The sequence below is a fragment of the Ruegeria sp. ABM4_193 genome (assembly GCF_056158705.1).
Map to the genome: position 1 here is coordinate 228,756 of NZ_JBSWTT010000001.1, position 115,343 is coordinate 344,098.

General features: G+C 54.8%; 90 protein-coding genes, 4 tRNA genes, 3 rRNA genes and 2 pseudogenes (2 of these 99 cut by a window edge). 52 read left to right on the forward strand and 47 right to left on the reverse strand.

Annotation, left to right across the window (positions count from 1 at the left end; all coding sequences use genetic code 11):
* From ACXADZ_RS01145 to ACXADZ_RS01175, 7 genes are all read left to right on the forward strand, one after another.
* Positions 1–616: the 3' portion of an enoyl-CoA hydratase/isomerase family protein gene (locus ACXADZ_RS01145; RefSeq protein WP_475192130.1), read on the forward strand. 230 nt of this gene lie to the left of the window's left edge; 616 of the gene's 846 nt are visible here — the last part of the coding sequence; the start codon falls outside the window, past its left edge; its stop codon occupies positions 614–616.
* Positions 617–695: 79 nt separating this feature from the next.
* Entirely contained in the window at positions 696–1,682 is a 987-nt protein-coding gene (locus ACXADZ_RS01150; RefSeq protein WP_475192132.1) for a zinc-dependent alcohol dehydrogenase family protein, read from the forward strand.
* A 309-nt stretch (positions 1,683–1,991) separates the two neighbouring features.
* A complete protein-coding gene (locus tag ACXADZ_RS01155) occupies positions 1,992–3,566 on the forward strand; it encodes an ABC transporter substrate-binding protein (protein ID WP_475192134.1) in 1,575 nt (524 codons plus the stop codon).
* 55 nt (positions 3,567–3,621) lie between these two features.
* Entirely contained in the window at positions 3,622–5,175 is a 1,554-nt protein-coding gene (locus ACXADZ_RS01160) for an ABC transporter substrate-binding protein (protein ID WP_475192136.1), read from the forward strand.
* Positions 5,176–6,144 carry an ABC transporter permease gene (locus ACXADZ_RS01165; RefSeq protein ID WP_171096722.1) on the forward strand — a complete coding sequence of 323 codons (969 nt, stop codon included), beginning with the start codon at positions 5,176–5,178 and terminating at the stop codon, positions 6,142–6,144.
* A complete protein-coding gene (locus ACXADZ_RS01170) occupies positions 6,141–7,055 on the forward strand; it encodes an ABC transporter permease (protein ID WP_475192138.1) in 915 nt (304 codons plus the stop codon). Before ACXADZ_RS01165 ends, ACXADZ_RS01170 begins: the two co-directional genes overlap by 4 nt.
* Complete coding sequence (locus ACXADZ_RS01175; RefSeq protein WP_475192140.1) at positions 7,052–8,740, forward strand: ABC transporter ATP-binding protein; 1,689 nt, start codon at positions 7,052–7,054, stop codon at positions 8,738–8,740. The genes ACXADZ_RS01170 and ACXADZ_RS01175 overlap by 4 nt, the downstream gene beginning before the upstream one ends.
* 188 nt (positions 8,741–8,928) lie before the next feature.
* Here the strand turns inward: ACXADZ_RS01175 and ACXADZ_RS01180 are convergent, their stop codons facing one another.
* The 6 genes from ACXADZ_RS01180 to ACXADZ_RS01205 all read right to left on the reverse strand — a co-directional run bounded on the left by ACXADZ_RS01180 (position 8,929) and on the right by ACXADZ_RS01205 (position 15,542).
* Positions 8,929–9,909, reverse strand: coding sequence for a D-2-hydroxyacid dehydrogenase family protein (locus ACXADZ_RS01180; protein ID WP_475192142.1), 981 nt, complete (start codon positions 9,907–9,909; stop codon positions 8,929–8,931).
* On the reverse strand, positions 9,906–10,142 hold the full coding sequence (locus ACXADZ_RS01185; protein ID WP_171096718.1) for a hypothetical protein: 237 nt from the start codon (positions 10,140–10,142) through the stop codon (positions 9,906–9,908). Before ACXADZ_RS01185 ends, ACXADZ_RS01180 begins: the two co-directional genes overlap by 4 nt.
* 50 nt (positions 10,143–10,192) lie before the next feature.
* The gene (locus ACXADZ_RS01190) at positions 10,193–11,281 is read right to left on the reverse strand and encodes a 4-oxalomesaconate tautomerase (protein WP_171105993.1); all 1,089 of its coding nucleotides are present in this window, start codon (positions 11,279–11,281) and stop codon (positions 10,193–10,195) included.
* Positions 11,278–12,345: an isocitrate/isopropylmalate dehydrogenase family protein gene (locus ACXADZ_RS01195; protein WP_475192146.1), complete on the reverse strand. Its 1,068-nt coding sequence runs from the start codon at positions 12,343–12,345 to the stop codon at positions 11,278–11,280. The genes ACXADZ_RS01190 and ACXADZ_RS01195 overlap by 4 nt, the downstream gene beginning before the upstream one ends.
* Positions 12,342–14,372: a tripartite tricarboxylate transporter permease gene (locus ACXADZ_RS01200; protein ID WP_475192148.1), complete on the reverse strand. Its 2,031-nt coding sequence runs from the start codon at positions 14,370–14,372 to the stop codon at positions 12,342–12,344. Before ACXADZ_RS01200 ends, ACXADZ_RS01195 begins: the two co-directional genes overlap by 4 nt.
* 81 nt (positions 14,373–14,453) lie before the next feature.
* Positions 14,454–15,542 carry a tricarboxylate transporter gene (locus tag ACXADZ_RS01205; RefSeq protein ID WP_475192149.1) on the reverse strand — a complete coding sequence of 363 codons (1,089 nt, stop codon included), beginning with the start codon at positions 15,540–15,542 and terminating at the stop codon, positions 14,454–14,456.
* A gap of 138 nt (positions 15,543–15,680) precedes the next feature.
* Here ACXADZ_RS01205 and ACXADZ_RS01210 point away from each other — a divergent pair, with 138 nt between their 5' ends.
* Together ACXADZ_RS01210 and ACXADZ_RS01215 are read left to right on the forward strand one after the other, a co-directional pair.
* Positions 15,681–16,349: a response regulator transcription factor gene (locus ACXADZ_RS01210; RefSeq protein WP_475192151.1), complete on the forward strand. Its 669-nt coding sequence runs from the start codon at positions 15,681–15,683 to the stop codon at positions 16,347–16,349.
* Positions 16,346–17,713 carry a sensor histidine kinase gene (locus ACXADZ_RS01215; RefSeq protein ID WP_475192153.1) on the forward strand — a complete coding sequence of 456 codons (1,368 nt, stop codon included), beginning with the start codon at positions 16,346–16,348 and terminating at the stop codon, positions 17,711–17,713. Before ACXADZ_RS01210 ends, ACXADZ_RS01215 begins: the two co-directional genes overlap by 4 nt.
* 329 nt (positions 17,714–18,042) lie before the next feature.
* On the opposite strand, the gene ACXADZ_RS01220 is transcribed toward ACXADZ_RS01215, so the two are convergent.
* From ACXADZ_RS01220 to ACXADZ_RS01240, 5 genes are all read right to left on the reverse strand, one after another.
* Complete coding sequence (locus tag ACXADZ_RS01220; protein WP_475192155.1) at positions 18,043–19,575, reverse strand: phospholipase D family protein; 1,533 nt, start codon at positions 19,573–19,575, stop codon at positions 18,043–18,045.
* Between the two features lie 268 nt (positions 19,576–19,843).
* Positions 19,844–20,947, reverse strand: coding sequence for a dimethylsulfoniopropionate demethylase (locus ACXADZ_RS01225; RefSeq protein WP_475192156.1), 1,104 nt, complete (start codon positions 20,945–20,947; stop codon positions 19,844–19,846).
* Between the two features lies 1 nt (position 20,948).
* Entirely contained in the window at positions 20,949–22,562 is a 1,614-nt protein-coding gene (locus tag ACXADZ_RS01230) for an AMP-binding protein (protein ID WP_475192157.1), read from the reverse strand.
* A 16-nt stretch (positions 22,563–22,578) separates the two neighbouring features.
* Positions 22,579–23,388 carry a methylthioacryloyl-CoA hydratase gene (dmdD, locus tag ACXADZ_RS01235; protein ID WP_171672080.1) on the reverse strand — a complete coding sequence of 270 codons (810 nt, stop codon included), beginning with the start codon at positions 23,386–23,388 and terminating at the stop codon, positions 22,579–22,581.
* Between the two features lie 21 nt (positions 23,389–23,409).
* The gene (locus ACXADZ_RS01240; RefSeq protein WP_475192160.1) at positions 23,410–25,173 is read right to left on the reverse strand and encodes an acyl-CoA dehydrogenase; all 1,764 of its coding nucleotides are present in this window, start codon (positions 25,171–25,173) and stop codon (positions 23,410–23,412) included.
* A 112-nt stretch (positions 25,174–25,285) separates the two neighbouring features.
* Here ACXADZ_RS01240 and ACXADZ_RS01245 point away from each other — a divergent pair, with 112 nt between their 5' ends.
* The gene (locus ACXADZ_RS01245) at positions 25,286–26,299 is read left to right on the forward strand and encodes an AraC family transcriptional regulator (protein WP_475192161.1); all 1,014 of its coding nucleotides are present in this window, start codon (positions 25,286–25,288) and stop codon (positions 26,297–26,299) included.
* A 100-nt stretch (positions 26,300–26,399) separates the two neighbouring features.
* Here the strand turns inward: ACXADZ_RS01245 and ACXADZ_RS01250 are convergent, their stop codons facing one another.
* On the reverse strand, positions 26,400–27,386 hold the full coding sequence (locus tag ACXADZ_RS01250) for a DMT family transporter (protein ID WP_475192162.1): 987 nt from the start codon (positions 27,384–27,386) through the stop codon (positions 26,400–26,402).
* 347 nt (positions 27,387–27,733) lie between these two features.
* Between ACXADZ_RS01250 and ACXADZ_RS01255 the strand changes: the two genes are divergently transcribed.
* Both ACXADZ_RS01255 and ACXADZ_RS01260 read left to right on the forward strand, forming a co-directional pair.
* Positions 27,734–29,080: a serine hydrolase domain-containing protein gene (locus ACXADZ_RS01255; RefSeq protein WP_475192163.1), complete on the forward strand. Its 1,347-nt coding sequence runs from the start codon at positions 27,734–27,736 to the stop codon at positions 29,078–29,080.
* Between the two features lie 179 nt (positions 29,081–29,259).
* A complete protein-coding gene (locus ACXADZ_RS01260) occupies positions 29,260–32,049 on the forward strand; it encodes a bifunctional aconitate hydratase 2/2-methylisocitrate dehydratase (RefSeq protein ID WP_475192165.1) in 2,790 nt (929 codons plus the stop codon).
* A gap of 111 nt (positions 32,050–32,160) precedes the next feature.
* Here the strand turns inward: ACXADZ_RS01260 and ACXADZ_RS01265 are convergent, their stop codons facing one another.
* Entirely contained in the window at positions 32,161–32,619 is a 459-nt protein-coding gene (locus ACXADZ_RS01265) for an Lrp/AsnC family transcriptional regulator (protein ID WP_171096703.1), read from the reverse strand.
* A 119-nt stretch (positions 32,620–32,738) separates the two neighbouring features.
* Between ACXADZ_RS01265 and phhA the strand changes: the two genes are divergently transcribed.
* Positions 32,739–33,539, forward strand: a complete 801-nt coding sequence (phhA, locus tag ACXADZ_RS01270; RefSeq protein ID WP_475192167.1) for a phenylalanine 4-monooxygenase — start codon at positions 32,739–32,741, stop codon at positions 33,537–33,539.
* Between the two features lie 15 nt (positions 33,540–33,554).
* On the opposite strand, the gene ACXADZ_RS01275 is transcribed toward phhA, so the two are convergent.
* The 3 genes from ACXADZ_RS01275 to ACXADZ_RS01285 form a co-directional block, all read right to left on the reverse strand.
* Positions 33,555–34,076, reverse strand: coding sequence for an N-acetyltransferase family protein (locus ACXADZ_RS01275; protein ID WP_475192169.1), 522 nt, complete (start codon positions 34,074–34,076; stop codon positions 33,555–33,557).
* Positions 34,073–34,627 (reverse strand): helix-turn-helix domain-containing protein, encoded by a 555-nt coding sequence (locus ACXADZ_RS01280; protein WP_475192171.1) that lies wholly within the window; start codon positions 34,625–34,627, stop codon positions 34,073–34,075. The genes ACXADZ_RS01275 and ACXADZ_RS01280 overlap by 4 nt, the downstream gene beginning before the upstream one ends.
* Positions 34,628–34,745: 118 nt before the next feature.
* Complete coding sequence (locus tag ACXADZ_RS01285) at positions 34,746–35,762, reverse strand: Fe(3+) ABC transporter substrate-binding protein (RefSeq protein ID WP_171672104.1); 1,017 nt, start codon at positions 35,760–35,762, stop codon at positions 34,746–34,748.
* A gap of 249 nt (positions 35,763–36,011) precedes the next feature.
* On the opposite strand from ACXADZ_RS01285, the gene ACXADZ_RS01290 reads away from it, so the two are divergent.
* On the forward strand, positions 36,012–36,335 hold the full coding sequence (locus ACXADZ_RS01290) for a SemiSWEET transporter (protein WP_171096698.1): 324 nt from the start codon (positions 36,012–36,014) through the stop codon (positions 36,333–36,335).
* 170 nt (positions 36,336–36,505) lie between these two features.
* Here ACXADZ_RS01290 and ACXADZ_RS01295 read toward each other — a convergent pair whose 3' ends face one another.
* From ACXADZ_RS01295 to ACXADZ_RS01315, 5 genes are all read right to left on the reverse strand, one after another.
* Positions 36,506–37,063 (reverse strand): hypothetical protein, encoded by a 558-nt coding sequence (locus ACXADZ_RS01295; RefSeq protein ID WP_171187898.1) that lies wholly within the window; start codon positions 37,061–37,063, stop codon positions 36,506–36,508.
* A gap of 26 nt (positions 37,064–37,089) precedes the next feature.
* Positions 37,090–37,593 (reverse strand): hypothetical protein, encoded by a 504-nt coding sequence (locus ACXADZ_RS01300; protein WP_475192173.1) that lies wholly within the window; start codon positions 37,591–37,593, stop codon positions 37,090–37,092.
* Positions 37,586–37,963, reverse strand: a complete 378-nt coding sequence (locus tag ACXADZ_RS01305; protein WP_171096693.1) for a hypothetical protein — start codon at positions 37,961–37,963, stop codon at positions 37,586–37,588. Before ACXADZ_RS01305 ends, ACXADZ_RS01300 begins: the two co-directional genes overlap by 8 nt.
* 210 nt (positions 37,964–38,173) lie before the next feature.
* Complete coding sequence (gene ykgO, locus ACXADZ_RS01310; protein ID WP_008755722.1) at positions 38,174–38,299, reverse strand: type B 50S ribosomal protein L36; 126 nt, start codon at positions 38,297–38,299, stop codon at positions 38,174–38,176.
* 90 nt (positions 38,300–38,389) lie between these two features.
* Positions 38,390–38,464, reverse strand: a tRNA-Val gene (locus ACXADZ_RS01315).
* Positions 38,465–38,612: 148 nt separating this feature from the next.
* On the opposite strand from ACXADZ_RS01315, the gene ACXADZ_RS01320 reads away from it, so the two are divergent.
* A complete protein-coding gene (locus tag ACXADZ_RS01320) occupies positions 38,613–39,473 on the forward strand; it encodes an N-formylglutamate amidohydrolase (protein WP_475192174.1) in 861 nt (286 codons plus the stop codon).
* A gap of 2 nt (positions 39,474–39,475) precedes the next feature.
* Here the strand turns inward: ACXADZ_RS01320 and ACXADZ_RS01325 are convergent, their stop codons facing one another.
* Together ACXADZ_RS01325 and pyrF are read right to left on the reverse strand one after the other, a co-directional pair.
* Positions 39,476–40,729: a DNA polymerase IV gene (locus ACXADZ_RS01325; RefSeq protein WP_475192176.1), complete on the reverse strand. Its 1,254-nt coding sequence runs from the start codon at positions 40,727–40,729 to the stop codon at positions 39,476–39,478.
* A gap of 350 nt (positions 40,730–41,079) precedes the next feature.
* Complete coding sequence (gene pyrF / locus ACXADZ_RS01330) at positions 41,080–41,784, reverse strand: orotidine-5'-phosphate decarboxylase (RefSeq protein WP_475192178.1); 705 nt, start codon at positions 41,782–41,784, stop codon at positions 41,080–41,082.
* Positions 41,785–41,924: 140 nt separating this feature from the next.
* Between pyrF and ACXADZ_RS01335 the strand changes: the two genes are divergently transcribed.
* From ACXADZ_RS01335 to ACXADZ_RS01345, 3 genes are all read left to right on the forward strand, one after another.
* Complete coding sequence (locus tag ACXADZ_RS01335) at positions 41,925–42,242, forward strand: hypothetical protein (protein WP_475192180.1); 318 nt, start codon at positions 41,925–41,927, stop codon at positions 42,240–42,242.
* A 126-nt stretch (positions 42,243–42,368) separates the two neighbouring features.
* The gene (gene clpB, locus ACXADZ_RS01340; protein WP_475192181.1) at positions 42,369–44,987 is read left to right on the forward strand and encodes an ATP-dependent chaperone ClpB; all 2,619 of its coding nucleotides are present in this window, start codon (positions 42,369–42,371) and stop codon (positions 44,985–44,987) included.
* Between the two features lie 126 nt (positions 44,988–45,113).
* Positions 45,114–45,953 carry a hypothetical protein gene (locus tag ACXADZ_RS01345; RefSeq protein ID WP_171672117.1) on the forward strand — a complete coding sequence of 280 codons (840 nt, stop codon included), beginning with the start codon at positions 45,114–45,116 and terminating at the stop codon, positions 45,951–45,953.
* 53 nt (positions 45,954–46,006) lie between these two features.
* On the opposite strand, the gene ACXADZ_RS01350 is transcribed toward ACXADZ_RS01345, so the two are convergent.
* Entirely contained in the window at positions 46,007–46,822 is an 816-nt protein-coding gene (locus tag ACXADZ_RS01350; protein WP_475192184.1) for a cyclase family protein, read from the reverse strand.
* A gap of 301 nt (positions 46,823–47,123) precedes the next feature.
* On the opposite strand from ACXADZ_RS01350, the gene msrP reads away from it, so the two are divergent.
* The 8 genes from msrP to ACXADZ_RS01390 all read left to right on the forward strand — a co-directional run bounded on the left by msrP (position 47,124) and on the right by ACXADZ_RS01390 (position 54,966).
* Positions 47,124–48,026, forward strand: coding sequence for a protein-methionine-sulfoxide reductase catalytic subunit MsrP (gene msrP / locus ACXADZ_RS01355; protein ID WP_475192186.1), 903 nt, complete (start codon positions 47,124–47,126; stop codon positions 48,024–48,026).
* Between the two features lie 4 nt (positions 48,027–48,030).
* A complete protein-coding gene (msrQ, locus tag ACXADZ_RS01360; RefSeq protein ID WP_475198448.1) occupies positions 48,031–48,645 on the forward strand; it encodes a protein-methionine-sulfoxide reductase heme-binding subunit MsrQ in 615 nt (204 codons plus the stop codon).
* A 649-nt stretch (positions 48,646–49,294) separates the two neighbouring features.
* Positions 49,295–50,754: ribosomal RNA gene (locus ACXADZ_RS01365) — 16S ribosomal RNA — on the forward strand.
* Between the two features lie 234 nt (positions 50,755–50,988).
* Positions 50,989–51,065 (forward strand) — tRNA-Ile (locus tag ACXADZ_RS01370).
* Between the two features lie 31 nt (positions 51,066–51,096).
* Positions 51,097–51,172 (forward strand) — tRNA-Ala (locus ACXADZ_RS01375).
* 421 nt (positions 51,173–51,593) lie between these two features.
* Positions 51,594–54,459: ribosomal RNA gene (locus ACXADZ_RS01380) — 23S ribosomal RNA — on the forward strand.
* A gap of 228 nt (positions 54,460–54,687) precedes the next feature.
* Positions 54,688–54,802: ribosomal RNA gene (rrf, locus tag ACXADZ_RS01385) — 5S ribosomal RNA — on the forward strand.
* The 16S, 23S and 5S rRNA genes sit together here with 3 tRNA genes alongside, the layout of an rRNA operon.
* 87 nt (positions 54,803–54,889) lie before the next feature.
* A tRNA-Met gene (locus tag ACXADZ_RS01390) sits at positions 54,890–54,966 on the forward strand.
* A gap of 72 nt (positions 54,967–55,038) precedes the next feature.
* Here the strand turns inward: ACXADZ_RS01390 and ACXADZ_RS01395 are convergent.
* The 3 genes from ACXADZ_RS01395 to ACXADZ_RS01405 all read right to left on the reverse strand — a co-directional run bounded on the left by ACXADZ_RS01395 (position 55,039) and on the right by ACXADZ_RS01405 (position 56,742).
* Positions 55,039–55,485 (reverse strand): hypothetical protein, encoded by a 447-nt coding sequence (locus tag ACXADZ_RS01395; RefSeq protein ID WP_475192188.1) that lies wholly within the window; start codon positions 55,483–55,485, stop codon positions 55,039–55,041.
* Positions 55,486–55,494: 9 nt separating this feature from the next.
* Positions 55,495–55,650 (reverse strand): DUF5993 family protein, encoded by a 156-nt coding sequence (locus ACXADZ_RS01400; protein ID WP_253284635.1) that lies wholly within the window; start codon positions 55,648–55,650, stop codon positions 55,495–55,497.
* A 147-nt stretch (positions 55,651–55,797) separates the two neighbouring features.
* A complete protein-coding gene (locus tag ACXADZ_RS01405) occupies positions 55,798–56,742 on the reverse strand; it encodes an aldo/keto reductase (protein WP_475192190.1) in 945 nt (314 codons plus the stop codon).
* 468 nt (positions 56,743–57,210) lie between these two features.
* On the opposite strand from ACXADZ_RS01405, the gene ACXADZ_RS01410 reads away from it, so the two are divergent.
* Entirely contained in the window at positions 57,211–58,305 is a 1,095-nt protein-coding gene (locus ACXADZ_RS01410; protein ID WP_475192192.1) for an AI-2E family transporter, read from the forward strand.
* Positions 58,306–58,431: 126 nt separating this feature from the next.
* On the opposite strand, the gene ACXADZ_RS01415 is transcribed toward ACXADZ_RS01410, so the two are convergent.
* The 4 genes from ACXADZ_RS01415 to ACXADZ_RS01430 form a co-directional block, all read right to left on the reverse strand.
* The gene (locus ACXADZ_RS01415; protein ID WP_475192194.1) at positions 58,432–59,325 is read right to left on the reverse strand and encodes a YegS/Rv2252/BmrU family lipid kinase; all 894 of its coding nucleotides are present in this window, start codon (positions 59,323–59,325) and stop codon (positions 58,432–58,434) included.
* A 514-nt stretch (positions 59,326–59,839) separates the two neighbouring features.
* Positions 59,840–61,108: an O-antigen ligase domain-containing protein gene (locus tag ACXADZ_RS01420; protein ID WP_475198450.1), complete on the reverse strand. Its 1,269-nt coding sequence runs from the start codon at positions 61,106–61,108 to the stop codon at positions 59,840–59,842.
* Between the two features lie 5 nt (positions 61,109–61,113).
* Positions 61,114–62,595 carry a GumC family protein gene (locus ACXADZ_RS01425; protein WP_475192196.1) on the reverse strand — a complete coding sequence of 494 codons (1,482 nt, stop codon included), beginning with the start codon at positions 62,593–62,595 and terminating at the stop codon, positions 61,114–61,116.
* Positions 62,596–62,709: 114 nt separating this feature from the next.
* Positions 62,710–63,324, reverse strand: a complete 615-nt coding sequence (locus ACXADZ_RS01430) for a response regulator transcription factor (RefSeq protein ID WP_170752082.1) — start codon at positions 63,322–63,324, stop codon at positions 62,710–62,712.
* A 252-nt stretch (positions 63,325–63,576) separates the two neighbouring features.
* Between ACXADZ_RS01430 and ACXADZ_RS01435 the strand changes: the two genes are divergently transcribed.
* From ACXADZ_RS01435 to ACXADZ_RS01450, 4 genes are all read left to right on the forward strand, one after another.
* A complete protein-coding gene (locus ACXADZ_RS01435; RefSeq protein ID WP_475192198.1) occupies positions 63,577–64,950 on the forward strand; it encodes a WecB/TagA/CpsF family glycosyltransferase in 1,374 nt (457 codons plus the stop codon).
* A gap of 20 nt (positions 64,951–64,970) precedes the next feature.
* The gene (locus ACXADZ_RS01440) at positions 64,971–65,852 is read left to right on the forward strand and encodes a UTP--glucose-1-phosphate uridylyltransferase (RefSeq protein WP_475192199.1); all 882 of its coding nucleotides are present in this window, start codon (positions 64,971–64,973) and stop codon (positions 65,850–65,852) included.
* Positions 65,853–65,953: 101 nt separating this feature from the next.
* A complete protein-coding gene (locus tag ACXADZ_RS01445; protein ID WP_475192201.1) occupies positions 65,954–66,460 on the forward strand; it encodes a putative pterin-binding protein in 507 nt (168 codons plus the stop codon).
* A 195-nt stretch (positions 66,461–66,655) separates the two neighbouring features.
* The gene (locus ACXADZ_RS01450; protein WP_475192203.1) at positions 66,656–69,043 is read left to right on the forward strand and encodes an ATP-binding protein; all 2,388 of its coding nucleotides are present in this window, start codon (positions 66,656–66,658) and stop codon (positions 69,041–69,043) included.
* A 1-nt stretch (position 69,044) separates the two neighbouring features.
* Here ACXADZ_RS01450 and ACXADZ_RS01455 read toward each other — a convergent pair whose 3' ends face one another.
* The gene (locus tag ACXADZ_RS01455; RefSeq protein WP_475192204.1) at positions 69,045–70,274 is read right to left on the reverse strand and encodes a polysaccharide biosynthesis/export family protein; all 1,230 of its coding nucleotides are present in this window, start codon (positions 70,272–70,274) and stop codon (positions 69,045–69,047) included.
* 195 nt (positions 70,275–70,469) lie between these two features.
* On the opposite strand from ACXADZ_RS01455, the gene ACXADZ_RS01460 reads away from it, so the two are divergent.
* Genes ACXADZ_RS01460 through ACXADZ_RS01475 form a run of 4 tightly spaced genes read left to right on the forward strand, consistent with a single transcriptional unit; the run spans position 70,470 to position 74,551 of the window.
* Positions 70,470–71,708 carry an oligosaccharide flippase family protein gene (locus ACXADZ_RS01460; protein ID WP_475192205.1) on the forward strand — a complete coding sequence of 413 codons (1,239 nt, stop codon included), beginning with the start codon at positions 70,470–70,472 and terminating at the stop codon, positions 71,706–71,708.
* Positions 71,705–72,619, forward strand: a complete 915-nt coding sequence (locus ACXADZ_RS01465) for a glycosyltransferase family 2 protein (protein ID WP_475192207.1) — start codon at positions 71,705–71,707, stop codon at positions 72,617–72,619. Before ACXADZ_RS01460 ends, ACXADZ_RS01465 begins: the two co-directional genes overlap by 4 nt.
* Before the next feature lie 20 nt (positions 72,620–72,639).
* Complete coding sequence (locus tag ACXADZ_RS01470; RefSeq protein WP_475192209.1) at positions 72,640–73,626, forward strand: glycosyltransferase family 2 protein; 987 nt, start codon at positions 72,640–72,642, stop codon at positions 73,624–73,626.
* Between the two features lie 13 nt (positions 73,627–73,639).
* Entirely contained in the window at positions 73,640–74,551 is a 912-nt protein-coding gene (locus ACXADZ_RS01475) for a glycosyltransferase family 4 protein (RefSeq protein ID WP_475192210.1), read from the forward strand.
* 486 nt (positions 74,552–75,037) lie between these two features.
* Here ACXADZ_RS01475 and ACXADZ_RS01480 read toward each other — a convergent pair whose 3' ends face one another.
* The 10 genes from ACXADZ_RS01480 to ACXADZ_RS01525 form a co-directional block, all read right to left on the reverse strand.
* Positions 75,038–75,793 (reverse strand): ABC transporter ATP-binding protein, encoded by a 756-nt coding sequence (locus ACXADZ_RS01480; RefSeq protein ID WP_171672653.1) that lies wholly within the window; start codon positions 75,791–75,793, stop codon positions 75,038–75,040.
* Positions 75,794–75,802: 9 nt separating this feature from the next.
* Complete coding sequence (locus ACXADZ_RS01485; protein WP_171672656.1) at positions 75,803–76,558, reverse strand: ABC transporter ATP-binding protein; 756 nt, start codon at positions 76,556–76,558, stop codon at positions 75,803–75,805.
* Between the two features lie 10 nt (positions 76,559–76,568).
* Positions 76,569–77,774 (reverse strand): branched-chain amino acid ABC transporter permease, encoded by a 1,206-nt coding sequence (locus tag ACXADZ_RS01490; protein ID WP_171672658.1) that lies wholly within the window; start codon positions 77,772–77,774, stop codon positions 76,569–76,571.
* Positions 77,775–77,777: 3 nt separating this feature from the next.
* Complete coding sequence (locus ACXADZ_RS01495) at positions 77,778–78,809, reverse strand: branched-chain amino acid ABC transporter permease (protein WP_171672661.1); 1,032 nt, start codon at positions 78,807–78,809, stop codon at positions 77,778–77,780.
* Positions 78,810–78,915: 106 nt separating this feature from the next.
* Positions 78,916–80,262 (reverse strand): substrate-binding protein, encoded by a 1,347-nt coding sequence (locus ACXADZ_RS01500; protein WP_050606077.1) that lies wholly within the window; start codon positions 80,260–80,262, stop codon positions 78,916–78,918.
* 494 nt (positions 80,263–80,756) lie between these two features.
* Positions 80,757–81,866 (reverse strand): HlyD family secretion protein, encoded by a 1,110-nt coding sequence (locus ACXADZ_RS01505; protein ID WP_170788048.1) that lies wholly within the window; start codon positions 81,864–81,866, stop codon positions 80,757–80,759.
* A 231-nt stretch (positions 81,867–82,097) separates the two neighbouring features.
* Complete coding sequence (locus tag ACXADZ_RS01510; RefSeq protein ID WP_475192215.1) at positions 82,098–83,105, reverse strand: ester cyclase; 1,008 nt, start codon at positions 83,103–83,105, stop codon at positions 82,098–82,100.
* Positions 83,106–83,505: 400 nt separating this feature from the next.
* A complete protein-coding gene (locus ACXADZ_RS01515; RefSeq protein WP_475198452.1) occupies positions 83,506–84,252 on the reverse strand; it encodes an SDR family NAD(P)-dependent oxidoreductase in 747 nt (248 codons plus the stop codon).
* Positions 84,253–84,459: 207 nt separating this feature from the next.
* Positions 84,460–85,422, reverse strand: a complete 963-nt coding sequence (locus ACXADZ_RS01520; protein WP_475192217.1) for a PLP-dependent cysteine synthase family protein — start codon at positions 85,420–85,422, stop codon at positions 84,460–84,462.
* A gap of 229 nt (positions 85,423–85,651) precedes the next feature.
* Positions 85,652–86,539, reverse strand: coding sequence for a LysR family transcriptional regulator (locus ACXADZ_RS01525; RefSeq protein WP_171188494.1), 888 nt, complete (start codon positions 86,537–86,539; stop codon positions 85,652–85,654).
* Positions 86,540–86,641: 102 nt separating this feature from the next.
* Between ACXADZ_RS01525 and ACXADZ_RS01530 the strand changes: the two genes are divergently transcribed.
* The 3 genes and pseudogenes from ACXADZ_RS01530 (at position 86,642) to ACXADZ_RS01540 (ending at position 88,621) form a co-directional block, all read left to right on the forward strand.
* Entirely contained in the window at positions 86,642–87,532 is an 891-nt protein-coding gene (locus ACXADZ_RS01530; protein WP_475192219.1) for a TauD/TfdA dioxygenase family protein, read from the forward strand.
* Between the two features lie 135 nt (positions 87,533–87,667).
* Positions 87,668–87,976, forward strand: a pseudogene (locus tag ACXADZ_RS01535) (alcohol dehydrogenase catalytic domain-containing protein); the annotation flags it as partial.
* Between the two features lie 138 nt (positions 87,977–88,114).
* Positions 88,115–88,621, forward strand: coding sequence for a zinc-binding dehydrogenase (locus ACXADZ_RS01540; protein ID WP_371732490.1), 507 nt, complete (start codon positions 88,115–88,117; stop codon positions 88,619–88,621).
* Positions 88,622–88,865: 244 nt separating this feature from the next.
* Here ACXADZ_RS01540 and ACXADZ_RS01545 read toward each other — a convergent pair whose 3' ends face one another.
* A complete protein-coding gene (locus tag ACXADZ_RS01545) occupies positions 88,866–89,879 on the reverse strand; it encodes a LacI family DNA-binding transcriptional regulator (RefSeq protein WP_475192221.1) in 1,014 nt (337 codons plus the stop codon).
* A gap of 101 nt (positions 89,880–89,980) precedes the next feature.
* Here ACXADZ_RS01545 and ACXADZ_RS01550 point away from each other — a divergent pair, with 101 nt between their 5' ends.
* From ACXADZ_RS01550 to ACXADZ_RS01565, 4 genes are read left to right on the forward strand one after another with little or no spacing between them, the layout of a single operon-like run.
* A complete protein-coding gene (locus tag ACXADZ_RS01550; protein ID WP_475192223.1) occupies positions 89,981–92,308 on the forward strand; it encodes a DUF1989 domain-containing protein in 2,328 nt (775 codons plus the stop codon).
* Positions 92,305–93,360: a quaternary amine ABC transporter ATP-binding protein gene (locus ACXADZ_RS01555; protein WP_475192225.1), complete on the forward strand. Its 1,056-nt coding sequence runs from the start codon at positions 92,305–92,307 to the stop codon at positions 93,358–93,360. The genes ACXADZ_RS01550 and ACXADZ_RS01555 overlap by 4 nt, the downstream gene beginning before the upstream one ends.
* Entirely contained in the window at positions 93,357–95,159 is a 1,803-nt protein-coding gene (locus ACXADZ_RS01560) for an ABC transporter permease (protein WP_475192227.1), read from the forward strand. Before ACXADZ_RS01555 ends, ACXADZ_RS01560 begins: the two co-directional genes overlap by 4 nt.
* Before the next feature lie 30 nt (positions 95,160–95,189).
* Positions 95,190–96,140, forward strand: a complete 951-nt coding sequence (locus ACXADZ_RS01565) for an ABC transporter substrate-binding protein (RefSeq protein WP_475192229.1) — start codon at positions 95,190–95,192, stop codon at positions 96,138–96,140.
* Between the two features lie 518 nt (positions 96,141–96,658).
* Here the strand turns inward: ACXADZ_RS01565 and ACXADZ_RS01570 are convergent.
* Positions 96,659–97,486, reverse strand: a complete 828-nt coding sequence (locus ACXADZ_RS01570; RefSeq protein WP_475192231.1) for a hypothetical protein — start codon at positions 97,484–97,486, stop codon at positions 96,659–96,661.
* Between the two features lie 394 nt (positions 97,487–97,880).
* Here ACXADZ_RS01570 and ACXADZ_RS01575 point away from each other — a divergent pair, with 394 nt between their 5' ends.
* Positions 97,881–99,482, forward strand: coding sequence for a DUF1963 domain-containing protein (locus ACXADZ_RS01575; RefSeq protein WP_475192232.1), 1,602 nt, complete (start codon positions 97,881–97,883; stop codon positions 99,480–99,482).
* A gap of 414 nt (positions 99,483–99,896) precedes the next feature.
* A complete protein-coding gene (locus tag ACXADZ_RS01580; protein WP_475192234.1) occupies positions 99,897–100,598 on the forward strand; it encodes a hypothetical protein in 702 nt (233 codons plus the stop codon).
* Positions 100,599–100,677: 79 nt separating this feature from the next.
* Here ACXADZ_RS01580 and ACXADZ_RS01585 read toward each other — a convergent pair whose 3' ends face one another.
* Positions 100,678–101,958 carry a serine hydrolase domain-containing protein gene (locus ACXADZ_RS01585; RefSeq protein ID WP_475192236.1) on the reverse strand — a complete coding sequence of 427 codons (1,281 nt, stop codon included), beginning with the start codon at positions 101,956–101,958 and terminating at the stop codon, positions 100,678–100,680.
* A gap of 1,011 nt (positions 101,959–102,969) precedes the next feature.
* A complete protein-coding gene (locus ACXADZ_RS01590) occupies positions 102,970–104,169 on the reverse strand; it encodes an ROK family transcriptional regulator (RefSeq protein WP_171188521.1) in 1,200 nt (399 codons plus the stop codon).
* 186 nt (positions 104,170–104,355) lie between these two features.
* On the opposite strand from ACXADZ_RS01590, the gene ACXADZ_RS01595 reads away from it, so the two are divergent.
* From ACXADZ_RS01595 to ACXADZ_RS01625, 7 genes and pseudogenes are all read left to right on the forward strand, one after another.
* Entirely contained in the window at positions 104,356–105,375 is a 1,020-nt protein-coding gene (locus ACXADZ_RS01595) for a sugar ABC transporter substrate-binding protein (protein WP_171093906.1), read from the forward strand.
* Positions 105,376–105,491: 116 nt separating this feature from the next.
* On the forward strand, positions 105,492–106,562 hold the full coding sequence (locus ACXADZ_RS01600; protein WP_171188454.1) for an ABC transporter permease: 1,071 nt from the start codon (positions 105,492–105,494) through the stop codon (positions 106,560–106,562).
* Positions 106,562–107,344, forward strand: coding sequence for an ATP-binding cassette domain-containing protein (locus tag ACXADZ_RS01605; protein ID WP_171093903.1), 783 nt, complete (start codon positions 106,562–106,564; stop codon positions 107,342–107,344). The genes ACXADZ_RS01600 and ACXADZ_RS01605 overlap by 1 nt, the downstream gene beginning before the upstream one ends.
* A 484-nt stretch (positions 107,345–107,828) precedes the next feature.
* Complete coding sequence (locus ACXADZ_RS01610) at positions 107,829–108,014, forward strand: hypothetical protein (protein WP_475192240.1); 186 nt, start codon at positions 107,829–107,831, stop codon at positions 108,012–108,014.
* Positions 108,015–108,107: 93 nt separating this feature from the next.
* Positions 108,108–108,760: pseudogene (gene fsa, locus ACXADZ_RS01615) on the forward strand (fructose-6-phosphate aldolase).
* A 571-nt stretch (positions 108,761–109,331) separates the two neighbouring features.
* Positions 109,332–111,005: an alkaline phosphatase family protein gene (locus ACXADZ_RS01620; protein ID WP_475192242.1), complete on the forward strand. Its 1,674-nt coding sequence runs from the start codon at positions 109,332–109,334 to the stop codon at positions 111,003–111,005.
* 432 nt (positions 111,006–111,437) lie between these two features.
* Positions 111,438–112,742, forward strand: coding sequence for a hypothetical protein (locus ACXADZ_RS01625; protein ID WP_475192244.1), 1,305 nt, complete (start codon positions 111,438–111,440; stop codon positions 112,740–112,742).
* A 677-nt stretch (positions 112,743–113,419) separates the two neighbouring features.
* On the opposite strand, the gene ACXADZ_RS01630 is transcribed toward ACXADZ_RS01625, so the two are convergent.
* A complete protein-coding gene (locus ACXADZ_RS01630) occupies positions 113,420–114,811 on the reverse strand; it encodes a tetratricopeptide repeat protein (RefSeq protein WP_475192245.1) in 1,392 nt (463 codons plus the stop codon).
* 108 nt (positions 114,812–114,919) lie between these two features.
* Between ACXADZ_RS01630 and gntH the strand changes: the two genes are divergently transcribed.
* A protein-coding gene (gntH, locus tag ACXADZ_RS01635; protein WP_475192247.1) for a guanitoxin biosynthesis MBL fold metallo-hydrolase GntH crosses the window boundary here: on the forward strand, positions 114,920–115,343 show its start. 908 nt of this gene lie beyond the right edge of the window; 424 of the gene's 1,332 nt are visible here — the first part of the coding sequence; it begins with the start codon at positions 114,920–114,922; its stop codon lies off the right edge, out of view.

The following is a 115,343-nucleotide window of genomic DNA, read 5'->3' on the forward strand; positions in this document are numbered from 1 at the left end:
GACCGAGGCGGTATCCCGGCAGGATGCACAGCTTCTGGATCTCCAGTCAGTATGCGAACGGATAAGCAAGGTGCCGCAAGCCACTATCGCTAAGCTGGAAGGGTTTGCACGCGGCGGTGGGCACGAGCTGGCGTTGGCGCTCGACATGCGCTTTGCCGCGCGGGGTAAGTTCAAGTTTATGCAGATGGAGGTCGGCATGGGAATTCTGCCCTGCGGCGGTGGTGCCTCGCGCATGGCGCGTCAGACCGGTCTTGGCAAGGCGCTTGAGATCATCTTGAGTGCGCAGGACTATGGCGCGGATGACGCAGAACGCCTGGGCACCATCAACAAGGCTCTGGAGCCGGATGAAATTGGCCCGTATGTGACCGCGCTGGCTGAACGGATCGCAAAATTCCCGGCGGAATCGATCAATGCCTGTAAGCAGATGGTTTATGAATCCATCGACAAACCCATTGATGAGGCGCTGAAGGCAGAAGCCTATTGGCTTTATCAGGCCACCAGCAAAACTCCGGCCGTCAAACGTTTCACCATCGCGGATGAACAAGGTTTGGAGCACGACATCGAAAACCAGCGCAATTGGGGCGATCTCGTGATGCAGGTGCAGGACATCAACTGACCAACCACCAAAACACTGATCCCATCGGGTGCGCAAAAAAGCGACGCGCCCGATGCTACGTTGCAAAAGGAACATCCCAATGAAAGCAATGGTTCTAAACTCCTACGGGCCAAACGCACCGTTCCAGCGTGTTGAAATGCCCGACCCGGTCGCGACTTCTGGACATGTGGTTGTCAAAGTGGCCGCGGTCAGTGTCAACACCGTCGACACAATGATCCGAAGCATGGGCGCGGACCTGCCCCTGTCCCCTGCATTGCCCGCCGTTCTTGGCATGGATTTTGCTGGTACGGTTGTCGCAATTGGTGAAGGCGTAACCGATTTTGCCCCCGGTGATGAGGTTTACGGCTGCGCCGGTGGATTGATGAACCTGCCGGGTGCCTTGGCAGAGTACATCAACTCGGACGCCCGTCTGATTGCACACAAGCCGAAGACTCTGAGCATGCGAGAAGCCGCAGCGCTGCCTCTCGTCGGCATCACCGCCTACGAAGGGCTGACCCGCGCCGGTGTCAGCGAAGGGCAAAATGTGCTGGTTCAAGGCGGCGCGGGTGGCGTTGGTCATGTCGCCGTCCAAATCGCCCGTCATCTTGGTGCCACCGTGTCCGCAACTGGTCGCGGTTCGGATCAATTGGCGTTGATCAAGGGTCTGGGTGCGCGGCCCGTGGACTTCACGACCCAAAAAGTCGCGGACTATGTGGCTGAACATACCGAAGGCGTAGGCTTCGACGTGGTGTTTGACACTGTGGGTGGAGCGAACATGAAGAACTCGTTCGAAGCTGCGAAACTCAACGGCCACGTCGCTTCAACGGTCGCTATGGTCGAAATCGATTTGACGCCTGTGCATTTCAAAGGTTTGTCCCTGCACGTCGTCTTCATGTTGATCCCTATGATGCACAATGTCGGGCGGCAAACCCATGGTGAAATCCTGCAGAATCTGGCAGATCTTGTGGACGCGGGCCGGCTTAAACCGATTGTTGACGAACATAAGTTCGGATGGACCAATGTCGACGCGGCTTACACACGCCTTACAACCGGAGCTGCGGTCGGAAAAGTTGTCTTAGAGCTGTAATCTGGTTCCGCTGGGATTGGTGAGTGGACGATAGTCTTGCTCACCGCCCTGGTACGGTTTGCAATTGGTGCCGCCTTATAAAAGTTCTTTGACTTCAACGACAATTGAAGCGCAGGTTACGATGTTTTTTAGAGAGTAGCTGTCATCAAAAAATTCCGCGTTGCAAACGTTTGGCAACTCAGCACCGCGTTGAACGATTGACATGCATTCGCAGTTGGTATGCTATCCACAACCATAACGTTCACAGAAATTTGCGACAGAGCATCGCGAATTCAAAGCAGATAAGCATCTGCAAAATGGGAGAAAAACATGAACAAACCAATACTCGCGCTTGCGCTTTTGATGACGACGACGTCGTTGGCCAATGCAGAAACCCTGCGTTGGGCGCGCTCGGGGGATGCGCTGACGCTTGACCCGCATTCGCAAAACGAAGGGCCGACGCATACCGTGCGCCACCAGATGTATGAACCTCTGATTATCCGCGACACGTCCGGCGCTTTTGAGCCTGCGCTGGCCACCGATTGGGCCCCCAGCGAGAGTGATCCGAATGTCTGGGTGTTCAACCTGCGTCAGGGCGTGAAGTTCCATGATGGCGCTGATTTCACCGCCGAGGATGTGGTGTTCAGTATCAACCGCGCGAAACAACCGAACTCGGACATGAAAGAGCTAATCAACTCGATTGTCGAGGTGCGTGCTGTTGATGACCACACGGTCGAGATCGTGACCGACGGGCCGAACCCGATCCTGCCGGCGAACCTGACCGACCTGTTTATCATGGACAAAGGCTGGACCGAGGCGAACAACGCGGTCAACGTTCAGGACTTTGAAGGTGGTGAGATCACCTTTGCGACTGTGAATGTAAATGGCACCGGCCCCTACAAGCTGGTTAGCCGCGAGCCCGATGTGAAAACCGTGATGGAGCGGAACGAAGACTATTGGGGTCGTGATCAGTTCCCGATGGCGATCAGCGAAATCATCTATACACCGATCCAGAACGACGCCACCCGCGTTGCTGCGATGCTGTCGGGCGAGGTGAACTTCCTTCAGGATATGCCGGTGCAGGATCTGGACCGGGTGAATGCTGTGGACGGGTTGGTCGTCAAGCAAGCACCGCAAAACCGGGTGATCTTCTTTGGTATGAACCAGGGCGGGGATGATATCGAAGCGGACAACGTCGATGGCAAGAACCCCCTTGCCGACGTCCGGGTACGTCAGGCCATGTCCAAGGCGATCAACCGGGACGCCATCCAACAGGTGGTTATGCGCGGTCAGTCGCAACCTGCCGGGATGATCGCACCGCCTTTCGTCAACGGCTGGACCGCCGAGATGGACGGTGAAAGCAGCACGGATGTCGAGGGCGCGAAGGCTCTGTTGGCCGAGGCGGGTTATCCCGACGGCTTCTCGATCCGGTTAGATTGCCCCAATGACCGCTATATCAACGATGAAGGCATCTGTCAGGCCGCTGTCGGGATGCTGGGTCAGATCGGCATTACGGTGAATCTGGATGCCAAACCCAAGGCACAGCACTTCCCGCTGATCACGGATGGCAAGACCGATTTCTACATGCTGGGATGGGGCGTTCCGACCTATGACTCGGAATACATCTTCAACTTCCTCGTCCATGGCCGTGAAAGCGACATCGGGACGTGGAACGGCACCGGGTATGACAATGATGAGTTGGATGCCAAGATCAAGTCGCTGGCCTCGAACACGGATCTTGTTGCGCGCGATCAGGCTATCGCCGAGATCTGGCGTGTGGTGCAGGACGAACAGCTTTATATTCCGATCCACCATCAAGTGCTGAACTGGGGTATGGCTGAAAACCTGGACATCAACGTTGATCCAGAAGATCAGCCTATGGTCAAGCATTTCGGCCTGAACTAAGAAACGTGGCCGGGCCTCGAAATACGGGGCCCGCCACCAAAAAGTGGGAGCTATCATGAAACGTCTGACCACTGCCGCGCTTTTGGGCGCGCTTGCCTTACCCGTCGCAGCCGAAGAGTTCACGTTTGCCGTCACAACAGACCCGCAAACAATGGATCCTCATGCGGTCAACTCCGCCCCAGTTCTGGGTTTTTTGAACAATGTCTATGAGGGGCTTGTTCGGCGAGGCAAGGATATGACCATTGAACCGGCGCTTGCGACCAGTTGGGAAACCATCCGGGACGGAGCTGGATGGAGGTTCAAGCTGCGCGAGGGCGTAACGTTTCATGATGGGTCTGAATTCAATGCGGATGACGTGATCTTCTCGTACCTGCGGGCGTCTGACGAAAACTCGGACACCCGCAGCTGGTTCGCGCCCGTCAGCGAGGTGGTCAAGGTTGACGATTACACCGTCGACGTGATGACCACCGCACCAAACCCAATCTTTCCCGACAGCATCGCCAACTGGATGATCATGGATAGCGGCTGGGCCGAGACAAATGACACAGCCCTTCCCGACAAAGAAGCAGGTAACTACGCAACGCTCAACGCCAACGGTACCGGTGCCTTCCGCGTCACCGCGAGAGAGCCGGGCCTGCGCACGGTTCTAGAGCCCTTCGAAGGCTGGTGGGGCGAGACCGAGCACAACCTGACTCGTGCCGAACTGGTGCCTATCCAGAATCCAGCGACCGCTCTGGCAGCTCTGCTTTCAGGCGATGTGGATTTCATCAACCCGGTTCCCATTCAGGACGTCGCCCGGTTGCAGGGCAACCCGGACGTGAAAGTCATTCAGGGCATCGAAGCACGTGTCATCATGCTGGGCTTCGACCAGCAGGAAGGCGCAAGTGAAACGGGCCAAGGCGGGACCGACGTTTTTGGCGACGTGCGCGTACGCGAGGCCGTTGCCAAGGCAGTTAATGTACCAGCTATCCTTCAAACCATCATGCGCGGCAACGCCGAAGTGGCAAGCCAGTTGGTCAGCCCGGCGATGCGTGGCTATTCGGCTGCAAACGCAGACCCATATGCCTACGACCCAGAAGGCGCGAAGGCGTTGCTGGCCGAAGCGGGAGCCGAAGGGGCCGAAGTCAGCTTCAAATGCTCCAACAACCGCTACCTAAACGACGAATCCGTTTGTCAGGCCATTACCGCTATGCTGACGCAAGTTGGATTGAACGTGACGCTCGATGCGATGCCCGTGCAAAATTATTGGCCTGAGCTGCGGGCCGACGACTTCGATATGTATCTGCTGGGCTGGTCACCGGGCACATTTGACGCCGAGCATCCTGTGCGTTTCCTCGCATCGACACCCAATGAGGAAAAGAAGCTGGGTTCGTGGAACTTTGGCGGCTATTCCAACGCCCGCGTGGATGAATTGCTGCCACTGATCCAGTCCGAGATCGATGAGCCTACCCGTCAGGCAATGCTGGATGAGGTTGCAGGCATACTTCAGGATGAGGTCGCCTATGTGCCGCTGTACGTCCAGCCGTTGGTCTGGGGCGCGCGCAGCAATATCGAGCTGACACAACGGCCCGACAATTTCTTCCTTCTGCGCTGGGTCACGGTCAACTAAATGCTGTCATACATTATCAGGCGCGTTGCCCAGTCGGCGCTGGTTCTGTTCGTCGTGGGCCTTGTCGCCTTTTCCATGTTCCGCTTTGTCGGTGATCCGATCGACAACATGCTGGGGCAAGAGCGGACCATGGAAGATGTGGAACGTCTGCGCGCTCAGTTGGGACTCGATCAGCCGTTTCCGGTGCAATATGTGAAGTTTCTGCAAGAAGCGGTACAGGGCAATTTCGGCGTCAGCTTCCGTCAGGGGCGTCCGGTCGCTGAAATCCTGGCCGAACGCGCTCCGGCGACGCTGGAACTGGCGCTGGTCTCGGCCGTATTTGCCATAGTCTTAGGCATCGCACTGGGTGTTTTCACCGCAATCCGGCGAGACGGGTTTGCCGCGAATTTCATCATGTCAGCCTCTCTGATCGGGGTATCCCTGCCCACCTTCCTGATCGGCATCCTGTTGATTTACGTCTTCTCGGTCGAGCTTGGATGGCTACCAAGCTTTGGGCGCGGAGAGGTTGTGGATCTGGGCTGGTGGAACACCGGCTTGCTGACCAGCAGCGGGCTTAAGGCGCTGATCTTGCCAGCGATTACATTGGGTCTGTATCAGATGACCCTGATCATGCGGCTGGTGCGGTCCGAGATGCTGGAAGTCCTCCGGCAAGACTATATCCGCTTTGCCCGCGCCCGCGGCCTCAGCGACCGGACCATCAATTTCCGCCATGCGCTGAAAAACACCATGGTCCCGGTTATCACCATCATCGGTCTGCAACTGGGGGCCATCATCGCCTTCGCCATCATCACCGAGACGGTGTTCCAGTGGCCGGGTCTCGGCCTTCTGTTCATCAACGCAATCCAGTTCGTGGATATTCCTGTCATGGCAGCTTACCTGATGATGATTTCGGTCATCTTTGTCACCATCAACCTTGCGGTCGACATCCTTTATGCCTTCATCGACCCGCGCCTGAGGGTCAGCGCATGAGCCGAGTGAGACGCATTCTGGACAGCGACCAGTTCTACGCCTTTCGCCGCTCGCCCGTCGCGATGGTCTCAGCGACTGTGGCTTTGTTCCTGATCCTCGCCACCATCCTTGCACCGTTGATTGCGCCGACAAACCCGTTTGACCCGGCCAGCCTGAACCTGATGAACGGCTTCACCCCGCCGATGGAACCCAATGCCTTTACAGGCGAAAGCTTCCTGATGGGCACCGACGATCAGGGGCGGGATGTGTTTTCGACCATCCTGTACGGAATGCGGATCTCGTTATTTGTTGGGGTGGCGGCCGTTCTGTTTGCGATGGTTCTGGGCATTATTCTGGGCCTGCTCTCGGGCTATTTTGGGGGCTGGACTGAAACCATCATCATGCGCACGGCGGATGTTCAGCTGACCTTCCCTTCGATTCTTCTGGCCATGCTTATCTTTGGCATCGCCAAAGGCATTACTCCGGTGGAATACCGCGACCAAATGGCGATCTGGGTGCTGATCCTGGCCATTGGCCTGTCCGATTGGGTGCAGTTCGCTCGTGTGGTCCGAGGTGCCACGCTGGTCGAGAAAAACAAGGACTATGTCGCCGCCGCGCGCATCATCGGGCAAAGCCCGCTGACGATCATGCTGCGCCATATCCTTCCCAATGTGCTGTCACCGGTTCTGGTGATCGCGACCATCTCGCTGGCGCTGGCGATCATTGCCGAGGCGACGCTCAGCTTCCTTGGTGTTGGCGCGCCACCAACGCAACCGTCGCTCGGCACGCTGATCCGTATCGGGCAGGGCTTCCTGTTCTCGGGCGAGTGGTGGATCCTGTTCTTCCCCGCCTGCACTCTGCTGGCACTGGCGCTGAGTGTGAACCTGCTGGGCGACTGGCTGCGTGATGTTCTGAACCCGAGGCTGAAATGACCGATCCCGTTCTTTCGATCCGCAACCTGACGGTGGAAATCCCCACCCGCCACGGCATCTTCAAGCCGGTCGAGCATGTGACCTATGATCTCCACCCCGGTGAAATCCGGGGCGTTGTCGGCGAGAGCGGTGCAGGCAAATCCATGACCGGCAACGCTGTGATCGGTCTGCTGGACCCTCCGGCCCATGTGTCAGAGGGTGAGGTCTGGCTGAACGGGCGCCGCATCGACGAGTTGGACGCCGAAGACAAACGCCGAATCCGGGGCAAAGAGATCGGGATGATCTTTCAGGACCCGCTGACCTCGCTGAACCCGCTGTTCACGGTTGGTGAGCAATTGGTCGAAACGATCCAACTGCATCTTGGCCTGTCCGCGTCCGAGGCGAAAAAGCGCGCCATTGCCTTGCTGGATCGCGTGTCCATCCCCGACCCGGCGGACCGTTTCAACCAGTACCCGCACCAGTTTTCCGGCGGGATGCGTCAGCGTGTGGTAATCGCGCTTGCGCTCTGTACCGAACCCAGTGTTCTGATCGCGGACGAACCCACAACGGCCTTGGATGTGTCTGTCCAAGCGCAGGTGCTGGATCTGATCAAGGAACTGGCAAAGGAACGTCAGGTTGGCGTGATCCTCGTGACGCACGACATGGGTGTTATCGCCGACACCACGGATACGGTCACTGTGATGTACTCCGGTCATGTGGTTGAAAGCGGCACGACCGATCAGATCCTCGGCGCGCCGACACATGAGTATACCAAATCCCTGATTGCCGCCGTGCCGCGCCCGCACACCAAGGTCGAGCGTTTCCCGGTGGTCAATTATGGCGAGCGGGAAAGAACCTTCAAGATCGACGATCTGGCGGCTCATTGGGACAAGACTGATCTGTCCAAAACCGGCAAGCTGCTGGAAGTCGAAAACATTACTAAAACGTTCCTGCAAAAAGGTGGGCTGCTACCATCGCAACGCAAGTACTTCACTGCCGTCGATCAGGTGAGTTTCGACATTCGCGACGGTGAGGTTTTCGGCCTTGTGGGCGAAAGTGGCTCTGGCAAGTCCACGGTCGCGCGGATGATTGGAACGCTCTATCCCGTAGATGGCGGACGGGTTATCTTTGATGGCGAAGACGTCACAGTCATGGAGGCAGAGGCTCTGCAAGCCTACCGCCGCCAGATCCAGATGATCTTTCAAGACCCGTTCTCCAGCCTGAATCCCCGCATGAGGGTCGGGGACCTCGTGGCCGAGCCCATCCATCACCATAAAATCCTGCCTAAGGCCGCTATCGAACCGCGTGTGCGCGAATTGCTTGATTGGGTTGGGCTGGCTAAGGACGCATGGCGTAAGTATCCACATGAATTTTCCGGAGGACAGCGTCAGCGTATTTGTATTGCTCGCGCCCTCGCAACTCAGCCCCGTTTTCTGATCTGCGATGAACCGACAAGTGCCTTGGATGTCTCTATTCAAGCGCAAATCCTGAACATTCTCAAAGACCTGCAGGAACATCTCGGCTTGACTATGCTCTTTATCAGCCACGATCTCCCGGTCGTACGTCAGATGTGTGACAGGGTGGGCGTGATGCGCAATGGGAAGTTGCTTGAGGTTCAGGAGACGGATTTGTTGTTCGAAGCTCCGCAGCATTCGTATACTAGGGAGCTTTTGGATTTGATGCCCCGGTTAAAGCAGTTGGCGTAGCCCTATTGTCTTTGTCCTGCATCTTCTATTTGGGCAGAAATTGACTTGAGAGGTGTTGATGCAAGCGACCGACGGAAGAAAGCGCGTGGAGGCCCATTTGTAAAGGGTCCGTCGCAGAGTGTTAGGTCGATCCTGTGGACCCATGATCGTTGAAGGATCAGGTTGCAAACTCGAAATTTCAGTGAAACCTAGGTCGTGTTGTTCCAGACTTCGGGGTTGATCATATGGATTGGCGCGCCGTCGGCGTATGCATTCACCTGATCGAAGATATCAGCGAATTGCAGGTCGAATTCGTCCTCGGTCACAAACCCAATATGTGGGGTGGCGATCAGGTTCGGATGAGACAGCAACGGATCGTTCGGGTCGGTCAGGGGTTCGGTGTCGAACACGTCAATGGCCGCCTTTCCGGGGCAACCGGCGTTGAGCGCGTTCAGCAACGCGCCTGGCGCGATAAGCCCTGCGCGGGACGTATTCACAAACAGCGCACCCGGCTGCATGCGTCCGAGATCAGACGCTGTTATTATGCCACGCGTTCCCGGTTTCAGCCGCACATGAAGCGAAACGACATCACTTTCGGTGAAGAATGCCTCGCGGCTGGACGCAATTTGCACCCCGTCCGCCAAGGCACGCGCCCGACCTTCGTCTGACGACCACCAAACCACTTTCATCCCAAAGGCTTTAGCATAGTCGGCAACGGCGCGAGCAATGCGACCGTAGCCATAGAGACCCAATAGACGGCCTCGCAGAGTCTTGCCCACCCCAGCTTGCCAACGCCCTGCTTTGACCGAAGCCATCTGCGACGGTAAATCACGCATACCGCTCATAATCAGTGCCCAAGTCAGTTCTGCCGCAGCATAGGAAGGCGTCCCGCCATGCATGTTTGAACAGAGCAACACGTTTTCATCCGAACAAGCGTTCAGGTCGACGTGAGGATATACGCTGCGTTGGCTGATCAGTTTGAGGTTAGGAAGTTGCGCGAGCAATTCGCGTGTGATTTTGGTGCGTTCGCGGAACAGCACAATGGCCTCTGCGTCCTGCAACCGGGACGCCAATTTGCCGAAATCTTCAACATGATCGGTCCAGATCGTCACGTCGTGTTCGGCAAGCTTGGTGAAACAAGCCAAACCGCGCAGGGTGTCGAACCAGTCATCCAGAATGTGAACTTTCATCGGCTTTCTAAACTCCGACCCGGGGTGAGCTTTCTTGGTGTTGGAATGAAATTTGGTGCTTCAAGTGCAGCCAGCGCGTTGCGAACGCGTTGGCTTTGATCAAGCAAGTGATTGAACTGCTCGTCGCACCCTGCAATCGGTGTTGGGTATTCTGCCATGTTCCGCCGTAACGCCGCTTGCGCAAGTTTGAGTTCCTGGCGTGCAATGTCGAGGCATTCCGAGTAGTCATCCATCGCAACATCTCCTATTGTATACCGAAGTATACCAATTGAAGTGCACCCAATCAACTACTGACCCAAACACTTTGAGGCACGTAGATAGAGCCTTCAGCCAGCTTGCGCGCTGTGCGCACCAAACCAGCAGCGTTTAACGAAAACCCGTCTTCATTTGAAAAATCCACGAGGACGTCGATTTTCCCCGAGGCGTGTTCTAAAACGACTTCTGCGGGGCTCTTGACAGCACGCTCAAGCAACCCCTCCGAAACCGAGCCAGGTGTCAAAGCGCATGACGCCATGCACTGCGCCCCCGTCACCGCCATCGTTGGATGTGTCTTCCACGGCATGAAGTATCTGACGGCAATAGTTCCACCGTCTTTGGCTGGTGCCAAAATCCCGAACTTGGGTGTCACCGACTTTGAAACATCCCCCATTCCCATCAATTGCCCGGCTTCTATCCGAATGTCTTCCATCCGGTCGAAAAACTCGCGATTTGCGTCCAGTTCTTCGGCGTTTTCATACCCTGTCAGGCCAAAATCGACCGCGCGGGCAATGGCCATAGGCATGGCGACATCCATGCAAGTCAGTTCGACGCCCTGAACAGTATCGCGCAGGTTGCCTGTAGGCAAAAAGGCCCCGGTAGAGGAGCCGACGACCCCCATAAAACTCAATTGCACCGGCGCGGAATTTCCAGGGACACCCGCAATTTCTGCGTCACCATCATAGGTCAGCTCACCGCCTGGTGTCTGTATCTTGGCGACGACCCTCGCTCCTGTATTTACAGCTCGGATACGGATTTCGGTCAGATCGCCTTTGGGCTTAATCAACCCCATCTCGATTGCGGCGGGGCCGACCCCAGACAGGATGTTGCCGCAGGTCGGTTTGAAATCTACCAGCTTTTCCTCAACCGACACCTGGGCAAAGAAATAGTCGATGTCCGCCCAGTCATCGTCGCTGAGCGACAGCATCGCGACCTTGGTGGTGACTGCCGCGCCACCGCCGATGCCGTCGATATTCAGAGGATGGCCGGCTCCGACAACCGAGATTAGGACTTCAGCCAAAGTGTCCAGATCTTCGGGGAGGTCCGATCTGCGGAAATAAGGGCCCCGCGAGGTGCCGCCTCGCATGAATATGTAGGGGATTGCCGTTTGGGTCATCTCGTGCCTTCCTCGACGAGGTTTGTCAGAACTTTGGTGAACTCACGGGTGCCAAGCGCGCCGCGAAGGTCGCGCGTGCGCGTTTCGGGCAAGGACAGAGCCAAGCCCACAGATGCGCGGATAAGATCGGCCGCTGCGGTTTCGCGCAAATGTCGCAGCAACATTTCAGTAGATAAAATCAGTGAGACAGGGTTGGCCAAATTTTTGCCCGCGATATCCGGTGCAGAACCGTGCTGGGCCTGCGCCACGGCGTGTCGAGATCCGAAGTTGAGAGATCCGGCCAATCCCAGCCCTCCGGCCAGTTCCGAAGCCAGGTCGCTGAGAATGTCACCAAACATGTTCGTCGTGATCAGCACATCAAACCGCGAAGGGTCTCGAACCAGATGAGCCGCCGCAGCATCCACGAGCATTTCGTCGTAAGCCACACTAGGAAACTCGTCGGCGATGGTTCTAGTGCACTCAAGGAACAAGCCGTCCGTCATGCGCATGACGTTGGCCTTGTGAACTACGGTCACCTTTTTGGAAGGGCGCGACCCGGCTAGTTCGAACCCGGCTCGTGCGATATCCATGCTGGCCGCACGCGTGACTTTCCGGAAAGCCAGTGCGATGTCCGGTTCGGGCATAAATTCACCACCACCAGCGTACATGTTGCGGTCAGCGTAGAAGCCTTCGAGGTTTTCACGCATCACGACCAGATCAAACGCCTTGCGGGACGGTGCATCCAATCCCGGCCATGTTCTGGCTGGGCGGTGGTTGGCAAAAAGCGCAAGCTCTTTTCGCAGAATGCCTGACGGATTATGCCCGCCTTGATCGACTGATGGATAGCTGTTGTGCGATACCGGTCCAAGAATAACGCCGTCTGCAGCTTTGGCGGCTTCAATCACTGCGTGTGGGAGCGTCGACCCTTCCGCATCCAACGCGGTAAAGCCGATGTTCTTTTGCTCGATCTTGATCTCTCGGTTCAGAACCGGGCGAGCAGCTTGTAGAACCGCCAGCGTTGCGGCCATGATCTCTGGCCCGATGCCGTCTCCTTCAAGGCACAGTAGGGTCAGTGTGTCGTTCATTTCAGCGGCCACGGCAGATTCACCATGTCTTGAAGCAGACCTGGTGGGAAATCCCGGTTCAACGCCCCGGCCATGAAGCACATGAAGCCGATGCCGCAGGCGGTCAGGATCAGGGTCATGTGCCAGCTGGACCCGGCGCGAATACGGAAGAATGCGATCAGGAAGCCGATCAGGGCGAGGATGAAGCCCACAACCCAAGTGGCCGCGATCAGACTTGCAAACCACGCGAGCGTTGACCAAAGTCCATGCGGCGCGTTCGCGTCCTCGCCAGCAAGCTCCTTGTCTGCAAAGATCGCGTCCCCCTCGGGTCGCCGCATCATCTGGATCAACAGGATCACGCAGCAGAACAAAGACACGCCGCCGATCACCAGCGGGATGATCTTATCGGTCATATTGTAGTCAGGGATCATGTTGGCATTGATCAACGCCACGATCAGATAAGCCATGATCACCAGCAGGAAGACCAGCGGCGCGCGCTTGCTACCTGATTGGACTTCACCCTCGGACATGATCATTTTGGCCTGCCGAATGCCAAGAATGACGGACACCACAGTGACGATGATCAGAACGATTACGATGGGGCTGAAGACATACTCCATGCCTTCAGCAAAGCTCTTTCGGAACCTGAATGAGGCGATCTGGAAAGCTTGGTTGGTGAACTTCTCAACCGGGTTCGACAGCACGAACCCAATCAGAAAGGCCGGGCGCGACCAGTCGAAACGGCGCAGAAAGATGCCGATCAGGCCAATCACGAATAGGGCCAGAAGGTCTTCGAAGTTCTGACCGGATTGGAAGGCCGCGAAGCTGATCAACATAAACAGGAACGGGGCCAGATAGGTGAAACGGATCGTGGTCAGCTTGGCGATCCCGCCCGAGGCTGCGATGCATAGAATGGTGCCGACCACGTTGGCCAGCGCCAGCAGCCAGACGATCGAGTAGGTGATGTCCAGGTTGTCCTTGAGCATGCTCGGACCGACTTCGATATCACCCGACCCCAACAGAGCCACCGCGCCGATGAAGATCGCCATCGAGCCGGAGCCCGGGATGCCGAACAGCAGCGTCGGCACCAGCCCGCCGCCTTCCTTGGCGTTGTTCGAGCTTTCAGGCCCGATGACACCGCGCACTTCACCCTTGCCGAATTTGCTTTTGTCTTTGGTGGATTGCACGGAATGGCCATAAGCAATCCAGTCTACGACCGAGCCACCGAGGCCGGGAATGACGCCAACGACCACCCCGATTATCGAACAGCGAACCGAAAGCCATATGTTTGCGGCCCAGTCTTTGACCCCATCAAACCAACCGGCACCCAGCGAGGCACCTTTGGCGATAGATCGATCCTGCCGCAGCAGTGAGACGATTTCGGGAACGGCAAAGATGCCCAAACCCACGATGACCAGTTTCAGACCGTCCGTTAGATAGGGAATGTCATAGGTCGCCATACGCAAGGAGCCGCCCGCGTCGGCCTCTCCGATGGTGCCGACCATCAGCCCCAATCCGGCTGCAGCAACACCTTTCAATGGGATGCGCCCCGCCAGAATGGCAACCATCGACAGGCCCAGGATGGTGATCATCAGCATCTCGGGCAAACCGAATGCCAGTACGATGGGCCGCGCGACCAGAATGAACATGGTCAGGAAAGTTGCACCGACAAGCCCACCAAACAGCGATGAGGCGAAGGCGGCCGACAACGCGCGGGCTGCTTCGCCATTTTTAGCCATTGGGAAGCCGTCCAGCACGGTGGCCTGCGAGGCAGAGCTGCCGGGGATGCCCATTAGAACCGACGCGAAGGTGTCAGAGGTCGGAACAACGGCGACCATACCGATCATCAGCGCTAGCCCAAGGATCGGGTCCATTCCAAACATGAAAGGCAACAGCAGGGACAATCCGGCAATGCCTCCTAGCCCGGGAAAAACGCCCACGGCCAGCCCCATTACGACGCCGAGGATAAGATACCCCAGTACGATGGGTTGCAGGATCAGACCCCACGCGTCACTGAGCGCAGGAAGAGCGGTGGCGAAAACCTCCATAGCGGCCGCCTTTCATTCAATTTTGGTAGGGTTCAAAAAGCGCGCGCCCTTTGCTTTGGGCACGCGCTGTGAATGGTCGGCTTAGTTCAGCTCGACACCGTAGGCTTCTTTCAGCCAGTTCAGGATATAGGCCTTGGCGTTGTCGTCGACGTTTGTCGCGGTTTGCAGCGCCGACTTGGAGCCGTCACCTACAAACACCGGATACTTACCCACGCGCTTCGAGGAAATGTCAGCAAAGTCGCCGCGCTCGGTCACAGCCTGGAATGCAGCGGTGTATGCGTCGACTACTTCCTGAGGTGTATCACCGGGCAGGAATGCCAGCTTCTGGACCGGGAACCCGGCTACAAAGAACGCTTTCCACGCATCCCATGCCTCACCGCTTGTTTCGCAGCCATCGGTCGCCTCGCAGACCTCTTTGAAGGTCGGAATGTCCGGGAAGGTCGGGTCACGAACGATGTTGCCATCGGCGTCCAGTGCGCCCCATGTCATCATCGGCACAGCCTGACCGGATTCAACCAGCGGGGCGGAACCACCCAGATAGCCGGACGAGGTCTGATAATCGATATTGGCTTCACCACGTTCGAACATCAGACGACCGTCTCCGCGACCCTTGATGCCGAAGACCGGCTCGACATTCATGCCAAGCATTTGCCAGGCCAACAGCGGTACAAGGTCAAGACGCGTCGCACCCTGCGAACCGTAGATGAAGTTGGTGTCTTTCAGCGCGTTGGCGGAGCCATCGAACTTTGCTCCGTCTTCGGCGTTCAGATAGGCAACACCACCTGTTCCCGACGCCATGACCGGAATCCAGTCGTTGTATTCATAGCGAACGCGTGGATCGCTTAGCAGGTATGGGAACTGGGTAGAGCCAGAGGTGCCAAACAGCAGCGTGCCATCGTCATGGCTTTGTTCTTGGAACCAGTTTGCGCCTTTGGTCGAACCAGCGCCCGGCATGAATTTCACGACAACAGTCGGTTGACCCGGTAATGCTTCGGAAAGAAGCGGCGCAAAGAAATTGGCCCATTTGGCAGACCCGCCCGTTTCCGAGAACGGGATCACCCATTCAACAGTCTTGCCCGAGAAATCGACCTCGGCAGCGGCAGGTGCAGCGATACCGGCGGCGGCGATCAGCCCCACGACGGCGCGACGGGTGAAGTTGGAAATGGCCATTGGTTCCTCCCTGTTGACCAGACAACCACGCCAGCGCCCTTGGCGCTACCATGATCGCTAAAGAACTGCGGGGTTGATTCCCCCTCCCATCTGGCAATCATGGAGGGCCAACCTTGCGCGAAACTTGCAGGAGACCCGATGCGGATTGTTATCGTCGAGGACAATGAGACCCTCGCCAACGCCATTGCTTATCGCCTGCGGGACCGGGGCCATGCCGCAGACGTGCTGACGGATGGAGACGCAGCCAACCAATACCTTGAACAGGAAGGCGCGGATCTGATCGTTCTGGATATCAATCTGCCTGGCCGGTCAGGGCTCGAGATTCTGCGGTCTCTGCGTAACAGGGGTGATAGCGCGCCCGTGATCCTGCTGACCGCGCGTACCGAAACCAGTGATCGGGTCTCGGGTCTGGATATGGGCGCCGATGATTATCTGGTCAAACCCTTCGAAATGGACGAGCTTGAGGCCCGCATTCGCGCTTTGTCTCGCCGCAAGCAACTGGACTACGGATCCCGCGAAACCATCGGAGATCTGGAATTCGACCGCGCCTCTCGTCAGGTGAGCGCAAAAGGGCAGGTGCTAGATGTACCACGCCGGGAGATGGCCGTCCTGGAATGCCTGCTGGAACGGCGGGGCAGGATTGTGCCAAAAAGCCAGCTCACCGACTATGTCTATGGTGTGGGGGCCGATGTCGAGGATTCGGCCGTCGAACCTCATGTGTCGCGTTTGCGTAAGCGGCTTCAGAACCTTGGCATCAGGATCAAGACGGCCCGTGGCCTTGGCTATCTGCTTGAGGTGCAGAAGTGATCAAACAGGGTTCGCTCCGACTCCGGCTTTTCACGCTGATTCTGACGCCGTTGGTTCTGCTTGCGATCCTGCTTGGATATTGGCGCTACACGGTTGCCCAGCAAACGGCACAGGAACTTTTTGATGACAGCCTGCTATCTGCAGGTCTGGCAATTTCGCGTGATGTGGCGATTTCAGAAGGTGATGCCCTGTCGCCGACCACCCGCAGCTTGATCCGCGATGCGTCGGGCGGAGAGATATTCTACCACGTAACAGGCCCCGGTGGTATTTACGTGACCGGCTATGCTTATCCTCCGGCTGCCCCGAACCCAACGGAGCAGGACGCGTTCCAACCTCAGTTTTTTGAAGCGCTGTATCGGGACGAGCCGGTGCGCGTGTTAAAAATGACTGAACGGGTCACCTTAGAAAATCTGGTAGGTGATGCAACGGTCACGGTCTGGCAACGCATCGCGGATCGCAATGCCTTTGCCAACGAGTTGTCAATCCGTGCGGCAATCCTGATGGGTATCCTGCTGGTGACCCTCGCTATTGTTGTCTGGTTCGGCGTCGCGCGCGGTCTGCGACCCTTACTGGATTTACAGAACGCCATCGACTTGCGCTCACCCGATGACTTGAGTGAAATCAAACGCCAGGTTCCGGTCGAGGTCCATGGTATTGTAAAAACTCTAAACCGGCTGTTTGAGCAGGTCGAACACAGCATACACGCGCATCAGGTGTTTATTTCCGAAGCTGCGCATCAGCTGCGCAATCCAGCCGCCGCAGTCCAATCGATGGCCGAGGCTTTGCGAGGCGCAAAAACGGACGCAGACAGAGACAAACGTATTGTAGAACTTATAGCGGCGGCTAAAAACTCGGCCACAGTTGCCGAGCAATTGTTGTCGTTGGAACGGCTGAGACAACCAACGCATCAGGATCAGATGGACAAGATTGACTTCCGCTCGGTGGTGGAAGAGGCCTGCGCAGAGATGGGCGTTCACATCCTCGCAAAGGGCATCGAGTTTGAGGTCACGATGCTAGATTCACCAATCACTGTCGCGGGTGACCGGGTATTTCTGTCGGAGGCAATCAAGAACCTGCTTGATAATGCGCTGAAACATGGAGGCGCTGAACTGACCAGAATTTCGGTTGTTTTACAGAGCGCTCGGGACACCGTCCGGCTGACTGTGGCCGACGATGGTGCCGGACTTACACCAGACCAAAGCGACGCCGTATTCAGCCGGTTTTCACAGCTGGAACCCTCGGAGGGAAGCGGGTTAGGTTTGTCGATCGTTTCAGCCGTGGCCCGCCGCCACGGGGGGCAGATCTCAATCGATCCAGCTTTAGCGGGAGCGAGCCTTACGCTTGAGCTTCCAAGGTTTAAATGAGCTCTGTTTGGGCGGTATTGCCTGAAAAAATGCCCTGATTACCTCGGGCTCTATACGAGCACGTCATCGACCAAGTTCTGCCTGGGAGTAGGTAGGCCAGACAATAGTGCCAGTCACGTCAGCCTCAGGTCGTGGGTGGCCACGGATTGGAAGACGGTGAAAGGTTTCTTGGAGAACAAGGGTAAGATGCCACACAAGAACGCACCAAAGGCGGCGGCGGGCAGTGTCCGAAACGGCCATTGTCTCGCAGATACTTCGTCCCAATTGAGCGAGCAGGACACCGAAGCCCCCTTACCCCTAACACGTCGACAGAGTATTTCTGGATAAACCTAAAGCTGAGACCCGATTGGTAAAATACTCAGAAACCCGGCAACTATGTGGTCCCAGGCTGATCCCGTCGGCTCGGATTGATATTCAAGAACTTCGCCATCATCGCTTCGTGTCGTCCATTTAAGCTGACCGGCTTGCTCAAGGGTTACACTGTAAGTGTATGCGGGTAGCGCGTCGTCCAACGCACCCATGGTTTGTGTGGTCAATGCGGGCGAGTCTATCAGAATTCCCATCTCGGTGTTGATTTTGACTGACCTCGGATCCCAATTGAACGATCCCACGAACAAGTAGCGGTCATCAACAGCGAATGCCTTGGAGTGCAAGCCGGATCTGGACTGAGCCCAGTTTATGCCACGGCGCTGGACTTGATAGGCGTCGGGTCGCAACTCGTAGAGTTCCACTCCTCCGCGCAAAAGCGCTCGGCGTTTTTTGGCATAATGCGCGTAAACGGGTGCAACGTCGTTGGAGGCCAGCGAATTGGTTACCACCTTTACCTCGACACCACGACGTTCAAGTTCGGTCAGCCATTTCACACCGTTGTTCCGCGGTACGAAATAGGCAGAAACGATATTCACCTCACTGCTGGCATTTTCAAAATACGGAAGCAATTGCGAGGCAAGAACGGGGTCCGAACCTTCAAGTCCGGCCGCTTTTGAAGGTGGATCGGCATAAAGCTTCGCGGGCAGCCAATCCAGTGAAAAGGCCCCATCTGCGAAGTTCTCTTGTGCTGACTTTCTAAGGGCAGCGCCGTACTTTGTTTGCTTTGCTTCCTCGACCAGTTCATTCAACCTGCTTCGCGCATCGCTCAGGACAAAATCTTCGGGCTCTCCCACAACCACGCGGGCGGGGACTGCGAATTCGCTGTTCCAATATGCGTCGAAGCTCTGTGAAACTTCACCTACAACAGGGCCAACGGCCAGCACGTCCAGATCGGCGTAGTTCATTTCTTTCCGCGCCAGAAAATACTCAGCGCCGATATTCCTTCCACCCACAATCGTAAACACGTTGTCAGCTGTCATGGATTTGTTGTGCATTCTGCGATTGATACGCTTGAAGTCCGTCAGTCCAGCGACCAGCAGGCTTTGGTCCCGCCAGAACGGATTGAACAGCCTGATCTCAATGTTTTTGTGTTGGTCCAATGCGGCGGTCATCGCGTCGTAGCTGGACGTATCCATGTCATCCAACAACAGTCGGACACGAACCCCCCGATCCGCGGCCTGTAACAGACTGGCTGCAAAAAGATGTCCTGTCGGGTCGTCATGCAGAAGGTAGTACTGAGCGTCTAACGTTCTTTCGGCGGCGGCGGCCATCAACAGCCGTGAGGCAAGCGCTTCTTCACCATCACTGATCAGCTTGACACCTGACCGGCCGTCTTTGGGATCCCCCAGGCGATTGGCCAACTGACTCAGAGCCGTGCCCGAATAGGTGGGCAATGCAGCCGATACCGTCTTTTCGTAAGTGCGGGTTTTAGGAGCGCATGCGACAAGTACCAGCGCGCTCCAAACACAAATCACAAACTTCCAACGCGCCATAGGCTTCCTCCGGCCTCCTTTGGCCTAGGTGACTATGCCAGCGCACGCGATTGCAAGAGTGTTCTTTGAAGCCTGAGGTTGTTTGGGTCGTCAGCGTTGGTTTCGCACAACCCTCAACTGCCAACTTATCGGTTCGCGACTTAACGCAACACCGTCTCAAACGTTCCCGGGCAGAAACCAAATGCGTCGAAGCACTGGGGAATGCGTGCCTGATGCTAGCGGCGTCGCTTAACCAAAACACCGGACGCGGGCGTTACCCTGGCCTGGGCTATATCCAGAACGTTTCCTGAATCTTGGCCTGTCGGTCACCGGTTGGGGTTCTGACCGTCAGAACAGAACCAGCATCCCAGTGTCCGGCGTCGACCATGCCAATAGCGACATTGGTTTCAAAATCCGGTGACCAGGCAGCGGACGTGACCTGACCAACCCGTTTTCCATCCTTGAGCAGTGGCCAAGCTGAGCGGGCAGGTGGCACGGGGTCACCGGGGATAGAGATCGCGCGGATCTGTCGGGCCAGACCAGTTGCGGCCTCGCGCGCAAGTGCGTGCTTGCCAATGTGGTCACTTTCCTCGCCCGGTTTGCAGAATTTGCCCAAACCACACTCCAGCGGAGAGTTTTCCATGGTCATATCGTTGCCATAGCTCAACAGCCCGCCTTCGATCCGCTCGATCAGGTTTGGACATCCCGGACGAACGTTCAGATCCATTCCGGCTTCGAACAACGCATTCCACAGCGGCATCCCGTAGGCACCGTTTTCGACATAGATCTCAAACCCGCCCTGTTTCGAGTAACCAGAGCGTGCGACCAAAAAGGATGTGTCCTGAAACACCATCCGTTTGCAACGGAAAAAGCGAATGTCGCGCACTTCGTCTCCAAACACGCGGGCCATTAGATCATCCGACTTTGGCCCTTGAATGGCCAGCGGCGAAACGTCAGGCTCAAAAACCCGCACATCCATGCCCGCGCCGACTGCAAGGCCCTTGACCCACAGCAACAGGTCGCTGTCGGCGATTGAGATCCACCAGCGATCCGCGCTGTGTTTGATCGCCACCGGATCGTTCAGCATGCCGCCGTTCTCGTCGACAATTGGAACGTAGTAACACTGATCTTCCTGCATTTTTTCCAGGTTGCGGGGGGTCAACCGCCGCATCAGACGACCCGCATCAGGCCCATTCAGTTCGATCTGCCGCTCACAAGACACATCCCAGACCTGCACATGAGATTTGAGGTGCCGATAATCGGCCTCGACGCTCTCGAACATTGTGGGCAGCAGCATCCGGTTATAGACGGTGTAGGCAGTAACGCCTTTATCCTCGACCCCTTCGGAAAAAGGTGTTTGGCGCAGGCGGCGGGATTGGGACAGCAGACGCATATCAAAGGTCCATTGCTTTGGCGCGGTCCCGAAGTTGGAACTTCTGGATTTTGCCTGTGGAGGTTTTGGGAAGGGATTCGAAGATAACGGCTTTGGGCGCTTTGAACCCCGCCAGATGGTCACGGCAGAAGGCGATGATCTCGTCAGACGTTGTTTCGGAACCTTCGCGCAGTTCGACAAAAGCGCAGGGGACTTCTCCCCACTTCTCGTGGGGCATCGCCACGACCGCTGCGGCCTGAACTGCTTCATGACGGTACAATACGGCTTCGACTTCGACGGACGAGATATTCTCGCCGCCCGAAATGATCACGTCCTTCAGGCGGTCGCGTATTTGAATATAGCCGTTTTGGTGAATGACCGCGCCGTCGCCGGACCAGAACCAACCGTCTTCGAAAGCTGTCGCGGTGGCCGCTGGGTCCTTGTAATACCCTGCCATCACCGTGTTACCGCGAATGGCGATCTCGCCTTGTGTCGAACCGTCACGCGCCACCGGTTCCCCGGTTTCGCGGTCGATCACTGTGACCTGTTCGACCATTGGAAAGGCAATACCTTGCTGGGCCTGCAATTCCGCTTGTTCAGCTGGGCTGAGATCATCCCAGTCGTCCTGCCAAAGACATTGAGAGATGTGGCCGTAGGTCTCTGTCAGCCCATAAACCTGCATAACGTCAAACCCCATTGCACGGGTCTTTTCCAGCACTGAAGGCGGTGGTGGTGCACCTGCGGTCAACACACGGATTGCAGGATCAAATGGGGTCGCGCCACTTTCAGCTTCGGCCAGCATCTGCAGCACGATAGGCGCGGCACCGAAATGCGTTACGCCATGGGTGCGGATTGCGTCCAGAATGCGGTCGGCGGCCGGAACGCGCGTGAACACAACCTTTGCCCCAAGCATGGCCATCAACCAAGGGTGCCCCCAGCCATTGCAGTGGAACATCGGCACCACCGACAGATAGATGGGATAGGGGGGCATCTGCCATGCCGTCCCGGTGCCAAGAGCCATCAGATAGGCGCCGCGATGGTGATAAACGACGCCTTTTGGGCGCCCGGATGTGCCGGACGTGTAGTTCAACGCAATGGCATCCCACTCATCTTCCGGCAATTCGATCGGCAGGGGCGCGGCTTTGGTCAGCGCTTCATAGGTCTGACCACCAAGGCTCTCTCCAGTAACTGCAGGATCAGCGATTTCGACCACCGGCAGAGTTCGACCGAGCAGATCAAAGGCTTTGGAAAGAAGCGGCACAAGCTCCCGGTCCACGATCACCAGCTTGGTGTCCGCGTGATCCAGGATGTAGGCGATGGTTTCCGGTTCCAGACGCGTGTTCAGCGTATTGAGCACTGCGCCGGTCAACGGCAGGGCAAAGTGCAGCTCAAGGAGCTCTGGGATGTTCGGGCTGAGCACGGAAACAGTGTCGCCCTTCCGCACGCCAAGTTCGACCAGCCCACTGGCAACTGCGCGAATGCGGTTTGCAGTTTCGGCCCATGTTCTTTGGATATCGCCATAAACCACTGCTGTTCGCGCACCGTGCAAGCTTTCGGCGCGGTGCAGAAAGGACAATGGTGACAAGGGGACGTGATTTGCCCGCGTCTTCTGAAGAGCTTCGAAATGATGGCGCATCCCGATTCCGCCTGACTTAGCTGTTTGGCCGCACACGGGCGGCAGTTTTGTTTGCAAAGGCTTCAAGGCGCGCCCGAGCGGCGGGTTGGGTGTTGACCACTCCGCCTACCACAGCCTCGGCATAGGCTGCGTCCATGCCTGACATGTTGTTCAAGTGGCTGATCGCCGAGCAGATTGCAAAATTGGTCAGGGGCAGGTTCTGCGCGATTTGTTCTGCCAGCTCCATCGCCTTGGCCATGCTGCCGCCGTTTTCGGTGATGTATTGCGCCAGCCCCAGATCGACGGCCTCTTGCCCCTGGTAAACGCGACCCGTCAGGATCATGTCGATCATGCGATACTTGCCGATCATGTCGGACACTCGGATTGTCGCACCACCACCGGTGAAAATCCCACGTTGGCCTTCAGGCAAGGCGAAATAGGTGCCGGGGTCTATGACCCGAATGTGCGCCGCACTGGCAAGTTCCAGCCCTCCGCCCACGACCGCACCTTTCAGTGCAGCGATGATCGGCACACCGCCGTACTCCATCTTGTTAAATGCCTCATGCCAGCGCAGGCAGACATGCATAAAGTCATCCGGGCTGCGGTCGGCCTTCCAATGCTCGACCAGATCAAGACCCGCGCAGAAGTGGTCACCTTCACCAGCAAGCACCACAGCTTTGACACCGGCCATACGGGCACCACTGAAAAAGCGGATCAGTTCTTCGATAGTGGCCACATCCAGCGCGTTGCGCTTTGAAGGACGGTTCAACGTTACGACGTACAAGCCGTTCTCGCGCTCTGAAATCGCCAGGTTTTCATAGGTTTCGGGGTTCACGACGTCATTCATGGGTCGGGTCCTTTGGAGGAGTTATTCGGGGAAATGCGCGTCAAGCAGGCTGCGCGCGCCCAGCAGGATACGGCTGTGTTCTGTGGTGCATTCGGGCAGAATGTGTTGTGCAAAGAAAAGCGCAGTCGCGATTTTCTGGGCCATGAATTGAGCGTCCTGCCCGGCGTCCAATGATGATTGCGCAGCCAAAGCGCCCTTTGCCAGTTTCCAACCTGCCGCCAGGCTTCCTGCCAGCATGAGAAAGGGGACAGAGCCGGCAAATACTGCGTCGATGTCCTTGCGGCTGTTTTCCAACAACCAGTTCAGCGCCGATTCAAACGCTTCGCGTGCTTGTGCAAGGCTTATACCGATAGCTTGCGCAGTTGCGTCACCGCTCGCCAATAGTGCTTCGGTCTCAGCAATTCGGACAGCAAAGAGACGGGCGGTTTCGCCACCGTCGCGCATCACCTTGCGCCCTAAAAGGTCGTTGGCTTGAATGGCGGTGGTGCCTTCGTAAATCGGTAGAATACGGGCATCGCGATAATGCTGCGCGGCACCGGTTTCCTCGATAAAACCCATACCACCGTGGATCTGAACACCTAACGAGGCAACCTCGACTGCGCGTTCCGAACAAAAGCCTTTGACCAGCGGAACCATGAATTCGGCCAGAGCAGCCATCTCTGGATTGTCCTGATGGTGTGCGATGTCCAGCAACCCCGCAGTCGCCGCCGCCATTGCGCGTCCACCTTCGGTGAGGCTGCGCATCCGCATCAGCATGCGGCGCACGTCCGGGTGTTCGATGATGGCGACAGCATCTTTGGTCTGACCGTTGACAGGGCGGCTTTGCACGCGCTCACGCGCATAAGTCAACGCACGTTGATAGGCCCGCTCTGACGTCGCAATGCCCTGCACACCAACGGAAAAACGTGCAGCATTCATCATGATGAACATGTATTCTAGCCCGCGATTTTCTTCGCCGATCAAGAATCCAGTGGCCTGTTTGTACTCCAAAACAGCCGTCGGGCTGGCGCGAACGCCCAGCTTGTGCTCGATGCTCACGCAGTTGACTGTGTTTTCGGTCCCTACCGTTCCATCTGCGTCGACCAGTTTCTGCGGCACGATAAACAGGCTCAGCCCTTTTGGCCCGGCAGGTGCATCAGGCGTGCGGGCCAACACCAAATGGATGATGTTCTCGGTCAGGTTATGGGCACCATAGGTGATGAAAATCTTGGTGCCCGACACGTCATAGCTGCCATCCTCACGCTGCGCCGCCTTTGTTGCCACCCGGCCAAGATCGCTTCCCGCTTGCGGTTCCGTCAGGTTCATCGTGCCAGACCAACGGCCTGCAATCAGCGGCTCAAGATAAGTGGCTTTCTGTTCGTCCGAACCAGTCAGCAGCAATGCCTCAATGGCCCCGTCGGTCAGCAAAGGGCAGAGGCCAAAGCTCATATCGGCGGCATTCAGCATCTCGACCGCGGCCGCGCCGACGGTCTTCGGCAACCCCATGCCACCATATTCCACCGGGTGGGTCAGGGCTTGCCATCCCATTTCGACAAACTGAGCGTAAGCCTGGGCATCGCCTTCAGGCATGGTCACGCGCCCGTTGTCAAACTGGGCACCCAGCGTGTCGCCGATATGCGACAAGGGTGCGATCTGCTCGCTGCAGAACCGGGCATAGCCTTCCAGTACAGCGCCAATATCGTCCAGGTCATAGTCTGAATACACTGCGAAGGAAGACACCTGTTCCCAATGGGACAAATGCTCGACGCAAAACATCAAATCCTGAACGGGCGGCTGATAGGACATTCCAGGCTCTCTGTCGGAAACTATGGGTTTACGTCATTTACCTGTCGACTGATTTGCCGATAAGCTCATATTTTGCCAAAATACTATCCGATCACGCCACTCTGAGGTTCCTGTGACCCGTCATGACCCTATCTCGCTGACGACCGTCTCAGCAGAATTCATTCAGGATTGGCTGCACGCACTTAGGTCCCGTTGCACCCCGGAAGAGATGACTTCGCTGCTAGAGCGCGCTGGTCTTCACGCTGGTCCGATGGCACCAAATCAACGTGTTACCCTCAATGAAATTGCGCAGCTTTACCAGCTTGCTGCGCCTGAAACCGGGGACGAAATGATGGGGCTTTGGAGCCGCCCGATCCGGCCCCGCGCCCTGCAGCATCTTGTGACGGTTCAGCGCGGAGCAAGCAGCCTGACCTCGGCCCTTTATCGTTTCTCGACGTTCTGGAATCTGCTTTTGGATGACTTTTATTTTGACCTGCGCAGCAGGCCAAATGAGGTGGAGCTGGCTTTGATGCCTTACTTGGGCGAAACCCAGCCGCAGCGCTTTGGCCACATGTTGATTCTGAAACTGGCGCACGGTTTGTTGTCCTGGCTCAGCGGGTCGGAAACGCCAGTTCAATTGGTTTGCTTTGCCTTTCCCCGCCCGGAATTTGCTGCGGATTATTCGGTTGTCTTCCCGTGCCCTGTCGAATTCGACGCCCCGCAAACCAGCATTCGTTTTGACCCTCGCCAATTCACCCGCCCGATCACCCGCAGCCCTGAGGAGGCGTCGGTGTTTCTTGAGCGCGCGCCGCTGGATTGGATATTCACGGGCTCTCGGGTGCATACAAACAGCCTTCGCGTCCGGGCTTTTCTTTACGGAGCGACATGGCAGTCTTGCCAGCTTACGGATGCAGCCCGAGCCTTGAAAATGACGCCTCGGACATTGAACAGACGCTTGAAAGACGAAGGAACATCTTTTCAGGACATCAAGGATGCCCTGCGCCGTGACATCGCGATCCGTGCACTACAACAAAGCACGGACAGTATCGATCAAATCGCCTTTGACACGGGCTTTTCGGCCCCTGCGAATTTCCACAGAGCGTTCCGAAAGTGGACAAACCGGACACCGGGATCATACCGGATGTGAGCTCGATTTCTGTGGGAAAACGCTTTTTTCTGGGTCGTCAGAGAAAGGCAGAAAACCCGTCATGGGCGGCTGCCGTCGCCGTATCTGCGAATGGTGATCCCTAATAACGACGATGCACTCTTTTTCGAGTAATCACGTTCCTCTCTTTCTGGCGCTCGCGCAAAAAGACAAACAATCCAGATCCCAAGATCAGCACGATACCAGTCGCGACAGGTAGATTTGGAAGTTCGCCCCAAATGGCCCATCCCCAAAACACTGCCAAAGGAAGACCGACATATTCGAACGGTGCCACCGTGGCGGCGTCGGCCATACGGTAAGCCTGACCCAGACAATACCCAATGATTGCCGAATTGAACCCTAGCCCGACAAACAACCATCGATCAGTGCCTTCCGGCCACACCCAAGCCCTTAGCAAGAAGATCAAGCTTTCATTTTCGAATGCGTCGGCAAAGCGCCCGTCCCCTGCCACAGACCAGAACAGTAAACTGACAACGATAAAACATGCCTGAATATAGACAGCCATCGCTGATGCTTTGGATTTGGCACCAAGCAAACGGGTGAGCACGTTGTTGAGGGCATAAGTAAAGGCTGCCACCACAGGAAGGGCATACGTCAAAAGACTGACGTCGCGCGCGCCACCAGCTTCCCATGGGCGGGTCATAATTGCCACGCCGAGGAAACCCACAATCACCGCGCCGATGCGCATGGGGCCAACTTTTTCCCCAAGCAAGGGAATGCTGAGCAAAGTGATCATAAGCGGCGCAACGAAGAATACTGCGGTTGCTTCGGCCAGAGGCATGACAGCCAATGCCGTAAAGAATGTCAGATTGGCAACAACGATGAGAACGCCGCGCAAAAGATGAAGCCCGGGTTGATCGGTTTTCAAGATGCGCCAACCGCCTTCCATCTGCACCAAAGCCAGGCTGAACCCGATCCCGATCAGTGATCTGGTGAAAACCATTTGATGCAGGGGGTAACCGCCAGACAGGAACTTGATCAGCATATCGTTGATAGAAATCGCCAAAATTCCTATCAGAATGAATGCAATACCTGCTGTTGGGTTTTGCAGCTTTACGTTGGCTGTCATGAGGTGCCCTTTCATGGGGCCACTAGCACGGGCCAGAAAACGGGTCACGTCACTTTGCGACGTTCTTTGGTCGCCGCGTGCTGAAGTGAAACTCGATTTGCATTGAGCGTAACGGCGACTTTGTTTTGAGGATTACCTAACCCGGCAGAATGGCCATGTCATTGAAACGCCGAGTCCCGCGAGGGTCCCTCGCGCGGGTCAGTTCTGAAGTGGCACCTTCAGGGTGACGCGTAACGTATGGAGTCTGATTTTAGGTACCTGACTTCTACGTAACGGAAGTGTGGCAAACGCAGCCACGTTGCTTCTAACGTCACAGGGCACAATGACAATAGGGGCGGTGCAGTCGGATGTTCGGGAAAATAGCGAAAACAATTGGCGGTTTAGTGATCGTGGGTGGCGTGGGGCTGGTAAGTTACCTGCTGATTGCGCCACCCGATCTGCTGAAGGTCGGTACAAATTACTCGGCCAAAATTGTCTGTTCGAACGTTTTCATTGCCGGACGTGATCCCGATGAGGTGCTGGCCGTAGACGTTCAAGCGCCGGGACATCCGCTGCTCAAACAAGTGTCGATCGAGGTCGATCAAGAGTCGCAAACAGTACACGCCCGGCTTTTTCGGTTTTTTGCCCCCGCAACCTCACAGTACCGCGACGGGCTTGGCTGCACCAACGTTCATGATGTTGCTCTAAGCACGCAAACGCTTGAAGCGCCCGGTCCTTTGCCTGCGGGCCTTTGGCCAAAAGGCAACGATGTAGCCCTTTCGCAGGATGCAAAGGTTCAGGCCGTCATGTCTGATGAAAGCTTGCTTGGTGAAGGATACCGCGCGGTCGTGGTGGTTCGGAACGGGCGCATTGTTGCTGAACGCTATGCGGACGGGTTTGACGCGCAAACCCCTTTGTTGGGGTGGTCCATGACCAAATCCGTCACGGCCGGGTTGATTGGTACATTGGTTGAAGCAGGTGAGATGAGCCTAACGGACAATCTGGTCGGTAGCTTTCCGGACTGGGCCGAGGACTCTCGCCGTGACATTTCCTTGGCTGATATGCTGTCCATGACCAGCGGATTGAACTGGGATGAAGAATATGGCGATGTCTCTGATGTGACCCGAATGCTGTATCTCAGCAATGATATGGCTGGCTTTGCAGCGGATCGAGCGCCCGAAGCCGAAACCGGCACGGATTTCAATTATTCTTCTGGAACAACCACTGTTTTGTCCCGTGTTTGGCAGGACCAGTTGTCGGATGGCGGGCTAACCTATCCGCAAACTGCTCTGTTTGAGCCGCTGGGCATGACCTCGGCGATCCTTGAGACGGATGCCAACGATACGTTTATCGGGTCCAGCTATATGTATGCCACGGCCCGCGATTGGGCCCGGTTTGGCCAGCTTTTGTTGCAAAAGGGTGTTTGGGACAATACCCGGGTCCTGCCGGAAGGCTTTGTGGACTGGATGGTCGAACCGGTGGCTGCCTCAGACGGGCGCTATGCCAAGGGGCACCTTTGGCTGGAATCTCCAGGAGATTTTCCGCCCTTTGAAGACGCATACTGGCTACAGGGGCATGACGGCCAGTTCATCGGTGTGTTCCCGTCTCGTGACATGATCGTTCTGCGGATGGGATTGACCCCGTCTCGGTTGGGTTACTCTTCCTTGCCGTTGGCGCAAGCGTTGATTACAGCCTTCGGGGACGATCCGTCCTAACTGGCCTCTTCATCCCGCTCCTGCAAGGGTAGCGACCTTGGCAGGCTGCAACCGGCTCAGGACACCGGGTCGCAGGTCTGGGACTTGCATGTGGCGCAGTTTTAGTATACCGCCGCATACAAATTGAAAGTGCCGGCCTTTTGACTGCCGGTACACCCAGCTAAATGGTCGGACCCGTCATGAGCCTCTATACTGATTACCTGAATGAAATCGAAACCCGCAAAGAGCAGGGCCTGAGCCCAAAACCCATCGATGATGGGGCTTTGGCGAAGGAAATCATTGATCAAATTCGTGATCCCCAGAACGAACATCGCGCAGACTCGCTGAACTATTTCATCTACAACACGCTGCCCGGCACAACCAGCGCGGCCGGCGAAAAGGCCAGCTTTCTGAAAGAGATCATTCTGGGCGAAGCTGACGTCGAAGAAATCTCGCAGGACTTTGCGTTCGAACTGTTGTCGCATATGAAAGGTGGCCCCTCGGTCGAGGTTCTTCTGGACCTTGCGCTGGGCGATGACGCTGCAGTTGCTGGCAAAGCGGCAGAAGTGCTGAAAACACAAGTCTTCCTGTACGACGCCGATACCGACCGACTGAAGGCCGCGCTCGAGGGCGGCAACACCGTCGCGCGGGATATCTTGGAAAGCTATGCCAAGGCCGAGTTTTTCACCAAGCTGCCCGACATCGACGAGGAAATCGAAATCGTCACATATGTTGCTGCCGAAGGTGACATTTCCACAGACCTTCTGTCGCCGGGCAATCAGGCACACTCGCGCGCCGACCGCGAACTGCACGGCAAGTGCCTGATCTCGGAAAAGGCGCAGCAGGAAATTCAGGATCTGAAGCTTCAGCACCCCGGCAAACGTGTCATGCTGATCGCTGAAAAAGGAACCATGGGTGTTGGTTCCTCGCGTATGTCCGGCGTAAACAATGTGGCGCTCTGGACCGGTAAGCAGGCCAGCCCTTATGTGCCCTTTGTCAACTTTGCCCCAATCGTCGCAGGTACGAATGGCATCTCTCCGATCTTCCTGACCACCGTCGGCGTGACTGGCGGCATCGGTCTGGACCTGAAGAACTGGGTCAAGAAGGTGGACGAAGACGGCAATGCGATCCTGAACAACGACGGCAACCCGATCTTGGAAGAGAAGTACTCGGTTGCCACAGGCACGGTTCTGAAGATCAACACCAAAGACCACAAACTGCTGAGCGAAGATGGCGATGAGCTGGTCGACGTATCCTCGTCCTTCACCCCGCAAAAAGTGGAATTCATGAAGGCCGGTGGCTCTTACGCCATTGTCTTTGGAAAGAAGTTGCAAACATTTGCGGCCGAGACGCTGGGTGTCGAAGCACCTTTGGTCTTTGCCCCGTCCAAGGAAATCAGCCACGAAGGCCAGGGCCTGACCGCAGTCGAGAAGATCTTTAACAAGAACGCATTGGGCACCACGCCGGGCAAAACCCTGCACGCGGGTTCGGACGTTCGCGTGAAGGTCAACATTGTCGGCTCGCAAGACACCACCGGTCTGATGACCATGCAGGAACTTGAGGCGATGGCCGCGACCGTTGTGGCGCCCAGCGTTGATGGGGCTTATCAGTCCGGCTGCCACACTGCATCGGTCTGGGATGCCAAGGCGCAGGCCAACACGCCACGCCTGATGAAGTTCATGAATGACTTCGGACTTGTCACCGGACGTGACCCCAAAGGCGTCTATCATTCGATGACCGACGTGATCCACAAGGTGCTGAACGACATCACCGTGGATGACTGGTCGGTCATCATCGGCGGTGACAGCCACACCCGCATGTCCAAAGGCGTCGCCTTTGGCGCGGACTCGGGCACTGTGGCGCTGGCACTGGCGACCGGTGAAGCCTCGATGCCGATCCCGGAGTCGGTCAAGGTGACCTTCAAAGGCAAAATGGCCGATCACATGGACTTCCGCGATGTGGTGCATGCAACCCAGGCGCAAATGCTGGACCAGCACGGCGACAACGTGTTCCAGGGTCGTGTGATCGAAGTGCATATTGGCACGTTGCTGGCGGATCAGGCCTTCACCTTCACCGACTGGACAGCCGAGATGAAGGCCAAGGCATCGGTCTGTATCTCGAATGATGAGACCCTGATCGGTTCGCTGGAATTGGCCAAGTCGCGCATCCAGATCATGATCGACAAGGGCATGGAGCATGAAAACGGCATGCTGCAAAAGCTGATCAACATCGCGGACGCGCGCATCGCCGAGATCAAATCGGGTGAAAAACCCGCGCTGCAGCCGGATGACAACGCGAAATACTTCGCTGAAGTCGTCGTCGATCTGGATCAGATTGTTGAACCGATGATCGCCGACCCGGATGTTCACAATGCCGATGTTTCCAAGCGCTATACCCACGACACGATCCGCCCGATCTCGTACTACAATGCCGAAAAGCATGTCGATCTGGGCTTTGTTGGTTCGTGCATGGTGCATAAGGGGGACATCAAGATCGTTGCCCAGATGTTGAAGAACCTTGAGAAGGAAGCCGGTAAGGTCGAATTCAAGGCACCGCTGGTCGTCGCGGCCCCAACCTACAACATCATCGACGAGCTGAAGGAAGAGGGTGACTGGGAAGTGCTTGAGAAATACTCGGGCTTTGAATTCGACGACCTTTTCCCGAAACAGAATGCCCGCACCGAGTACGAAAACATCCTCTACTTGGAACGTCCGGGTTGTAACCTTTGCATGGGTAACCAGGAAAAAGCCGCCAAGGGGGATACGGTTCTGGCCACCTCGACCCGTCTGTTCCAGGGCCGTGTCGTGGCGGATGCGCCAGACAAGAAGGGTGAAAGCCTGCTGGCCTCGACCCCGGTTGTTGTGCTGTCGGCTATCTTGGGCCGCACCCCAAATATCGACGAGTACAAGACCGCTGTTGAAGGCATCGACTTGACCAAATTCGCGCCTTCGACTGAAAAGCCAGCGGGCACGAAGTCAGCGCACTTCTAAACGCCGCCGTCGACGCTGAGAATACTTCGCCCGGGCACCCTGCAGGTGACCGGGCGTTTTCATTCGTTGAATTCAAGCCGCGGTTGCGTTTGCCGAAAAGGCGATCCGCATTCAAAGAATAGGCAACGGTCCACGGGTCTTGGTTTGGCGAAGTACAAAATTGCTGCGCGTGTCGCGGACCAACCCGGACTTCAAGAGTCGTTGCATGATGAAGACCTCCAGATCTTCGGGCGTTTTCGCATAGACTTTCAGTATGAAATCGTGATCCCCGGTGATCGATGCACATTCAACAATCTGCGGTTCGGTTTCGACCAAACGCAGGAAATCTGCAATGCTCTTTTCCTGATGATCCTTAAGCGCAACATGAACATACGCGATGGCGTTTAGCCCAACGGCCTTGGCGGGCACTTGTGCGCGATAGCCTGTAACAACTCCGGACGCTTCAAGATCGCGAACACGCCGCCAGCATTGCGAGGCTGATAACCCGGTTCGGTCCGCCAGCTCCTGCATAGACAGACGTCCACTGATCTGAAGCTCGCGCAGGATATCGATGTCAGCAGGATGAAGCATATGTTTCGAAGGCTTAGGTTTCCCGACCTATTTCAACCAAACTAGCGAGAAATAGTCAGTAATCAAAACAAATCTCCCACGTGTGACGCGGTATCCTGTTCCTCATCAGGAGGAAACGGATGCCAAAATCGACCAAATACGTCGCCAAAGTCGCCGACGCGCGTGGCCATATCGCCTATACGGATGAAGAAAACGCCGTTTGGGCCGATCTATACGCAGCGCAGGAGGATAATGTTCAGCGCTATATGGCACGCGAATATCTGGACGGGCTGGCGCGTCTTGAGTTGCCAAAGACCAAGGTGCCGTCTTGTGCCGATATCTCGGATCGGCTGCTGGACCTGACGGGGTGGCAGGTGCAGCCGGTTCCGGCCCTGATCGGGTTCAAAACATTTTTTGGTATGCTTGCAGATCGAGTCTTTCCCGCAGCATCGTTCATTCGGGCGCGCGAGGATTTCGACTATATCGAAGAGCCGGATATTTTTCATGAGATCTTTGGCCACACCCCGTTGCTGAGTGACCCACGTTTTGCCGCGTTCAGCCACGCCATCGGCAAGGCGGGCCAGCAGGCGACGGATGCAGATTATGCCTGGCTGATCAGGCTATACTGGTTTTCCATCGAATTTGGGCTGCGCCGACAGGGCGGTCAGATCAAGGCTTTGGGATCGGGGCTGGCGTCGTCGCCGACCGAACTGGTTTATGCCGTAACCAGCGACATCCCGGATCGCGACGCGTTTGACATACTGACAATTCTGCGCACGCCTTATCGGATCGACATGCACCAGATGGGGTATTTTGTGCTGGATGACCCTGAAGATCTGTTCGAAGCAGCCGATCGCGATCTGTTGTCCGATGTCCGGCACGCGCGTCGTTTGGGGTTGTTGCCAAACAAGTTTCCGGAAAAGGTTACGGCAGCAGAATAGCCGCGTCGTCCATCTTCAGGCGGACAGGTCTTTGTACATGTACGTGGTCGGTTCCAGCCTGGGTTCGAAAGGGTTACGGCAATAATTCGGTATTTCCCCTGCAACTTGAAACCCGAGGCTTTGGTACAGCATCCGTGAGGGATCGCTGCTGCGCGTATCCAGCACCAGCATCGTGCGGTGCAAGCTGCGGGCGTGTTCAAAAAGCGCCGCCATCAAAGCGCGGGCATGCCCGCGACGTCGCGCGTTTGGGTGAACCAGCAGCTTTGCGACATCCGCACGGTGGGGTTGGTTGGGCATGGCCGCCGCGACAAGTTGCACGGTGCCTAAAACGCGCGCGCCGTCATAGGCCGCGAAGATCTCTAAAGCGCCCGCGTTTAATCCCGGCCGCACGTTCTGCTGCCAATAGTTTCGCGCGTCCTCCTGCGCAAAGGGCAGGATAAACCCAATACTGGCCCCGTCATGGACACAGGCGTGCAAAATCTCTGCCAGATCATCTATGGCGGCATCGAATTCTGAACAAGTCAGACGTGTGATCATACCAGCACCAGTAGATAGCGTGCGCCTCGTTCGGCGCCTGTTTCAAACTGGGTCGGACCAGATAGATGATAACGCAGACAATCCCCCGCGCTCAGATCGTGTGGCGTTCCGTCAACCGTCAACGTCAGCGCGCCATCGATCAGGATCAGGTGATGTTCTTGCCCTGATTTGGGTGGCGTCTCATACGTGATCACGGTGTTGCGTGGCAGGTGGCCTTCCACGACCTCAGCGTTCAGACCGTTCGCAGGAGGAGACACGGCGCGGCGGGTGTATCCCGTTTCGGGATCGCTCCATTCCGTCTGATGTTCTAACGGAACCTTGGGGTCAAAACTGTCTTCGACCATCATCAACAGGCGTGACATCGGTAAGTCGTATGCGGCACATAAACGACCAAGGTTTTCTGCCGTAGGGCTGACGTCGCCCTTCTCCATCCGAGACAAGGTGGCGCGACTGATGCCACTGTGCTCAGACAATTGGTCCAGAGACCATCCACGCCCGCGGCGGAGTTCATTCAATCGGCTGGCAAGGCGGTTCGAGAGCGTGTCGAGCATGGATCATATAATAGAAAAAATTCCAGATATGAGAAAGATAGTCCAAAACAAATAAACTGTAAACGGAAAAAGGGTGCGGAAACCTCGCACCCTTTGTGGTTTGCGTCGAATTGGAAGGTTACTTCCAGCCAACCTCGTTAAAGATCTTTTGCGCTTCGGGAATGTTCTTGGCAACTTCGGACAGGTTCACTTCGTCAGCCTTGAACTCGCCCAAGGTAGCGACAGACTCGGCCAGCGCGACACTAGGTACAGCCGGGTATTCGTCATTACCTGCCGAGAAATATTGCTGCGCCTGATCGCCTGCCAGATACTCAAGGAAGAGGATCGCGTTTTCTTTGTTCGGCGCGTTTGCCGCAACGCCGCCGCCTGACAGATTCATGTGGGCTCCATAACCTTCCTGGTTCGGGAAGACCCAGCCGATCATGTCACGGTCAGCAGACAGGCCTTTGACATCTTTGCGGATTGCGCGCGCAAAGTAATAGGTGTTCGAGACTGCAATGTCGCATTCACCCGATACGATGCCGCGCAGCTGGTCGGTGTCGCCGCCCTGTGGATCACGCGCCATGTTGGCGACAATACCTTCTGCCCAGGTTTTCGCGGCGTCGGCGCCTTCGTGGGTGATGATCGAGGCCAACAAGGTCTGGTTGTACGTGTTGGTCGACGAGCGGATGCAGATCAAGCCCTTATACTCTGGCTTGGCCAAATCGGCATAAGTGGCCGGTGGGTTGGTGACGTTTTCTTTGTTGTAAAAGATAATCCGACCGCGCTGCGAAAAGCCGAACCATTGGTTGTCGCTGTCTTGCAGGTTCGCGGGGATACGTTCTTCCAGCGTTGCGCTTTCGATGGCCTGCAAGATTCCTGCGTCCTTGGCGCGTGCCAGGCGCGAAGTATCAACGGTCAGCATCACGTCTGCGGGCGAGTTTGCGCCTTCGGCTTCCATCCGCGCGATCAATTCGTCGGCTTTGCCTTCGATGCGATTGATCTTGATGCCGGTTGCGTCTTCGAAATCGGTATACAGACGTTCATCGGTGTCATAGTGGCGCGACGAATAAAGGTTCAGTTCCCCTTCAGCGACGGCGGAGGTGGCAATCAATGCCGACAGTGCGGCGACGATGCAGGTGGAGGAGTTCAGCATGTTGCGTCCCATTGTTGAATTCAGAGAGCGGACATTAATCCGACTGATTTGATCAATTATACGATTCCCGGCGGGATGCAAGGAAATCTGACGAAAATAGTTGGGTAAATGTCAGAAAGAGGTATTGGGTGAAACCTGAAACACTTTTTTGCACGTATTGGCGGCAGGGGCCGAGCGAGTTAGTTTGGGATTACAGCTTTTCTGCGACAGGCAGAGTCGGATTGAGTAGTGCACGAAAAGGATCAGTTGATGCCCGAAACACTTGCGGAAAAACTGGAAAAATCAAACCTTGGACATTGGATGGCGCGCTACGAAAGCTTCATGGTTTTTGTAGGTGTCGTCGGACCATTTGCGACCCTGCCGCAACTGATGAAGCTCTATTTTACGCATACAGAACACGCGACTGGCCAGTCTTTGGTGTCATGGTCGCTGTATGCCGCTGTCTCATTCCTGTGGTTCGCTTACGGTTTGATTGTTGGGAAGCTGCCGATCTATGTCGGCAATGGCATCTCAATGGTTCTGAACATCTTGATGGTGATCGGAATTCTAATTCACGCCGGAGTCACGTTCTAAAAAGCGTCAGGCGCAGGTAACCCCCGCCAAACGGCGCAGTTCCCTACATCTATTTTTGGGTCTAGCCGCCGATGTTCATGGAAATGGCGCTGTGTCATACGGTACGCGAAATTGCCACCTTTGCGACGCGCCGCCCTGTATTCTGACAATCTGAACTGCCCACGACTAAGCTACTGTCGTTTCTTTGACTGTTTTCCAGCCTGGCGAGGCTGTGGGGCCGGCTCAGGCTCGGGGTCGGGGTCTTCACCCATGACCGGGTTTTCGGCAAGCATCGCCGCAGTCACGGCCTCCATATATTTCTGAAGCAGAATAGGGGGGTCCGCAGGTGCCAGTTTGATGGTCAACCTGCTCGCGCCTTCCTGGCTGTATGCGTAGCGAGAGGAATAGCTGGCATTGACCTGTGCGGCCACCGGACCCCAGCCGCCTTTGACGGATGCACTGCCTGACTTTTCCTTCTGTTTCGTCATCGAGATCGCCATTTTTACTTCGATCTCGGCTTCCTGAACGGCATAAAACGCGGGAAGAAACCCCATCGAAACAAGGCTGAATTCTTTGCCGGGTCCACTTGGGTTGGACAGGTCGGGCAGCATAATCTTCTGATCGGCCATGTATTTGGCAACATCGGTCGAATGACGATCCAGTTCTGATTGCGACTCGGCGACGGAAAGGGCCAGTTTTTGAACCATTTCCGCAAAGGGGACGTTTAGCAATTCCTGCCCGATACTCATCTTCGAACTCCTGTTCCAAATTCAGTCTACTTGATAATTTTCGTGGGGGACCGCCTCCTGACGGAAAACGTAACTTTTGAAGCGTTCTGGCTGACCACCTGCTTCTTTGCATTGGTCGCAATCTGGGCGGTTCCACCATCCTGGCCCAATCCCACAAAGGCTTCGACTTTTACGTTATCGATGGTGAAATCGTCGCTGTCGTTAGATCCGGCCAGAATCTGTTCTCCCAGTGCTTGCGAGAATTTCTGCGCGTCGACGATCTGCGTGTCTTTATCGTCTGCCATCACCTCGGCGGCAGCACTGGCCAATGGGCTCGTCACGGGCGGCAAACTGGCCCCGACCATCATTTCACCGCCATCCTCCAACTCATCAATCCTGTCTTCCAGGTCCGAGATGGTCTGCCTTAGTTCGTTTTCACGTGTCTCCATGGCGGTCAGCCTGTCCGAAAGAGACTTGAGCAAAAGCGTAAACGCTTCGGGCATTTCGGTAACTCGAACTTCTATCGGTTGCTTTCGATCGGAATCAGCCATCTTCGGGCCTGCCGGTCTCATCCTCGTGAACGGGTCCGGGGACAAAACGCATGCGCATGGTGGACGCGCTTTTTGAGTCGAGCGTATCGGTCTGCGTCAGCTTTGGGCCCCAAAGAAAGCTGAACAGCCTGTCTTCTTCCCCTTGCTCGCTGGACATTTCCATGACCACTTTCAGTTCAACGTCGACATCTTGCATATGATAAAAGACAGGCGGTATGCCCATGTCACGCAGTTCCTGCGGATAGTTCTTTAGTGCTTCCAACTGGTCTCTGCTCAGTTGTTCCGCAGCCTGGGCAACGCTTTTGCCGATATCGGCAACCATGTCCGTCAGAGTTGTACCAAATATTGCATGAGGGTCATCGTTGGCCAAATCAGACCTCCTGACATCATAAATCAATCAAACGTTAACACGAGAACGACTTATAACAATGAGAAATGTCAGGTTAAGACTTCGCCGCTTTTGGCGAGCGAATTACAGCGGCAGCGCATGTTTGGGCAGGCTCGCCATTAGCAGATTGTTGTCAGGCACAAAAAAACCGCGCTGAAAGGCGCGGTTCTTTAAAAGCTATTTAAGCAGTTCTTAGCCCTGACGAGCTTTGAACTTGCGCTGCGTCTTGTTGATCACGTAGACGCGGCCTTTGCGACGCACAATACGGCAATCACGGTGCCGGTTCTTGAGCGAGCGGAGCGAGTTCTTGACCTTCATGGTCTGTCTCCAATCTGCGGCGCCTTCATCAAAGACGTGGCCAGCGCCTGGGTTAGTCGGGTGCCCCGGAAGCCCGGAACAGTGAATAGATGGTGGGCGGTACAAGGATCGAACTTGTGACCCCTTCGATGTCAACGAAGTGCTCTACCGCTGAGCTAACCGCCCACGTTCCCGATGCATGTCCTGCCCCATAACGAAATGGGGCGCGGATCACCGCGCCGGTAGCGGGGTCTATAAAAGGAGTCGTTCAGGGGTTCAAGGGGTTTGGAAGAACAATTTTCCAGTCTATGTTGATTACGAACATGGAGTGATCATGCAGAACGCAGCCTTTGTATTGGATATGCCTGAAAACCGCAGTTCATGCGTGGTTTTTTCATCCCCACACAGCGGGCGAGAGTATCCTGAGGCTTTTCTGAAACGCTCGGTGCTGAATCAAAACGTGATTCGATCGTCGGAAGATGCCTTTGTGGATCAACTGTTTGCTCCTGCTGCTGAATACGGTGCACCCTTGATCAAGGCTGCCATGCCGCGTGCGTATCTGGATTTGAATCGCAGTCTGGATGAGCTTGACCCCGCCCTTATCAGCGGTGCGCGCAGACATGGGCACAACCCGCGAGTCGCTTCTGGGTTAGGGGTGATTCCCCGCGTCGTGGCCAACGGTCGGGCAATCTACAGCGGAAAGCTGACCATGGATGAAGCGCGGTTGCGTATCGATACCTACTGGCGTCCCTATCACGCACGATTGAAATCCCTGCTGGCCGAATCGCATGAGAAATTCGGTCAGGCAATATTGGTGGATTGCCACTCGATGCCGCACGAGGCGGTTTCAATGGCCGGTACGACGCGCAGCAAACGTCCGGATATTGTGTTAGGCGATCGGTTTGGCGCGTCAGCGTCTTCGGAAATCGTGGACCTTGTTGAATCGGCCTTTGCTGCGGCAGGATTGATCGTGGCGCGAAACGCGCCGTTCGCCGGGGCCTATGTCACCCAGACCTATGGCCGTCCGGGGCGCCATCAGCACGCCATTCAGATCGAGATCGACCGCGCACTCTATATGAACGAAGAGAAGATCACGCCAAATGCCAATTTTATGGCATTTTCGAAACTCTTGCGGCAGGTGGTGCGCGAAATCTCCAGCATCGGGTCGGAACCGGTTCGTTTGGCGGCCGAATAACCTCAGCGCAGCGCACGGCCTTTTACGATGGCATCCGAGCCAAACCTTTGTCGGATCTCGTCGGTGGCCCGTTCCGCCTGCGATCTACGTGCAGCGCCCGGATCAAGCAGATCGCCCGAGATGTCGGCCTGATCTGCCGGGCACAGATCAGACAAACCACATCCCAAAAGCCGGTAAGGCCCCTGATCGCCCACCTGATCAAACAACCCTTTTGCTGTGCGATAGATCCTATCGGCGATCTGGGTCGCATCGCGAAGGGACACGCGCCGGGTTAGCGTCTTGTGATTGGCCTTCTTCAGTTTGAGCGTGACAACCCGTCCGGCCAGATCTTTGGCTTTGGCCCGATCCGAAACTTTCAGCGCCATGCGCCACAAATGCCCATCCAGGATCTCGGGGTTGGCCGTGTCTTCGAAAAATGTGGTCTCGTTGCTGATGGATTTCATAGGCTCATGAGCCGAGACACGCCGTTTGTCCTGCCCCCGGGCCAGATGCCACAGGCGATACCCCATCGCGCCGAAGCGTTCCGTCAGCGCCTCTTGATCCCAACGTAGTAAATCGTTGAAGGTTCGTATCCCCGCCCGGTCCAGCGACTCTTGCGCCGCTGGGCCAATGCCCCAGATCAGCCGCACGGGTTTGTCGTTCAGGAACGTTGCCGTTTCGACCTTGCCGATCACCGAAAAACCGCGCGGTTTGTCGAGATCTGACGCAACCTTGGCGAGGAACTTGTTGTGGCTCAGCCCGATGGACCCTGTCACGCCCAGCTCATCCTTCATGCGTTTGACCAGGCGCGCCAGCATGACGGCGGGCGGCGCTCCGTGCAGGCGTTCAGTGCCTGACAGATCCATGAACGCTTCGTCCAGAGACAGTGGTTCCACGACCGGCGTCAACTCATCCATCATGGCGCGGATGTCGCGCGACACTTCGGCGTAAACGGACATGCGCGGTTTGATTACCACCGCGTCCGGGCAGAGTTGCAGGGCTTTGAACATGGGCATCGCGGAACGCACGCCGCGGATTCGGGCCACGTAACACGCCGTTGAAACCACACCCCGTTTCCCGCCACCAATGATGACAGGCTTGTCCGCAAGCTCGGGATTGTCGCGCTTTTCAACCGATGCATAGAAGGAGTCGCAATCCATATGAGCGATGGACAGGTCAAAGAGCTCGGGGTGCAACTTGACCCTCGGGCTGCCGCAGGCCGGACAGCGCCGTTCGTTTGTCAAAGGTGTCAGGCAATCTCGGCAAAGACCGGGCATCTGCGCCCTCATGCGTTCCGCAGTTGGCTAGGACGTCACTTATACCAGCTTCGGCGCTGGATCAAAGCTTCGGTTTTGCGGCATGGCTTTCTGAAAAGAAGCCCCCCGCTGCGTGGCGGGGGGAAGTAACGAACCTCAGGAAGAAGCGGTTCGTTGGGGAGTATTGCCCTCAGAATCGCTGAATTTCCCAAGTTTCGATAGGCCGATGACGGTTTCGCAAAAACTCGTAATTTGAATGTGTGTTTTCCGGCACAGGGACGATTTGGCGCGGTTTCCCCACAAAGTGACGCAAGGTCAACTTGTTATCTGGCAAACCGAACGTGCAAACCTGACGAATTGATCTGGTTCAGTCAGTGAACTTTCAAAGAATTTAGCTCTGCCAGAACGGTTTCGGCGGCCGCTTTTGGATCCTGTGCCTGATAAATCGGTCGGCCAACGACGATATGATCTGCACCATCCAGAATCGCACTGGCTGGCGTAGCCACACGTTTCTGATCACCCAGCGCAGCACCGGCGGGGCGCACACCGGGGGTGACAATCAGGCGACCTTCGGCTTGGGGTAGCGAGCGGATCAGGGCGGCCTCCTGAGGGCTGGCGATGACGCCATCTGCTCCGGCTTCCAGCGCCTTGGCGGCGCGTTCGACAACCAAATCCTGCACGTCGCCGTCTTTCAGAAGGCTGGCGTCCAGATCATCGCGGTTCAGCGAAGTCAGGATCGTCACAGCGAGGATTTTAAGGTCCTTGCCCGAAGCCCCCTCTTTTGCGGCGCGCACCACATGGGGGTCGCCATGCACGGTCAGAAAATCCAGATCGAACTGCGCCAGCCCTCGTACGGCGTTTTCCACCGTATTGCCGATGTCGAACAGTTTCATGTCCAGAAAGATGCGTTTGCCGTGGTCTTGTTTCAGTTCGTTGGCCAAAGCCAAACCACCACCGGTCAGCATACCCAAACCAATTTTATAAAAAGACACGCTGTCGCCCAGCCGCTCAGCCATGGCCAGACCTTGCAGGGCATTGGGGACATCGAGGGCTACGATCAGACGGTCATCGGACATGAGGCGCTCCTTTTTGGCAAACGTCTGCGTCCTAACGGGTTCGGGCGGTTCTGTCCATCTTCGAGGCCGGGCGCGGACACGTTCATTTTGTGCTATCGTGCCGGGCATCGAGCACGTGATTTCAGAGTAAGGGACAGAAAATGAAAAAGCTGGTTTTGCTGGGCGTATTGGTTGCGCTGGCTGCATGTGACGAAACCCCGCCCGTAACACCGGAAACCGGGGCTGCTCCTGCACCGACGAATGATGATCTGCGTCTTGTGGGTGGCTACAGGTCCGAGGATGATTGGTGCCAGCTTACGGGCGAAACAGCCTTTACTGGAAATTTCCTGGATCACACGGCCGATCTGGTTTCGTGCCCGACGGGAAGTGCGGCGGCGCAGTCTTTGGTGGATGATCTGGGTGCGGTTCAGGTTGCCGAGACCGGGGGTTACACCGTTTACACCATACAGCGCGAATAGCGGTGATTTCTGCGTCTTAGCCTCTTGAACCGGCAAAGATATTTCCCAGATTGAATGTGAGGCTTCGACCGATATGTGCCGCCAAGCGGGCATGTCAAAACGGGGCGCTTGGAAAAGGAGAATATCATGGACTTGAACAAGTTCACCGAGCGGGCACGGGGATTCGTGCAGGCTGCGCAGACCATTGCGCTGCGCGAAGGGCACCAGAGGCTGGAGCCCACGCATATACTCAAAGCATTGATGGATGACGATCAGGGGCTGGCCAGCAACCTGATCACACGCGCAGGCGGCGCGCCAAATCGCGTGGTTGAAGCGCTGGACGCGGCCATGGGTAAGATCCCGAAGGTCAGCGGCGACGCGAGCCAGATTTACATGGACGGCCAAACCGCCAAAGTTCTGGACGAGGCTGCCAAGATTGCCACCAAATCGGGCGACAGCTTTGTGCCGGTCGAACGGGTGCTGATGGCGCTGTGTATGGTGAAATCCAAAGCCAAGGACGCTTTGGAGGCTGGTGCGGTGTCTGCCCAGAAACTCAATGAGGCGATCAATGACATCCGCAAGGGTCGCACCGCTGACACAGCGTCGGCGGAAGAGGGCTATGACGCGCTCAAGAAATACGCGCGCGACCTGACTGAAGCTGCGGCTGAAGGTAAGATTGACCCGATCATCGGGCGGGATGAGGAAATCCGCCGCTCGATGCAGGTTCTGTCGCGCCGTACCAAGAACAACCCGGTTCTGATCGGGGAACCTGGCGTGGGTAAAACCGCGATTGCCGAAGGCATGGCCCTGCGCATCGTCAACGGCGATGTACCGGAATCGCTGAAGGACAAGAAGCTGCTGGCGCTCGACATGGGCGCGCTGATTGCTGGCGCGAAATACCGTGGTGAGTTCGAAGAACGACTCAAGGCCGTTCTGACCGAAGTCACTGAGGCCGCCGGTGAGATCATCCTGTTCATCGACGAAATGCATACGCTGGTTGGGGCCGGGAAGTCCGACGGCGCGATGGATGCTGCCAACCTGATCAAGCCTGCGCTTGCCCGGGGTGAGCTGCATTGTATCGGCGCGACCACGCTGGACGAGTATCGAAAATACGTGGAAAAAGACGCGGCCCTTGCGCGCCGGTTCCAGCCTGTGATGGTGACCGAGCCAACCGTTGAGGACACGATCAGCATCCTGCGCGGTATAAAAGAGAAGTACGAGCTGCACCATGGCGTACGCATCTCGGATTCGGCATTGGTGTCGGCGGCGACGCTCTCGCATCGCTATATCACTGACAGGTTCCTGCCAGATAAAGCCATCGACCTTGTTGATGAGGCAGCGTCGCGCCTGCGGATGGAGGTGGATAGTAAGCCGGAAGAGCTCGACCAGCTGGATCGCCAGATCCTGCAGATGCAGATCGAGGAAGAGGCGCTGAAGCTGGAAGACGACGCGGCCTCGAAGGATCGACTGGAAACCTTGCAAAAGGATCTGGCCGATCTGCAGGAGAAATCTGCCGAGATGACGGCTCAATGGCAGGCTGAACGCGATAAACTCGCGGGTGCTCGCGATCTGAAGGAACAGCTCGACAAGGCGCGCGCTGATCTGGAAATCGCCAAGCGGGAAGGTAATCTGGCCAAGGCCGGTGAGCTGTCCTATGGCGTCATCCCAGAGCTTGAGAAAAAGCTGACCGAGGCCGAAAACGCCGAAAGCAACGCCATGATGGCCGAGGAAACGGTGCGCCCGACACAGATCGCTGCTGTGGTCGAACGCTGGACGGGTATTCCGACCTCGAAAATGCTGGAAGGTGAACGTGAGAAGCTGCTGCGAATGGAAGACGATCTGCATTCCCGCGTGATCGGTCAGGATGCGGCGGTGACCGCTGTCGCCAATGCCGTACGTCGTGCGCGTGCGGGATTGAACGACGAAGGTCGTCCGCTGGGTTCGTTCCTGTTCCTTGGGCCGACTGGTGTGGGTAAGACAGAGCTGACCAAGGCCGTAGCGAACTTCCTGTTCGACGACGACAATGCGATGGTCCGTATCGACATGTCCGAGTTCATGGAGAAGCATGCCGTTGCCCGTCTGATCGGTGCCCCTCCGGGCTACGTCGGCTATGACGAAGGCGGTGTGCTGACCGAAGCCGTACGGCGCAGGCCCTATCAGGTTGTGCTGTTTGATGAGGTCGAAAAAGCGCACCCGGACGTGTTCAACGTCCTTTTGCAGGTTCTCGACGATGGCGTGCTGACCGATGGTCAGGGCCGCACCGTGGACTTCAAACAGACGCTGATCATCCTGACGTCGAACCTTGGGTCTCAGGCGCTCAGCCAGTTGCCCGAAGGCGCGGACAGCGCGCAAGCACGACGGGATGTGATGGATGCGGTAAGGGCCCATTTCCGGCCCGAGTTCCTGAACCGTCTGGACGAGACGATCATCTTCGACCGCCTCAAGCGGGGTGATATGGATGGTATCGTCGATATCCAGATGGCACGTCTGCAAAAACGTCTGGCCGCTCGCAAGATCGAGCTGGTGCTTGACGACGGTGCCAAGGAGTGGCTGGCCAATGAAGGCTATGATCCGGTCTTTGGTGCCCGTCCGTTGAAGCGCGTGATCCAGCGCGCGCTTCAGAACCCGCTGGCCGAAGCGCTGCTGGCCGGCGAAATCAAGGATGGCGAGACCGTTCCCGTCACCGCGGGTCCAGACGGGCTGATCATAGGCGACCGGCTTGGGACGTCAGACCGACCCCGCCCGGATGATGCCGTGGTGCATTAATTTCCCAACTCAGAAAACCCGCCATTCCGGCGGGTTTTTTGTTATTCTGACTTAGCCGTCCGCATTATTAGGCTAGGGCGCGCGCAACTGATACTGTTTGAACCTTTTTTGCGAGTGAATTTTCTTATGTCTCAGGAAGACGCGAACCAGAGATTGGACAAGATTGAAGACGCAATCGTCCTGCTCACGAAACTATCCACACCCAAACCAAAGACCTTTTGGGATCGGATTCCCACCGACAAAATTCGAGACGCCATCTACATCATCGGTATCCCGGCCCTGTTGTTCACAACCTATCTGGAATTCGACAAGTTCTATCTCAGCCGCGAGGACATCCGGCTCGAGGAAAAGCGTAATACGGCTATATCGCGACTGGACCAGCTACAGGATATCAACAGCGAGATTTATCAGCTTCAGACTCAGGGTGATGAAAATGTCGCCTTTGCGTTGATCGAAGCGAAACGCGGTCAGATCGCGCGTTTGACTGACACTGTTTATCTGACCTGGGTTGAACAGCCCGAGATGCTGAAGCGTCACGACCTCAATGCGTTGGCAGAGGCATTGTTGGTGCAGAGTCGGACTGATGACGCGTTGCGGGTTGCCAGTACAGTCGCGGTGGATGATTTGAAACCGATCGACGCGATTGACCAGCAGATACTCAAGGCGCGGATTCAATTTGCGCAAGGCCCTGCTCAGGACATAGAAGCCGCGCGGCAGCACCTGCGAGAGGCTGTTCCGCTTGTTGAAGAAATCGAACGATCGGGCAGCCAGTTTCTGATGCAGGAAAAAATGTTGCAGGTGCGTCTGATTAACGAAGCCTGGCTAGGAGAGCCCTGCGAGACTTTGGCGCCAATGGCGGATGCGCTGGCAGAGCTGAGGGCGTTTAATCTGGAAGCAGGTTCTGTTGAGGATCAGTATCAATCCGCAGTCACCGTGCGTGCGGTCAGGTCCAAATGCCGTCAATGAGGGCAAGAACACCACCAGGATGGTGGAGTTCTTTCAGTCATCATTCAGTGAGTTCAAACCAACGCAAAGATCCGCGCTGGGCCTCCTGTGCCACCTGCATGTTTTGGTGCGCCAATAACAAGTGTCGCGCCGGATGCCGGCACCCGATCCAGATTGGCCAGGCATTCAATCCCAAACCGACCTGAAGGCAGCCACGCATAATGGGTGGCAAAATCTGCTGACATGCCATGATCCAGCGACAGGGTATCCACAGCAATCGATCGCGCGCCGGTGTCCTCCATCAGCATCTGCGCCGCTTCGACATGAAAGCCGGGATAATGCTGAGCTTCGCCATCGAAGTTGCGGAATCCTTCTGTAGCGGTCTTGCTGCCCCAACCTGAATGCATCGCTACGCAGGCCCCATCGGGGATGTCACCATTTGCTGCGATCCACGCTTTCAGATCGTCTGGTGTGACTCGTGTGTCTGCATCGTCTGCCGCGCGGGCGGCGATATCCACGACGCACAATGGGGCCACCAGATCGTTGACAGGGATCTCATCAACCGAGGTGCCATCCGCCGAAAAGTGCAGCGGAGCGTCGATATGGGTGCCGGTATGTTCATTGATCGAAAGGTTGAACAGGTTGAAACCGTGATCTGCAAAGTTGAAAGGCTGTTCAGCCGAAATACCGGGATCCCCGCCCCATGTCGGAAATTCCGGGCTGAGCGTATGGGTCATGTCCTCGACACTGCCATGTCCTGCGGCCAGAGCTGCGGGGGCCGTACCACCGGTTGCGACGGCGGCAACGCTTGTCGCAGCTGCAGCTTTGAAGAACCCGCGCCGAGACAGCATCCTCTCTTTGACGGCGCTCATTACACAGATGTCACACATAATTCTTCCTCCCTTTCTGCAGCGATACGGCTGCAATGGCAGGCAAGCAACGCTCAGGATCGCGTGCGATACCTGCGTGACAGAGTGCAGTCTGGTAGGTGCTTTTGTAAAGGTTTCCGGAAAACAGTTCGGCCAAAGCAGTCGTTAAGAACAGCTGTACAGGCAGAATACTCCGGTCTTTGCGAGGTGTCCGATTTGAGAACGTTACAGTCACTTCGCTCAATCGTTACGCCTGTTTCGCTGGCGCTATGCTATCAGCGCATTACGTCAACACAGACATAAGTACCTAACGGAGACCCATATGGCGCATCGCTGGACCAATACTTTGACACAAGCCGACGTCACCCCGCAGGCGGCGTTCCTGAACCGGCGGCAGGTAATGGCCGGGCTGGCGGGTGTCGGACTGACCGCGATGGCGCGCCCGGCTGCGGCGCAAGACGCGCTGGAACCGAACACATGGGAAGAGATCACCACCTACAACAACTATTATGAGTTCGGGACCGGTAAAGACGATCCTGCCAAATATGCCGGATCTCTGGTGACTGAGCCCTGGAGCGTCAAGATAGACGGTTTGGTGGATCGCCCGGGCGAGTATGACTTCAAGGACATTCTGTCAGAGATGACCGTCGAAGAGCGGATATACCGTTTCCGATGCGTCGAAGCCTGGTCCATGGTCATTCCGTGGAACGGGTTCGAGCTTGCCGACTTGCTGAACATGGCCGGTGTTCAGGAAGGCGCGAAATACGTGGCTTTCGAAACTGCATACCGCCCTGATGAAATGCCCGGAACCCGCTTCCCAATTCTCGAATGGCCCTATCGCGAAGGGCTGCGTCTGGATGAGGCGATGCACCCGCTGACGATCATGGCCACAGGAATTTACGGGAAAACAATTCCGAACCAGAACGGTGCGCCTTTGCGTTTGGTGGTTCCGTGGAAATACGGGTTCAAGTCGATCAAGTCGATTGTGCGCATCACGCTGACCGATGTAGAGCCGCCCACAAGCTGGAACATGTCCAACCCGCGCGAATACGGATTTTACAGCAATGTGAATCCGAACGTAGATCACCCGCGTTGGTCTCAGGCGTCCGAGCGTCGCATTGGGGGCGGCCTGTTTGCCAAACGAATCCCTACTCTGATGTTCAACGGTTATGAGGAAGAGGTCGCCAGCCTGTATGAAGGCTTGGATCTGGTCAAAAACTACTAAGACCATGCAGGTCGTGAACCAGATATTCCGCCGTATTCCGGTATGGGCCATTTATCTGCTTGGGGCGCTACCTGCGCCCTGGCTGTTCTATCTGGGCCTGACCGGGGGGTTGGGCATCGACCCGATCGAAGCGTTGGAGCATCGCTATGGCGAACTGGCCCTGCAACTTTTGATCGCTGGTCTAGCAATCACGCCACTGCGCCGGTTCACTGGTTTGAACCTGATGAAGTTCCGGCGTGCGATCGGAGTGCTGACATTTTCTTATGTAAGCTTGCATCTTTTAGTTTGGCTGATCTTGGATGTACAGCTTCCCAGTCAGATCTGGGCGGACATTCTCAAGCGTCCCTACATCACGGTTGGCATGGCGGCCTTCCTTCTTTTGGTGCCGCTGGCGGTGACATCCAACAATTGGTCGGTGCGCAGGTTAGGGCCTCGTTGGCGCAAGCTCCACCGTCTGGTGTACCCAATCGCGCTGTTGGGTGCCTTACACTACGTGATGTTGGCCAAAGGGTTCCAGATCGAGCCGCTGGTCTATCTGACGATCATTCTTGCACTTCTTGCCCTTCGTTTACCGATGCCGCAACTCGTTTCCGGATCGAAAACGGCCGATTCAGCCTGACTCGGAAGCGAGTCTGTGGGTAACTGTGTGCACAAGGGTGCGGTGCTGCGAGTTTTGGGGTGTCGCAAGCGAGTTTCAGCCCCATTTTCCGTCTTTGATCTAGGTTAACCATTTGATTTTGTTTTATTATTTTTGTGGTTTCAAAAAACTTTTGGATTTTTGTTTTTTTGGGTTGCGGGTTTTGGGAGTAAACCTTAGAACCCCCTTCACCGGCGCTGCTGAGGCGCTGGGACGCTGCGGAAGCGGCGGTGACGCTCGGGAGAGACCGGGGGCATCTGAGGTTAGGGTTTAGGCGGGCGCGCTGATGTTATTGGCGCAACGGTCTGATTTTTGGCTCTGGGTGTTATGTTCTTTGACATTGATGGATAACTGAAGAGATATGTGGGCGGTTTGGTTCGTTTCGACGGATTGAATGTCTGTATGTCGCGCTCTTAGGGGTTCGCCTCGATGATAGAGTGTCAGCTTCACTGTTTGAGTGGTTCACTGATTTCTTAGGAAATCTGTGTACATCAAACAGATGACTTTTGGTGCGTTCTCTGGCCTAGCCGGGTTGGGGGAAGCTTATTCGCGCTCAAGTAGCCGAATAGGCGGTAGCGCACTAAAGATGTGCAGAGGTTCGAACGTCAAGGATATGATGGCAACATCATTTCAACTTGAGAGTTTGATCCTGGCTCAGAACGAACGCTGGCGGCAGGCCTAACACATGCAAGTCGAGCGCCCTTTCGGGGGAGCGGCGGACGGGTTAGTAACGCGTGGGAATATGCCCAGATCTAAGGAATAGCCACTGGAAACGGTGAGTAATACCTTATACGCCCTTCGGGGGAAAGATTTATCGGATTTGGATTAGCCCGCGTTAGATTAGGTAGTTGGTGGGGTAATGGCCTACCAAGCCTACGATCTATAGCTGGTTTTAGAGGATGATCAGCAACACTGGGACTGAGACACGGCCCAAACTCCTACGGGAGGCAGCAGTGGGGAATCTTGGACAATGGGGGCAACCCTGATCCAGCCATGCCGCGTGAGTGATGAAGGCCTTAGGGTCGTAAAGCTCTTTCGCCTGTGAAGATAATGACGGTAGCAGGTAAAGAAACCCCGGCTAACTCCGTGCCAGCAGCCGCGGTAATACGGAGGGGGTTAGCGTTGTTCGGAATTACTGGGCGTAAAGCGCACGTAGGCGGATCGGAAAGTTGGGGGTGAAATCCCGGGGCTCAACCCCGGAACTGCCTCCAAAACTATCGGTCTAGAGTTCGAGAGAGGTGAGTGGAATTCCGAGTGTAGAGGTGAAATTCGTAGATATTCGGAGGAACACCAGTGGCGAAGGCGGCTCACTGGCTCGATACTGACGCTGAGGTGCGAAAGTGTGGGGAGCAAACAGGATTAGATACCCTGGTAGTCCACACCGTAAACGATGAATGCCAGTCGTCGGGTAGCATGCTATTCGGTGACACACCTAACGGATTAAGCATTCCGCCTGGGGAGTACGGTCGCAAGATTAAAACTCAAAGGAATTGACGGGGGCCCGCACAAGCGGTGGAGCATGTGGTTTAATTCGAAGCAACGCGCAGAACCTTACCAACCCTTGACATCCTAGGACCGATCCAGAGATGGATCTTTCACTTCGGTGACCTAGTGACAGGTGCTGCATGGCTGTCGTCAGCTCGTGTCGTGAGATGTTCGGTTAAGTCCGGCAACGAGCGCAACCCACATCCTTAGTTGCCAGCAGTTCGGCTGGGCACTCTAGGGAAACTGCCCGTGATAAGCGGGAGGAAGGTGTGGATGACGTCAAGTCCTCATGGCCCTTACGGGTTGGGCTACACACGTGCTACAATGGTGGTGACAGTGGGTTAATCCCCAAAAACCATCTCAGTTCGGATTGGGGTCTGCAACTCGACCCCATGAAGTCGGAATCGCTAGTAATCGCGTAACAGCATGACGCGGTGAATACGTTCCCGGGCCTTGTACACACCGCCCGTCACACCATGGGAGTTGGTTCTACCCGACGGCCGTGCGCTAACCTTTTGGAGGCAGCGGACCACGGTAGGATCAGCGACTGGGGTGAAGTCGTAACAAGGTAGCCGTAGGGGAACCTGCGGCTGGATCACCTCCTTTCTAAGGATGTTTCTAGCATCACAGAGTTCGCTCTTGATCGTGAAACACTTAGCAGAAGATCAACAAACAAAGTTGGTCAAACTCATGAGCCGAGCCGTCCTCATATCTCTTCAGACATAGCGTGAGCTGCTGCTCATGCAGATCGGTTTTGCTTAAGGCAAGCTGGCCCTCTCGGCAGATTTGCATGGCAAATCGCCTGCCGGGCGACGCCGATTTTGCGGGGCAAAATCAGCTGGGTCGGTAGCTCAGGTGGTTAGAGCGCACGCCTGATAAGCGTGAGGTCGGAGGTTCAAGTCCTCCTCGACCCACCAAGCCTTTTGCGGAGCAAGGGGCGATTTTTGTGGGGCCTTAGCTCAGCTGGGAGAGCGCCTGATTTGCATTCAGGAGGTCAGGAGTTCGATCCTCCTAGGCTCCACCATTTACCCGATCAGATCGTTAAGCACCGTTTTGGTTCTTAACCGTCCGATTGGACGTCGCTTCTTCGGAAGCCTTGACATCGTATAGAGAGAAATCAATCAACACTGTTTGATCGCGCCGAGTGAGGCGTTGATCTCAGTTGGTCCTCTTCGGAGGAGGTTCGATTTGGGATGTTTCCTCGTCCCTCTTTGGATATCCCGGCTGAAACGAACAGAGTTGTCCAAGTCAAGTACACTAACCCGCATAACTTAACGGTTATGCATTGTCTTCTATCCTCTGCGTGGGGCCGACCGACATCGGCAGCGCGGGTTCCAGGATGGAAGGCGGGAAAGTATGCTTTTGGTTCAGGAAAAGGGGTTGGTTGTTCCAGCTTCCGACCCATGGATTTGCTTTGCAAATCCAGTCTTTCTTTTTCTGGATCAAATCAAGCGCGAGAAGGGCGTTTGGTGAATGCCTTGGCAGCAAGAGGCGATGAAAGACGTGATACTCTGCGATAAGCCATGGGGAGCTGAGAATAAGCTTTGATCCATGGATTTCTGAATGGGGCAACCCACCTGAAAGCTTCATATTGTTATCTTTGATACTCAATATGGGGTTTAAACAGGTACTTAAGACCTGAATACATAGGGTTTTAAGAGCAAACCCGGGGAACTGAAACATCTAAGTACCCGGAGGAAAGGAAATCAATTGATACTCCCCTAGTAGCGGCGAGCGAACGGGGACCAGCCGAGCCAGATAAGTGACTAGAACATGTTGGGAAGCATGGCCATAGCGGGTGACAGCCCCGTATAGGAAGCTTTGACGGACGTATTAAGTAGGGCGGAACACGTGAAATTCTGTCTGAAGATCGGAGGACCACCTTCGAAGGCTAAGTACTCCTTGCTGACCGATAGCGAACCAGTACCGTGAGGGAAAGGTGAAAAGCACCCCGACGAGGGGAGTGAAACAGTACCTGAAACCGAACGCCTACAATCAGTCGGAGGATCCTCGAGATCTGACGGCGTACCTTTTGTATAATGGGTCATCGACTTGGTCTCACGAGCAAGCTTAAGCCGTTAGGTGTAGGCGTAGCGAAAGCGAGTCTTAATAGGGCGCATGAGTTCGTGGGATCAGACCCGAAACCGAGTGATCTAGGCATGGCCAGGTTGAAGGTAAGGTAACACTTACTGGAGGACCGAACCCACATCCGTTGAAAAGGATCGGGATGAGCTGTGCCTAGGGGTGAAAGGCCAATCAAACTCGGAGATAGCTGGTTCTCTGCGAAATCTATTTAGGTAGAGCGTCATCCGAATACCCCGGGGGGTAGAGCACTGGATGGGTAATGGGGCCCCACAGGCTTACTGATCCTAACCAAACTCCGAATACCCGGGAGTACTAGATGGCAGACACACTGCGGATGCTAACGTCCGTAGTGGAGAGGGAAACAACCCTGACCTACAGCTAAGGCCCCCAATTCATGGCTAAGTGGGAAAGCAGGTGGGACGACCAAAACAACCAGGAGGTTGGCTTAGAAGCAGCCATCCTTTAAAGATAGCGTAACAGCTCACTGGTCTAAATAAGTTGTCCTGCGGCGAAGATGTAACGGGGCTCAAGCCATGAGCCGAAGCTTAGGATGCCGTAAGGCATGGTAGCAGAGCGTAGTGTGACATAGAACTCATCCTGTATTGCCGCCGGTTATGTGGTGCGCGTAAGCGCGCTCAAGTAGCCGAATAGGCGGTAGCGCAGGATAGAGTTCTTTCGATGAAGCCGGCGCGTGAGCGATCCGGTGGAGAGATCACTAGTGAGAATGATGACATGAGTAGCGACAAAGAGTGTGAGAGACACTCTCGCCGAAAGTCCAAGGGTTCCTGCTTAAAGCTAATCTGAGCAGGGTAAGCCGGCCCCTAAGCCGAGGCCGAAAGGCGTAGGCGATGGGAACTAGGTTAATATTCCTAGGCCAGGAGGATGTGACGGATTGCAGGTGTAGTTCAACCTTATCGGATTGGTTGGGCTGCTGAGCAGTTCCTGGAAATAGCCCTCCATCAGACCGTACCCTAAACCGACACAGGTGGACTGGTAGAGCATACCAAGGCGCTTGAGAGAACGATGTTGAAGGAACTCGGCAAAATACCTCCGTAAGTTCGCGAGAAGGAGGCCCGGTTCCTAGGCAACTAGGGGCTGGGGGCACAAACCAGGGGGTGGCGACTGTTTATTAAAAACACAGGGCTCTGCGAAGTCGCAAGACGACGTATAGGGTCTGACGCCTGCCCGGTGCCTGAAGGTTAAAAGGAGAGGTGAGAGCCTTGAATTGAAGCCCAGGTAAACGGCGGCCGTAACTATAACGGTCCTAAGGTAGCGAAATTCCTTGTCGGGTAAGTTCCGACCTGCACGAATGGCGTAACGACTTCCCCGCTGTCTCCAACATCGACTCAGCGAAATTGAATTGCCTGTCAAGATGCAGGCTTCCCGCGGTTAGACGGAAAGACCCCGTGCACCTTTACTACAGCTTCGCACTGGCATCAGGATTGTGATGTGCAGGATAGGTGGTAGGCTTTGAAGCGGAAACGCAAGTATCCGTGGAGCCTCCCTTGAGATACCACCCTTCGCACTCTTGATGTCTAACCGCGGTCCGTTATCCGGATCCGGGACCCTGCGTGGCGGGTAGTTTGACTGGGGCGGTCGCCTCCTAAAGCGTAACGGAGGCGCGCGAAGGTTGGCTCAGAGCGGTCGGAAATCGCTCGTTGAGTGCAATGGCAGAAGCCAGCCTGACTGCAAGACTGACAAGTCGAGCAGAGTCGAAAGACGGCCATAGTGATCCGGTGGTCCCGAGTGGAAGGGCCATCGCTCAACGGATAAAAGGTACGCCGGGGATAACAGGCTGATACTGCCCAAGAGTCCATATCGACGGCAGTGTTTGGCACCTCGATGTCGGCTCATCTCATCCTGGGGCTGGAGCAGGTCCCAAGGGTACGGCTGTTCGCCGTTTAAAGAGGTACGTGAGCTGGGTTTAGAACGTCGTGAGACAGTTCGGTCCCTATCTGCCGTGGGTGTAGGAGACTTGAGAGGAGTTGCCCCTAGTACGAGAGGACCGGGGTGAACGATCCACTGGTGGACCAGTTGTCGTGCCAACGGCAGTGCTGGGTAGCTATGATCGGACAGGATAACCGCTGAAGGCATCTAAGCGGGAAGCCCCCCTCAAAACAAGGTCTCCCTGAGGGCCGTGGAAGACCACCACGTCAATAGGCCGGAGATGTAAGCGCAGTAATGCGTTCAGTTGACCGGTACTAATCGCCCGATAGGCTTGATTTGATCCAGTAACAGAAAGACAAGACCAACCGCCTCAAGGAGAGACGGTAGGCGATCAAACAAGACCAAAAGCATACACCAAACTTGACAAAGGACAGCGCGTGCCAACGCAAACGGCACTGTTGATTGAAAACACAACCGGGCAGGACCGCGCATCCGCTTCGCGAATACGCTGCCTCCTGCTCGTCGCTTTTTTGCTTCGCAAAAACAGCGACGTGGGCTTTTCCTCGGTTTGGTGGTCATAGCGCAAGTGAAACACCCGGTCCCATACCGAACCCGGAAGTTAAGCACTGCCGCGCCAATGGTACTTGGGCTTAAGCCCCGGGAGAGTAGGTCACCGCCAAACCTAGTAAAAGCCCAACAATCTCTCTAATACGATGAAAATAATACCTGGCCTCAAGTAGCCGAATAGGCGATAGGCCCACCAAAGCGTCGCGGGGTGGAGCAGTCCGGTAGCTCGTCAGGCTCATAACCTGAAGGTCAGAGGTTCAAATCCTCTCCCCGCAACCAAAATCCAAACAGCCCGTTCGATCTACAAACAGTCCACTGGACTGTTTGCTTAACGATCAAACCTCGTCAGGCTCATAACCTGAAGGTCAGAGGTTCAAATCCTACTCCCGCAACCAGCGATATTTGCGAAACCGCCTCAGCCATGTCGGCTTGGGCGGTTTTTGCTTTTTTGCCAGACGCTAAAGCGAGAATGCCGGCAAGATCTCCATGCAGATCAATGTCATATCCATCTTCAGATGGTGTCAGCACCACTTTGTCGATCAGAGCGCGCAGCGCCTCGGCAGCTTCGCGGCGTACGTCGGGCTCATTGAGGGCGTTGGCAAGATCGCTGACTTTGGAGTGATAGAGCCTCGACATGTTGGGGTGCAGCACAGGTTGGGGCGCTGGCGCCGCGTTCAAGAAACACAACGGACAAGGTAGTTCGTAGAGAACAAGTTGAAAATAGAATGCGAGAACCAACACTAGGCAAACAGCCAGAACACCAAGCGCGTTCATATTTCGGGCAAATTCAGGTGACATGGAACAATCTCACAATTGGATTGAAAGCGGCGTTGTTGCATGAAATTTTAGCCAATAAACGCTCGCCAAAAGCGTTACTGCGAAGAGTGCGTATGAAAGGCGAACGAGTTTGTAGTAAGCGAGCCCCAAGGCGCATGTGAACAACGCAAATAGTAATGCAATCATATTGATCCCTTTGACTTTTTGGCCTTGTCGAGACTAGCAGGCACTGAGGACACCGTTTTCTTTTTCGAAAATAGGTTCTGAGCTCCAGAACAAATCTCGCATAATCTTCCGCCTTGTTTGAGATATTGTCCCCTTTGGGGTTTTACTCTATGCCTCAGGATTCTCCGAAGAACTCCCGAGCTTGGCGAGTTCGTCCCAAACGCCTTCAGGGATGGGCCACTCTGCCCATTCCATTGCCTGTTGAACATGCTGAGGCCATGTCACTCCGCAAACCGTCGAAGTAATGTCGTCGTTTTTTAAAGAGTATTGCAACGCGACCGCTCCGACTGGGACATCGTAATGCCCGCATACCTCTTCAACAGCACGTATTGGCGCAAGTACTTCATCATCTGCAGGTCGATAGACATAAAAGCGATGGATCGCGCTGCCTCGGGCCAGTGCACCTCCGGAATACGGTGCTGCGTTCAATATCGAAACGCCTCGTGATTTCGCGAGCTTTATTAGAGGTGCCGCGTTATCGTTCACCACAGTATGCCTGTTGTGTGTCAGGACCACGTCAAAATCCCAACTCTCCAAAATTGGCATCATCAAGTCGATACGTCCCGCCGCGATTCCGACCGCCTTGGTCAGACCTTCCTCCTTGATACGGAACAACTCTTCAATCGCGCCACCCCGCCCTTTGACCTCAGATAGGTCACTTGCATATTCGAAATCATGGACGTGGAGTATATCAACGCTGTCGACGCTTAAGGCCGTAAGACTTTCCTCGAATGATCTACGTGCCTGAGAACCATCAAAAGCACCGGTTTCCATGTCCCGGTCGATTTTGGTGGAAAGCACTCGCCCTTCCGGCCAACCACCAAGCTCACGAATGACTTTGCCTATGCGCTCTTCACTTCGTCCCATGGCATAGCAACGGGAAGTGTCCAGGAACGCATTTGGCTGCGAAAGAATTGCCCGAATTGTATCAATCGCGCGGTCTTCCTCAACTTCATACCCATAGATTTCCGGGATACTTCCCAACCCCGTCGATCCAAACCCGATGCGAGGAACCCGTATCCCAGTCTTGCCAATTTCGCGTAACTCTGCCATGCCACCCCCCCCAATTGGTTCAGGACATTCATAGATGTTGCGCCAGTAGTTTATTGAAAACAAGTCAGGCTTGTTGCTGGAGTTACTCTCAGGCCTCAACGCAATCGTTCAAGCCGAAAATTCACAAAGCTTTTTCGCGAATGGCAGAAATGTCCGCGTTGCCGACTTTGGAAGACCTGATGGGCCACGAAACAATGCGAATGACCGTTTTGAGCCCAAAGCGGACTACTAGATATCCGATCTCAGTAGGTGGCAAAAGAACCAGACTGTCGTTAGCAACCTTCGAGATGCAGCATTCGGATCGACAGCAAGTTCACGGCAAAAATATGAAAGTTTTCACCTGAAAATTTCCACTATTTGTTCTAGAGAGAAGTAACTGGACCACTTGCCAAGCTACGTTCAAGGCGACCTAATAGATTTCCAAAAAAATCCGCAGGACGACTCTCAACCTTTTTATGGAGCTTGTGAATGAATCAGGGTTCAAATGATAAAGGTCCCGCTCCAGGTTTCTGGGGGCTCACTTTCTGGTATCAGTTGGTCGTCCTTGTGTTCTTGACAATAGCGTCGTTAGTCCTCGCTTCGTCTGTACTGGTTCCCCTGTTTTTTGCGGCTCTCCTGTTCGTTCTCCTCACAGCGACTGCAGATCGCATTGGTAAATTCAAGATATTTGGAAAGACTGTCCCGAATTGGTTTGCGCATTTGGCCGCAATTTCAATTGTGTTAATCGGCCTCTCGCTTGTTCTGTCGATACTATCCAGTCAAGCCGGTGAGGTTTCGGAAGCTTTTCCGCGCTACGAGGAACGGTTTTCCAGCATAATAGCAAAGCTGGTTTCACTTGTTGGGCAAGACAACTATGCAGCCGCGGTAAAGGCTTTGGAACAAATCAACCTGGCTGGGTTCGCGACAGGAGTGATCGGGTCTGCTGGGGCGTTCCTAAGCGCTTTTTTCCTGGTGCTGCTCTATGTGCCATTCATGTTGGTTGAACGCGTTCCAATGCGCGCCAAAATCAAGCTCGCAATCAAAGACAGGGAAGCCGCTGAAAAAGTTCGTCGTGTTCTTGAGAGCACGTCGGACAGCATTCAAAAATATGTTGGCATCAAAACGCTGGTGAGTGCACTAACTGGCTTGGGCAGTTATACCGTGATGGCATCCGTCGGCCTGGACTTCTCTGAAACCTGGGCGGTTCTTGCGTTTTTGTTGAATTTTATCCCGACAGTCGGCTCTATCGTCGGCGTCGCGCTTCCTTCCATTGTCGCACTGGTACAGTTTGAAGAAGTCGTGCCCTTTCTTGTGGTTCTGATTGGTTGTGGCGCGGTTCAATTCTCTATCGGCAATATCCTGGAGCCAATGCTACTTGGGAAAAGCCTGAATTTGTCGCCATTCATGGTCATTTTGGCGCTCACTTTTTGGACTGCGATCTGGGGTATTGCCGGAGCGTTGATGAGCGTCCCGATCACCGTGTGCATCATGATTGTGCTTTCGAATATCCCGTCTACGCAGCCAATCGCGATACTGATGTCCGGTGATGGGAAGATAAACGACACTGACGCAGTGAACAGCTAAGCGCGAGAGACGTTCGCCAAAATGGGTGGCGGCTTTTTACCAGACTCTATCGGCGAGTGTATGTGCCAGCCCCGAATAAGACGTTGGAAACACCGTGCGAAGTCTGAGTTTAAGGAGAGACCCGCACTACATACCGCTTGGGAAAACGAAGTTCAGCGCTTTTGGTTTAATTGAAACCTCAAAGCGTTGATCAATCATCGGCTCGCCGTCCAAATTCATATGAAACGGCTGGGAGGTTTCCAAAACCATAGATCTCAGACGAGAGCGTTGCACAACACCCTCTTCGGGGTCCGAAAAATCCGGTAGCCTGCCAAAGGGCAGGTTTTCTGGCATCAATCGCTCCGTGGAGAGCACGCTTAAATCGAGCAACCCATCGGAGACCTTCGCTTCCGGTGCCACGTCAAAACCGCCACCTGCATAGCGGCTGTTCGCAATCGCGATTGCGGAAATGGAAACGTCGTACGGGTCTTTATCATCAATTGAGATCTTTGCTGGAACAGATTTTGCATCAGATAGGCGAGCAAGCCCAAACAGCGTGTACGCGAGGCCGCCGAGCCTTTTCTTCATTTCCTTGGGTGTCGTTGCAGTGATCATCGCTCCAAAACCGCCGCTTGCAACATTCACAAACGGACTGCCGTTTATGTATCCGACATCAATTGGTTGCGCGTCTTCCGATGCTGCAACTCGAACAGATGTTGCCAAGTCCAAACCCTTGTCACCATACGACCGGGCGAAATCATTTGCTGTCCCCAACGGAACAAGACCTAGCGAGACAGGCGACCTTGACTTCAACTTCAAAACAGCATTCGCGACCGAGTTCAAAGTGCCGTCACCACCGCCCGCGATCACCCTGGTTACGCCATCGCTTACGGCTTCTCGAAGGGTCTTCCTCAAGTCTTTTCCTGACCAAGGAATACAAACCCTAATGCCAAGCTCTTTTTCCAATGGGCGGACAGCAGAACGCAGATCGGGTCTTGCTGCGGACTTCCTATTGAGAACTAGCAGGGTACGTTTGGCCATGGTCCCAGCATAAAGCTCTAACAAGTTGGAGCAACCGCCTTAACATTTCTTAATGCAGGGGCGCTCCGGCAATTGAAACTTTATTTGCGCTAGCCAACCCCTAAATGACAGTAGTCAGTTTTGTCCGCAAAGGAGCCATTCTCTCTGCAGTACATTAATGACTGCGATGCGGGACAAACCTGTCTTACAGTGTTTTACGCGAACGTTCGCTTTCCGCGCTTTGCGGAAGCCGTTAACAAACCAACAGGGCGGATAAACAGTCTCCTTTACCCAACAAATGGTTGACCAATGATAACCTAAGCCGTCCGTTCAATCTTGGACGTAGAAGCATGCCTAGTCGGCGACTAGTGCCACTAAACGCCGGGCTGAAGAGCATTTCACGGTCAATTCGTTGGTTGCCCGATGTGAAAGTACTCACTTTACAAGGTCAAAATGCCCCTATCAGCAGTGAAGAACCAACCCAAAAGAGTGACGTCTGACACTACGCTGGTGTCGCAACAATCCTAGCGGCGTATCAGCTTCCCAGACATACTGATTTGACCTCTCGCAAATGCAATCCGAGCATCAGTAAGGTCGGCCAGAGTAGATAGGTTTGGATTTCAACGTTCTCTCCAAAGGTCAGCAGGAGAACTGTGAGCAACAGCCCGAGCGGCAGCCTCCCGCGTTCCGACTTTATGGCGTCCAGGGTGACGATTGCTAAATGACCGAGGAAAGGAACGAGAAACGCGGCAAATCCGGTCAGCCCTTTCACGAATAGCAATCCGTACCAGGTGTGATGGCTGCCGATCGGCATGTACTCAACAAGATGCGCACCGGGTCTGACTGTGCCGTGCCCGAAAACCATCGCATCCGATTGCCAGCGCTCATACGCTATACGCTGCAGAGTTTCGCGTACGCGGGTACTATCGGCGCGCGCGGATTTGAACCTGTAAAGGGCTCGGTTGCCGAATTCGACAAAGACTGCGCCCCAAACGGCTACGGTGGTGGTGACTGCAGACAATAGAATCCACCCCAAGCTGCGGGCGACAAGTGGCAAGAGGCGGGGTGACAGCGAGCAGATCACCAATCCGACCATACCCATTCGGGACTTGGACATAAGGATCATCAGAACTCCGGCAGCCAAGCCGATGACCTTCCAGCTGCTGTGTTTTTCTTCCAGGGCAAATAGGACCATGCAGACACCCAACAAGGCTGCGAATGGCGACCAGGGCGCAAAGAACTGCCACCGCGGCGTGCCGCTGGCGGGGTCGATTGTATACAGGTAGACCGAGAAATATTCAGGTCCCGGGCCGCCCACTGCTTTAAGGGGAGATGTAAACAGCAGATGCGGCAGACCGGCATACGGGGCGGCAATGAGCAACGGCAGAAGGCACAAGGTCCAAAGGCCTACCACACATTGCCCTCTGACCAAAACCTCGCGCCGTATTGGCAAAACCGCCCCTGCTAGGATAAACAACGGGATCAGCGCCCAACCCTTTGCCCATCCGATAGTCGATTTGATCGTTTTGGTGGTGCCGAGGTTCCAATCCGCATGGCCTGCCCAAAGTGAGACCAGCATCACCAGCATGCCAACGCTCCAGATCCAGACCAGAGCAGGTACAGGGCCCGTTGCACGCATATCCAAACGGATCACCGGGCCGAGATAAAGTGACACCCCGGCTATCGTAGCCAACATCCAACCTAGCACCGGACCGACAACATACAGCGCGCCAAGCCCGTAGAACGGCCATGTCCAGATTAGCGTACACCAGACGATCTTTTCGGCTGGCGTTTGAGGGGCCACACGCGTCAAACTGCGGCCTCTTTCTGGTCTTTCAGCAGCTTTGAGATCAGCGGGTTCCGGATCCATGCCAGAACCAAACCCATCAGCAGCATAAGGCTTGCAACGATCCCGGCGGCAATCGAGATCTTCTTGTTCGGCGAAGACGGGCGAGTCGGCAGAGACGGGTTCTCCAGCACTTGGATCAAGGGATAGGAGGCATAGACATCGGTCTTTTTCGACTCGGACCGCGCGATGGCAGAGGCGAACACGGCTTCTGCCACGGCGAAATCTCTCTGCCGGTCCTCCAATTCAGCGGCGATAGGGGCGAGGTCTGACAGGCGCAGGGTTTCCAAACGAACTTGCGCGCGCTGTGTCGCGACATGCTCTTCCAATCCGGCGCGCAAGGCATCTTCGCGCACCAACTCGCTGAGCAACTGCGCCCGTTGCCCTTCCGGCGCGCGATCCAGTCCACCGAGCTGCTCGACCTCAAGACCAGTCACCTGCGCCGCGCGTTTTAAAGCAACCGAACGCGCCCCTTCATATTCGTTTTGGGCATTCACATAGATTGGGTGGCGCGATCCGTAGGTCGCGTCGGCTTGCGCCAGCTTTGCAGCCCCCACCGACACATCCGCAAGCAACGATAGGTACTGCGCATCAGCATAGAGTTTCAGCGTTGCCGCCGCTGCGTCGGAGGGCAGATTCAACGCGACTTGAAGCGCGGCGACACGTTCCGATTGGCGTGCCAGCTCGCTCTCCTGCGTTCGGAGCTCCTGCTTTGCACGGTCATTAGCGGCGACCTGCTCTTGGTATTGCGCGACTGATATCAGACCGCTTTGCGATTGCAGCTGTTTGATCTCGGCCCGCGTGGCCTGAATTGCGCTCGTGTAGTCTTCGATCGCGCCGGTATTGCTGGCCTCACGGGTGGCAATTTCATCGGCGCGCAGGGCGTCAATCTCAGCGAAAAAGGCGGCCACCAAGGCGTCTCCATATTGCTGAGCGTCTGCCGGAGAGGCCGCCTGAAGCTCGATATGGATCAGGCTGGTTTGATCGACCAGTTGCACCCGCGGCTTTCCAAACGCGTCCCGGTCAGCCTCTACCGCTTTGGCTGCCGCGTCGAGTATACGGTCGGCCGACAACAAACGTTTATACGTCTCGGTCGGGCTGATTGACCCGTTGGCAAAGGCGGAATTCGCGTACGAGGATGCCTGACCGATATTGGCCAGATTGACCGATGCCGAAGCGCCAGATCCTGGCAGGATTAATGATGCGTGAGAGGTGTATTTGACAGGCGCGGTCGCCAAATAGCCGCTGATCGGGGCCCAGATGCAACTCGCCCCAAGAAGGTATAATGCCACGTAACGAGGCAGGCGGCCTACATCGCTAAGGCGCCCGCCCTTTACGATGCGGCGCCACCCGAGCGTTCTGAAATTGGATCGGGAAATGCGCACCCAATGCAGAAATTGCATGTCGCGCGTGGACTCAGAGGAGTTCGAAATCTGTTGCGGCATGGAAAAACCCTTTCTTACAAGGGTGATACACCGCATCTGATTGCTGATCATTCGCTCACCAGGCTAGGGGCCGAGGGGATTGGGAGCGTCCCCTATCCCTTCGGATAGTTAGGCCTAGAACAACCCAGCCTCGCGCGCGGCCAGGGCGGCCTGCGTTCGATTGCTGACACCAACTTTTCGGTACAAAGTCTTCATATGCAGTTTGATCGTCGGCTCTGACAGATCCAGATCACGAGCGATTTCCTTGTTGGATTTGCCCTCAGTCAGCCCTTTCAGAACTTGCCGCTCACGCTCTGTCAGTTTTTGAGCCATGGGGTGGGAGTCTTCCGGCTGCTCTGCGTTCATGAAACCCGCAGGAAGGTATTGTTCCCCCATCGCCATAAAGCGGATCGCGTTGACCAGAGATTTAGCCGGTAAAGTTTTTGGGACGAAACCGGCTGCACCAAGCTCTAGCGCGCGTTGCGCCAGATCACGCGAGGTGTCGCCGGTAAACAGGGCCACATGCTGGGCACCGTCCAAAGCGATGCAGGTTTCAAGTCCGGCCAACCCGTTCATGCCGGGCATGTTCAGGTCCAGAAGAACCAGATCAAAGGCTCCGTCGTTCTCAATCAAAGTTTTCGCGGCTGGGAAATCCGGCGCGGTCTCCACCTCGATCCCGCCTGCTGCATCTATGAAGGCAACGAGCGTATCCAAAATAAGGTCGTGGTCGTCAGCAATAAGAACTTTCATCTCAAATCTCCGTCTGCCCCCAACCACACCCAAATGCGTTAGTAAAACATTGAACCCATGGCATGAAGCCTTCCTGACGGACAGGTGAATATCCAATCGGATAGGTCAGCCGGCCGTTTTCACCACGCTATGTGCTGCGGGGTCGTTTTAATAGACCTATTCTCCGATCCCTCTCCGGATGCTCGCCTATCGGTTGCAGGGTCTCATTGGCAGTCTGAAGCCACAGATTGTCATCGTTGATCGGAGAGTTCCATGCAGTTCCTGTCAGTCCAAGATATGCATAAAGGCGCGCAGCCAACACCCAAACCAACTTTGGAAAAGCCTGAGATTTTGGGTCTGCCAGTTGTGAACGCCCGATCCGGACAGGTGATCTCAAAACTGCTGGATGGGACCCGCCGGACTGTGTTTTTCCTGAATGCACATTGCGCAAATATAAGGGCCCGCAACCATACATATCGAGCAGCTTTGGCCCGGGCAGACATGATCCTACCTGACGGAATTGGGGTGGAGGTCGCGGCAAAGTTGCAAGGTGTCCAGCTGGCCGAGAATCTGAACGGCACTGATTTTGTGCCCAAGCTGCTGAAACGGGCCGCGCGTCTTGGGCAGTCGGTCTACCTGTTGGGGGGACGTCCCGGAACAGCTCAGGCAGCGGCGGCGCGGTTGCAGCACATGATCCCCGATTTGGCCGTGGCTGGCACGCGCGATGGATTTGAAGAGGCCGTGCGGGTTGATGAGGCGATCGACGATATCAACCAATCTGGCGCAGACATCCTGTTGGTCGCAATGGGCGTCCCGCTGCAGGAGCTGTGGATAACGCGGAACCGCCACCGGCTTGACCCTCGCATCGTGCTGGGCGTGGGGGCTTTGTTCGACTTCCTGGCCGGCAATGTACGTCGGGCACCGCGCATCGTTCGGCACGCCCGAATGGAGTGGGCATGGCGGTTGGCGATGGAGCCCCGCCGCATGGCCCGCAGATATCTAATGGGCAATTTCGAATTCCTCGGGCGTGCCGCGCACAATTCTGTCCCCAAGGTCTCAGCATGTCGCCTGCTGGACCTCACTTTGGCGGTGGTCGCGCTGTCTCTTCTGGCCCTGCCCATGGCCGCAATCGCCGCATTGGTGCGATTGGACAGTCGCGGCCCCGCCTTTTTTCGGCAGACACGTATCGGTCGAAACGGGGTGCCCTTCGCGATGTACAAGTTCCGCTCGATGACGCAAGACGCAGAAGCGCGGCGTGCGGATCTGCTCAACCATTCGGATCGTGAGGGCGTGTGCTTCAAAGTCAAAAATGATCCACGCATCACTCGCGTTGGGAAGGTTCTGCGTCGGTTCTCTCTGGATGAACTGCCGCAAATCTTCAACGTGCTGAAAGGGGATATGTCGCTGGTCGGACCGCGCCCGGCTTTGCCCGAAGAGGTTGCCGCATATCCTGACCAAGCGCTGGAGCGCCTGCAGGTTCGTCCCGGTATCACTGGCCTGTGGCAGGTTTCGGGCCGCGCGGGCATCGGCTTCGACCGCATGATCGAACTGGATACAGCCTATGTTCGCTCCCGCTCGCCCCTTCTGAACCTCTTCCTCATCGCATTGACCGCACGTGCCGTCGTGTCGGGGCGCGGCGCTTACTGATCAACCCTAGGAGCATTAATATGACACGTATTCGCAAAGCTGTTTTCCCGGTCGCGGGTCTGGGCACAAGGTTTCTGCCCGCCACCAAATCGGTGACCAAGGAGATGTTGCCGCTGATCGACCGCCCTTTGATCCAATATGCAGTGGACGAGGCCCGTGCCGCAGGGATTGATGAATTCATCTTCATCACCTCAACCGGCCAATCCGCGCTGGAGACGTATTTTGGGCGGAACCCGGGGCTGGAGCGCAAACTGAAGGATGGCGGCAAAACCACCCTGCTGAACCGTTTGCTCCGCACGAATCTTGAGGATGAGGCATACAGTTTTATCCAACAAGACAGCCCGCGCGGACTGGGCCACGCAGTCTCTCTGGCACGTGACATTGTCGGTGATGAACCCTTCGCGGTGATCCTGCCGGATGATGTGATCCATGCGCAGCGCCCGGTCCTGGCGCAAATGGTCCAGAACTTTGAAGGCAGCCACATGATCGCGACTGAAGCCGTCCCATCCGACCGGATCAGCGCCTATGGCGTGGTCGATATCGCGCATAGGGCTGGGCAGGTGCAGCATCTGAAAGGGTTGGTCGAAAAACCCTCCGCCGATCAGGCCCCGTCCAAGTTTGGCATTGTCGGGCGGTATCTTCTTCACCCGTCGATCTTCGATCAACTGAACGGATTGGCGCCCGGCGCGGGCAACGAGATACAACTGACTGATGCGATTGCGTCCGATATCGAAAAGATCGGATGCCACGGGTTCGCTTTTCAGGGAGAGCGCTTCGATTGTGGGTCGGTCGCCGGATATCTTGAGGCAACCACCGTCTTTGCGTTGGAACGTGCCGAACTGCGGGACGGGTTCAAATCCATGTTAGGTCAGCGCATGAACCTCTTGTCTGCCGCCGCATAAGACAGAGGCACCTATCCGTTCGGATAGGTGCGTATCCCCTTGCCCATCTGTCGCGACGGACCTCTTTCTGGTTTCTTAAGGTCAAAGAAATGGAGACTAAGATGCGTCTGGTTTTTGCGATCCTCACAGCGGTGTTCACTTTTTGCCTGACGTCTGCGCAAGCCGAAGACTTGGCGGCCCCGTCAGGTGAGGTCATCCTGACCATTTCGGGCAATATCGCACAGACCGGGCCCGAAGGGGCGGCGCAGTTCGATATGGAAATGTTGCAGGCGCTGCCGCAGCGCAGTTTTGAAACCTCGACGATCTGGACTGAAGGCGAAACCAACTTTGTCGGCGTCCCCCTGTCTGTCTTGCTGGAACGGATCGGAGCAGAGGGCGAGGCGATCCGGGCGACGGCGATCAACGACTACGCGGTTGAGATCCCTGTGGAGTCGATCTCGGCACAGGACCCGATTGTCGCCTATGAGATGGACGGCGCGGCGATGTCACGGCGGCAGAAAGGTCCGCTATGGATCGTATATCCATACGACAGTGACACCAAGTACCAGACCGAGGTGATTTACTCCCGCAGCATTTGGCAACTCGACAGGTTGGAAATCGTTAAATAGCGTGGGGTTACAATACAGTATGAAGTGGGCGATGCGGGCCAGACATTGACAAGAAATTTCCAAAACCACTCGCGGCGCCGGTGGGCTCTCGGGCTCATCGGTATAGCCGTTTTGGGCGCCCTTGCTTTCGTCGTGTTGCTGTCCGTCAAGGTGATATCTGACCTAAGCGACCGCCAGTCAGCCCAGACAGATAACGTGCAATGGACGTTGACGCAGGTCGAGGTCGAGTTCCTGTTCTACCTCCACGCGCTTGAGACGGGTGTATCGGACGCAGAGCCAAGCACAGAAAACCTGGACCTTGTCCGGCGCCGTTTCGATCTTTTTTACAGCCGTATCGATATTCTAGACACCTCGCGTCTGTTTGAAACGCTGCGAAGTGACCCGAAATTCGCTGAACCTCTGAACGACGTCTCCGCATATCTGGAGGTCTCGGTGCCTACAATCGATGCTGAGGACCCTGGGTTGAAGGCGGGGCTGCCGGTTCTCTATGACGGCGCGCAGGGGATCGCTCAAAAAGTGCGAGAGCTTTCGGTCTCGGCGATCTCGTACTTTGCAAGCCAGTCGGATCAGCGCCGTGAAGAAACCGCGCTCAGCCTGTTTCAACTGGCCGTTTTGTCCGGGGGATTGTTTCTGACGCTGACCGCGGTCAGCGCCTATCTCTTGGTGGTCAATCGCAGGGCAGATCGACGCGGAGGGGCAATCCAGCAAGCCAACCAGCGCATGAATACGATCCTTTCTACCTCATTGGATGCCGTGATCGTGGTGAACGCCGCCGGCGAAGTGCTGGAGTTCAACCCAGCTGCACAGGCGATTTTCGGGTATTCCGAAGATGAGGCCAAAGGGCGTTCGATCGGCGACTTGATTGTTCCTGCGCATCTACGCGCGGCGCATGATGCAGGCATGGAGCGGATGCAGAGCGGGGGCGACCGCCACGTGGTTGGCAAGGGTCGCGTTCAACTTGAGGCGTTGCGCAAGAATGGCGATGTATTTCCCGTCGAACTCGCTTTGCAGGCCGCTCAGGCCGGGAACGAGGAAATTGTTATCGGTTTTGTCCGCGATATCTCACAAAGCGTTTCGGATCAGAAAGAGCTTGTCTCGGCCCGCGACCGTGCCCTTGCCGGGGAAAAGGCCAAGTCGGATTTTCTGACTGTTATGAGTCATGAGATCAGAACCCCGTTGAACGGATTGCTGGGCAACCTCACCCTTCTCAAGAATACACGCACGACCAAACAGCAGTCTCAGTTTGTCCGCAACATGGAGATCTCGGGCCAGGTTCTGCAAAATCATGTGGATGCAGTCCTGGATATTGCTCGGTTCGAGGCCGGCAAGCTGTCAGTCGCGCACGAGCCAACCGACCTGAACGCGATGCTGCAGGACCTAGTGGATGGTCAAAGCGGCAATGCGGCCTCGCGCGGCAACTCAATCTCTTGGCAATGGGTGGGTGGAGCCTATCCGCATGTCGCGACTGATGCGCAAAGGTTGCGGCAAATTCTGCTGAACCTCGTGGGTAATGCGATCAAGTTTACCGAAAATGGCCGTGTTTCTATTGAGGTCGAAAGATGTGAACCTGAAGATCAGGGTAAGGCACATGTATACGAAGTGCGTGTGATCGATACCGGGGCTGGCATCGCCGATGATGAGATCGACGCCATTTTTGATGACTTCTACACCAGCGATCCCTCTATCGGTCGCACGGTCGGAGGAACCGGGCTTGGCTTGGGAATTGCCCGTAGGTTCGCGCTGACCATGGGCGGTGAGGTCGGGGCGGAAAGCACATTGGGCGAAGGCAGTGTTTTCTGGCTGCGGATACCGTTGCAGCCGTCGGCGCGCGACCAACTGCTAGAAGCTGCTCAGATCAATACCGAGACCGTTCGCCCTCTGAACTTGTTGGTGGTCGAAGACAACGAGATCAACCTCGAGGTCATCTGCAACATGCTGGCGCTGGACGGTCATTGTGTAACGACAGCGGAAAATGGGCAGGTCGGCGTCGACAAGGCCAGCAGTCAGCGGTTCGACGCGATCCTGATGGATATCAGCATGCCGGTGATGGATGGACCAACCGCTGCACGCCATATTCGTGGCGGTCAGGGGCAGTCGACCGATGTGCCGATTATCGCTGTGTCGGCCAATGTCCTGCCAGATGCGGTTGAGACCTTTCGCGCCGCCGGTATGACGGCTTTCATTGGAAAACCGATTTCGCTGAATGCCCTGCGCAGGGCGCTTTCGGTGGTCACGCGCACCGACGGGCAGATTTCGGAGCATGCGCAGCCAGATCCGTTAGCGGAGTTGAAAGGCAGCCTCGGCCCTGAAGTCTTTGCCCGCCTGCATGCCAAGTTCATTGCCGAAGGGGATGAATTGGTTGAACAGCTAGAAACCGGGGCATTTGACCAGACAGATTTCAATCAAATAGCTCAGGCCTGTCACAAACTGGCTGGGAGTGCAGCAACCTTCGGCGTGGAAGAGTTTCGAGAGGCGTTAGTTGCGGTAGAGACTGCAGCCAAAGAACACAAAGACATCACTAACAAACTCGCTGCAGTCTCCACTGCTTGGGAGCGGGCGAAATCATCGCCCGCTTGGGATTGACTTAGGGCGCCAGCAGCACCGCTGCGCCGACGATGCCAACCGCGCGGGCGACCTCGGTCAGGCCGGTAACCTTACTGTCGTAGCACGCAATCGCATCTCCTGGCAGAACATAGGGGTCATAGTCATCGCGATCCCCACGTCGCAGCAGCTTTTCGATATTGCGTTCAATAACGATCGAGTTCCCGGTCATCGGGTTGCGGGTGAACAGGACCGCGCTGCGATTGGCATTGGTGGTCTTGGCCCCACCGACGCAATTGGTATCGACTACGGCCTGCAGGTAGCGCGTGCCATAGGGTACCTCGCGCACGTCTCTTCCAATGGCCGACTCTGCGTTGCCGGTGGCAGGTCGCGTGAGGTTGGACATATAAAGCGTTACGCCGGGCGGGCTGATCGGGCTGGGACGCATCAAATCATCCTGGAAACACCCTCGGCTGTTGATCACGATCTGATCCCCGGTCAGCAGCATGATGTCGGTCGGATCCGAGCCTTCGAACACCCCGCGCAGGTCCATCCGGTAGATCGTGCCCTGCCGGTGCAGCTCAACTGCTGACAGATCCGCATCCGGGCGCACACCTCCGGAAGCGCGAATGGCGACCGAGAGGTTGCGCGCCTCAGTCGAGGCACCCAGCACGCCCTGACGCCCTCGATCCAGTGCGTCGCCGGGGATGCCTCCGATCTCGACCGAATGGGGTTCAAACACCGCACCTTTCACGCCGACAGTGACCGAGGCGAAATCGCTGATGCGCGCCGTGACGCGCGGGGTACTGTCGTAGAACTGTGCGGCCACCAGAACCCGGGCCACGTCCCGCTCGACCTGCTCGGTCGTTCTGCCCTGCGCGCGCACCGGTGGCAGGTACGGCAGCTTCAGGTCGCCATCGCGGGACACAACATAGGTGTCGCTGAGAAGCTCATCCCCGTCGATGGTGATCTGCACCATATCATTGCGCGAAAGTTTCTCGCCCAGCAAAGGGCTAAGCGCGGATTTAGACCATTTGGCAAAGGCGTCTGTGCCCTGATCCCCGGTCGGAGGCATACAGGCGCGCCCGTTCAAGTGTTCCGCTTGCAGCAACGGCGCATTTGCCCGGCGCCGTGATGGGGCACGGTACTGGGCCTGATAGCTTTCGCCTTTTGCGACGGGTTCGATGTTGCGCGGGGTCTTCATGCTGCTGCAACCCGATAGAGCAATCGCGCTGACGGCCCCTAAAACCAAAACTTTGAAATGTCGTTTCATTTTGAACTCTCCTGAACTGCATCCACAGCTACAGCAGTGTCTCGATGTGTGTCAGACCGGCATCGGGATTGCCGTTTATCCCAATCGGATAGGTCGCTCGCCCGATGGTTCGTCTGGCTGTCCGCCCGCGTCTGGGACAGGGATGTCACTGCCAATTAGAACTGATCCCAACACTGTTTTTGGACACTTGGCGATATGACTCAGCGATTGGTACATTCCAGTTTCCTGCGGCACCTGCTAGCCTATGCGGTGTCCGAAGTGGCGGCAAAAGCCTCACGTCTTGCGGTGGTCGTGGTTGTGGCCCGCACCCTCAGCCCCGAGGCTATAGGGCTGGCTGCCGCTGCCCTCGCGGCAGGGGATATCCTAAAGGCGCTGACCGAGAACGGCGTGGGGCAGAGGATCATCCAAGCCCCGCAGTCCGAGCTGGAACAGCGCTGCAACACCGCGCATCGTATCTTCTGGGTCTGGTGCGGGGCGCTGTTTTTGCTGCAGGTGACCATCGCCATTGCCCTCTATGCGATAGGGCACCAGACCCTGGCGCTGCTGCTCGCTATTCTGGCCGGAGAGTACCTGTTCATGCCCGCCGGTCTGGTGCAGGCCGCGCTTGCGATGCGTGAGGGCAAGCTACAAAAGACAGCCGCTGTTGCCGGAGGGCAGGTGGTTGGCGCAAATGCTATGGCCGCGCTACTGGCGCTGCTCTGGGCCTCGCCGCTGGCTTTGGTGCTGCCCCGATTGCTGGCCGCCCCGATTTGGCTTGTCCTGATGCGCCGTCTACGTCCCTGGGCATCAAACGCGAAGCGCGGGTTTGCCGCCCTTCGCCCCTTTGTTGACTTTGGCTGGGCTGTTCTGGGGGTTGAGGTTGTCAAAGTTCTGCGTTTGCAGGCCGACAAGCTTGTGGTTGGCGCGATGTTGGGGGCCGAGAGCCTTGGCATCTACTTCATGGCTTTCAACGCTGGGCTCGGCTTGGCGACATCGTTCACGCAGGCCTTTTCAGTCGTTCTTTTCCCACATCTTTGCGCAGCCCCGGATAAAACCAAGGCGCTGCGTCATGGGCTCGGCACGTCCCTCCTGGTGCTGAGCCCGTTGGTTTTGCTGCAAGCCGTGCTTGCACCGATCTACGTGCCGCTGCTGCTGGGTGCTGAGTGGCAACAGATTTCATCGGTGGTCTCGGTCTTGTGCCTTGCCGCATTGCCCAGCGTTATCTGGTCCGCCGTGGCCGGCTGGCTGCGGTCCGAGAACCGCGCGATCACCGAGCTACGAGTCAGCACGGCCCTTGCATTCGCATTAATCCTCAATACCGCGATCATGGCGCCGTTCGGGCTGATGCCGGTGGCGATGGGATACCTGACGACCAGTGCTGCCCTCATGTTGATCGCCTCTTGGGTTCTGCTTCCTCGGGATCAAAAGACAACAGAGAGGTTCGGCTTCCAATGACCCGCTTTACCATCATCGTGCCGTTTCACACCGATGCGGACACAATTGCTGACACGCTGACCAGCATTCGCGCGCAAAGCTTCACGGAATGGGAGGCGATCTGCGTCGGCGATCGTCCCTCGAAGGCGTGCCTGTCCATTGTGCTGAATCACATTGCCCAAGACCACCGTATCCGGATCGCAAGCAGCCCCTTCGATGGCCCAAGTGCCGCCCGCAACTATGGGGCCGAACTGGCCAAGGGAGACATGCTGGCGTTCTGCGATGCAGACGATCTGTGGCACAAGGACAAGCTGGCGCAGCTGAACGAAGCCTTCCAATCCTCTTCGACGGATGCTGTTTTTGGGCAGATCAGGTTCTTCGCCGATCAGATCGGAGATTCTCAGACATGCTCGAGGGTTCCTAACGCACCACTGACCATTCAGGACCTGTTGGCTGAGAACCCGGTCTGCACCATGTCCAACCTTTCAATCCGTCGCGAGATCTTTATCGCCGTTGGCGGGTTGGACGCGAGAACGGTGCATAACGAAGACTTGGAGCTTTTGATCCGCCTTGCAGGCGAAGGGTTCACCATCAAAGGGGTGGATCAATTTCAGGTCTGGTATCGCACCAGCGCCCGGGGCTTGTCCTCGGATTTGGCTGCCATGCGCGCTGGGCGGGCCTACGCGGTCAAAACAGCCGCATCATATGGCGTGTTTCCGTCACGGTCGTCCGAGGCCGTCTATCTGCGCTATCTCGCCCGCCGGGCGTTGCGGTTGGGGCATCAGGGTCAGGCGCTGTCTTACACACGCAAAGGCTTGAGCCTGCATGCGCGCAGTTTTCTGCTGCCCCTGCGCCGAGGACTGCCTACCGCCGCAGGGGCCGCGCTGGCCCCGATCCTACCGCAAGCAATCAAAAGCGCGTTGTTTTCTTAAGAATTCTGAAGGAGATCACCATGCCCACAGCATCCATCGTCGTACCCGCCTACAATGCCGAAGCAACCTTGGCCGAAACGCTCGCCTCACTGCAGGCGCAAACCTATGACGATTTCGAAATCATCATCGTCGACGATGGATCGCAGGACGCGACCTCCGAGATTGCTCGCGCGCACCAAGGCGACACACGCGTACGACTTGTCGGGCAAGCCAATCGTGGGCTGGCGGGGGCAAGAAATACTGGCATCGCTGCCGCGCGGGGGAAATTAGTCGGCTTTTGCGACGCCGACGATCTGTGGATGCCCGAGAAGCTGGCGGCTCATGTTCACCATCTCAAGGCCGAACCGGATGTGGGGGTTAGTTACTCCGGCAGTGCCTTGATCGACGAAGCGGGGTGCATGATGGGGATCAAACAAGCACCCCGCCTGAAGAATGTGACCGCAGCACATGTTCTGAACCGCAACCCGATCGGCAACGGATCGGCGGCCGTTATTCGAAAGACAGTGCTGGAGGCTTTGGCCTACCGCCCGAGCTTTGAAACCGAGCGGGATTGGGTCTTCGATGAGACCTTCCGGCAGTCAGAAGATATCGAATGCTGGATGCGGCTGATGTTGAAGACCGATTGGCAGATCGAAGGTGTTCCGGGGCTGCTGACCCACTACCGGATCAATGCAGGCGGGCTTTCGGCGGCTTTAGATCGCCAGTTAGAGGCGTGGGAGAGGATGGTCGCGAAGCTGCGCCCGCTGAACCCTGAATTCTTTGCCCAGCACGAACCCGCGTCCCGTGCTTATCAGCTGCGCTATCTGGCGCGGCGGGCTATCACCAACCTCGATCGGGACAAAGCTTGGGAGTTGTTTGCATGCAGCGTCCAGGAAAGCCTCCGCCCGGTGTTTGAGGAACCTATGAAAACGTTCAGCACTTTCGCCGCAGCCCTTGTGTTGAAAACGTTTGGACCCGGCCCGATCACCCGGCTGGGACAAATGAAATCCAAACTGCAATCGATCTGAGAGAGGCGTCATCATGGAACAGAAAAAGATACTCCACCTGGTGGACGACACGACAGCGGGCGGCGTGATGCGGATGCTCGACCATCTTTTGGTGCAATCAGATCTGTCCGAAACGGTCGATCAAAAGGTGTTGAAGGTCAAACGGACTGCATTTTCTTGGGGAAAACTGAATGCGGATGTCATCGTGTCCCACGTCGTACCAAGCTGGAGAAGCTTACCCGCGTTCTCGGCGCTTCGCGCAATGCATCTGGACACTCGACTGGTCCATGTCGAACACAGTTACACCCGGGCATTCACCACTCTGAATGTCCCACACAAACGTCGGTTCTTTGCAATGCTGAGGGTGATCTATTCCTTCTTCGATCAGGTGGTCGCGGTCAGCCATTCGCAGTCGGGCTGGATGAAGGAAAGACGCCTGGCCACCTCGGAAAAGTTGACCGTCATTCCTCCGACCGTTGATCTTGAGCAGTTGTCGCGCAACACAATGCCTCCCAAGTCAAAGACCACAATTGGTGCCATCGGGCGGCTCGAGCAGCAGAAAGGCTTCGACATCCTGATCCAAGGCTTTCGGTTAACCCGAACGCCGGGCGCGCGTTTGTTGATCTTTGGCGAAGGCAGTCAGCGTTTATACCTTGAGAAACTGGCAGAGGGTGACCCGCGCATAGAATTTCGGGGCCACGCCGAGGACCCTGCAGAGGCCTATCAAGCCATCGATATCGTTGCGATTCCGTCGCGTTGGGAGGCTTACGGACTTGTGCTGGACGAAGCGCTTGCCGCGAAGCGCAATGTGATCGCCAGTAAAGTCGATGGGTTACAAGACCGTGAAGGAGATACGAGAGTTTCATTCTGCAACCTTGACCCTTATGATTGGCGACTTGCGATCAATAATTTTCTGCTTTCCAACACTATTGAGAAAAGCAGCTGAATCAAAACTTGACACTGGATCTTTTGCGTTTTTGCCGAGCCATTCGCGGCAAAATCAATTGTGATTTCAAAGAAATTGCTTGAGGCCAGCTTTGCGTTTTGTGCGCGAACCTGCTTAGCGCAGTAAATCTTGGTGCCCTCTGTGGACTGCGAGCGGTTATTGCCTTGTGCCAAGTGGACGGCAGCTATGTCCGCAAAGTAGACATTCAAGTAAGTTGCAGCGAACGTCCGCTACGCGGACAAAGTCGCCGTTAGCCGCACAGCAGCGTTCAAACACCTTCTGAGTGTCGCTCCGCGGACACAGTGGACAAAGAGATCTTGTAAAACTAGAAAATTCATCCGGTCTTAACTGCCGGGCTATTTTCTCGCCTCTATGCTTCCAACTTTTCCATTTAACGCAAGTATGTTCACTAAATCTGAAGCAAACATGTGCTTTGGACACGATTTAGACCTGCATGCTTGGTCTAATTAGCACGGAATACGCGAGCTAGATCGCCAGATATTCCTCACGCAGGGTGGTGTCCTCAAGCACCTCTTTCGCAGTACCATCAAATACAATAGTCCCAGTATCTAGAATGATCGCACGATCTGCCAACTCCAAAGCGCGTACGGCGTTCTGCTCAACGATTATCGTGGTCATACCCTGTTGTTTAACGTGAATGAGAGTCTTTTCGATTTCATCGACAATGACAGGAGCCAATCCCTCATATGGTTCATCCAAAAGTAAGACCTTGATGTCCCTCGCCAAGGCTCTGGCGATTGACAGCATTTGCTGTTCGCCTCCTGACAGTGTAATTCCCTCTTGTTTTCTTCGCTCCCCCAAACGTGGGAACAACTCGTAAAGCCGTTCCAGTGACCATCCGATTGGCGGGGCAATCTGAGCAAGCAGTAAGTTTTCTTCAACAGTCAGGCCAGGAATAATGCGCCTATCTTCTGGCACAAGACCCAGGCCTGCTGCTGCAGCTTCGTAGCTTGTCATGTTGTGTAGTGGCTTATGGTCTAGCCAGATTTCGCCATGTCTTACTTCAGGCTCTCCAACTCTTGCTATCGAACGAAGTGTTGAGGTTTTACCCGCACCATTGCGCCCAAGAAGAGCCAGGATTTCACCTTCGTGCACATTGAAGCTGACGCCTTGCACGATGTAGCTTTCTCCATAGTAGGAGTGCATATCCCAAACGGAGAGAAAAGCGGGGGCCGTGCTGGCCAAATTGGCGTTTTTCGAAAAGTCAGGTTTCTCGTTCATAGCTTTTCCTTACGCAGCCTCGCCTAGATAGGCCTCGCGAACCTTGGGGTTTCCGCGAATGTTCTCAGGAGTGTCTTCAACCAAGGGCGTACCCTGAGCCAGAACTGTAATGCGTTCGGCAAGGCTGAAGACCACATGCATATCATGCTCGATGATTGCGATGGTGATGTCGCGTTCATCCTTGATTTGTTTTAGCAGGTCAATTGTGTTGTTTGTATCCGCCCTCGCCATCCCCGCCGTTGGTTCATCCAGTAACAATAGCCGCGGGTTTTGGCTGAGGCACATGCCAATCTCAAGCCGCCGCTTGTCACCGCGAGACAGCGAAGCTGCATGCATTTCGCGTTTGTCCGCCATGTTCATCTCTTCCAGCATTGCTTCGGCTTGTTCAACGATGTCACGTTCGTTCGCGATGGTCTCGTATGCGTGCATCCGGAATGCACCGTCACGCATCGCGAAAATCGGGATTAACATGTTCTCCATCACCGTCAGTTCACCAAAAATCTCTGGCGTCTGGAACACGCGACTAATACCCATCTGGTTGATCTGGAAGGGCTCAAGCCCCAACACCGAGGCGTTGTCAAACAATACGGAACCAGTGTCTGGCATAAGCTTTCCCACCAGACAATTAAGCAAAGTCGACTTGCCAGCGCCATTGGGTCCGATGATCGCGTGAACTGAGTTCTCCTCCACACTGAGATTTACGTCTGTCAGTGCCTTGAGGCCGCCGAAGCGCTTGCTCACGTCTTTGACTCTTAGAATTGCCATAGCTCGCCCCCTATTCCGCCGGTTCCGTTTTGCCCGACTTTGCATCGTCAGCTTTTGATTTCTTGCGCTTCATCCGGTTGAGCAAACGCTGGCCACCTTCGACAAGACCGCCTGGCAAGTAGATTACGACTAGCATGAAAAGGATGCCAAGCGTCAGATGCCAACCTTTTCCAATGAACGGATGGATCACAAATACTACCGCGTCCTCCAAACCGTCAGGCAGGAACGCAAACCAACTGTGCAACACGTTGTCGTTGATCTTCGAGAAAATATTCTCGAAATATTTGATAAAGCCTGCACCCAGTACTGGACCGATCAAAGAGCCTGTACCTCCTAGGATCGTCATCAGAACAACCTCACCCGAAGCGGTCCACTGCATACGCTCTGCGCCTGCTAGCGGGTCCATCGCGGCCATCAGCCCACCAGCTAGACCAGCATACATGCCAGATATAACAAACGCCGCCAACGTGTACGGCTTTGAGTTTAGGCCGGTGTAGTTCATCCGTTGCTGGTTTGATTTGACGGCCCTTAGCATCATGCCGAAAGGCGAGCGGAAGATGCGGATGGACAGATAAAACACCACCATCATGATTACTGCACACAGATAATATCCCGCGTTAAAATCAAAGCTCCATGCTCCCACGTCCATAGTATAGGTTGCGCGCATCGGCAGCCCGAACAGATGTGGCAGATCCGGTGAGTTGGCTCCCTGCAGGATTTGCGGATCGTCTGCATAAACCTGCAGACCGGTTTCCCCGTTGGTCAGGTTAAACTTGGGGTTCGACAAGACAGAGTAGGCCAATGCAAAACTCATCTGCGCAAAGGCCAGCGTCAGGATCGAAAAGTAGATGCCCGACCGACGCAGACTGATAAACCCAATCAGCAACGAGAACAACCCAGCGACTAAAACGCTGAGCGCGATAGCTGGAATGATATTGTAACTCAGCAACTTGAACATCCATACGGCTGAATACGATCCGACACCCAAAAAGGCCGCATGACCGAATGACAGATATCCGGTAAGGCCGAATAGGATGTTGAACCCAATGGCAAAGATGCCAAAGATCACGAAGCGCTGCATCAAGTCCGGATAACCCGCGTTAAATTGCGCCATGGCGCTGCCTTCGGGGAACGGGTTCAGAATGAACGGGGCCAGAAGGGTGAGAAGGCCGACGATGATCAGAAGGCTGGTGTCTTTTTTGTTCAATCCAAACATCGATTATTCCTCCATCACGCCTTTGCGTCCCATCAACCCTCGCGGGCGTGTCAGAAGCACAATGATGGCAACAAGGTAGATGATGATTTGGTTGATCCCGGGGATTGTTGTGGTAGCCCAGGTTGTTGAAGCAAAACTCTCCAGGATGCCCAATAGAAAGCCAGCCAGAACGGCTCCAGGCAGCGAGCCCATGCCGCCGACAACAACCACAACGAAGCTAAGAACCAGAAAGTCCATCCCCATGTGATAATTTGGCGGGTTTAGCGGACCGTACATTACACCAGCCAAACCGGCCACTGCGGCGGCGATACCGAACATAATCGTAAAACGACGGTCGATGTTTATTCCCAGCAAGCCTACGGTCTCGCGATCCGCCATTCCGGCGCGCACGACCATGCCGAACGTGGTGAATTGCAGGAATGAGAAAACAGCGCCGATAATGGCAACTGCAAATCCGAAGTAAACCAGACGCCAAATCGGATAGATTATGGCGTTGGGGTCAAATCCAACCATTGTGCCAAGGTCGATGGAACCGCTCAGCGCGTCGGGCGGGGGCGTTTGGATTGGATTGGCGCCGAAGAAATATTTAACGATTTCCTGCAACACGATCGCCAGACCAAACGTCACAAGGATCTGGTCAGCGTGAGGGCGCTTATAGAAATGCTTAATCAACCCGCGTTCCATGACGTAGCCAACTGCTAACATGATCGGGACCGCAAACAGGATAGCCAGCGGAACAGACCAGTCGATGATCGTCGCACCGGCCTCTAGGCCGAACCAAGCCTCGACGTAAGGTGTTTCTACCTTCAATGGGTTGCCCAGAAAGTCGGTTTGGCTCTCGTCGATAGTCACAAAGCTCAGGTTCATGAGCTTTTGCAGAGTAACGGCACAGAACGCACCGATCATGAACAGTGCGCCGTGGGCGAAGTTCACAACGCCTAGCGTTCCAAAAATGAGCGTCAGCCCCAGCGCTATCAACGCATAGGCCGATCCTTTGTCCAGACCGTTTAAAATTTGCAATAGGATGGCGTCCATTGGCCCCACCTCAGGGTTGGTCAGTGTGAATTGATTGATATAACAGGATCAACCCTGTTTAAGATGTCTGGCCACCGCTTTGATGGCCAGACTTAGACACGCGGACTTACGCGCCTGGATTACACTCACCCAGTGATCCACCCGAAAACATCGGATGCTCGGGGTCGTATTCGACCTGCGCACGCGGTGTGATCTCGACGATTTCCAGAGTGTCGTAGGCATTGGTCGGGTTTTCGTTGCCACGAACAACCAACACGTCTTTGAAGCACTGGTGGTCGGCGCCGCGATACCAGGTCGGACCGTTGCCTAAACCGTCGAACTCGAAGTCTTCTAAAGCTTCAACAACGCCGCATGGGTTGAATGTACCAGCACGCTCGCAGGCATCAGCGTAAAGCAGAACTTGTGCATAGCAAGTCTGTGCAGAGTTGGACGGCGGTTTGCCGTACTTTTCACCAAAGGACTTAACAAAAGCCTTGGTGCCCTCATCTTGAAGCTGCCAATTCCAGTTCATGGAACCCAGCACGCCCTTGATGTTCTCACCCGCACCAGCGGCCATCAGTTCCGAATACAACGGAACGACGATCTTGAAATCCTTGCCGTTGGCCACTTTGTCGAGCAAGCCGAACTGAATTGCGTTGGTGAGTGAGTTCACCATGTTGCCGCCGTAGTGGTTCAGAACCAGAACATCAGCACCTGAGTTCAATACCGGAGTAATGTAGGAAGAGAAGTCCGTCGAGGCGAGCGGTGTTTTGACGGTGTTGACAGTTTCCCATCCCAAGGCTTCGGTCGAAGCAACAATCGACTCCTCCTGCGTCCAACCCCAGTTGTAGTCAGCTGTCAGGTGATAGGCACGGCGCTCTTTGCCCATCTCGGCCGCCAGCACCGGCGCGAGCGCTGCTCCCGACATGTAGGCGTTGAAGAAATGGCGGAAACCATTAGCCTTCTTGTCTTTGCCAGTCGTGTCGTTGGCGTGGGTCAGGCCTGCCATGAAGATCACGCCTGCTTCTTGGCAGAGACCCTGCACAGCAACGGCCACGCCGGATGACGAGCCGCCGTTGATCATGATGGCACCGTCTTTTTCGATCATCGACTTCGCCGATGCACGTGCAGCGTCTGATTTCGTCTGCGTGTCGCCTGTGACGAACTCGACCTTTTTGCCGAGGATACCGTTGCCTTTCAGTGCTTTCGAGGTGAAGGTGTTCAAGCAACCCCCATCTCCCTCTCCATTGAGATGTTCGACGGCCAACTGTTGCGCAAGTAGCTCGTCATTGCCCTCTTCAGCATACGGCCCTGTCTGGGGAACGTTGAAGCCCAGGGTTACGGACCCTCCGGTAGGTTCGTTGGTGTAAGCAGCAGCCGACGAAGCCGTGAAGATCGTAGGCAGGGCCAGACCGGTACCTGCGACGGCACCAGACTTCAACACGCCGCGGCGTGTGACAGATTTAGTGGTCATTAATTCCTCCCATTTCCCTTTCTTTCGTCATTTGGCTCCTCTTCCAGCAGACGAAAGCGCACTTATGTGCAAATCAATAATGGGAAGCCGATAGAAAATTTCACAACAACTTACTGGATTTGAAACAAAATTTTGTTAATTTTTTTACTAATTTTACCTACTCTTGTAAACATTTTGCGACCTAGAAGTTTAAATTCTCCACGTTCCATATAGTTAAGTGCAAAATGCTAAACCCAATACTTTTGTTGTGAATGGTATCGCACGCGTTAGTGGGCAAACGCTGAGGTTAAATCGCTAGTGCGGACCAGCAATTCTAGTTCCAATTTGACACTAGGTGTTCTCGGATATTAGGTGTCCGCGTGCAAGGGAGCCTGTTTTACCATTTGTTAGCTTTGGGCTCGAAGCGGTCGCTCTTAGAGTTTGAGCGAATGTCTGCTGTTCGAACGAAGCCGAACATGAAAAAGGGAATGGGGCAGTTGAACTACGTCCAAAGGCTACAAATAATTCAGCTGTTTAGTTACCCAGAATAGGATTTCGGCAAGAACCCCGATTGCGCCTGCTTTTTCAGTCATTACCAATGCTGTTCCTGATGTACCAAAAGGAAGATCTTCCAAATCGGAAACCTCAGATAACTCGATCAGCACTGGGTAGCTAGAGATACCGGCCAGCTCTCGTATTGAAGGAAGCCCCGCGCGCAGATCGAGTGTCCCCTCGGCGGATCCCACCGGTAAAGCAACAATGATGCCAGAGAGCTCTGTGCCAGGCTGTGTCCGCAGTGCCAACCTAATCTCGTCTCCGATGTTTACGTTTTGGCGGCTCGATTGTGGAAGGGAGGCTACAATTGCAAAATCCGACGGATCAATAAATGTTATCGCACCTTGAAACGTGGTGGCGCGGTTTCCAGGCCGTAGTGTAACAGCAGAAACAACGCCATTTCCGGGTGAATGAACCTCTGTCTCTTCAAGGCTCCATCTGGCCTGCTCGAGCGCCATTTCAGCTTCCACAACTGCGGCGTCTCGGCCGTCAATCGTAGCGGAAATTCGACGCTCCAGTCCCTTTTTGCGCGCTTCGGCTGCTCGGATATTCGCGGTCAATTGATCAATCGTAGCAACGGCTTCTTGGAGTTGAAAAGTTGTCGATGCGCCTCGCTCTTCCAATTGGATGATGTCGTCGCGCCTCTGCTGCCCAAAGAGAAGCTGAACATTCAAAGACTCGATTTCTGCCTCGGCTGCGGTGAGATCAGTCAGTAACTGGTCAGCCGAAGACTTAGCCGTTTCAAGAGAGGCCTCGAGACGTGACACTTCAGCAGCAAAAACCTCAGGATCAATTTTGAAGAGTAGATCACCCTCATTAACGGATTGATTGGCCTCGACAGCCACCTCGACAACCGTTCCGGATACGTTAGGTGCGATGTTTGTCTCAATTCCTTGAACTGAAACTGGCCCTGTCGGTGTTGTGTGGTTGAGAGCTCCCAAGACCACAAGGGCAATTACTGCAGCGCCACCATAGATAACTGTTTTCCAGAAAGCGTTCCACGGAAGCCATTTGAGTTTAGAAAAAACCAACCAAATCAAGCCGAAGTAAAGACTTAAGACGATGAGCATCAACCAACCTCCGGAACCAAGCAAATTCACTATAGCATTAAGGAAGCGACAAAAATCTAGAGATAGGCCGTAGCACGCTCGCAATACTATGCGATTTTCCGATGCCCACAGTCAGCTCGTCGTCCATACGGGTTAAGAATTTTGACAATCCGCTTTGGGCTCATTGCAGACATTCGTCGAAAATTCGTGAAGGACCGCATCGCGGACTTAGCTGCCGTTGGCCTGTCTCATCTACTTCGCAATGAAGTCTTGCATGCGGGCGAACACATCAACGCCGAGCTGGTCATAGATGTGTAGAAGGTCGACGAGCACCCAGTTCTCCCTGATCACACCATTTGCGCATCGCCAGAAATCCAAGCTTCGGCGTGTGAACCTCTTTCCCGTTGGTGCAAGCCCTAGAAAGCCATCGCCTGAATGGGTACCTTCGCCCGAAGGCCAGCCTGTAAAGGCGACCAGATCGCCTTCGCCGAAAAAGACGCCTTCGTTCAGAAATCGCTTATTGTCGCTCAGGCCAGTACGAAAACCCTTCAATACAACATCCTGAAATCCTCGCGGACGCCGACCTGTCCCCAACCCTGTTGGCCCGTACCAAAGACATTTCGGATGCCAGTAGCTTGCGGTATCGCCAAGCGGATCGTCAGCATTCCCACGCTGCAAATCGTGAAGCATGTCCCAGACAAGCTGAACCGAAGCGTTCCCTGCATCCGTCTGATGGGGCCTTGTCTTGATCCCACCACCGTCAGCAGGGCCCGGACACATCCATTCCACTCCGGTCTGAGGTGCAAACGGCCAAGCTCCGGCTTGGACCATGAGCTGCGGAATGTCCCATAGCCCACTCATCTCGACAACCTTCCCGGCCTCGAGGCGATAGTACTCATGATACCGCATGAACACAGGACGGCCGGTCGGCGGGATACCAAGCCAAGGCGCATCAAAACGCCCAACAATATTGCCACCCAAACCAATCCAGTTGCCCGATTTTCCGTCACCCCATCGACGGCCGGCCATGAAGATGAAGTCGCGTCGCTCCATGTCTGGCATCGCACGCAGCAGCGGCGCATAGACAGTTTCGAACAGGGCCTCAGGACCGCTGAGCGTCTCAAACGGAAAGCAGAGGTCGATCTTGGCGTCGGGTGCAAAGGCTTCGCTGATGATCTGCTGCAGATCAGTTGGGTCAATGTCGTAGAGGGCAGCGCGCAATGCACCGAAATGATGCTTGTTTGTGTCGTGGATACTCATGGCTTCGGGCTGGTGCAGTGTTGTGTCGAGTTCAATGCGAGGATTCGCTCATTGAGACTTAGTTGATCTCGACCCGACTTGGCTAGCGCTCCTATATTGAGTTTCATAACCGAAGTCCGTTTGTGGGCCGTAGTTGTTGCATGATTTGTCGGCAGACAATGGTAGGTATGAGCTCACAGCCGACCTCCGGGTCCGCGCAAGATTTACAATCGCGAGCTGCGATGGCTCTTCGTGTACGGCCCATTCCGGACATTCACCAACTGGTCAACCTGCTGCGGCGCGACCCGTCGAACCTGCCATTCGCTGCAAATGCAAAATCTCGACGTCTGCGAATTCACAGGATGCGGACAAAGCGCCGCTCGGCATCTCCACATGAATGCCTGGTTCTCAAAGCTGATGTCTATTGACGCAAGGCTGGGAGACCAATTCCGGTGCTTTGGAATCCACCGTCGACAGAGATTATCTGTCCTGTCACATAGCTCGCATCATCAGATGTTAGAAAGGCAATTACCCGCGCAATTTCGTCTTCTGAGCCGTAGCGGTTCAAGGGTATAGCATCATGATACGCATCTATGATCTCTTGCGAATGGACAGCCATCGCGAGCTTTGTGCGCACGGGGCCGGGACAAACGCAGTTGACCCGGATTCCGTATTCACCCAGCTCGCTGGCTTGCTGCTGAGTTAAGTGCATAACGGCAGCTTTAGACGTGCCATAAGCGACGCGTAGCGTCGAAGCGCGTAAACCTGAGATTGACGCAATATTAACGATCGACCCTTTCGAAGTCCGCAATGCTGGTGTCGCCGCTTGCGAGCAAAGAAAGACCCCATCGAGATTAGTTTCCATGACGCGCCGCCAACGCTCAAAGGTGGTGCCTTCAATTGGCCCAAAATCTGCAACTCCGGCGTTGTTAACGAGCGTGTCAATCCGGCCAAAGTGCTTTAGCGTATCGTTAACCATCTGCTCGACTTGATCAGGAACAGACACGTCATAGGGCAGCGCGAGGCCTAGGTTTTCGGCAGCCTTGGCAAGCTCCTCAGTATCGCGATCCACCAGCGCAACGCCTGCTCCCTGACTGACCAACAAGCGTGCAGTGGCAAGTCCAATGCCTCTCGCTGCACCTGTAACAATCGCTATTTTCTGCGGCATTTTAATCACCTTAATCACCCCCCCAAAACAACATACTCTTTTTCCCGCTGTGGTTCTCACGATTCGATGACCCGTTGGCAATAGCTGCCTCTCGTGCACCTCTCAGCGTCGGGTAGAATGCGGTCGGTGCGGCCGTTCAGCAGATTTCAGTGAATGTCTGCTGTGCGGACGAAGCAGACGTTTAGCACCCTAAGTCAAAGGGCAGTTCTACGTGAAAAGATCTGTAGAAAGGTACTTCAGCCCGGAGTCGCAAATGATCACGGAAACGGTCTGGCCTTTGTGAGGGCCTTTTAGTAGCTCGACAGCACCCGCCACGTTAGCGCCGGCAGAAAACCCAGCGAAAATGCCTTCGAAGCGCGCCAGATCGCGACAGGTCTTACGCGCGGTGTGGCCATCAATTTGAAGAAACCCATCCCACACGAAACCTCGAAGGAAATCGAGATCACCCATAACATACCCTCCTCCCTGAATGGGATGTTCGGGGCTTGTCACTTCCTGACCCGCGATCACGGCAGCGCCTTCAGGCTCAATTGGATAGCATTTGATCTCTGAATTTCGCGATCGCAGGTACTTGGACGTCCCAGCCAAAGTGCCACCCGATCCGACAAAATCACAGAATGCATCGATGTTGCCGCCGGACTGTTCCCAGAGTTCTGGGCCAGTCGTATGTTCATGAGCACTCGGATTACCTGCTCGTTGGAATTGGTCAGCTCGAAATGCGTTGCGTTCAATCGTCAGTTTTGTAGCCACGCGATCAACCTCTGCGAGGTCAGCGCCTGATACTTCCCCAGTGCGACTTCCCGGCATTTGATCTACCAACACGACTTCAGCACCAAGAGCCTGCATCATTTGTGCGCGCTCAGGCGAGTTGCCCTTGGACATGACAGCAACGAATGGGTAGCCCTTGATACTGCAGACGATGGCAAGGCCGGTGCCCATATTGCCACTTGTCAGCTCAACGATTGTCTGCCCTTGCTCCAACGTGCCATTGGCCTCAGCTGCTTCAATGACACCGAGCGCCGCGCGGTCTTTTTTGGAGAATCCGGGGTTCAAGTAATCGAGCTTGGCTAAAATTTTTCCCTCGCAACCATAATGCTTTACCAGCCGATCAAGACATACCAAAGGTGTGTTTCCAATTGCTCCGAGAATGGAACAAACTGTACCAGTCATTTTAAGAGCCCCAACTCTGTTTCGAAGCGAACTTTGGTAGACAATGCAGAGTTTTGCAACATGGGCGCCTGGCGCTCTTCCAGCAAAAAGTAACGGGAGGCTGCTCTGTAGACGACACAGCCTATCGCGGCAATCAGGTTTGGCGTTAGAGACCGGTTCAAAACTGATTTCCAGTCTCGGTTGTTTGAGTGGAAAATAATTTCTTGTAGATATCTATTGGAGTGCCAACTCACAGATAAACCCGCTGGCTATCTGCTGCTTCCAATAGCGCCGCCGTAACTGCCTCGATCATTTTGGTGTGAGGCGACGCCGTCATACTTGCCAGGCCAACAATGCGCTTAGGTCCGTTCTGTTCAAGGGAAATCCTTTTGAGCCGCAAGTGGTCATATGCAGTTAAGCGGCTGTCTGGTATGATTGATACGCCAAGTTCAGCGGCCACCATACTTGAGATTGCTTCAAGGCTCTCTAGTTCCATGGCGTCTTTGACTTCAATGCCCTTTCTTTGCAGCCAAGTCTCGATTTGCCTTCCTACAACCGCATCACGCGTAAAACGAATAAACGGTGACTCACCAAGCAGTTCTCTCGAAGGTAAATCTGGGGTGTTTTCCGAGACAAGCAGGACTAATTTTTCGGATACGATTTCAGAGAATTCCAACGTGTTTGGCAGAACGTCTGGTCGGGAAATGATAGCCGCTTGAACCTGCCCGCGGTCTAACTGGAGCAAAAGCTGATTGGTCAAACCTGGAACAATTCTCACACGGATATCTGGATGCTCGGATTTTAGCCTCGCTAACGCAATCGGCACTAGTCCAGTCAGGGTCGTTGGAACGGCGCCCAAAGTTATCTCACCAGAGAGTTCATTGTTCGACTTCACCCTTTCCGCCAAACCGTCATATGCAGCCACCACCGCAGCAGCCTCTCCGACGAACGTTAGCCCGGTATGAGTAAGTTTGGGCGACTTGGCTGATCGGTCAAATAAATCGAGCCCCAACGCGACCTCCAGATTCCGCATCTGGTGACTGACCGCCGACGGAGTTAGATGCTCCGCCTCTGACGCGGCACGAAAGCTACCATGTCGATGAACTGCGATTAGAGTTCGCAGTGACCGAATGCTCATTCCGATAACCTCGCTACCGCTTAAACCGTGATCCAAATGTGAAATAATTTCACTAATTAGTCAAAGATTTTTCGTTTTTGTTCATTTTTGTTGATGTGTACCATGCGCACAGCACGCCTTATGAAACCAAACCCAGAGGTGCTTATGGTTGCTCCCAAATCCAACGCCTATACTTCCATAGTCGCCAAACCCTTCGCTCCAAACCTCGGGGCTGAGATCTACGGAGTCGACCTAAGCCGGCCTGTGCCTGACAACCAGTTTGCGGAGATCTGCGACGCTTTTCACACCTACCAAGTGCTATTTTTCAAAGAGCAAAAGGAAATACCACCTGCGCTGCACATTGAATTTGGGAAACGCTTTGGGCCGCTTCACGCACACCCCGCAGCTCCAACGATGGACGGGTATCCGGAGATTTTCGAAATCCATGCAACAAAGAATTCCAAGGTGGCAAACGGTGAGTTCTGGCACTCTGACGTCTCTTGCGATGAGATACCGCCCCTTGGAACCATGCTACAAATCCATATCGCTCCAACCTGCGGCGGGGACACCATGTTCAGTGATATGTATGCGGCCTACGATGATCTTTCCGAACCGATAAAAGATATGATCAGCGGGTTATCTGCACTTCATAGTTCCGAGCACATCTACAAAGGCCGCTATAGCGACCGCGGGCAAAAAGACAACGAAATTGACTGTCCCGAAGCAGTTCATCCGATCGTTAGGACTCATCCGGAAACGGGCCGGAAATCGCTGTTTGTGAATCGAACATTTACAACAAAGATTTTGGGCTTGTCGGAAAAGGAAAGCGACGCGATCCTCAACTTGCTTTTTGAGCATGCGGAACAGATCAACTATCAAATTCGGTTCAGGTGGTCGCTTAACGACATGGCCTTTTGGGACAACCGGTGCTGTATGCATCGTGCGATCTGGGACTATTGGCCCGCAGAGCGAAAAGGGCGACGTGTGACCGTGAAAGGCGATAGACCTGTTTAAACTCGACCGAACCGAATTGCTCGATCAAAGAAACCAGATCTTTAGGAGCGCTAAGTGCGAGCTGCAGTCGTAAGAGAGTTTTGTGAAGACCTTTCGATTGAGACGGTCCCAGATCCAACCTGCCCAGACAATGGAGTGGTCCTGGAGGTTGCTGCCTGTGGCGTATGCCGCTCAGATTATCATGGATGGTCTGGCGCACACCCCAAAGTTCAAAATGGCTCCATCTTAGGGCACGAATATTGTGGAATTGTAGTAGAGGCAGGGCCTCAAGCGAAGCACAGTGTTGGTGACCGCCTTATAGCGCCATTCATCTTGGGGTGCGGCAGCTGCAACGCTTGCCAAACAGGCGTATCAAACACTTGTGCTAACCAAATCGTTCCTGGATTTGGAACGCCAGGTGCTTACGCAGAATACGTTGCCGTGCCTTTTGACCACAACTTGGTTCACTTGCCAGAGACGCTGTCTCCTGCCTTAGCAGCAGGGCTCGGGTGTCGTGTAACCACGGCTTGGCATGCTTTGACTGACCGTGCAGATGTCGCAGCTGGTGAATGGGTGGCTGTCCACGGAACAGGAGGGATTGGCTTGTCCGTTCTTCTATTGGCAAAAATGCTTGGATGCCGAGTTGTCGTAGTGGATGTGGTTGAAGAGAAACTTGAGCATGCAAAGCTCATTGGCGCAGACGCCACAGTAAATGCAAGCAAACAAGACGCCGCGGCAGCGATCCGAGATATAACGGATGGAGGAGCACAGGTTTCCGTAGAAGCACTGGGCATCGAAACAACGACGAACGCATCCTTAGAGTGTCTCGCCACCCTTGGTCGACACGTGCAAATTGGTATGCCGTCGAGAGACGGCCAGATGCAGGTGAACATGCGCGCAATCTATTCCAAACAACTCTCGTTTTTCGGCACTCGTGGTATGCCTTCATGGAAATACCCGCGCCTTCTGGGAATGATTGAACGTGGTAACGTCGACATCCAACCAATGGTGGCTAGGGAGGTCCGCTTGGAGGAGGCAAGTAGTGAACTTCGGGCAATGAGCGGACCGACTTCCCCAGGAACCGCTGTAATCACAAGGTTTCAGCCTTGATCAGCCCAAACGCCTGACAGTTTTTTAACAGTCATTCTGTTTATCATTTTGCGCCCCTATGCAAATTCAGTTGCTCGCGCAAACTGGCTGTTCAGGGTAACGCAATAAACGGCCGCTTTGGGCTCAATGCAGACGTTCACTCAATTCCGCTCAATGACTGCAATGCGGACAAAGCGGTCGCTTGGTAAACAAGCTTAATTCCGTGAAGGACCTACGCTCTTCAAGTCCTCCCAATCAAAACCGGTCATCCCTTCCTTGCCACCGTTTCCCTGTTCACAAGAGTCGATTGAACTTCTATCGGACGCGGGCGTTCATGATTGACAACCCAGCGCGCAATGCCTTCTGCTGCCTGCCTTCCCATTTGCTGCACCGGCAGATGTACCGTCGTCAGTCGTGGATAGGTTTCTGCGGCGGCGGGGAGGTCTTGGATGCCCATTACGGAGAGGTCTTCGGGAACGGATATGCCCGCGCGGATCAATTCATTCAGCGCACCGAACGCCATGACATCGGAAAGGCAAAGTAGGGCATCGCAATCTGCCCCTTGGTCCAGCAAATTTCGAACAGCTTGCGCGCCTCCGGCAACGGAAAGCTCAGTCTCCTCGGCACGCCGTATCTGTCCGCCCTGCAATTTGGTGATTGCCTCGAGGCGTGCCTGAGTCCGGTCGTTGGATTCAGTCGGCCCATGGATGACTACGATGTCTTCGTGACCGCATGAAGTGAGATGCTGGTACGCCAAGGCTGCTGCCTTATGGTTATCGTAGCCGATTGTCGGCAAGCGGTACCCTTTGTCGAAACAGGAAATGACCACCGCCGGCACATATCTGCGATCCAGCATCTGGTATAGCACGTCGGTGTGAGATTTTCCTGTCAGCACCAAGCCTTCCACGCCGTTGTCCAGTAGCTCCTTCGCCTTGCGGGCTTCCTTCTCCGGGTCTTCGTCGGTTGTCGCGACAACGAGCAAAAACCCAAGTTCGACCAACCGGTTCTCCATGGCATTCAATGTGATCGCGAAGATGTCGTTGTCCAAGGTCGGAACAAGAGCTCCAAGGATTTGTGTGCGTCCGGAATTGATTGCGCGCGCCGCAGCGCTGCGAACGAAACCCAGTTTTTCAATCGTCTGTTGCACGCGCCTTCGTGTCTCTTCCTGTACTAGGGCGGGGCTGTTGAGAACGCGTGAGACGGTTGCCACCGAAACACCGGCTTCGCGCGCAACATCGCGTAGATTCGCTCGTTTCTTTGGCCTGGGCGGTTGAGACATACGGCGACAGTAAGATGGTTCTGTAACTAGTTACAAGAAAATGTTGACTCGATGTACTTTTCGTAATGAAACTAGTTACACTAAGATTGAAGGGGCGCAGGGTGCAACAGACACCGGTTCTCAGAGAGTTCAGCAATATTGGGTTCGACGGCGCGCGCCGCCGCTTCCCCGGCTTCTCATCGCTCGCGTCCCTGCATTCGCACTCTCTGTTTCCACGCGATGCCTGCCGATTTGACCTAAAGGCCGGGGACCTGCTGTCTCTTGAAACACCCTTGAGCAGGCAAGGTGCCACCCTGCTTGTCTTTGATGCGACGGGTCAAGTTAAGCCCGCCGCGCTTGGGTTAACGCAGAATGGGCTTGTGAACCTCGACGCATTCGATCACCGCGCGCTGCTCGGCTGGTATGCTGGCCTCGGCGGTGAGTCTCTTGCAGATGCGGCAGTTACTCACTTGGATTTTGACGATTTGCTGGTCTTCAGCGCCAAGGCAGACTGCATTGTCTGGGTGATGCGCGAATTGCCGATTGAAACGCTGGTTTATGGTGCGTTGGCCGGGCAGATCACAGTGACCAAAACGGTCGCCGCGCCTGCAATCGATGACCTTCTGCCGCCGCCCCTCGGTGAGATCCGGGACGAGTTCACCGTGAGCCGAGGAACCGCCACCGCGTATGAAGTCGCCAAAGGCGAAACCGTTCAGATCATCGACGTTGAAGGCCAGCAATGTTCGGACTTCACCGCTTTGCGGGTAGACACTCTTTACAAGGGTATCGAGCGGGAGATCGACAGTACTGCAACAAGAACCATGGTGCGAGGGGCGTATCCCGGCCCCGGTCTTCTGGACAAGTTTTTCGACCGCGATCTTAACCCAATGATGCGGGTCGTTCAGGATACCTGTGGCCGACACGATGCGTTTGGCATGGCCTGTACTGCGCGCGGATATGAAGAACGCGGCTTTCCCGGTCATTTGAATTGTTCCGACAACATCTCCCACGCAGTTGCGCCCTATGACATTGGCAAGCGGGCCGCCTGGCCTGCGATCAACTTTTTCTGGAACACCTGGGTCGATCATCATTCCCACCAGCTGCTGACCGAGGAAAGCCATTCCCGCGCTGGAGATTACGTGGTGCTGCAAGCGTTGCGGCCGCTAATCTGTGCCTCGACAGCCTGTCCCGACGACCTTGACCCGATCAATGGGTGGAACCCCACCGACGTGCATGTGCGCATCTACAAGAAAGACGCACCGATCCGTCGTGCCGTGGCCTATCGCGAGAAGGAAAACGCGCCGATGTCGATCAGCCAACAGAGCGCCTTTGAGCCGGAAACGTCTAAGCTGACCAAGCATTTTGCACCGGTTCGGGATCTTTGGAGCCCTGTAAGTTTCCCGTCCACTGGTACAATCGGGGAGTATTGGGCCTGTCGCGAGGGTGTCACCGTTCAGGACATGTCTGGCCTGCGGAAATACGATGTCATTGGTCCTGACGCGGAACGATTGTTGCAAAAGGCAACGACCCGCGATGTATCAAGGCTGGCCGTTTGGCGCGGCAGCTATACCTTGATGTGTGACGAGGCAGGGCAGGTCATTGATGACGGTACGCTGTTTCGACTTGGGCCAGAACAGTTTCGCTGGTGCTGCGGGACTGAAGAAAGCGGACGCCAGTTGGACGCCATTGCCAAACGTGAAGAGCTACAGGTTCGGATTCATGGCATGGGGAATGTCTTACCAAACCTTGCAATCCAAGGACCGAAGTCCCGCGATGTGATGCGGGAGCTGGCGTTCACACAACCGACCGTTCCTTCCGTGGATGACCTCAAGTGGTTCGGCGTCACCGTTGCGCGGGTTAAGGACCGCGATGGCATTCCCTTCATGCTCTCACGTTCCGGATACACTGGCGAGCTTGGGTACGAGGTTTTCTGCGCAAAGGAGCACGCGCCGGGTCTGTGGCGTGCGATCCTGGAGGCGGGCGAAGAGTTTGGCATTACGCCAATGGGGTCCGCAGCGCTCGAGATCCTGCGCGTAGAGGCCGGGCTGGCGGCGGCGAATTCTGAGTTTGCGCCCGGTACAGACGCTTTTGAAGCGGGTCTGGGCTTTGCTGTCAATTTGAAAAAGGCCAGTTTTATCGGCCATGCGGCCCTGTCCCGCAATGCAGACAATCCGCGCAAGGTGCTACGAGGTCTGTGGTTTGAAGGCGATGACCTTCCTTCCCATGGCGCACAGGTTTTCTCAGGCGAGCGCCCAGTGGGTCAGGTAACGTCTGCAGTGCGCTCGCCCATGTATGAGCGAGCTATCGCCATGGCGCGCCTGTCGGTGGAGTTTTCTGCGACTGACACGCCTTTGGAAGTTGGTCAGCTGGACGGTCACATGAAGCGTCTGCCCGCAGTTGTTCGCGACATTCCATTTTACGACCCCAAAAGAGAGAAGGCGCGCGCATGAGTGATGCAGTTGTCGAAATTGACGGCGTCTGGAAGATCTTCGGCGATCGTGCTGACGAAGCTATGGTTGCAATTCGTGCTGAGGGCATCGGCAAGGCCGAAGTGCTAGAACGCTTTCAGGCCGTGGTCGGGGTCAAGGATGCAAGCTTCAAGGTCGCCGAAGGCGAGGTTTTCTGTCTCATGGGGCTTTCGGGGTCCGGCAAATCCACTTTGGTAAGGCACATCAATCGCCTGATTGAACCCACCGCTGGATCGGTCCGCATTCTCGGCGAGGATATCGGCAAAATGCGTCAGGATGCTCTGCGCGCATTGCGCGGCACCAAGATTGGCATGGTGTTTCAGAACATGGCGCTGCTGCCACACCGCTCTGTGCGGGACAATATCGGCTTTGCTCTGGAGCTGCGCGGGATGGATGCCTACCATCGCGCCCAGCTTGCGGATCAGGCGTTGGAAACCGTGTCATTGCATGGCTATGGCGACCGACTACCATCTGAACTGTCCGGCGGCATGCAGCAAAGGGTCGGCCTTGCCCGCGCGCTCGCAGCCGATCCTGAGATCCTTCTGATGGATGAGCCGTTCTCGGCGCTCGATCCGCTTATTCGCCGCAATCTGCAGGACGAGTTTTTGGGTCTGTCCGAAAATCTCAAAAAGACCACGGTTTTCATCACTCATGACTTGGATGAGGCAATCCGCATGGGGGACCGCATCGGTATCATGAAGGATGGCGAAATCGTCCAAATCGGAACGGCAGAAGACATCGTAACTGCCCCCGTAGACGACTATGTTGCTGATTTTGTTGCTGGAATATCTCGCCTCAAATTGGTTTCCGCCGCCAAGATCATGGTGTCTCCCGAAGAATATCAGGCTAGGCGCAAGCCGATTGACATGGCTATGGAGCATCCAGAAGCAGTACCTGAGGACGACCTTGATACGCTGGTAGAACTGAGCACGCATTCGGACCTGCCCGTCCTCATCAAGGCGGAAGGCGCGCTTGTCGGTGTAGTCGACAAAAACACGCTGTTGCACGGACTTCAGGGGAGCGCGGACGAATGAGCACGCAGGCGAAAACCGGCGCTGAACAACGCAACATCGAACAGCGCGACGTTTCCATCGAAGCGTTCTGCGTTACAAAGGCCGACTACTACGCCCCCATATTCGAGCTTCACCAAAGGGGACAATTGCCACGCTGGCACATGAACATATGGGCTGTGATTGCCCCTTGGCTCTGGTCCGCGTGGCGTGGTGTATGGCTGATGTTCTGGATCTCGTTGGCTATCGACATAATTGCGGTCGTCTGCCTGATGCAGGTAGTGAAGTTCACACCTTTGCTGGCAGAGGCCCAGCTTGATACGGATGCGAACACGACGCTGATCCCGCGATACACGAACTGGATCAATACCTACGGCACAATCGGGTGGACCATTCTGATCCTTGGGCGCCTATGGATGGGGAGTCAGGCCAACCGATGGTACTATGGCCAGTACAACCGTTGGCGCATTGAACCTTCCGTCGCCCAGGGCGTTTCGTCTAAGCGGCTCGGTCTCGGCGTGCTTATTATCCTGATCTGCAGCCCGATTACGACGTATCGAGCGACGCAGCTGCGTCTAGATGAACGGGCGTGTTTCAATCAGGTCAGGGCCACGGAAAGTGTGGAGAGCCTTCTGGCGCTGTATCAAGTGCCGGATGTTGCCACCCTCAGTTCCGCCGTACGCGAGGATGCCGCCGCAGCGCAGGCACGGTTTGATCAACTAGACGCAATCTCGGATCGCACAGCTGAACAAAACACCGCCCGCAGCGCTGCCCGTAGCGAGGCGCGAGAGCTTGGACGCAGTTCCGATTTAGTCGAAGAGTTTCTGGCGATTTCAAAGCGGGATCGTTTCGATTGCTTCTTCATCGACGACTTCCCGACATTGGCCCGCCTCGATCCGCCAGAAGATGTGACTTACCGCCGTGTCACAGATGAGGATGGGAACACCGAAGTCGTGGCGCAGGTCAAACCGCCGGTCGAGGGACGAAAAGTCACACTCTTCACCTATTCTGCAGAGAGCATCGACATTTCCATTAACTGGCTGCGCGCGTCTTTTGCCGGGGCTTTTGACGCGATGACCAATGTGCTTCGTCAATCGCTGATTCGCGTTGAGGTGGCATTCATGCAGACACCCTGGCCGGTGGTTGCCTTCCTTTTCTTGGTGCTGAGCTGGACCTACACAGGCATGGGAACTACCGCCTTCGTCGCGTCTTCTCTAGCATTTCTTGCCCTGTTCGAGCTTTGGCAGATTGCGATGCAAACCATGGCTCTGGTGGTCGTCTCTACTGCTGTCTGTGTATTCGTCGGACTTCCTATCGGGATATGGATGGCCAAGAACAAAGCAGCCCGGTTCATCACTGAACCAATTCTAGACGTGATGCAGACCATCCCCTCACTCAGCTATCTGGTCCCGGCGGTCGCGTTCTTTGGCATTTCACAGCCACCTGCAGTCCTGGCAACCGTAGTGTTCGCCATGCCGCCAATGATCAAACTCACGGCGCTAGGCATTCGGCAAGTTCCCGAAAGCACCAAGGAAGCGGCCCTCGCGTTCGGTGCGTCCGAACGGCAGCTCTTGCGCAAAGTGGAGTTGCCTATGGCTGTTCCTTCAATCATGGCAGGCCTGAACCAAACCATCATGCTTGCTCTTTCGATGGCCACAATTTCCGCCTTCATCGGCGCCGAGGGCCTTGGCGCCATAGTCACAGCCGCGCTTGGCGATGCCCAAGCTGGTAAAGGCCTTCTGGCGGGGATCGCGATCGCTTTGGTTGCGATGATGATCGACCGTATCCTTCGCGGAATCCGCAACTCCTTCAGCCGCATCTAAACCGACTACAAAAATCAGGGAGAACGACCAATGAACACCTCTAGAACATCAATAGCCCTAGCAGCGTTTCTGGCTGCAGGCAGTGCAACCGCTCAGGAAAAAGTGACCTTCTCCGACCTGAGCTGGAACGGCGCGCAGGCCATCGGCCATGTGCTCTCTACCATCATCGAGGACCAGATGGGCGGCGACGCGGAAATAGTTTCCGGCATGAACCAAGCCGCCGTGATCATGGCCGGGATGGACAAGGGCGACGGCTCGATCGATGTGTTTACCGATCTGTGGATGCCGAACCAGCAGGCGCTCTGGGACGAGTACATCGAAGGTAACGGCACAGTCGTGACCAACTCGCCCTACAAAGGCACCTCCAACATTTATGTGCCTACCTATATGACCGACACGGTCAAAAGCATTGAAGACCTGAAAAACCCCGAAGTTGCCGCCATGTTTGATACTGACGGCAACGGCAAAGGCGAGTATTGGGCTGGCGATGTAACCTGGGCATCAACCAAGCGATGGCAGATCAAGTTCAAATCCTACGGGCTAGATGGTCTCTGGGAGCCGAACATTGTCTCCGCAGATACCTTCAAGGCGGGACTGGAAGCGGCCTATACAGCCGAGAAACCTCAGCTGTTCTACTATTGGACGCCAGAAGCCATTCACGTGAAATACGACCTGACGGCTGTTGAAGAACCGGCGCGGACAGATGGTTGTGAAGACGTCAATCTGGACGCCGAAGACTGGCTGGAAGTGTCCGAGTTTAACTGCGTGATCGCCTCCAATGACATCTACGTAGCCTATTCAAAGTCCCTCGAAGAGCGGAACCCGGCGGTCGCGAAAATGCTGTCGAACGTTCAGTTCACCGGTGATGAGATCAACGGCTGGATTGTCGAAATGTTCGAAAACAAACGCGACCCGCGTGAAGTTGCCGAAGACTGGATCGCCGACAACAAGGACACGGTACAGTCCTGGATCGACGGGTGATCGACTCCGCAGAAATGCACACGATTCAGGCTGCAGATACTGTGGCCTGAGTTTTCTTTGGTCCATTTTTCTTGCTTGGTTGTTCGATGGTTTTTGGAATTTTTGGCTCCGCTAGCTGATCTATTCCAAGCTGCGGGTGTGCTTTTGGATTACTGGTTAGGTGGCGTCCGGTAGTCGCCTAACAGAGATTTTTCCGTATGACTGCTCTGGGCTCGATGCGGTCATCTGACTGTTTAGGTCGGATGTCCGTTTGCCAGCGCGAAGCGGACGATAATGCATAAGTGCAATAGTCTCTACACTTGTCACGCGACTAAGAAGAACCTGAGCAAGTATGTGAATTGCGCCTATGCGGTACTGTAGAGCAGAGACTGCAAACATCGTTGGTATCCTGCTCCCGCAACCAACGTCGGAAAACCACAACACAGACCCCTCGATCTACAATTGATCCGCAAAATCAATCACCCCACGGTCAAACGGGTAAATCCCATGACGAAAGCTGAGCGGCGTGATAGCGGAGCTTAAACGACCGGATATCGCGCAGGGTCTATACCGTGACGTTTGCAGACAACATCAATGTAGCTTCCTTCAGGCGGCAACCCACCGTAATGCGCCCTCATATTGCTTCTGGTTTCGCCCTGGAAATGATGGAACCGAACCCAGTCGGGTTCGTAGTCGTCTAAACCACGTTCGGGATCCAAAAAACCGCGGCGCGGAAAATACAAATGCCAGTGCTGGCCGCGACTGATCTCGCCGGTCGCGCTCAGGGCCCAGCGGGTGACACTGGGGCCGGTTGTCGTCCAGGGAAGGTCATACAGCGTGAATCGATCGCCTGCCTGGTATCGGTCAACCAGTTTCTGTGTGCGTTCCGGCCCGAGCCAAAACGGAAATGGCACATCAGATTCCAAGAAGTTGATGATAAGTTTCAGGGCCAGTGAGCCCTTTGGAAGACGCAGAACGCAGTTGTTCATCGAGTTGTTCCGCCTAATCAGGCCGAACAGGTAATCGGACTTCAGGTGCAGGGGATTTACGCAATAGATGTCCAGATCGACCCAGACGTAATCGGTTTTTTGCATCAGATAGATTCGGAACACATCCGAATACACCGCGGCGCGTTTGCGTGACGCATCAAGCTGGTCGGTTTTGCCCACGCCATATATTTCGCGGGCGTCATGGACGATGACACCGTCCGGGACATCAATGTCCAAATCCAGAACATAGAGATGATACGTGTAGCCATGGTCGAGAAAGGACTGAATACAGACACGCTCCACGCAAGAGAGCGGTTGTCCGTACCAAAAACTCGCCACCTCAAAATCCAAAACATCATTCCCTATGCTACGGCTCAATACAGTGTCTCTACCTAAGCGGTTTAGAGGTCGTCAACGACCGGATGATGCTTCTCAACGGATGTGTTTTAATCTCCACATTTCGATTGGTTTTGCGTTGATTTCCCTGAGTGAGTCCCAGTGGAACTGAACGATTACATAACGGAGGCAGCGGGTTTCGCCAAAGCGGTGGTTGAAAGACAATCTGAGGATAGAAATTGAAACCTAGCGTTTGGAGCGATCCGGACCGGCCATTGCGGGGCGGGAACAGCGTTCATTTGGTCCGAAGGCGCGAATGTCTTGAATGGGGCGACGGTGTTTTGCCTTTGTGCCGCATAATTGACACAACTATTTGCGAACACAACTCATCACAACTTTAAAGATTTAAAGAACTCTTACTTTGCGGAAGCGAACATTGATCATCGCCTTTTGCTTAGCATTGGGTGCCTTAATCGCAAGTGGCCTGATCACGGCTGGCCTCTCTCCCTATTTGTTGCTCGCCGTTGGGGTATTACTGCTGGTTTTTAGTCGGCGAGTCGGGCGGGCAATGGTCCGGTTCGCAGCCTGGTTTCTGGAGGTTGTCCTTTTGAAGCCGTGGCCGGGCCAACATCTGAGCTTGAGAGTGTTTGGACGGCTTATGAGTATAGCTCGGTACGATTCACGACCGAAACAGACCCCCACTCCAGTGACCCGACAAAAGCGCAACTATTCAGTTGAGGAAGCGAAGGAATACTTTCAAGAGCATTCAATTGACTGCGCTTTCCTCGCCCTAGTGGAACCTTTTGATAAAGAAATACATGCCAAATTTGGCGGACTGCCGAGATTGCCAACAAATGCCGAGTGGCCACTCTCGGACATGGAGGTACCTCTGCACTTTCTAGTTTCGATAGACTGTTCGGGCCTAACGCGGCTGGACAGCAACAGCCAACTACCGTCAACGGGTTTCCTGCATTTCTTTGCGGGATGCGGCGAGGACGAACTTTTGGAAGGCGGAGCGGTTTTGTATTCTGAAGCCGAAGGCGAAGAGCGAGCGCCGCCAGATGATCTACCCCCAATCAACAAATACATCCGGAAGTCCTGCTCGTTGGTCGAATACCAAGAAGATCGCATTTTCCCTTATTGTCCTGCCCGGTTTGTTGTTGCGCCAAGGCTGCCAGATGATCCGAATGTCGTCGGATACGAAAACCTGGATTTGCTTTATGAAGCAAAGAAAGTGCAGCGTGAGGTGCAAAAATGCCTGATAAAAAGACCGGTCGAGCTCTCTGGCATTCGCGCTTTGGTCCCATCTGACGGCCCGATGTTACACCCCGAAGCCTTCGGTGGCAGGTTTCCATGGTCCAACCGGATCGCATTGCACTTGATTGCACGAATTGTGAGGAACAAACGTGGACATGCCAGAGGTATTCAACCTTTCAGCAAGAAGCCAAGTGATCTGGAGGCACTAAAAAGACGCCTCATTGTCATGAAGCGCGCAAGAGAGCACCGGATCAATCACCCAGAAGAGCAGGCACGAAATTTCAGTATAGAACGACGAACCGCAAAATTGCTCGTTGGCTGCGATCGATTACGTCGAGAACTGGAGGGGATGCCCGCAGACGCCATGCTGTCGGCACCACAGATCGATGCCTTTTATGAAATCCTTCTAAGCCTTACTCCGACACCGGAAGATACCGAAGCCAATCGAAATTCCCTTGTCAAATCCATGTTTGATGTTCTTCGCCACTTAAAAAACGCAATGGTTGACGACCCTGAACTCTTGATGGATGCGCCTGAGACGTTCCGACGGGATTTTCGGCCCGAATTGGTAAGTCTCTCCTATTTTGACCATTTCGTGGGCGGACCCAAGGATCACTCGGCTAACCCTACGCCGGGTGAAGGCGTCAAACTCCTGCAGATCGACAGCGATAACTCGTTGGGGTTCTCGTTTGGCGATGGTTTTTTTGAGTTTTGGATACCAGAAGAAGCATTGGCCGTTGGTGACTACGATCAAGTTGAAATGTACCTATCAGCCACTTGAAGGCCGTCGTAAAACTTGGACAGGTCAGTCGAATAGCAAGTGCGTCGCAAGGTTTTCTGGTCAGGGTGCGTTGTTCAGCCCTAAAGGCGCTTGGTTTTGAGGTGCGGGAGGGACGCTCACGCGTTGAGGGCGAGGGTCACGCGGTATACGTCTATGACCACGACAACTATATGTTTGAGTTGCATAGCTGCGAAACTGGAAGGTGAGCCCGTAAGTTTAAATTTGTGCACCGTGCGTCATTGCCCGAAGTGCGGACAATGCAGCCGTTGATTTAACAATACAATTGGTAATCTAACGATCTGGTCGCAGCGTTCTCTGAGAAAGCCGCTACCGAACCTTCTTCACATTTTCGGTTGTGCTTTTGATCCCATCAGGTGTCTCATCGATGTGTAATGTGATCATTGGATCTTAGCCGTGTTCGACGCTTCGACATACCTCGCGATAACATCGATTGCAGTCATTGGCACTGTTCACGTCTTCTGCGTGTCTTTTTACCGGAGGTTCCCCGCCCTAGCAGGCTGGCTTTCTGATTTTTCATCTGGGATCGGACTTGGCTATGCTTTCCTTTTCTTACTGCCAAAAATCGGTGAATTGTCGGCCGATTTGGCTGCAAATGGGAAATGGGAAAACTCGCTGTTCGGTTATTCGCTCCTAGGATTTCTCATTTACTACCTGCTGGAAGCCAGTCGCGACACGGGGGCCGATAACAGGTTGTCGCTTGGCTTGGACACAGTGGCACTTGGAACCTATAACTGCTTGCTTGCCATTACCGTCATGCAAACGACGGGAACATCACCTGAGCTGTACGCTGTTGGAACGTTGGCCTATTCATTGCATTTGTTTGGAGTGAATATTTACCTCTACAAAACCCAGCCCAGGCACATGTCTGGATGGCTACGCGCATACTTTGTCGCGTCGCTTGCAGTCGGCATATTGATCGGTCTCAACGCGGACAAAAGCAGCATGATCTTTTCAGTTGCGACTGGGTTAACAGGGGGCGTGATCATAGCCCTGTCTCTTCGGGTCAAACTGCCCAGCCTTTCGGCAGTGAATACAAAAGCTCTGTTGATTGGTGTGGTGTTTGCTGCGGTCGCAGTCGAGGTCACCCGGTACTAACCCGACGACACTGTTAAGTCTTTCCTTAGTATAAGCCGAGCCATTTGGCTCAGCTTGCTAGATTAAGATAATCTGAAATTCATTTACTCAAAGTCTCTGAAATGCCTTTCATCGCAACCATAGAGTCCAGGTACATAGGTGTGTTCTGAACGTCTGGCTGGCTTGATAGCTTCACCATAACCACATTGGCTTTTTGGTTCACATACAACAGCTGCCCATATACACCGATACCGTAGAAGGCACCTTTTTCTCTGTCTTTCACCCAAACTTGATTACGGTAGTGGAAGCCTTCAAACACCTCTGCATACGCGCTTTTCTCATAAGCTGCGATAACGTCATCATTTGCTTGAACCGTGTCAGCAATCCAATCTGACGGAATAACTTGAGTGTCGTTAACCTTTCCGTTGTCCAGCATCATTATGCCAAATCGCAATAGGTCACGAGAGCTGGTGAACATCCCACCACTGGTTTGCACAATCTTTTTGGGCCCCAGTTCGCTATATGCAGGGTCCTGTGCACCGATGTCCTGCCACAACTCGGCCAGTACATCCAGATAGCTCTCGCCAGTTGCCGACTCGATAACCATACCCAGCAACGCAGATAGCACTGAACGGTAACTATAGACTTCACCGTCTTCTACCAAGGTCTCGCGATCACTCAGAGAGATCATGTACTCTTTGACGCCAGACTCAGTATCACAAATTTCAACTTTTTCAGAGAGGTCCTGACCAAAGGCACAGAACAGATCACCGGCATCGTCTAAGTAGCCACTGGACGCATCTTTCCAATCAACAGCAGCGGTCATGTCAAGTAGGTGTCTAACCGTTGTATTTTTGAATGCTGGGCCTTCCAACTCTGGCAGGTATTCGGTGATCAGTTTTTTGGGATCTAATTCTCCCGCCTCAACCGCCAGCCCTGCTGCCATACCCAACACTGTCTTGGTGATCGAGTGAATGCGGTGAGGCGTATCAGCTCTCATGCCATTGAAATACTTTTCAGCGACCAATTTGCCATCGTGATAAATCAAAAAGCTATCGGTATGCGTTTGATGCAACCAATCGTTGATGTTCTGTTCTTCATTATTGCTAGCTGTGAAAACAAAAGTCTCAAGCTCAGTTGGGTATGCCGCTTTTTCCAAAGTACGCACCCAATCTGACGGTGGAACTCGTGCCAATTCGCCAAAAACATTTATGCCTTCAAATATCCAAGGGCTCCTATCTACAGACTCAACGGTTTCATCCCAGAAATAACCAGCCTCTGCGCTTGCTGGTTGTGTAGAAGCAGTAAATACCGCACCGGAGGCCAAAAGAGCGATAGCAATAGCAGAAGTCACTAACAGCTTGTTTGCATTTTTTTTCATTTAGGCGATCTCCGTTGAACCAGGGAAGCACTACACAACCTCTCCATAGTTCAATTCCGGTGTCTAGGCCCTTATGCCTGCAACACAGTGCTGTCAGACGACTGCGAATTGGTCTCTGGTAGGAAAGCTTAGGAGTGGCAAGCGACGGTTGGCTGATAACTGTGCGTCAGTCACCTCGAGCAATGCCAGCTTCGTCCGCATCTCGGAGGAAGTAAAGCTCGTAATCAAGGTATGCTGCGAGCTGAGTCCCGCCCTGCAGACCGTGATGACCGCGCGGCAAAGGTTCGCTTTTTGAGCAGTGATGGCTACCCGCTCCTTTGGGGATTGGGCGGCAATGGCGTTAGGAAAGGTGCGGCAGCCACATCGGAATACGCTATTTGGATACGGTGTACGAAGCGGCTAGTGGATTGCAGTTGGGCTAAGCTGATTCACCGGTTGCATGAGGTGGCAATCAAGCGAATTTGGGATGGCGGGTTTTTGGCGGGTATCGCAACTAGAGTCGAAAACACCACATAATCATCAATGATATCTGGCGGAGACGAAGTCGGCATAACTAATCTTGCAGATCTATGTTAAATTTAAAATAAATTGAGCTATATTAGATAGATACCACACAACGATTGATTTCAAGCTAGGCACAGCGCAAGGTGTCATATGACAGAATGTTGGTAAAACAATTTAGCAGACACTCACATAGATTGCAGCAAACGACTGCTTCGAGCCCACTTTGACCGATGCTGTGTGATGCCCCAATTTCAGCAATGCGCAGGAAGTGGACGTTGCAAACTCACGTTGGCCACGGCGGTGTAATATGTGCAATCGGCCTATTACCCACTTTCGACGACAGGTGATAAGCATGCGACATAGTATTTCAAAGTAGGAAGTATCCGCTGGTCATGCTTTGGGTGGCGGCCTTTGAACGTCGCTTTGGCACGCGCAAGCGCAGATTGGATTGGACCGCATGCTAGTCGCGAACGACCGCTTAGAAGTTTTGAACGCGATAAACTTCGGCTACATTCCAGATAGCCCAGCATTGGTATTCAATAGAAACTGGCGGAAAATTGGGCTGCTAGCCGCCCCAATGCCACGCGCGTTTTCCCCAACCGCAGCGGCCTCAACGACCGGCGGAATCAAGCCGCGTTTGTCTTGGTTGACTAAGTAACGGCGAACCCTAGACACCAGTTCTTCCCGAACCTCAGGCGGGAACGCGCCATCGATAAAAATGGCCTCGAAGTCGATGACAGCACAGATTGAAAGAGCGGCCTTAGCTAATTCTTGCGCCGTGGTGCCAATCCACGGCTCGACATAGCGAGAAATGCTGCTCCAATCCTGCGGCTTCTCCCATAGTATCCCCGGGTCGACACCCGCTTCGATCAATCGGTCCTCGAGCAAAAACAGCGACGCCGTGTCGATCAGTTGCTGGCTTTCACCCAAAGGACCGGTCGTGCGCATGGCTCCCAATGCACCGGCATTGCCTTGGTTGCCTTCGAACACGGTGCCGTTCAACGCAACACCGCCGCCGATCATTGAGCCAATAAAGAAGTAGAAGTAGTCACGATATTCTGCCCCACGCCCATAGAGATGTTCTGCGTGACATGCGGCTGTTGCGTCGTTGACCACAAAAACCGGCAGATCGCTGAACTTGGCAACCTCGGAAAAGAAGTTCACGTTTCTCCAGGACCGGAATTTTTTTGCGGCAAGCCCAGACAGATCGTGCCATTTCCAAAGTTCGAATGGGGTCCCGATCCCGATCCCACAAACACGATCACGAAGCCTCTGAGGCTCGTGGGACAAAAGCGTGTCCAAACCAGTTTCCAAAAACCCGAAAATGACCTCTGGTAGCGGATAGTCATAAGTCGTGGAAAGCTGGCGGCGTGGTGTACCTGTAAAGTCGATCAAGAGCAGGTCGGCGCTACGCCGCCCGATCTTCATCCCAACCGACAAGATACCTTCTGGGTTCAATTCCATTGGGATCGAGGGCTTTCCAACTTTCCCGCGCAGTGGGGTTCCACGCTTAAGAATCGCATCCTTTTCAAGCTTGCGCAGAATAATTGATACAGTTTGAGGAGACAGGCCCGTCAATCGCGCGACGTCGGCGCCAGCGGTGGGGCCATGTCGTTGTAAAACTGTCAAAATCAGACGTTCGTTGTGATCGCGAACCCCGCTTTGACTTACCCCGCCGGTCAGTGTTTTGAGCGCCTCTTTCTCCATATTTCTGAACATAACCACCTTGTTTTCTTATGAAAAGACGTCTGGGTAAATTAATAAATAAACTTTATTTATTTATTGACAGGAAGGCTAGAATCACAGTTTCTTGAATAAGACCTTCATTGGAGGATGAGGGCGAGCCTCGTTGGCGCGCCATGCGGGGCAACAACAATTTTCTGGGAGGACAACATGAAAAATCTATTCAAGATTGCCGCGTCTGCTACAGCGCTTACAGTGGCTGCGGCGTCTGCTCACGCGGCTGGAGAAACCGTTTGCCTGATCACTAAGACAGATACCAATCCATTCTTTGTAAAGATGAAAGAAGGCGCAACGGCCAAAGCTGAAGAGCTTGGAATGACCCTTAAGGCGTTTGCAGGTAAGGTCGATGGCGACCATGAAACGCAAGTCCAGGCCATTGAAACCTGCATTCTCGACGGCGCAAAAGGCATCCTGCTTACGGCGTCCGACACAAGTTCGATTGTCCCTGCGGTTCAGCAGGCGCGGGATGCCGGTCTTTTGGTGATCGCGTTGGACACACCGCTAAGCCCGATTGACTCTGCCGATGCTACATTTGCCACGGACAACTACAAGGCAGGCCTGCTTATTGGACAGTGGGCGAAGGCCAAGATGGGCGATGCAGCCGCGGATGCAAAGATTGCAACGCTTGATCTGAACGTTAGCCAGCCCACCGTAGACGTCTTGCGCAATCAGGGTTTCCTCGACGGCTTCGGGGTGGAATTGGCAGATCCTAACGTCATCGGAGACGAAACCGACGCACGACTGGTTGGCAGTGACGTGACGGACGGCAACGAAGAAGGCGGGCGTCGCGCGATGGAGAACCTGCTGGCCAAGGACTCGTCCATCAACGTTGTACACACGATCAACGAACCGGCAGCAGCCGGTGCCTACGAGGCGCTTAAATCCATTGGACGCGAAAATGATGTATTGATCGTCTCGGTCGATGGCGGCTGCCCCGGGGTCCAGAATGTGGAAGCTGGCGTTATCGGGGCCACCAGCCAACAATATCCGCTGTTGATGGCGTCACTTGGCGTTGAAGCCATCAAGAAATGGGCCGACGAAGGCGTGAAGCCGGAAAACACTCCTGGCAAGGACTTCTACGATACGGGCGTTGCTCTGATCACCGATCAACCGGTTGATGGGGTGGAATCCATTTCGGTCGCAGAAGGTCTTGAGCTCTGCTGGGGCTAAGCAAAAACCTTATGGATGAGGCGCTCTAAAGCGCCTCATCATTCCATTCACCATAAAACTGAAACTTCCTGTAAGCTGACCTCGTGGGACAACGCGATCCACGAAAAGGGGGAGAGATGTCCGAAGCAAACCAAGGCACCCAGGAATTCGAAACTGCGGCCAGTCGAACAGAAACAGTTGCAGAGTTCGAAGACCATCGGCGCGGCGTTCTGGGGAAGTTGCAGCATCTTCTCCACGTCAACCCATCTTTCGTGCCCCTGATCGTTCTGGTCGGTGCAATCCTGATCTTCGGGCTGCTTTTGGGCTCCAAGTTTTTCTCGCCCTTTGCGATGACCCTGATCCTGCAGCAGGTTCAGATTGTCGGCATTGTGGCGGCAGCACAGAGCCTTGTCATTCTGACCGCAGGCATCGACCTGAGCGTCGGTGCGATCATGGTGTTCTCGTCCGTGATCATGGGGCAGTTCACCTTTCGATATGGTATCCCCGTGCCTGTCGCGGTCTTTTGTGGCCTTGCCGTTGGCACCGCAATCGGAGCGATCAACGGTTGGCTTGTCAGCCGCGTTAAACTGCCCCCGTTCATCGTGACGCTGGGCATGTGGCAAATCGTTCTGGCCACCAATTTCTTGTATTCCGCAAACGAAACCATCCGCAGTCAGGATATTGAGGCCAACGCCCCCTTCCTGCAATTCTTTGGCACCAAGTTCAGCATCGGCGGCGCCACATTCACTGTTGGCGTGATGTTCATGCTAATCCTGATTTTCGTGCTTGCCTATGCGCTGAAACACACCGCCTGGGGCAGGCATGTCTACGCGGTCGGGGATGACCCCGAGGCCGCCGAGCTGTCCGGTGTCAACGTCCACAGAACCCTTATGTCCGTCTACATGCTGTCTGGTCTAATCTGCGCCTTCGCGGGTTGGGCTCTGATCGGGCGCATCGGATCTGTTTCGCCAACGTCCGGCCAATTGGCCAACATTGAAAGTATCACGGCGGTTGTGATCGGCGGCATCTCTCTGTTCGGTGGACGGGGCTCGATTCTGGGGTCGTTGTTCGGGGCACTGATCGTCGGTGTGTTCACTCTTGGGCTGAGGCTGTTGGGTGCAGATGCGCAGTGGACCTTCTTGCTCATCGGTCTTCTCATCATCGCAGCGGTCGCCGTTGACCAGTGGATCAGAAAGGTATCGGGCTAATGTCAGACGCAACTCCAGTCGTCCAAGGACGTGGGATCGTGAAGCGCTATGGCCACGTGACCGCCATCGATCACTCCGATTTTGAACTGCGGCAAGGAGAAATTCTGGCGGTGATCGGGGACAACGGCGCGGGCAAGTCTTCCATCGTAAAGGCAATCTGCGGCGCCACGATCCCGGATGAAGGCGAGATTCTGATTGAAGGAAAGAAGGTAAACTTTACCTCTCCAATCGACGCCCGGAATATGGGTATCGAAATCGTCTATCAGCAACTTGCCATGTCTCCTGCCCTGTCGATTGCGGACAACATGTTCATGGGGCGAGAGATCCGCAAACCGGGTTTCATGGGCAAGTACATGCGTCAGCTCGACCGCCCCGCCATGGAGAAGTTCGCACGGGACAAACTGACTGAGCTTGGCCTGATGACCGTCCAGTCGATCAATCAGGCGGTAGAGACACTGTCCGGTGGCCAGCGACAGGGCGTGGCCGTTGCGCGCGCAGCGGCCTTTGCGACCAAGTTCATCATCATGGACGAACCGACGGCTGCGTTGGGCGTGAAAGAGAGCCGCAAAGTACTTGAACTGATCCAAGATGTGCGGGCTCGCGGCATTCCGATCATCCTGATCAGTCACAACATGCCGCATGTCTTCGAGGTCGCTGACCGAATTCACGTGCACCGGCTGGGCAAAAGACTCTGCACGATTGACCCCAAGGATTACACGATGTCTGACGCTGTGGCCTTTATGACCGGAGCCAAGGAACCACCAAAAGAAGACGCCGCCTGATTGAGCAGGATGCAAGGCGCGTGTGCGACTTGATCACCTCCCGGAGGCAGGTTGGGGTTCGGACGATTGTCGCAATCGCCAGCCCCCCTGCATCAGGAAAATCGACCCTGGCGGAAACCGTTGTGCAATTGCTGAGCGCATAACAGAGCTCGACGGTTCCGTTGGCTACACTGGTGCCTTTGGATGGCTTCCATGTGGACAACCGTATACTTGAAGCGCGGAGTTGGTTGACGAGAAAAGGCGCGTCAGAGAGCTTCGATGCAGTTGGATTTTGCACCGCAATCAAAGTGTTACAATCCGCGCATGACGATTCTTTTCACCCCAATTTTGACCGTCAAATGGATCTAACCATTGCCAACGCGATTGCGGTTCACCCGGACACTCCAACTGTTGTTGTCGAGGCGAAAGACCTTCTGATGGATAGCGACCCGTGAAGAATGCTAGCGGATGTTTATGTTGCAACGGTTTTATTGTCAGCCCAAACATGGGTGAACTCGAAAAGCGGTTGCAACACCGTTGGATCAAGCCTGGATTTGATCCGAAAGCCGCCTTGCAACGCGCGAAAACGAACGATCTGCCCAACGTTGAACGTGTCATCCGTGATAGCCGGAAAGCCGATCTTACACTGAACCAGAACTACACCGAATTCGGGACGCGCCACGCATTCTGAATTTGCGCATTGGATTTGCCCATCCGTTAAAGCAGCACCTCTCGGCGGGTTCAGGTGCAACCAAAATCACTCCATTCACGATGAGGAAACCTCATGAAGTTCTTTGTGGGCACAGCAGAAGTAGACGAGATCAAAGACCTTAGAGGCTTTGGATAAGTAGATGGTATCACCACCAACCCAAGCCTGATTGCCAAGTCCGACTACAATTTCAAAGAAGTTGTCGCCGAAATTTGCACCCTGACAGATACACCCGTGTCGGCAGAAGTTGCAGCCCTGGGCACTGCGGGGATGATTGCAGAGGGAGAGCATCTTGCAGCAATCGCCGACAACGTTGTTGTCAAACTGCTGCTGACACTTGATGGCCTCAGGGCCTGTGCTCATCAAAAAAGGAAGGGATCAGCACAAACGTCACACTCTGTTTCTCAGCCAATCAGGCACTCCTGGGGGCAAAAGCGGGTGCAACCTATATATCGCCTTTCATTGGCAGATTGGACGACATCAATCTGGATTGGGTCGAACTCATTAGAGGTATCCGGAGCATCTTCAACAATTATGACATTGAAACTGAAATCATTGCAGTATCCATCAGAAGCCCCAATCACATAACCGAGGCTGCTTTGGCCGGATCAGACATTGCCACGATACCCCCGTACGTCATTCGCAAACTAGTCGCACATCCGCTGACGGACGCTGGCATTGAACAGTTTCTTTTTGATTGGAAGTCTGCAGGGCAATCGATTCTATAATGGGCTTTCATTTTGATTGAAACGGGATGACCAGAACCAGACCTTGAGCGGCTGAGTAGCAAGGCCATGTTTCGGGACATAAAACTAAATGAGACGCTCCTTGATTTGACAGACTTGCCGAGTTTCGTGGGAAACTGACAAAACTCCTCTTCAATAGCGGCATGAACACTGCGGCAACAGCAGACCGCTCCAACTTCCGCTTTGTTGAAGTGACTGGAGACTTTGGAGCGGTCGCAGCAACACGTCCGCTTCCCGCCCCGAGCGTTGGACTCAAACGTACGCTATTGGGCTGAAACCGGGCATCCAGAGGCCTAAGTGCAATCGGGGCTTTGTCCGCATTTCGGCGTTTGCAAAGCACGACGACGAAGCTCCGGTTTGGGCCGTCTGCTACCCACCGGCGCAAGCTGGCCAATGGTGGAAAAGTCCCGCAAGGCAGACATTCACTGAATTTACCCGAATGACCGCACCGAGCCCAAAGCGGACGTTCAAAAGAGCCTCTTTAGTGACCCTCAGTAGCCGGTGGACCGAAATGCTGGTATTCAGAGAATTGGGTAGTTCTATGAGGTCACAAATGCAGCGATCATTTGCTTTAGTCTCAACACTCCTTTTTCTAATTTCCACGACGGCAACTAGTGCAACGGAAGACATCCGGCTCGTTGTGCAAATCACAATTGACGGGCTACGCGGAGACTTGATCTCTCGCTATCAGGCCGCCTTTGGGGGCTCAGGCTTCAATAGGCTAATGGAAAACGGCGTCTGGTATACCGACGCTCATCATCGTCACGCCAACACCGAAACCATTGTTGGTCACGCGACACTCGCTACAGGAGCCCATCCCTCTGAACATGGAATGATCGGCAATGCTTGGTTCAACAGGGCTGAAGAGCGATTGGGTTACAATATTGAAGATCCGGACTACCCGATGTTGCCAGTTCCAGGCTTCGGCGGAAACGTTGATCAAGTTGACCCGACACAAGCCGCTGCTGCGACTTCGGGCCGTTCTCCCGTTAACTTGTTGGCGACGACGTTCGGAGACGAGCTGGTGAAAGCCAATGCCGGTCGATCAAAAGTGTTTTCCGTATCTGGTAAAGACCGTTCGGCGGTTGCAATGGCAGGGCATTCTGGAAAAGCTTTGTGGCTGTCGGCGGCTACAGGGGCATTTGAAACAAGTAAATTTTACTATGACGCTTATCCCGATTGGGTTCTCGATTGGAATTCCAAACGCCCCGCAGATGCTAAGATCGAAAGTGAATGGTGGCCAGAGTGTTCAGACGCACCGTACCTAATGGAAAGAAAGGAACGCTCCTTCGTAACGAACCTTGGCACTTTCGGTCGCACCTTCCCCCATTTCTATGGAACCCCGGATGATGGGCTATATTACACGCAGGTCCTGTTGTCGCCGCATGGGGATAGGATCACGGCCGACTTTGCAAAAACTGTAGTCAAAGAGGAGGGGCTTGGTGACGACGAATGGCCAGACTACCTAAGCGTCAGTTTTTCTGGCGTTGACGCAACCAACCATTTCTTTGGACCATCCAGCCTAGAAAATGAAGAAATGGTGCGTTGTTTGGATGAGACATTGGCAGATTTCTTTGAGTTTATGGATCGAGAGGTTGGACTTGCGAATGTGCTTTACGTGCTTTCCGCCGATCATGGCATGCCAGAAGCGCCAGAAGAGATGGCCGAAGCCGGGCTTTCGACATTCCGTAACTCCACCGAAACATTGATGATGGATGTGAATTCGGTCATCGTCGATGAGTTTGGAGTGGAGTCCGCAATACAGTACTTTTTCCGCCCTTACGTTTATCTGGACAATGCCGCAATTGAAGCGTCAGGCGCCGACCGGCGTGCAATTGAACGACGCATCGTCAATATCCTGATGGCTGCGTCTGGCATTGAGCTTGCGATGCCGACCGAACCGCTTGCTGAACAGCGAGGCCATACCCTTGAAGAGCAGATCCGGCGAAATTATCACCCAGCTCGCTCTGGCGACATTTATGTCGTGCAAACGCCTTATTCATTTCTCTTCGAGGATGGTCCAATTGCTGTAATGCACGGATCGCCTTGGCGATACGACACACATGTTCCAATCATTTTTGCTGGTCCTGGTATCAAGCCTGCTCGTGTTAGCCGCCCTGTTTCCACGGTAGACGTCGCCGTCACTCTGAGCACTATTCTCGGTATCAGCCAACCTAGCAGTGCTGCGGGTGAAGCATTGAGTGAGATTGGCGTTACTATTCCATGAGCGGTCTTATCTTTTAGTCGAGTGACCGACGGTTAGACTCCTCGCTGAAGAAAACAGCGATCTTTGGCCCAATCTCCCTAGTTTGGCTAAATTTAGAGTGGCCTAAACGGACGGCAGGTTTGTCCGCATAGCAGTCGTTCAAACTTAGCAAAGCGACTGACCGCACCGAACCCATAGCGGACCGGCACCGTAAATCGAACTACTGCTTTGGAGAGTGCCAAATAGGTGAAGTGTAGGCGCGTTCCGGACGCTGCCTGTTGAATTCGACTGGGGCGCGCAGAAATTTCAGTCGCTAAGGGCTTCTGACGTGTAGTTCCTACTCGCAGCATTCATTGCAATCGCTGTTTTCGGTCAATTTTAGTGCATTCGAAGGTATGAATACCTTAAATAGTCATGTACTTTGGCTAGTTTAGGTATTTGCGCAGGTTAGCCATGGAAAGACCTCTTTCGAAGAAGAAACTGATCGGGCTGGCCAAGCAGATCAATGCGGGCGAGCGGATCAGCGCAGAAGTCACTGCGGCGTTTCTGAATCACAGGTTTCCCGACAATACCTCTTTCGGAAAATTCATGCTGCGGGTTGCAGCATGGATTTCTCTATTCTTCGCCTCCGTTCTGGTGATCTTTCCCGAAGTTGGAGAAAAAATGATTGAGATCCTGCCTGGCTTTTTTCTTCTTCCTGAACGGCTGGCCAAAGCGCTCGATTATCTATGGGGATTAGTTGGGAAACCGGTTAAGAAACAGCATCTTATGTATCACCTCCCAAACATTATTATTTACGCTTTTGGCGTTGCCGGAATCCGGTTGCTTTGGCGGAAAATCCATAAAAACAACTGGAAAGATCAGGTGGAAGAGGCTCGCAAAAAACTGGAGACCGCCCTTGTCGAGGGAACGGGACGCTTTGACTTTAAACCTGGGTTTTCGTTTCTCTTTGCCGGCGACGGCGACCGGATCGCAAAAAGTCTGGTTTTGGATGATCCCACGCTCGGACCAACGATTTCTTCTGTACGTCCTAACTATTCGCCATTATGGGGACGCTTTTCGGCTCAAGATGGAGAAGACGGATTTGAAAAAGTTCTAGAACAGTTCAATGCAAAGGATGCGGGCGAATATGTACTTTTCCCGGTTCTTGACGATCATTTGTTTCTACCGGGACCCGAGGAATACGACACTCCGCCATATCGCGTCGAGATTGCTGTTCGACGAATCCGGGAATTTGAGAAATCGCAGGACTGGGAAAAAAAACGTATCCTCATTGTTGGAGATCGAGAACAAGCGAGCCGCTTTGTAACTGCCTCGGAAAACGGGATTGTCGAATCCGAGATCGATCAGGTCACACTGAACTCGATTGCACGGACATATGAGAATGTGGCACTAGTCGACCCAACCGATGTGACATTGCAAAAGATCATCGAAGTCGCCGACGGCAGACAGATACTGTTTAGGGCATCAGTGCGAGGAGAAGAGAAATACCGTGCAGCCTTCTATCATCGATTGGCTTTGCTTGGTTATGAACCTGCACGTGAGGGCAGCCTTACCGTCGGTTACGACGTGACCGACCTGGAAACCGAGCACCAGATTGTTGCCAAAAGTCATTCGGATTATCTGCCAGTCATACTGTCCCGTGAAGTGTTCGAACTATTGTCCGAACGATATCTGTCTCGTGGTCAATTCATCTTCGTTCCGCGATTGATCAAAAAAGAGCTTCAAAAGCTTGTCGCAATTGACAAAGTTGAATAGCGAAAACTGCGGCCATTTTGCCGTGTGGGCCCAGCTGTTTTGGGTTTCTAGCACGCCGGATCGCAACGGAGTCTGGCGTGCAACCGTCAGGGGAACCATTGCCTCGTAAGAGCGGCACGTTTACCAAGTTCTCGCACCACAGGTCTTTCCTCAACACATTGATCGATCATCACGCAGAATGGCTCCTGCCTAAAGTGTTGCTCGCGAGACTAGGCAGAGGCTTCGGGTCAATGTTGGTTCGTCTGACCTTTTCCAAGATCCTTGAATACTGCCGCTCAATGATGGATGTTATTATCCAGTTTCGCAAAACTGGAGATCATCGGCGGCCACTAGCCGTCAGGGTGCTCAGGAAGGAATCAGTATAGAATCTTGAACGCCCGCTGGGGGAGTGATTGGAGTAAGTGTTTTCGGTCGAGCAGATATCCCGCAAGGCCAAGCCGACGTTCAAGCACCTGCGGAAAATGGCCGCAAAGAGCCCACTTTGATCGATGCTGCACGATCCCCAATGACCGTAGTACGTAGTAAAGCAGGTTTTGCATAAACTGAAAAAACGTCCCTTATCTGGCTTTCCCATAACGACCTAAACCGCGCACTGGTGGTGTGAGTTTCAACCTGAGCACCGGATCCAGCAAAGACTATTTTGACCATGGCATCGTTACCAGATGCTGTGCATCACCCTATCGTACTGGGCTTACCCAGCCTTGTTTTCGTAACTCGCGTAGCACGGCTTCTGCGTTCTCGACGTCTTTGTGGATACTTTTGAGCATCGCATCTATCGGCGCTTCTGGCCATGCACGCTCAAGTTCAGCCAGTTTGGCTTTAGCGGAATTGTCTTGCCCCATGGCTGACAACGCCGCCGTTACATAAGCTAGTGAAGGAGCGCTGAGTGGATCGCCAAGTTGCTTTGCTTCTTCAAAGCGCTCTACCGTTGTTTGATAATCGCCCAGATGAAAGTGCGTCGCACCCGAAATGTTTCGATTGGCAAACCTCTGGTTGCTGGAATTCAGCAACGAGAGCCTGTCTGCGGTCTCGATTGCCTCCTCAAATGCGCCCGAAAACAAAGCCACAGCGCCAAGAAAGTCGAGGACTGCTCCATCATTCGGATCAAGTTTTGAGGCCCGTCTACTGAGTTGCAGCGCGGCGTCATAGTCGCGATTGGCGAAAAAGGCCCAGCTTTTGGCAGACTGGCTCCAGGCTTGGTCTGGAGCAAGGCTGACGGCTTGGCTCGCCAGCTTCATGGCGGCATCAGCATATTCGGTCTTGGCATCGGACGGCGGAGTTAACACCGCAAGGGACGCGAGTGCCTGTGCTGCACCAGCATATCCACCGAAATATTCCGGATCGATCTCGATCACGCCTTCGAACACAGACAGAACAAGTAGCTGCCGCTGTCGGTCGAAGATCGGAAATATCATTGTCCGCGCTTGTTGCGCCAAATTGAATGCTTGTAACGCGGCTGGGGATTTTTCGTAAATAGCCACTCGCTGCAAGTACGCGTTCGAGTCAGTTGCAGATAGACCTCCCACTTCGGCAGAAGCAGTTTCTTGTCCATCTTGGGCAAGACCAACTGCGACCAACGCACCAACGACGGCCCCAATCGTAAACGCCCCTATGGGTAGTCCAAAGCGTTGGGCATTTGTTGAGATTGATAATGCACTGATTTCAGAGGCATTTTCGAACCGCGGCCTATATCCACCGCTATCGATACACATTCGTACCGGATCATCCTTTCCAATACCCTCGTAATGCAGTTCCAAGAACTGGCGAAGCCGTCGAGCGTCGACGCGAACGATGTTTTCCGGATCGGTCCCCTCTGAGGTATCGCGGTCATAAACATCTTGAGCGATAGTCTTGCTGCGAATTTGATCGCCCCGTCCAGCGAGCTCTTCCTCGACGATGTACGTCAGGAACGCCTGAAGTCTATCGGATCCATCTAGATGAGCGTCAGCAAGTAGCCTGCCAAGGGCAGTGCGTTTCTCACTGTCCGAGATGTCTTTGGAATACCTCACCATATTCTTATTTTTGCAGCTATCAGCGCGTGAGTCACGCCGATATTCACCGTGAGTCACTTACGTGAATGCTTCCTAAGCCTCAGACTGATAACCGAATTAGCGGGCCGGAACGCGAAATTCCGCATTCCCAGCTTGCCAATCTACTAAGCGACTGGAGGATGACCTATGGCCCAACGTATGAACTACAGGAGACTTAGCAAGCACTTCGCAATCGGTGTAGTATTTGGCGCTTGGGCTGTTTCTCCACAAGCGGTCACTGAAGCCGTCATCGATTTAGTTGCGCCTTCGGCAGCATATGCGCAGGAAACAGATGAAGTTTCACCGACGACGGTGCGTGATCGCCCGCGCGATGTATACTACCCCAATACCGAAGATCTTGCCGAAGACGAGATGCGGGTCATCGCGTGTGGAACCGGAATGCCGACAACGCGGGCTGCACAGGCTGCTGCGTGTTTCCTTGTGGAACTGGGCAACGGAGACAAGTTCTTGTTCGACATTGGCTCGGGATCGGCAGAGAGAATTTCTTCCCTGCAAATCCCATACAATTATTTGAACAAGGTCTTTATCGGCCATCTTCATACTGACCATT

Coding starts and splice junctions, on each gene's coding strand:
- ACXADZ_RS01425 (WP_475192196.1), bottom strand. CDS start 62,595: ATGCCGCAACAGATTTCGAACTCCTCTGAGTCCACGCGCGACATGCAA.
- pyrF (WP_475192178.1), bottom strand. CDS start 41,784: ATGTCCGATGACCGTCTGATCGTAGCCCTCGATGTCCCCAATGCCCTG.
- ACXADZ_RS01520 (WP_475192217.1), bottom strand. CDS start 85,422: ATGACTGGTACAGTTTGTTCCATTCTCGGAGCAATTGGAAACACACCT.
- ACXADZ_RS01515 (WP_475198452.1), bottom strand. CDS start 84,252: ATGCCGCAGAAAATAGCGATTGTTACAGGTGCAGCGAGAGGCATTGGA.
- ACXADZ_RS01350 (WP_475192184.1), bottom strand. CDS start 46,822: ATGTGTGACATCTGTGTAATGAGCGCCGTCAAAGAGAGGATGCTGTCT.
- ACXADZ_RS01205 (WP_475192149.1), bottom strand. CDS start 15,542: ATGGCCATTTCCAACTTCACCCGTCGCGCCGTCGTGGGGCTGATCGCC.
- ACXADZ_RS01405 (WP_475192190.1), bottom strand. CDS start 56,742: ATGGCAGAGTTACGCGAAATTGGCAAGACTGGGATACGGGTTCCTCGC.
- ACXADZ_RS01165 (WP_171096722.1), top strand. CDS start 5,176: ATGCTGTCATACATTATCAGGCGCGTTGCCCAGTCGGCGCTGGTTCTG.
- ACXADZ_RS01260 (WP_475192165.1), top strand. CDS start 29,260: ATGAGCCTCTATACTGATTACCTGAATGAAATCGAAACCCGCAAAGAG.
- phhA (WP_475192167.1), top strand. CDS start 32,739: ATGCCAAAATCGACCAAATACGTCGCCAAAGTCGCCGACGCGCGTGGC.
- ACXADZ_RS01230 (WP_475192157.1), bottom strand. CDS start 22,562: ATGCGCCATCATTTCGAAGCTCTTCAGAAGACGCGGGCAAATCACGTC.
- ykgO (WP_008755722.1), bottom strand. CDS start 38,299: ATGAAGGTCAAGAACTCGCTCCGCTCGCTCAAGAACCGGCACCGTGAT.
- ACXADZ_RS01435 (WP_475192198.1), top strand. CDS start 63,577: ATGCAGTTCCTGTCAGTCCAAGATATGCATAAAGGCGCGCAGCCAACA.
- ACXADZ_RS01180 (WP_475192142.1), bottom strand. CDS start 9,909: ATGAAAGTTCACATTCTGGATGACTGGTTCGACACCCTGCGCGGTTTG.
- ACXADZ_RS01495 (WP_171672661.1), bottom strand. CDS start 78,809: ATGGACGCCATCCTATTGCAAATTTTAAACGGTCTGGACAAAGGATCG.
- ACXADZ_RS01300 (WP_475192173.1), bottom strand. CDS start 37,593: ATGGCTGATTCCGATCGAAAGCAACCGATAGAAGTTCGAGTTACCGAA.
- ACXADZ_RS01400 (WP_253284635.1), bottom strand. CDS start 55,650: ATGATTGCATTACTATTTGCGTTGTTCACATGCGCCTTGGGGCTCGCT.
- ACXADZ_RS01255 (WP_475192163.1), top strand. CDS start 27,734: ATGTTCGGGAAAATAGCGAAAACAATTGGCGGTTTAGTGATCGTGGGT.
- ACXADZ_RS01545 (WP_475192221.1), bottom strand. CDS start 89,879: ATGTCTCAACCGCCCAGGCCAAAGAAACGAGCGAATCTACGCGATGTT.
- ACXADZ_RS01455 (WP_475192204.1), bottom strand. CDS start 70,274: ATGAAACGACATTTCAAAGTTTTGGTTTTAGGGGCCGTCAGCGCGATT.
- ACXADZ_RS01240 (WP_475192160.1), bottom strand. CDS start 25,173: ATGTCCTATCAGCCGCCCGTTCAGGATTTGATGTTTTGCGTCGAGCAT.
- dmdD (WP_171672080.1), bottom strand. CDS start 23,388: ATGAATGACGTCGTGAACCCCGAAACCTATGAAAACCTGGCGATTTCA.
- ACXADZ_RS01445 (WP_475192201.1), top strand. CDS start 65,954: ATGCGTCTGGTTTTTGCGATCCTCACAGCGGTGTTCACTTTTTGCCTG.
- ACXADZ_RS01225 (WP_475192156.1), bottom strand. CDS start 20,947: ATGCGTCTGCTGTCCCAATCCCGCCGCCTGCGCCAAACACCTTTTTCC.
- ACXADZ_RS01480 (WP_171672653.1), bottom strand. CDS start 75,793: ATGAACGAGAAACCTGACTTTTCGAAAAACGCCAATTTGGCCAGCACG.
- ACXADZ_RS01325 (WP_475192176.1), bottom strand. CDS start 40,729: ATGCCCGGTCTTTGCCGAGATTGCCTGACACCTTTGACAAACGAACGG.
- ACXADZ_RS01470 (WP_475192209.1), top strand. CDS start 72,640: ATGCCCACAGCATCCATCGTCGTACCCGCCTACAATGCCGAAGCAACC.
- ACXADZ_RS01150 (WP_475192132.1), top strand. CDS start 696: ATGAAAGCAATGGTTCTAAACTCCTACGGGCCAAACGCACCGTTCCAG.
- ACXADZ_RS01490 (WP_171672658.1), bottom strand. CDS start 77,774: ATGTTTGGATTGAACAAAAAAGACACCAGCCTTCTGATCATCGTCGGC.
- ACXADZ_RS01290 (WP_171096698.1), top strand. CDS start 36,012: ATGCCCGAAACACTTGCGGAAAAACTGGAAAAATCAAACCTTGGACAT.
- ACXADZ_RS01320 (WP_475192174.1), top strand. CDS start 38,613: ATGCAGAACGCAGCCTTTGTATTGGATATGCCTGAAAACCGCAGTTCA.
- ACXADZ_RS01195 (WP_475192146.1), bottom strand. CDS start 12,345: ATGAACGACACACTGACCCTACTGTGCCTTGAAGGAGACGGCATCGGG.
- ACXADZ_RS01590 (WP_171188521.1), bottom strand. CDS start 104,169: ATGGAGAAAGAGGCGCTCAAAACACTGACCGGCGGGGTAAGTCAAAGC.
- ACXADZ_RS01485 (WP_171672656.1), bottom strand. CDS start 76,558: ATGGCAATTCTAAGAGTCAAAGACGTGAGCAAGCGCTTCGGCGGCCTC.
- ACXADZ_RS01610 (WP_475192240.1), top strand. CDS start 107,829: ATGGGTGAACTCGAAAAGCGGTTGCAACACCGTTGGATCAAGCCTGGA.
- ACXADZ_RS01600 (WP_171188454.1), top strand. CDS start 105,492: ATGTCCGAAGCAAACCAAGGCACCCAGGAATTCGAAACTGCGGCCAGT.
- ACXADZ_RS01295 (WP_171187898.1), bottom strand. CDS start 37,063: ATGAGTATCGGGCAGGAATTGCTAAACGTCCCCTTTGCGGAAATGGTT.
- ACXADZ_RS01275 (WP_475192169.1), bottom strand. CDS start 34,076: ATGATCACACGTCTGACTTGTTCAGAATTCGATGCCGCCATAGATGAT.
- ACXADZ_RS01625 (WP_475192244.1), top strand. CDS start 111,438: ATGGAAAGACCTCTTTCGAAGAAGAAACTGATCGGGCTGGCCAAGCAG.
- ACXADZ_RS01460 (WP_475192205.1), top strand. CDS start 70,470: ATGACTCAGCGATTGGTACATTCCAGTTTCCTGCGGCACCTGCTAGCC.
- ACXADZ_RS01395 (WP_475192188.1), bottom strand. CDS start 55,485: ATGTCACCTGAATTTGCCCGAAATATGAACGCGCTTGGTGTTCTGGCT.
- ACXADZ_RS01605 (WP_171093903.1), top strand. CDS start 106,562: ATGTCAGACGCAACTCCAGTCGTCCAAGGACGTGGGATCGTGAAGCGC.
- ACXADZ_RS01190 (WP_171105993.1), bottom strand. CDS start 11,281: ATGACCCAAACGGCAATCCCCTACATATTCATGCGAGGCGGCACCTCG.
- ACXADZ_RS01530 (WP_475192219.1), top strand. CDS start 86,642: ATGCGCACAGCACGCCTTATGAAACCAAACCCAGAGGTGCTTATGGTT.
- ACXADZ_RS01430 (WP_170752082.1), bottom strand. CDS start 63,324: ATGAAAGTTCTTATTGCTGACGACCACGACCTTATTTTGGATACGCTC.
- ACXADZ_RS01285 (WP_171672104.1), bottom strand. CDS start 35,762: ATGCTGAACTCCTCCACCTGCATCGTCGCCGCACTGTCGGCATTGATT.
- ACXADZ_RS01440 (WP_475192199.1), top strand. CDS start 64,971: ATGACACGTATTCGCAAAGCTGTTTTCCCGGTCGCGGGTCTGGGCACA.
- ACXADZ_RS01415 (WP_475192194.1), bottom strand. CDS start 59,325: ATGGCCAAACGTACCCTGCTAGTTCTCAATAGGAAGTCCGCAGCAAGA.
- ACXADZ_RS01155 (WP_475192134.1), top strand. CDS start 1,992: ATGAACAAACCAATACTCGCGCTTGCGCTTTTGATGACGACGACGTCG.
- ACXADZ_RS01595 (WP_171093906.1), top strand. CDS start 104,356: ATGAAAAATCTATTCAAGATTGCCGCGTCTGCTACAGCGCTTACAGTG.
- ACXADZ_RS01475 (WP_475192210.1), top strand. CDS start 73,640: ATGGAACAGAAAAAGATACTCCACCTGGTGGACGACACGACAGCGGGC.
- ACXADZ_RS01555 (WP_475192225.1), top strand. CDS start 92,305: ATGAGTGATGCAGTTGTCGAAATTGACGGCGTCTGGAAGATCTTCGGC.
- ACXADZ_RS01345 (WP_171672117.1), top strand. CDS start 45,114: ATGTCTCAGGAAGACGCGAACCAGAGATTGGACAAGATTGAAGACGCA.
- ACXADZ_RS01250 (WP_475192162.1), bottom strand. CDS start 27,386: ATGACAGCCAACGTAAAGCTGCAAAACCCAACAGCAGGTATTGCATTC.
- ACXADZ_RS01585 (WP_475192236.1), bottom strand. CDS start 101,958: ATGAAAAAAAATGCAAACAAGCTGTTAGTGACTTCTGCTATTGCTATC.
- ACXADZ_RS01185 (WP_171096718.1), bottom strand. CDS start 10,142: ATGGATGACTACTCGGAATGCCTCGACATTGCACGCCAGGAACTCAAA.
- ACXADZ_RS01465 (WP_475192207.1), top strand. CDS start 71,705: ATGACCCGCTTTACCATCATCGTGCCGTTTCACACCGATGCGGACACA.
- ACXADZ_RS01560 (WP_475192227.1), top strand. CDS start 93,357: ATGAGCACGCAGGCGAAAACCGGCGCTGAACAACGCAACATCGAACAG.
- msrQ (WP_475198448.1), top strand. CDS start 48,031: ATGCAGGTCGTGAACCAGATATTCCGCCGTATTCCGGTATGGGCCATT.
- ACXADZ_RS01410 (WP_475192192.1), top strand. CDS start 57,211: ATGAATCAGGGTTCAAATGATAAAGGTCCCGCTCCAGGTTTCTGGGGG.
- ACXADZ_RS01210 (WP_475192151.1), top strand. CDS start 15,681: ATGCGGATTGTTATCGTCGAGGACAATGAGACCCTCGCCAACGCCATT.
- ACXADZ_RS01510 (WP_475192215.1), bottom strand. CDS start 83,105: ATGAGTATCCACGACACAAACAAGCATCATTTCGGTGCATTGCGCGCT.
- ACXADZ_RS01620 (WP_475192242.1), top strand. CDS start 109,332: ATGCAGCGATCATTTGCTTTAGTCTCAACACTCCTTTTTCTAATTTCC.
- ACXADZ_RS01200 (WP_475192148.1), bottom strand. CDS start 14,372: ATGGAGGTTTTCGCCACCGCTCTTCCTGCGCTCAGTGACGCGTGGGGT.
- ACXADZ_RS01220 (WP_475192155.1), bottom strand. CDS start 19,575: ATGGCGCGTTGGAAGTTTGTGATTTGTGTTTGGAGCGCGCTGGTACTT.
- msrP (WP_475192186.1), top strand. CDS start 47,124: ATGGCGCATCGCTGGACCAATACTTTGACACAAGCCGACGTCACCCCG.
- ACXADZ_RS01335 (WP_475192180.1), top strand. CDS start 41,925: ATGAAAAAGCTGGTTTTGCTGGGCGTATTGGTTGCGCTGGCTGCATGT.
- clpB (WP_475192181.1), top strand. CDS start 42,369: ATGGACTTGAACAAGTTCACCGAGCGGGCACGGGGATTCGTGCAGGCT.
- ACXADZ_RS01170 (WP_475192138.1), top strand. CDS start 6,141: ATGAGCCGAGTGAGACGCATTCTGGACAGCGACCAGTTCTACGCCTTT.
- ACXADZ_RS01525 (WP_171188494.1), bottom strand. CDS start 86,539: ATGAGCATTCGGTCACTGCGAACTCTAATCGCAGTTCATCGACATGGT.
- ACXADZ_RS01565 (WP_475192229.1), top strand. CDS start 95,190: ATGAACACCTCTAGAACATCAATAGCCCTAGCAGCGTTTCTGGCTGCA.
- ACXADZ_RS01175 (WP_475192140.1), top strand. CDS start 7,052: ATGACCGATCCCGTTCTTTCGATCCGCAACCTGACGGTGGAAATCCCC.
- ACXADZ_RS01280 (WP_475192171.1), bottom strand. CDS start 34,627: ATGCTCGACACGCTCTCGAACCGCCTTGCCAGCCGATTGAATGAACTC.
- ACXADZ_RS01505 (WP_170788048.1), bottom strand. CDS start 81,866: ATGCTCATCGTCTTAAGTCTTTACTTCGGCTTGATTTGGTTGGTTTTT.
- ACXADZ_RS01265 (WP_171096703.1), bottom strand. CDS start 32,619: ATGCTTCATCCTGCTGACATCGATATCCTGCGCGAGCTTCAGATCAGT.
- ACXADZ_RS01500 (WP_050606077.1), bottom strand. CDS start 80,262: ATGACCACTAAATCTGTCACACGCCGCGGCGTGTTGAAGTCTGGTGCC.
- ACXADZ_RS01160 (WP_475192136.1), top strand. CDS start 3,622: ATGAAACGTCTGACCACTGCCGCGCTTTTGGGCGCGCTTGCCTTACCC.